Origin of the sequence: Sphingopyxis sp. Geo48, from assembly GCF_949769155.1 — a bacterium.
Taxonomy (GTDB): Bacteria; Pseudomonadota; Alphaproteobacteria; order Sphingomonadales; family Sphingomonadaceae; genus Sphingopyxis.
On the sequence record NZ_CATKPA010000004.1, the window covers coordinates 57,672 to 167,411 of the forward strand.

Consider the following 109,740-nt stretch of genomic DNA (forward strand, 5'->3'; position numbering starts at 1 on the left):
GCGTCGAACAGATCCGTGCGCAGATCGAAACGACGACCAGCGACTACGACAAGGAAAAGCTGCAGGAACGTCTGGCGAAGCTCGCCGGCGGTGTTGCCGTGATCAAGGTCGGCGGCGCTTCGGAAGTCGAAGTGAAGGAACGCAAGGACCGCGTCGACGACGCGCTCCACGCGACCCGCGCCGCGGTCGAGGAAGGCATCGTCCCCGGCGGCGGTACCGCGCTGCTGTACGCCACCAAGGCCCTCGCAGGCCTGTCGGGCGTCAACGAAGACCAGACCCGCGGTGTCGACATCATCCGTCGCGCGCTGCAGGCTCCGGTTCGCCAGATCGCCGAAAACGCGGGCTTCGACGGCGGCGTCGTCGCGGGCAAGCTGTTCGACCAGAACGACAGCAACTTCGGCTTCAACGCCTCGACCGACGTCTATGAAGACCTGGTCAAGGCCGGTGTCATCGACCCGACCAAGGTCGTCCGCACCGCGCTGCAGGATGCGGCCTCGGTCGCCGGCCTGCTGATCACGACCGAAGCCGGCATTGCCGAGACGCCCGAAGACAAGCCGGCGATGCCGATGGGCGGCGGCGGCATGGGCGGCATGGGCGGCATGGACTTCTAAGTCCGTACCGTTCGGCGCTCAGCCAACTAGAAACGGGGCCGGGGGAGCGATCCTCCGGCCCTTTTTCCTGTCCTCTCTCATCGTCACCCCGGACTTGATCCGGGGTCCATTCAAGCGGTCGTGGCGATGGATGCCGGATCAAGTCCGGCATGACGAAGGAGGATATCGAAATAGGATGGCCGGGGCATTGCCAGTTCACCTCGGGCAACATAGCTAGACGTGATGTTTCTGCTCTACGCCCTTGCCGCATCCGCTATCGCCGCCGATCCCGCTCCGATCGAACGCTGCGGCTATCGCATCGTGCAAGGCTACCCGCACGATGCGACCAGTTTCACCCAGGGCCTCTTCTGGGACGAGGGGCATCTCTACGAAGCCACCGGTCAATATGGCCAGTCGCGCGTCGCGCGGCTCGACCTCAAGACCGGTCGCGCGCTGATCCAGACGAAGCTGCCGTCGGACCAGTTCGGTGAGGGCATCACCCGCTGGGGCGACCAGATCGTCGGCGTAACCTGGCAGAATGGTGTGGGGCATCGCTGGTCGATCAAGGATCTGAAGCCGCTCGGGACCTTCAAATATGACGGCGAGGGGTGGGGCGTGACGATGGTCGGGGACAGCCTCGTCCTCAGCGACGGATCGTCGGAGCTCAAGTTTTTCGATCCCGCGACGATGACGGAACAGAAGCGCGTCACCGTCCGCTTCGGTGGACGTCCGCTCGCGATGCTCAACGAGCTCGAAACGATCGACGGTCAGGTCTGGGCCAATGTCTGGATGACCGACCTGATCGTGCGCATCGATCCGGCGAGCGGCGACATCAAATCCTACATCGATCTGACCGGGCTCAGGCAGGATGCGGGTGCGACGGGCGGCGACAGCGTGCTCAACGGCATCGCGTGGGACGCGAAGAAGAAGCGGCTGTTCGTCACCGGCAAATATTGGCCGAAGCTTTACGAGATCGCGCTCGCCGACTGCGGTTAGGCTCTCAGCGCCGCCTCCATCCGCGCCGCCGCGGCATCATAGACGCGCCCTTTGAGGCCGTCGGTAATCGCCTGCGGTGTCCGGTCGGGATGCCCGCCCGCGAAAGGCGGGGCCGGGTCATATTCGATCGCGAGTTGGATCGCCTGCGCGACCGCATCGCCCTTGATGCGTGCAATCAGCGTGAGCGCGAAATCGAGCCCCGAGGTCACGCCGCCGCTCGTCACGACATTGCCATCCTCGACGATCCGCGCCGCCTCATACGTTGCGCCGACGAGCGGTAGCAACTGCGTATAGCCCCAATGCGTCGTCGCGCGCTTGCCCGTGAGCAGCCCAGCGCGGCCGAGCAGGAAGGCACCGGTGCAGACGCTCGTGACCCATGCGGCGCCTGCCGCCTGCCGTGCGATGAAGTCGATCGTCGCCGCGTCGCCGAGCGCGTCGACGACGCCGTGCCCGCCGGGAACGCACAGGATGTCGGCTTGCGGCGCGCTGGCGAAATCATGCGTTGGCAGGATCGCAAAGCCGCTGTCGGTCGCGATCGGATCGAGGCTTTGGGCCGCGCCGACCAGGGTCGCGCCGGGCATCCGGCAGAGTGCCTGCGCCGGCGCGGTGAAGTCGAGCTGCGTGATGCCCGGAAAGAGCAGGAAGACGATGGTGATCGGGGTTTCGGTCATGCGGATGGTCCCTCTTCGGCAGTGGATCACCCAGGCGCGCGGCTTACATCGGCCCCGCTTCCCGATGGAACTCCACCTTCTTGCGCCAGTCGCGGGACAGCGTCATCCTAATCCCGCCGCGCTTCGAGGGGAAGACTATTTTGCCGTTTCTTCCCTGGTGGCGGCCTCGTCGGCTGCCGGCGCGGCGGCGTCGCGGCTTTCCAGCATTTCGGCGGCATCGTCGAGCGCCTTGGCCTCGCTGACGGTCACGCCGCCGGGGCCGGGCTCATTCTCGGTGCGGCTGCATCCCGCCGCCAGCATCGCAAGGGCCGCGGCGGGCAGGAAATATCGCATCATCCACTCCAGCAAAAAGGGGCCCCATCCGGCAGGATGGAGCCCCTCGATATCAGCCAGAAGGCCAGCCTGCGACTTACTTCTTGTCGTTGGCTTCGGCCTTCTTGGTTTCGTCGGCAATCTTGTCGCCCGCGGCCGCGGCGGCGTCGCCTGCTGCGTTCACGGTGCCTTCGACGGCATTGCCGGCCTTGTCGGCGGCGCCTTCGACAGCGGCGCCGGCATCCTTGGCGGCATCGGCAGTCGCGTCGGCAGCGTCGGTGGCGGCATCGGCCGCGGCATCACCGGCGGCGGCGGCATCGTCGGCAACTGCGCCCGCGGCTTCCGACGTTTCTTCCTGCGCCTTTTCCGAGCAGGCGGCGAGGCTGAAAGCGGCCGCGGCCATCGAGGCGATGATGATCTTGCGCATGGGGTCTCCCTCTATCCAATATAATGGCCGAAAAGCCATCATGCCGAGATTAAACGGCGATGCGCGGCTTGGCAACCGGCGAGCATCCGCCGAGCAGAAAGGCGCGAAAAGGAGGGCGATTCGCTATTTGCAAACGCATGACGGACCGTCCGGTATCGGGCGGTTAGCTGCCATTTGCGACCGATCCGGCTTCGATGACCGGTTTCGACTGAAGGTGACCTATCCATCATCGTCACCCCGGACTTGATCCGGGGTCCATGACTTCAGCGCTGCGGTGGATCCGGGATCAAGTCCGGGATGACGAATGACAGCATACGGCCGGTTGCTGCCATAAGATCCTCCCCATCGACTTGCGATGGGGAGGGGGACCGCCGCGAAGCGGTGGTGGAGGGGCGGCGGGCGTTAGCGAGCGCTGCGCGCTCGGCCCCTCCGTCAGCCCTTCGGGCTGCCACCTCCCCATCGCAAGTCGATGGGGAGGACCATAACGGCAGCTCACCACCCCCATAGCCGTCATCCTCGGCCGAATTTGCAATCGACATGATCGCCAAAAGGAAAGGGGCCGCCAGCGCGTGCCGACGACCCCTCGATCCTTTCGGCCGCAACGGCCGGAAAGAAGCTTACTTCTTGGCTTCTTCCATCGCGCCCTTGGCGGCGTCGGTCGCTTCCTTCGCAGCGTCGGCGGCTTCGGTCGCCTTGTCGGCAGCCTTGGCAGCGTCGCCAGCGGCAGCGGCATCGGTCGCTTCCTTGGCGGCGTCGCCAGCGGTCGCAGCTGCGTCGGCAGCGCCTTCGGCAGCCTGCATCGCGCCGTCGGCAGCGCCTTCGACGGTTTCGGTCGCCGGGGTTTCGGTGGTGGCGGCGTCGTCGGCAGCCTTTTCACCGCAAGCGGCGAGGCCCATCGTGGCGGCCAGAACGAGCGACAGAGTGATCGATTTCTTCATATGGGAATACCCCTCTCGGTTTGAACGGATCGACCGGCATGGGAACCAATCGATCCCGTGAACTTGCCAATCGCGGGCAGAATTACCGCCTCGCCAAATGGCGTGCAATGACCTTTTTTCAAGGATGCCCGCCATTTGTCGTAATTTCGGGCCTGCCGATTCGCCAGCGGCGGAAATCGCGGCTTGCGGACTGGTTGACCAGATATAAAGAAAGCTTTATATGTGAATATATGACCGAGCTGCTCGACATTTTTCGCGCCCTTGCGGACCCCACGCGCCTGCGGGTCGTCGCGCTGCTGCGCGAGATGGAACTGGCGATCGGCGAGCTGGCCGCGGTGCTCGACCAGAGCCAGCCGCGCGTATCGCGCCACGTCCGCATCCTCGCCGAGGCAGGGATTGTCGAGCGGCGGCGCGAGGGGAGTTGGGTGTTCCTGCGGGTCGTCGAAAAGGGTCCCGTCGCCGATATCATCGCGCAGACGGGCGGCTGGCCCTTTTCGGCGCGCGAGGCGCTGGTGATCGCGCACGATGCGCGCCGGCTGGCTGCGGTGCGCGACGAGCGCGCGGCGGCCGCCGAGCGCTATTTCGCCGAACATGCCGCCGAATGGGATGCGATCCGGTCGCGCCACGTCGCCGAGAGCGAGGTCGAGGCCGCGATGCTCGCGATGATGCACAATCGCCGGCTCGGTCATCTGCTCGACATCGGTACGGGAACGGGCCGGATGGCGGAGATTTTCGCGCCCACCGCGCGCCGGATCACCGCGCTCGATCGCAGCCCCGAAATGCTCCGCATCGCGCGCACGAAACTGTCGGGCCAGCCGCTGCCGATCGACCTGGTTCAGGGCGATTTCCTGCATCTGCCGCTTGCCGACGCCAGCACCGACAGCATCGTCATCCATCAGGCGCTCCATTTCGCGCACGAACCCGACCGTGTGATCGCCGAGGCGGCGCGGGTGCTGCGCGGCGGCGGCCATCTGCTGATCGTCGATTTCGCGCCGCATGAGGATGAGGAGCTGCGCACGCTCGGCGCGCACGCGCGCCTCGGCTTTTCGGATGCGCAGATCCGCGGCTGGTTCGCCTCGGCGGGGCTGCTGCTCGAAACCACCCAGACGCTGGAAGGCGGCGACCTGGCCGTGAAGCTGTGGCTCGGCCGCCGGCGCAGCGACGAAGATCAACCCCCCGTCGCCGAGGGCGGGCAAAATAAAAGGCTGGCCGCATGACCTCGAACCTCAACTCGCTGGCGGAGGCGCGCCGCGCGGCGGCCTCGCCGCTGTTCGCCAATCTGGATGGCGACATCGGCGTCAGTTTCGAGTTCTTCCCGCCGAAGACCGAGAAAATGGAGGCGCAGCTGTGGGATACGTTCCGCACCCTCGAACCGCTGGCGCCCAGCTTCGTCTCGGTGACCTATGGCGCCGGCGGATCGACGCGCGAGCGCACGCACGCCACCGTCGCGCGCATCGCGGCCGAAAGCGCGGTCCCGCCCGCGGCGCATCTGACCTGCGTCGAAGCCTCGCGCGCGGAGATCGACGAGGTCGCGCGGGCCTATTGGGAGGCGGGCGTGCGCCATATCGTCGCGCTGCGCGGTGATGTGCCCGGCGGCGAGCCCTATCGCGCGCACCCGGATGGCTATGCCAATGCAATCGAACTGGTCGCGGGACTGAAGGCCGTGGCGCCGTTCGACATTTCGGTCGCCGCCTATCCGGAGGTGCATCCCGATGCGTCGTGCGCCGAGGCCGACCTCGACAATCTGAAGCGCAAGCTCGACGCGGGCGCGACGCGAGCGATCACGCAGTTCTTTTTCTCTCCCGAGGCCTTCCTGCGCTTCCGCGATGCGGCGGCGGCGGCGGGGATCGCCGCGCCGATCATTCCGGGCATCCTGCCGGTGTCGAACGTCTCGCAGACGCGGCGCATGGCCGATATGTGCGGCACTGCGATCCCGGCGTGGATGGTGTCGCTGTTCGACGGGCTCGACGATCATCCCGCCGCGCGCCAGCTCGTCGCGGCGACAATCGCCGCCGAAATGTGCCGCCGCCTTTACGCCGGCGGGGTCCGCGATTTCCACTTCTATACCTTGAACCGCGCCGAACTCAGCTATGCGATCTGCCACTTGCTGGGACTGCGGCCGGTCGCGAACGCAAAGGATCAGGCGGCATGACATCAGCACGCGAAGCGCTGCAGGCGGCGGCGAAGGAGCGCATCCTGCTCACCGATGGCGGCTGGGGCACCCAGATCCAGCTCCGCAAGCTGGCCGAGGGCGATTATGCTGGCAGCCTCGGCCTGTCGCACGATCAGAAGGGCAATAACGACATCCTCGCGCTGACGCGCCCCGATGTCGTGACCGCGATCGGCGAGGCCTATCTGGCGGCCGGGTCGGATATCGTGTCGACCAACACGTTCAGCGCGAACCGGATCAGCCAGGCCGATTATGGTGCCGAGGCGCTCGTCGCCGACATCAATATCGAAAGTGCGCGGCTGGGTCGTGAGACCGCGGTGAAATATGAGGCGATCGACGGGCGTCGTCGCTTCGTCGCGGGCGCGGTCGGGCCCACGAACAAGACGCTGTCGCTGTCGCCCGACGTCAACAACCCCGGCTTTCGCGAGATCGATTTCGACGAGCTCAAGGACGTTTACCTCGAACAGGTCGTCGCGCTCGCCGAGGGCGGCGCCGACTTCATCCTGATCGAGACGATCTTCGATACGCTCAACGCCAAGGCGGGGATCGCCGCGACGCTCGAGGCCGAGGCGAGGGTCGGGCGCGAGCTGCCGCTGATGATCTCGATGACGCTGACCGACCTCAGCGGCCGCAACCTGTCGGGGCATACGGTCGAAGCCTTCTGGTACGCGGTGCGCCATGCAAAGCCGCTGACGATCGGGCTCAACTGCTCGTTCGGCGCGGCGCAGCTCCGCCCGCATGTGAAGGTCCTGTCCGAACTCGCCGATGCGCTGGTGATGGTCTATCCGAACGCGGGCTTGCCGAACGAGCTCGGCGAATATGACGAGCTGCCCGAAACGACCGCCGAGCTCGTCGGCGAATGGGCCGAGCATGGCCAGGTCAACATTCTCGGCGGCTGCTGCGGATCGACCCCGGCGCATATCGCCGCGATGGCGAAGGCGATCGAAGGGCTGCCGGCGCGGCAGATTCCGCAAGTGGCGGTGCGTACGCGGCTGGCGGGACTGGAGCCCTTCACGATGGCGGCATAATTCCCCTCCCGCTTGCGGGAGGGGCCAGGGGAGAGCCTGTTTGCTCCCCGTCGCCCGAGATTTGAGACAGACCCTCCCGTGATGGGAGGCACGTGACTCCCATCACCCCCTCCCACCAGCGGGAGGAAGAAGAAGAGCCCGATGACCGAGAATAGTTCCGCCTCCTCCAGCTTCGTCAACATCGGCGAGCGCACCAATGTCACGGGTTCCGCGGCGTTCAAGAAGCTGATCCTCGCCGACGACTATACCGCGGCGGTCGAGGTCGCGCGCCAGCAGGTCGAGAACGGCGCGCAGGTGATCGACGTCAATATGGACGAAGGCCTGCTCGACGCCGAATATGCGATGACGACCTTCCTGAAGCTCATCGCCGCCGAGCCCGATATCGCGCGCATCCCGGTGATGATCGACAGTTCGAAATGGAGCGTGATCGAAGCCGGCCTCAAATGCGTCCCCGGCAAGCCGATCGTCAATTCGATCAGCATGAAGGAAGGCGAGGAACCCTTCCTCGCGCACGCGCGCAAATGCATGGCTTATGGCGCGGCGGTCGTCGTGATGGCGTTCGACGAGGTCGGACAGGCCGACACCAAAGAGCGCAAGATCGAGATTTGCGAGCGCGCCTACAACCTGCTCACCGGCATCGGCTTTCCGCCCGAGGATATCATCTTCGACCCCAATATCTTCGCCGTCGCGACGGGGATCGAGGAGCATGACAATTATGCGGTCGATTTCATCGAGGCGGTGAAGGAAATCCGCATCCGCTGCCCGCACGCGCATTTTTCGGGTGGTCTGTCGAACCTGTCGTTCAGCTTCCGCGGCAACGAGGTCGTCCGCCGCGCGATGCACAGCGTCTTCCTCTATTACGCGATCCCTGCGGGACTCGACATGGCGATCGTCAACGCAGGCCAGCTCGACGTCTATGACACGATCGACCCCGAACTGCGTCGGGCGTGCGAGGATGTGATCCTCAATCGCAAGGTCGAAGGCGAAGACCTGACCCCGACCGAGCGCCTCATCGCGCTCGCCGAACGCTACAAGGGCAAGGATGCCGCGCAGGAAAAGGCGGCCGAGGAATGGCGCGGCTGGGAGGTGCGCAAGCGCCTCGAACATGCGCTGGTCAAGGGCATCGACGCGCATATCGTCGACGATACCGAGGAGATGCGGCAACAGATGGACCGCCCGATCGAGGTGATCGAGGGCCCGCTGATGGACGGAATGAACGTCGTTGGCGACCTGTTCGGATCGGGCAAGATGTTCCTGCCGCAGGTGGTGAAATCGGCGCGCGTGATGAAGAAGGCCGTGGCGCATTTGCTCCCGTTCATCGAGGCGTCGAAGGAACCCGGCGCGAAGGGCAAGGGCAAGGTCGTGATGGCGACCGTCAAGGGCGACGTCCACGATATCGGCAAGAATATCGTCGGCGTCGTGCTGCAATGTAACGGCTTCGAGATCGTCGACCTCGGCGTGATGGTGCCGTGGAGCAAGATCCTGGAGGCGGCGAACGAGAATGACGCCGACATGATCGGCCTCTCGGGCCTGATCACCCCGTCGCTCGACGAGATGGTGACGGTGGCGGAGGAGATGCAGCGCGCGGGCATGACGCTGCCACTGCTGATCGGTGGCGCGACGACGTCGAAGGTGCATACGGCGCTGCGGATCGACCCTGCATACAAGGGGCCGGTGCTCCACGTTCTCGACGCGAGCCGTGCGGTCGGAGTCGCGACCTCGCTGGTGAGCGATACCGGGCGCGACGCGTTCGTCGATGGCTACAAGTCCGAATATGAGCATATCCGCGACGTGCGCGCGGGCAAGGGACAGAGCGTGCTGCTCAGTATCGAGGAAGCGCGCGCCAACTATTACGATGCCTATCTCAGCGACAAGCCCGCGCCGCCGCTGCAACCCGGCCTGCACCGCTTCGACGATTGGTCGCTCGAGGATTTGCGCGAATGCATCGACTGGACGCCCTTCTTCCGCGCGTGGGAACTCCACGGCACCTATCCGTCGATCCTCGACGACGAGGTGGTCGGCGAGACCGCGCAAGCGCTGAAGGCCGACGCCGACGTGATGCTCGACAAGCTGATCGCCGAGAAATGGCTGACCGCGCGCGGTGTCTGCGCCTTCTGGCCGTGCGCGCGCGATGGCGACAGCGTGACGATCCACCTCGCCGATGAGGAGCGCCATGTGACGCTTCCCTTCCTGCGCCAGCAGATCAAGAAGAGCCGCGACCGCGCCAATATGTGCCTCGCCGACTTCATCGACCCCGCGGGCGACTGGATCGGCGGATTCGCGGTCGGCATCCACGGCATCGAACCGCATTCGGAGCGCTTCCGCGCCGACAAGGACGATTATTCGGACATCCTGCTGAAGGCGCTAGCCGACCGTTTTGCCGAGGCGTTCGCCGAGCGGCTGCACCAGCATGTCCGCACGACGCTGTGGGGCTATGCGCCCGGCGAACAGCTCACCAACGAGGCGCTGATCAAGGAGGAATATCGCGGCATCCGGCCGGCGCCGGGCTATCCGGCGTGCCCCGACCACAGCTTGAAGCCGATCCTGTTCGATTTGCTCGCGGCGGAAGAGAACGCCGGGCTGGTGCTGACCGAAAGCTTCGCGATGCTGCCGACGGCGGCGGTCAGCGGTTTCTATTTCGGCCACCCCGAAAGCCAGTATTTCGGCGTCGCGCGGATCGGCAGCGACCAGCTCGAGGATTATGCCGCGCGGCGAGGGGTCGATCTTGAGACCGCCACGCGCTGGCTGCGGCCGAATCTGGATTGATACCAAAAGCTCGTCACCCCGGATTTGGTCGGGGGTGACGACGGTTTAATATCTCGATGCAGGGCCGTCCGATAGCGAGACAGGCGCGCGATTAACCAGCTTCGGGCACGACGGACGCGGCGGAAACCGCTATAGACCGCGCATGTTCATGGCTCTCCTTCGCCGGCCGTTGCTGCCGCTGCTCGCCCTGCCGCTGCTGCTCGCGCCGGCGCCGCTCCCCGCCCAGACCGGCGGCGCGCCCTTCAGCGTCGACGGGCGTGGCTTCAACCGCCTGCAGGATGCGGTCGATGCGATCGGCGACGGCGAAGCGACGATCCGGATCGCGCCCGGGTATCACCGCGACTGCGCGGTGCAGACCGCCGGCCGCATCGCCTTCGTCGCGGTCGAGCCCGGCCGCGCCATCTTCGACGGCGTGACCTGCGAGGGCAAGGCGGCGCTCGTCCTGCGCGGGCGCGGCGCGAAGGTCGACGGCATCGTCTTCCAGAATCTGCGCGTCCCCGACGGCAATGGCGCGGGCATCCGCCTCGAACAGAGCGATCTCGCCGTCGCGAACAGCCTGTTCCGCAACAGCGAGGAAGGCATCCTCACCGGCGACGACGCCGAAGCGACGCTGACGATCGACCGCTCGACCTTCTCGCGGCTCGGCCGCTGCGATCGCGGGCTCAGCTGCGCGCACAGCGTCTATACCGGCCTCTATGGCCGCGTCGTGGTGACGCATACCCGCTTCGAAAAGGGCAGCGGCGGCCATTATCTCAAGACCCGCGCAGCCGATGTCGAGATCGTGGACAACAGCTTCGACGATACGCAGGGGACGGCGACCAACTATATGGTCGACCTGCCGTCGGGGTCGGTCGGCCGGATTGCGAACAATCTGTTCGTGCAGGGTCGCGACAAGGAAAATTACTCGGCGATCATCGCGGTCGCCGCCGAAGAGCGCAAGAACCCGTCGCGCGGGCTGGTCGTCGAGGGCAATCGCGCGAGCATCCCCGAGGGGATCGGCCGTCAGTCGGTATTCGTTGCCGACTGGAGCGGCGAACCACTCGCGATCGGCGCCAACACGATCGGACCGGGACTGAAACGCTTCGAGAAGAGGTGAGGCGTTACGCCTCGCCGCGCGTCTCGATCAGCGACGCGGCGAGCGCCTCCGCGGGGGTCTTGCCGCCCCACAGCACGAACTGGAACACGGGGTAGAAGCGCTCGCACTCGTCGATCGCACTTTCGATCAGCGTTTCGGCAAGGTCGAGTGGCAGCTGCGCGTCGTTGCCGAGCAGCATGCCGTGGCGGAACAGGATCGTGCCGCTGTTCGACCAGAGCTCGAAATGACCGAGCCACAGCTGTTCGTTGATCAGCGCCAGCGCCTCGTGCGCGACCGTGCGCTTGTCTTCGACGACACGGATGTCGGGGAAGGCGAGCAGCTGGATCACGCCATCCTCGGCGCGCCACACCGCGCGCAGTTCATAGGTCGTCCAGCTGCCCTGCGCGGTCGCGACGATCTCGTCCTCGCCGACCATCTCGTGCGGCCAGTCGTGCGCGGCGAAATAGGAGGCGATCATGTCGATCGGCGCCGCTTCCTGGCCGTCATCGTCGTCGTAGATATCGTCGGTCATGCGCGGGCCTTAGACCGAAAGCGGCGAAGACGCGAGTCCGCGTCCCGCCACCTTCGGGGACTGTCCTGTGCATAAATGGGCTGGCGTCAGGCCTTGGGTTTGCGCGGAGCCGATTTGGCGGCGGGCTTTGCAGCCGGCTTTGGCGCGGCAGCAGCTTTCGGCGCCGCAGCGGGCTTCGACGCGCCTTCCAGCTTGTCGAGCCGCGCCTTCAGTGCTTCGGCTTCGGCGCGCGCCTTGGCGGCCATTTCCTTCACCGCCTCGAATTCCTCGCGGCTGACGAAGTCCATGCGGCCGACGAATTCCTTCGCGCGCTCGCGCATTGCGGCTTCGGCCTCGCGGCCGGCGCCCGCGACGGTTCCGGCGATGCCGTTGATCATCTTGGCCAGATCGTCGAAAATCCGGTTTTCGCTTTGCATTTCACTTCCTTCCAGGGGGGAGAACCCCTTGCCCTTCATCCTATCTGGGTAGTCGCGGCGGGGATCACAACCCCTTCGTTTTCAGCATTGGGATTGGCTTGATCGATCTGGAAATTCAGCACGCTCGCGAAACAGAGCCACGCGATATAGGGCACGAGCAGCCATGCCGCCGCCTTGCGGATCGGCAGGAAGGCAAAAAAGGTCGCGACCGTCACCATCAGGATGAAGATGATCAGATAGAGCGCGCTCGTCACCTGATGCGCGCCGAAGAACAGCGGCGACCAGGCGAAATTGGCGATCAGCTGGACGAAGAAGAGCAGCAGTGCAAAACCGCGCCCCTTCGCACCGCGCGCATGGAGCACCATCGCGAGCGCCAGACCCATGCAAATATAGAGGATCGTCCATGCGACGCCGAACACCCATCCCGGGGGAACGATGCTCGGCAGATCGAGCGCGGCGAACCAGCGATTGTTGTAGCCGCTGTTTGACAACAGTCCCATCAGGCTGCCGACCAGCACGATCGACGGCACGGTGACCATCGCCCAGCGCCAATAGGACATGCGTAACTGGCCGGGCGTAGCAATCTCGGTCATGCGGATCTGGTCCCTGAATCTTTGAACATATCGGCGATTCTGCGGATGACAGGTGTCGCGGCTGGAATTTGCGCCGTCAAGCGGCTCGCTTGGTCGCAGCAATCAGGAATTCGACATTGCCTTCGGGACCGGTGATCGGGCTTTCGACCAGATCGAGCACATCCCAGCCTTCGCCGGTCAGCCAGCCGCGGACTTCGCCGCAGACGCGTTCGTGCACCGCGGCGTCGCGCACGACGCCCTTCTTGCCGACCTCGTGCCGCGCCGCCTCGAACTGCGGTTTGATAAGCGCGACTAGGCGTGCGCCGTCTTTCGCGAAGCTCATGGGCACCGGCAGCACCTTCGACAGCGCGATGAAGCTGGCATCGCAGACGATCAGATCGACGGGCTCGGGAATATGGTCGGCAGTCAGGATGCGCGCGCTCGTCTGTTCGTGGACGATCACACGCTCGTCCTGCCGCAATTTCCACGCAAGCTGGTTGGTGCCAGAGTCCACCGCATAAACCCGCGCCGCGCCGCGGCTCAGCAGCACGTCGGTGAAGCCGCCGGTCGACGATCCGACGTCGATCGCGACCGCGTCCGTCACGTCCCAGCCGAGATGGGTCAGCGCATGATCGAGCTTGATGCCGCCACGCGACACCCACGGATGGTCGCGGCCCTTGACGCTGACCTCTGCTTCCTCGGCGATCTGCTGACCCGCCTTGTCGATCTTGCGGTCGCCGACGAAGGCGAGCCCGGCGAGGATCAGCGCCTGCGCCCGCGTCCGGCTCTCGGCAAGGCCGCGGTCGACGAGCAGCTGGTCGGCGCGCTGTTTCGCCATCAGCCGCCGGCCTTGTCGATGAGCAGACCGGGGGTCAGAATCTGCGGCAGGATTTCGGGCTCGCTCGCTCCCGGTGCATACCAGAGATAGAGCGGCACGCTGTTGCGGCCATGGTCGGCCAAGGTGCGCGTGATGACGGGGTCGCCGTTCGTCCAGTCGCCGACGAGCGTCACGACTCCCTTTGCCTCGAACGCCGCCTGCACCGCCTCGCGGTTGATCGCGCCTGCCTCGTTCGCCTTGCACGACAGGCACCAGTCGGCGGTGAAATAGATGAACACCGGCTTGCCTGACTTGCGCGCCTCGGCAAGCGCGGCGGGCGAGAAGGTCGATCCTGCGCCGTCGGCCTGCCGCTCGGCCTGCGCCACATCACTCACCGTTCCCGCCAGGCTCACGACGAACAGCAGCCCCGCCGTATAGAGCAGCCACGCGCGCCGGTCGCCGCGCTGGATCGAGCCGTAGTGGGCGAGCAGCACGACCGTCATCGCGACGGCGACGAGCGGCCAGACGATCAGGTTACCGTCGCCGACCTGGCGCCACAGCAGCCAGCCGAGCGCGAGCGCGGTCAGCCCCATCGGCAGCGCCATCCATTTGCGGAACTTTGCCATCCACGGTCCGGGTTTGGGCAGCCGCTTGCGGAGCGCGGGCACGAAGCCGATGGCAAGGAAGGGCAGGGCAAGCCCGAGCCCGAGCCCGCCGAAGATCGGCAGCGCCGCCCAGGCAGGCAGCACCAAGGTCGCGCCGAGCGCCGCGCCGAGCAGCGGTCCACTGCACGGCGTCGCGGCGAAGGCGGCGAGCGCGCCGGTCCAGAAGCCGCCCGCGGCGCCGCTCTTTTCGGTGAGCGCCTGGCCGCCGCCGAACGAAGGGAGCTCATAACTGCCGAGGAGGTTCATGGTGATTGCGATCGCGAGGATCAGCAGCGCGAGCACGCTGACCGGATGCTGGAGCTGGAAGGCCCAGCCGACCTCTTCGCCCGCAGCGCGAAGCGCAAGCAGCGCGCCGCCGAGCAGCAGCGCGGTCAGCACGGCGCCGCCGGTATAAGCCAGCGCCTCGACCTTCGCCGCGCGCGCGTCACCGCCCGACCGGGCGAGGCTCAAAGCCTTGAGGCTGAGGATCGGAAAGACGCACGGCATCAGGTTCAGGATCAGTCCGCCGAGGATCGCGCCGCCGAGTGCGGTCCAGAACAGGTTCATGTCGACCGCGCGGGGCGCGACCGCGATCGTTTCGCCTTTTGCGGGAACAGCGCCGGGCTCGAAATGCACGGTGAGCCCGCGGCCGTCGCCGAGCTTGAGCAGGCCTTCGGCGCGCCCGGCCGCGTCGCCCTTCGCCGCCGTCTCGACGATGATCCAGTCGCCGTTGCGGCTGAAGCCCTGCGCTGCCGGGTAGTCGACGATATTCTGCGTTTCGAGAAACAGGTGCGGCGCGTCGAGCGTGGTGCCAACCGGCAGCGGGATGGCGAAGCGCACGCGGTCGCCCTTGCGCTCCCATTTTCCCGCCCGGTCGAGCGGTTGCGGCAGTCTGGCGCGCCACGGGTCGAATTGCGTGCGCGTCGCGGGCGCGATCTGGCCGTCGCCCGCCTTCAGCGCGACCGAGATCACCGCCTTTTCGGGCACGCACACCTTGTCGGTGCAGGCGAGCCAGTTGGCGATGCCGGTCAGCGTCAGGTCGGTTCCCGGCGCGACGCTCTTGTCGACCTTTACATCGGCGAGCAGCGCATAGGGATGCTCATAGACATGGTTCATCATGCCGAAGAGGATCAGCGGTTCGGGAACCGGATAGCGAAACGGGCTGACGGTGACCCCTTCGGGCGCGTTCCATTCGACCGACAGGCCGAAACCCGCGTCGCCGCCGTTGGTCCAATAGCCGTGCCAGCCCTTCTCGGGCGTCATCGTCAGCGCGAGCGACGTGCTTCCGCCGGGGGTCGGGGCGGGCGATTCGGCGACGAGCTTTGCCGTGATGTGCGGCGGTTCGGCGCGCGCGGGTGCGAGCGACAGCATCGCGAGCGCGAGCAGGGCCAGCAGCGCGCGTCCCAGGCCTGTCACAAAAACGTCTTTCCGCAATTCCACACTCCGCCTGTCGCCGTCCTTCGTTCCGGGCTTGCCATATAGGCGGCTTTCGTCGAGAGGACAGCCCGCGCTGACGACCCCCCAATCGGAGAAGCTGCCCGTGAAGACGAAAATGCTCGCCACCGCCGCAAAAATCACGCTGGCCGCCCTGCTTTCGATCACCGCGACGGGCGCGGTGCTTGCACAGAGTTCGGGTGCGCCCCCGGCGAAGGTTACGGCATCAACCCCCGCGCCCAAACTTGTCGTCGTGATCGCGGTCGACCAGTTCTCGGCCGACCTGTTCGCCGAATATCGCAGCCACTTCACCGGCGGGCTCGCGCGCCTCGCTTCGGGCGTCGTCTTCCCGGCGGGCTATCAGTCGCACGCCGCGACCGAAACCTGCCCCGGCCATTCGACGATCCTGACCGGCAACCACCCGGCGCACACGGGCATCATCGCCAACAATTATTTCGACCTGTCGGTCTCGCGCGACGACAAGCGGGTCTATTGCGCCGAGGACGAGACCGTCGCCGGCACGACCTCCGGCAGCGGAAAATATGCCCCGTCGGTGAACCATCTGCTGGTGCCGACGCTCGGCGACCTGATGAAGGCGGCGAACCCGAAGGCGCAGGTCGTATCGGTCGCGGGCAAGGACCGCGCGGCAATCATGATGGGGGGGCACAAGGCCGACGAGCTGATGTGGCTCGTCCCGACCGGGCTGACCGGCTACCGGGGTACGACGTTGTCGCCGACCGCGCAGCAGGCGGGCACCGCGATCGCCGCCGCGATCGCGCAGCCGCGCCCGGCGGCGACGCTGCCGGCGGACTGCGCGTCGCATGACATCGCGATTCCGCTCGACAAGGGCGGCAGTGTCGGAACCGGCCGCTTCCAACGCGACGGCGGCGACTTCCGACGCTTCATGGCGTCGCCCGAGGCCGATGGCGCGGTGCTCGCGGCGGGCGCGGCGCTCCGTCAGGCGCGGGGGCTGGGCGAGGGCGATACGACCGACCTCCTCATCCTCGGCCTGTCGGCGACCGACTATGTCGGCCACAGCACCGGGACCGAAGGCAGCGAGATGTGCATGCAGATGCTCGCGCTCGATCGCGAGCTCGGCGACTTCTTCGCCCGGCTCGACGCGACGGGGATCGACTATGTCGTCGCCTTGACCGCCGATCATGGCGGCCACGACCTGCCCGAACGCAACCGCCAGAATGCCTGGCCGGCCGCCGAGCGCGTCGACAAGGCGCTCGATCCCGACGCGATGGGCAAGGCGGTCGCCGAAAAGCTCGGCCTGCCGCAGCCCCTGCTCTACAGCGACGGCCCGTTCGGCGACATGTATCTGTCGAAGGCGCTGACCCCGTCGCAGCGCAAGGCGGCGATGACCGAACTGCTCGCCCGTTATCGCGCGCATCCGCAGGTCGAGGCGGTCGTGACCGGCGAGGAACTGGCCAAATATCCGATCTCGAAGCGGTCGCCCGACGTGTGGAGCCTGATGGACAAGCTGCGCGCCTCGTACAATGTGCAGCGCTCGGGCGATTTCCTTGTTGTGCTGAAGCCGCGCGTCACCCCGATCCCCGAATCGGGCATGGGCTATGTCGCGACGCACGGATCGGTGTGGGATTATGATCGCCGTGTGCCGATCCTCTTCTGGCGCAAGGGGCTTACCGGATTCGAGCAACCGAACGCCGTGATGACGGTGGACATCCTGCCGACGCTCGCGTCGGTGATCGGCGTGCCGCTCGACGCGGGCAAGATCGACGGGCGCTGCCTCGACCTCCTCTCGGGACCCGAGAGCAGCTGCCGCTAAGCAAAGAAGAAACAGGACAAGATGACGAAGAGTTTGGCGAATTTCACCGGCCGGATGCTGCTGGTCGGCTGCGGAAACATGGCGGGCGCGATGCTCGATCGCTGGCTGCAGGCGGGGCTCGATCCGTCCGCGGTCGCGATCGTCGATCCGTTCGCGCAGCCGCGCGAGCATATCGCCCACTTTGTCTCGCTTGCCGAATGGAAGGCGGCCGGCGGCGCGGCCAACTGGATCATGCTCGGCATGAAGCCGCAGCAGCTCGGCGAGGTCGCCGCCGACCTCGCCTCCATCGTCACCGACGACGTCCATCTCCTCTCGATCCTCGCGGGCGTCTCGCTCGCCGACCTCGCGCAGCGCTTTCCCGATGCAAGGGCGCAGGTGCGCATCCTGCCGAACCTCGCGGCGCGGATCGGTGCGGGTGTGTCGGCGGTGGCCAGCCTCGGCGACGCCGATGCGGCGGCGGTCGATGCGTTGCTGGCGCCGCTGGGGACCATTGTCGCGCTCGGCGACGATATGACGATGGATCTCGTCACCGCCTTCACCGGCAGCGGTCCGGCCTTCGTGTTCCGGCTGATCGAATCCTATGCGGCGGCGGGCGAACGTCTCGGCCTGTCGCCGGACGACGCGCTCAAGCTGGCGACAGCGACCTTCGGCGGCGCCACCGCGCTGCTCGCCGAAAGCGGCGAGAAGCCGGGCACGCTGATCGCGCAGGTGGCGAGCAAGGGCGGGACGACGCAGGCGGGGCTCGACGTGCTCGACAGCGACGGCCAGATCGCCGCGCTGCTCACCAATGTGCTGCGCGCGGCGCGCGACCGTGGCCGCGAACTCGCCGACATCGCGCGCGGCGACGCCTAGTTTTCGGTCCCCAGCTTCGCGGCGCGCGCGCGGTCGCGCGGCGTCATCAGCGCCTCGTTGACGTGCCAGAAGCCGGTCACCGCCTGCTGCCCCGCGTGGGTATAGGCGCGGCTCATCGCGTCGCGCAGCGGCTGAAAGATCGCCGCCTCGACCGCGCGCCCGGCGGCGGTCAGGCGTAGCTCCTTTTGCCGGCGGTCGCGGTTGCCGGGGCGCGTCGCGAGGAAATCGCGCGCCTCAAGCTCCTTCACGACACGGCCGAGCGACTGTTTGGTGATCCCGAGCAGGGCGAGCAGGTCGGAAATCGTCAGCCCCGGCGCGCGCGCGATGAAGTAGAGCGCGCGGTAATGCGCGCGGCCCAGCCCGTTTTCGGCCAGCCGCACGTCAGTCGCGCGCCACAGCGCGCCATGCCCTAAAAACAGATATTCGATCCCGCGACGCACTTCCTCTTCGCGCAAGAAAAGGGCAGAGGCGGCGGGAACTTGTGAAAGAAAATTTTCATCCGGCATAGCGACTACCGTTGCGCGCGCGGCGCCTCTTTGGCAAGAGGCGCGCATATTCTTGTCCCGAGTCACGCCCCAGATCACAAGGTTTTGCCATGCTTGCTCCCGCTTTCGCCCGCCTGCCGCACCCGAATCCGACGGCGGACGAGGTACGCGCGGCGGCGATTGCCGATCCGGTTTTCGGGCGCGTCTTCACCGACCATATGGTCTCGATCCGCTATTCGGACGCGAAGGGCTGGCACGATGCGCAGGTGATGCCGCGCGGGCCGCTGCTGCTCGATCCGGCGACGGCGGTGCTTCATTATGCGCAGGAAATCTTCGAAGGGCTGAAGGCGTACCGGCTCGACGACGGCTCGATGGCGCTGTTCCGCGTCGAGGCGAATGCCGCACGCTTCAACGCCAGCGCACGGCGCATGGCGATGGCCGAAATCCCCGAGGAACTGTTCATCGGCGCGGTGAAAGCGGCGGTCGAGGCCGATGCCGACTGGTTCCCGCCGGTCGCGGGCGGCGCGCTGTACCTCCGCCCCTTCATGTATGCGAGCGAGGTGTTCCTGGGCGTCAAGCCGGCGTCGGAATATCATTTCCTCGTCATCGTCTCGCCCGTCGGCAATTATTTCAAGTCGGGCGCGCCCGCGGTGTCGCTGTGGGTGTCGGAGCATTATACGCGCGCCGCGCCGGGCGGCACCGGCGCCGCCAAATGCGGCGGCAATTACGCCGCCAGCCTGATCGCGCAGCAGGAAGCGATCGCCAAGGGGCACGACCAGGTCGTCTTCCTCGACGCCGCCGAACATCGCTGGATCGAGGAACTGGGGGGCATGAACATGTTCTTCGTGTTCGACGACGGCAGCATCGTCACCCCGCCGCTGACCGGCACGATCCTGCCCGGCATCACCCGCGATGCGATCATCACGCTCGCGCGCGACGCCGGCCTGACGGTGCGCGAGGAGCCTTATTCGATCGACCAGTGGCAGGCCGATGCCGAGAGCGGTCGCCTGACCGAAAGCTTCGCCTGCGGCACCGCCGCGGTGGTGACCCCGGTCGGCAAGGTGACGCGTGGGCAAACGAGCTTCACCATCGGCGCGGGCGGTCCCGGGCAGGTCACGACGACGCTGAAGGACAAGCTCGTCGGCATCCAGCGCGGCCTCGCGCCCGACCCGCATGGCTGGGTCACGCGGCTCTAAGGGCTGCCTTGCAATCGGCGACCGCGCGTTCTAGAGCGCGCGTCGCACCGGCGCGTTGGGGCGTAGCCAAGCGGTAAGGCAGCGGTTTTTGGTACCGCCATGCGCAGGTTCGAATCCTGCCGCCCCAGCCAGCCGGTGTTTTCAGAAGCGCTCGCAAGCTATCAGAGCGTCTCCACTAACTCAATAAAAACAATGAGTTATTTTGAGACGGAATCGCGATTCCGCTCAGGTCGTCCCCTTGCAGCTCGACCCGTTTTTGGTCAGATTGTTGGTAGCAATTCCGCTCTTACCAACAAAACGCGCGCGCACAGGATTCGAACCTGTTCGCGTGAGCGACGCGCGGCCGACCTCTTCTCGCGCGATCTGTGGGGCGGGGCGTTCGGCTGATGCAGGCGGCAGACCCAGAGCGTCGGAACGCTTTGGCACGCTCGTCAAAAATTTATGGCCAGAATGAAAAGGCCATCGGGGCCTGCCGGAAGCAGCCTGACCGGCGGAAGAAGTCCCTCGCTTGTTCTGTCGACATCGAACCGGCTGAGGCGCCGTGATAAACGTCGGCGCCGCGCGACATGGGGCGGTCTAATCCTCCGCGCAATGCGATCAGGCCGTCGGCCTTCACTGAATCAACGTTCCGGGCATCTGCTCATGACCGCGTGGTTCACCGGATCGCGCGTTTTGCGGTGCTGGTCGCGTCCCTGCTGTTGCATGACTTTAAACTGTTTTCGCGACCCGCTCAGGACTTGCCCGGGAGCGTAATGGTTCTTCGCCCGAACGAGCGAGCATCTGCCGAATAGGCGCCCGGCCCTCCGAGCATCAGCGCGGCGAGAGCCGACAGATGGCAAAGTAGCATCGCCGTGCTTTCCCCGACGGGAGGCTCCCACAGCGTCATGAATATGCCAGTCAGGGCGGCCGCTCGGGTCCGAAGGCCGAGAAGCAGGGCAAGGGCCAACAGTCCCGTCAGCCAGGAGTGGATAGCGGCCGCAGGCAGCGGGTCCAGAGCCAGCGAAGCGGCGTTGGAGAAGCGCATCAGCAAAAGGCCAGCGCCGAGGGTCCCCGCAGGATACTCGGGAAAGAATGATCGCATGGCTGAGCGATATGAGCGCGGCGGTCGCCAAGATACATCCCGATATTGGGTATCGCAGACTTAGCCTTTTGGGGATGAAGAGCGTTCGCGATGAGCGTAGAACGGCATTGCTGGATCGCTGCTATGGGGTATGCAGGTGGGCCATTTGAAGACATCTGCACCGAAGACCTATTGGCGTCGAGCCCCTCTATTGCTTCTGGCGATGTCGCTGATTGCAGGAACTATGCTCGCGGAGCGACCGGCCTTCGCTCTCGATCCTAATCGCGGTATTGACCAGTATCGACATACGCGCTGGACCCGTGACGATGGCGCGCCCGCCCCGATCCACGCCATCGCGCAAACACCCGACGGATATCTGTGGTTGGCGAGCGGCGAGGGCCTGTTCCGGTTCGACGGGATCGCCTTCGAGCGAATGGATGCAGCCGTCGAGGACGAGACCGGAGGGCCACGTACGCTCCTGGTTGCGAAAAACGGTGACCTCTGGACGAGCTACTCCGCGTCGGGACGCTTCGCCGTCTACCGTCGCGGCAAGCTCTCCTTCGTCCCCACCCCGCGCTTCGACGGGGAAGTCGTACATATGATCCAGACGCCGGATGGCGATATCTGGGCGGCAATCGGACAGGTCGGCAGGCCCCTTCTGCGTTATCGGAAAGGATCGTGGACCGAAGTCCAGCCGACAGCGGGTCATGGGCGGGATAGCAACACCGGCCTTGCGGTGACGCGCGACGGAGCGCTTTGGGCGGCATATCGCGACAAGATCTTCCGCAAGCAAAATGGAAGCGAGCGCTTCGAGCTCATGATTTCGCAGCCCGGCATGCGGTCTCACCTCTCTGTCGACCCGGAAGGGCGGCTTTGGGCACGCGACACGCTCGGCGTCCGGCCGGTGACAGGACCCGGCGGCCGCTGGTCGGGCAAGCCGGCTGCATTCAACTATCCGACCAACAAGGTCCGGCGCGGCTTCACCATCAAGTTCGACAGGGATGGAAACCTCTGGGTCGCGCGGCGCGGCGACGGGATCGAGCGGCTTCGGATGCCTTCTGCGCTCGGCCCGGACCATGCGCCAGCCCCGTCGACGGAATTTCTCGCAGCCGATGGCCTGACGTCGGATGCGACGATCGCAGTCTTCGAGGATCGCGAGGGAAATATCTGGGTCGCGACGTCGCTCGGGCTCGACCGGTTTCGCAACGCCAATGTCGCTGTCGAGAAAGCGCTGACCAAGCCAGCCGCTTATGGCGACATCCTGCATGTCGCTCGCGATGGAAGCGTCATCATTGCGCAGGCGGACAGCATCTATCGCGCCCGGCCCCGCGCTGCGCCCGAGCTCGTGGAGGGAGGTACTGGCGAGCCCGAGGCGATTTGCGACGGACCCGGAGGGTCGATTTGGGTCGTGCTGGGCGACCGAATCCTTGTCATATCTCCCACGTCGCGGCGCTCGCTCGCCCGCCCGCTGGGTACCGAGACGGGGATTTACGGATGCGGTCTTGATCGCTGGGGCCGGATGTGGATGACCGCGGCGGGAAGCGGCCTCTTCCGGCAGACCGCGAACGGCTGGTTCAACATCCCGGCCAAGGCCGAAAAGCAGGAATTTTATCCGACCCAGATGGTGCGCGATCCCGCGCAGGGGGATGTCTGGATGATCTGGGGTACCGACCGCTTTGCCCGCCTCGATGCCGAAGGCCAGACTCTCTTGACCGCCAATCGCCCGTCGCTCGGCACGATTTATACGATGGCGCCGACCCGCGCCGGCATATGGATCGCCGGAGCGGATCGCTTCGGCCGTCTGAAGGATGGAAGGATCACGTCCTTCGGCTTCGCTCGCGTGCCAGGGTTGCGCGGTGTGAACGGGATCGTTCAGACCGCGGACGGGGAGACATGGGCGCTCGGCTACCAAGGCTTTGTGCGCATGCGGTCCGCCGACCTTGACCGCGCCTTGAGCGATCCAAAATTCACGGCACCTTACCGCCTGTTCGACTTCGTCGACGGCCTTCCGGACCGATACGCCCGGCAAAGCATGCAATCGCTCGTTCAGGGTGGCGATGGGCGAATCTGGGGAGCGACGCTCGCCGGGACGGTGTGGATCGATCCCGCGCATATCACGTCGAACAAGCTGCCGCCGCCCGTCGCAATCGGAACGCTGATCGCGGGCGGCATCAAATATTTCGATCCGAAGCAGATTCGGCTCCCGGCTGGCAGTTCGTCGCTGACCTTCGGCTTCGCAGCGCTCAGCCTCGGCGTACCCGAACGGGTCCAGGTCCGGTATCGGCTGGAGGGTCAGGACGCGGAGTGGGTCGACCCTGGGCGCCGCCGACTGGCAAGTTACACGAACCTCGGGCCCGGCACCTATCGTTTTCGCGTCATCGCCGCGAACGAGGACGGCGTATGGAACCGGAAAGGCGCGGTCCTGGAAGTCACCATTCCTCCGACTTTCTTGGAATCGATCTGGTTCAAGATGCTTGTCGGGCTTTTGCTGCTTGCGCTTGGCGCGGCCGCTTATCTGTTTCGGGTCCGACAACTCGAGGCGCGCCTGCAGGGCCGTTTCGACGTCAGGATCGCAGAACGCGAGCGCATAGCGCGCGAACTGCACGATACGCTTCTGCAGGGCTTCCAGGCGCTCATGCTCCAGTTCAAGGCAGGTGTTAATCGGCTGCCGGCAGGCGAACGCAAACCGCTCGACGAGGCACTGGCCCGGGCGCAGGGCATATTGGTCGAGGGCCGCGACCGCGTGCGCGACCTCAGGGCCCCGCGCAGCGACACGGGTCTGGAGACGGTTCTTCTCGACCTCGCCCGGGATATCACGACCGGCTCCGGGATCGACGTGCGGATGACCAGCGAGGGAACGCCGCACGGCCTCCACCCGATCGCCTTCGAGGAAATCGAACGGATCTGCGAAGAAGCGATCCGGAACGTCGTTCATCATTCGGGAGCTGGGTCGCTCCGGATCGATCTGCTGTGGGGCGCCCGCGACCTCAAACTGGCGCTTCGCGACGACGGCAGGGGAATTCCGGAGGATGTCGCCTTGCAAGGCTCGCGCGCCGGTCATTACGGGCTTGTCGGGATACGCGAACGGGCCGATCGCATTGGCGCCGAACTGACGATAAGCAGCCGACCCGGCCGGGGGACGGAGGTCGCGCTGTCGATTCCGGCCGCTGCGGCGTATAGTAGCCGTCCCGTCGGTATCGTGCAGCGGCTCCGCTCGCTGTTTCCCTTGCGAAAGCGCATGCCTTGAAACCAGACCATCCGACCCGCCTCCTCATCGTCGACGATCATGTCATGTTGCGCGAAGGTATCGCCGCCATCGTCGCGCCCGAGGCGGACATGCATGTCGTTGGCGAAGCCGAGAATGGCGCCGAGGCTGTCGAACTCCACCGCAAGCTCCGCCCGGATCTGACGCTGATGGATCTCCAGATGCCGGTGATGTCGGGTCTCGAGGCTATTACCGCGATTCGCTCCGAATCCCCCAATGCCCGCCTTGTCGTGCTGACGACTTACTCCGGCGACGTGCAGGCGGTGCGGGCGCTCAAGGCAGGTGCATGCGGCTACCTGCTCAAAAGCTCGCTCATCGATGAGCTGCTGACCGCCATTCGTTCGGTGCATGCGGGGCGCCGCTACGTTCCGGCCGACGTCGCGCAGGAGATCGCCATTCATGCCGCAGAGGAGCCTCTGAGCCCCCGAGAAATCGCCATTCTCGAGCAGGTCGCAACGGGTAAGGCGAACAAGCTCGTGGCCTGGGAACTGTCGGTTTCGGAAGAAACAGTGAAGGCGCATCTGCGCACCATTTTCATCAAGCTCGGCGTCACCGATCGCACCCAGGCGGTCACGACCGCGCTCCGCCGGGGCATCATCACGCTTTAATCTGCGGCTTCAGCCGCCGGCGTGCCTGTCCCTGACGCGCGCGTTGAGGTCCCTCCAGGATGCCTCGGTCCCTGCTTCCTCGCCCTGTTCACATATTGCGATGCCACCAGCCACCCCTTAATCGGCCGGAGGGCGAGAACGCAGGGGACGGTTATCAGCGGAAGCGAGACGAGCAGATGCACCCACCACGGTGGCCTCAGCATGACTTCGAATCCGACGACGAGGAACAGCAGCGGAAAGGTGATGAAGCAGAGCGCGAAAAAGGCCGGACCGTCGTCGGGGGTCGCGAAGTCGTAGTCGAGACCGCAGCTCGGACATTTGTCCGCGATCTTGAGCCAGCCGTGAAACATGATGGCCTTGCCGCAGCGTGGACAAAGCCCGCGAAGCCCGATGCCATATATCCAGCGCCAGTCGTGACGCTCCTCGCGTCCGGTGTCGTCAGCCGAGGAAGGCAAGCGACGTTTCCCATAGCCGGTCGGCATTGCCGGGATCGAGCGCATAGCCGGCGACGCCGCCACTGAAGTCCGTCGGCCTCGCCGTGATACGCGGTGCCTCGTTGCAATCCTCGAAATAGAGGCCGCCGACGCCCGCAAGCAGAGGTGAGGCAGCTAGCAGGACCGAGGTCGCTGCGCCTTGCTCGACCGTCTTTCTGAGCTCTACCGGCGTCCGAAGACCGCCCGTATGCTGTTGGAGACCCGTTGCGATCGCGCCCGGATTGAGTGCGTTCGACAGGATGCCGTCATCCTTCCAGTGATGTGTCAGCGCGACTGAGAGGAGAGCGCAGGCAGATTTGGATTGCCCATAAGCGCCGATCGGCGTGTAGGGGACGAAGTCGAATGCAAGATCGTCGAACAGGACCGGGCTGAACCAGTGCCCGCTTGAGCTGAGCGATACCACGCGCGCGCCGTGCGCGGCGGCGAGAGCCGGTCGCAGCCACTGGGTCAGCGCGAAATGGCCAAGATAGTTGGTGCCGAACTGGAGTTCATGTCCTTGAGGCGTTTTCTCGAGTTCGGGCGTAGCCATGATGCCGGCATTGTTGACGAGAATGTCGAGGGGCCCTTGCCAGTCGTCTGTGAAACTGTTCACCGATTTGAGGTCGGCGAGATCAAGACGCCGGACTTCAATGGCAGCATTGCCCGTCGAGGCGCGGAGAGCGTCAGCAACCGGCTGCGCTGCTTCGGGCCGGCGCACGGCGAGGGTGACGGCCGCGCCTGCCGATGCCAGCGCGCGCGCCGTCTCGACGCCGATTCCGGCGGCCCCGCCAGTGACGATCGCCCGCTTCCCATGGAGGTCGACATCCCGAATGACCTCGTCGGCCGTGCTACGGGAATTGAAGGGCGTCGAAAATCTCATGATTACTCCTTGCCGGGAGCGGCGCACGAATTGGCGGCCGCTCCCGGGATGATGGACATCAGCTCTTGAGGAACGCGGCGATGTCCGGGTTGATGATGTCGGGGTGGCTGGCGAACATGCCATGCGGCAGGTCCTTGTAGACCTTGAGCGTCCCTGCCTTCAGCAGCTTGACCGCGAGCGGCGCCGAATCCGCGAAGGGAACGACCTGATCGTCTTCGCTGTGCATCACCAGCGTCGGAACATCGATCATCTTCAGATCCTCGGTGAGATCGGTTTCGGAAAAAACCTTGATGCAGTCGTAATGCGCCTTGGTTCCGCCCATCATACCCTGGCGCCACCAGTTGCGGATCAGACCTTCGTATATCTTGGCGCCCGGCCGGTTGAATCCATAGAAGGGCCCGCTCGCCACATCGAGGTAGAATTGCGCCCGGTTCGCGGCGAGCGCGCTGCGGTAGCCATCGAAGACTTCGATCGGCGTGCCCCCGGGATTGGCGGCAGTTTTCAGCATCAGCGGCGGGATCGCGCTGATCAGCACCGCCTTGGCGACGCGGCCGTTGCCATGGCGCGCCACATAGCGCGTCACTTCGCCGCCGCCAGTCGAATGCCCAATGTGAATGGCATTTCTGAGATCGAGCGCGTTGGCCAGTTCCGCCACGTCGGCGGCGTAGGTGTCCATATCATTGCCATGGTCGGTCTGCGTCGACCGGCCGTGGCCGCGGCGGTCATGCGCGATCACGCGATACCCTTTCGCAAGGAAGTATAGCATCTGGTTGTCCCAGTCGTCCGAGCTCAGCGGCCAGCCGTGATGGAAGACGATCGGCTGACCCTCGCCCCAATCCTTGTAGAAGATTTCGGTGCCGTCCTTGGTGGTGATCGTGCCCATGGGTTTGCGTCCTTTCCGGGTTGAGGGGTGGGATGATGTCGCCGGCGCGGCGGCGGCAGCAATCGGAAGCGTCGCGGCGACGGTCGCGCCGACCGCGCCAAGCAATATGTCGCGCCGGGAACCGGAGAGTGCGGGCAATGCAGAATCTTGTTGGGTCGTCATGTCTGTCCTCCTTCGGTTTTGAATTTCCTGAGATTCGGCGGCAGCATCTCCCAAAGCCGGACGAGTTCGCCGACCGAACGGGCGCGAAGCTTGCGCTTGAGATTGCCGCGGTGGATTTTTACGGTGATCTCGCTGATCCCGAGGTCATAGGCGATCTGCTTGTTGAGCTTGCCGAAGGCGACAGCGCCCATCACCTGCCATTCGCGGGGTGTCAGTTTGGCGACCCGCTCCATCGTCTGACGCGCCGAGCGATCGACGTCACGCCGCATGCGGTCGCGGTCGAGTGCGAGGTTGACGGCCTCGCGCAGAGCCTTCTCGCCGACGGGCTTCAGGAGAAAATCGACGGCGCCATTCTTCATCGCGCGAATGCCCGTCACAAAATCTCCGCCGCGCGAGACATAGACGATCGAGCGTCTGAGGCCGCGCTCGCGCAGATATGCCTGGAATTCCAGTGCGCCCGGGAGCCATGCGTCGATGAGATAACAGGTCGCGCAATCAGGAAGCACGGCCTCAAGCAGCCTCGGCAGCGACGAAAAGGCGACGGCCGAATGACCCGCAGCGGTGAGGCGGCATTTGAGCGCATCGCGCGTTGTCGGTTCGCCGTCGACGATTACCACGAGCGTTTCCGCTTCGCTCGCGAGCGCTTCCACGGCTGTCGCGGTCGTACCGTTCGGGGCAATGACGCTGGCCGCATCGGAGCGAGCAACTCCCAGTCCAGGATAGCTACGGGGCGGGGGAGGGAGAGGCGTCCTGGACTGGGGGCCGGGGGAGAGCGAGGCGGTCATTGAAATCGGTCCTTTTCGACACGTCTTTCTGAGGCCATCATCCCCCTCGCGCGCGTCTTGATCCATCCCGAGCCAAGCTAGAGGGCGCATCCCAATTCGAGTGACGCATACCTTATTCCGTCTCGCGAAGAGCGGACGCGGAGCGAGCTAAACCGCGATAAATGCCCAAATCTATCGAGTATCGCCAAAGTCAGCCGCCGCTCCGGGTTACTCCCCAGTTGGCTGCGAAACCGATAGGGCCCGCGAGGATATTTGCGGCACATTCAGTCGTTGTTACGGCGCTCTGGTACAATGATGGTCCCACGGCAGATCGGGAGAGGCATGGAACTCTTGGTCTCGCCCATCTGCGGAGCATCTTCTCAAAGCTCCACGTCTCAGATCGGACGCAGGCGGTCACAACGATGCTGTGGCGGGCATCATCGGCGCAGTTTCCGGGGAGCGATAACTCATACCAAGGCATGACTACCGATCGCGAGTGATGTGGGGGAAGCTTGCCCGGCACGAACGGTTGCCGCTGGTAGCCGAGACCAGGAAGGATCGATCATGCCCTTTGTGAACGTCAAGCTCGTCGACGGCGTCTTTACCCCCGAGCAGAAGCACGAAATGGCCAAGGCACTCACCGACGTCATGGTGCGGTTCGAAGGGTCCGAGGCCTTTCGCGAAGTCGTCTGGGTTCTTATCGAAGAGCTTCACACCGATGGGTGGCACATCGGCGGGCGGCCGTTCGCGGGCCCCGCGTCGCTCATGCAGTCGCTCGAGAAGTCGAAGGCGACCGTCGAGATGATCGACGGTCAGCCCAAGACCCGCGCCGAATTCGCCGCGCAGCTGCCCCCCCTCAGCTGACGCGCGTTCGGCGCTACCAGAAGGCGGCGGGCCCAGGCGGTCCGCCGCCTCCACCTGGAGGGGATGCTCATGACGCCTTTACCCTGCGAAGCCACGAGCGTTACGTTCGGGTCGTCGGCATTCAATATTCCGCGCACCAGATGACAAGGCCGGACGATCTGTCGATCGCCCGGCCTTGCAGCGCAGTCGTCGGGATCAGAGCGCGACGTCGATCACGAGCTTGCCCTGCGCCGAACGATCGGCGATCGCGGCATGCGCATCGGCGGCCTCGTCGAGCGTGAAGCGACGCGGGTCGAGGCGCGGCACCAGCTTGCCCGCTTCGACGAGCTTCGTCGCTTCGGCCATGATCTCGCCATGATGGGCGCGGCCTTCGCCTGTGAGGAGCGGCAGGAGCGTGAATACGCCCGAGTAGGTTGCGGCCCGGAACGACAGCGGCGCGAGCGCGTGCGTGCCCCAGCCGAGGCAGCTCACGACATGCCCGAAGCGCTTGACCGCGACGAAAGCGGTGTCGAGAACCGGCCCGCCGACCGTGTCATAGACGAGATCGAAGCCGGTGCCGCCGGTCAGCCGCTCGACATAGTCCGCGACGGCTTCCTCGCGGTCGATCGGGATCGCGCCGAGCGATGTGAGGTAGTCGGCGCGGTTTGAATGGTCGACTGCGAAGACCTTTGCCCCGCGTGCGAGGGCGATCTGGACCGCGACATGACCGACGCCGCCGGCGCCGCCGAGTACGAGGACCGTCTGGCCGGCGCGGACCCCGGCGCGGTCGACCAGCCCTTCCCAGGCAGTGATCGTGACGAGCGGCAGGGCGGCTGCCTCGCGCATCGAGATGTTGGCGGGCTTGCGGGCAAGAAGCGCGGCGTCGACCGCCGCATATTCGGCGAGCGAGCCCTGGACGTTACCGACGCCGCCGGTCATGCCCCACACCTCGTCGCCGGGCTGGAAGCCCGTGACGTCGGTGCCGACTTCCTCGACCACCCCGGCAAGATCCATGCCGAGGATGCCGGGGAAGCTGTGCCGCGCATGCGCCGCCTGGCCGGCCCGGATTTTCGTGTCGAGCGGGTTCACGCCGCTCGCATGCGCGCGCACCAGAACCTGGCCGCTCCCGAGCTCGGGACGCTCGGTCAGCACCGACCGGAAGGGCGCATTGGCCTCATCGAGGATCAAAGCCCGCATCGAATTCTTGGTCATGATGATATCCTTTATTCGGTGATCTTGACGAAGCCCTGCTGGACGAGCTGAATCGTCCGGGCCATCGCGTCGAGGTTGATCCGGATGCCCGGCAGAAGATCGGCATTGACCCACCCGTTCACCTTGGCCGTCGCGCCGCACAATTCCATCTGGACGCCCACCGCCTGGAGATCGGCGACAAGCTGCTTGTAGGGATTGCCGGTCGCGATGTTGCGCGCCGCATTATAGGCGTCGTCGTGTAGCGCGACATGGCCGGCATTGGTATGGAAGACCGTGATTACCTCCGCGGCAGCGCCCCAGTCGGCAATGTCCGCCGTGATGAGACCCAGATGGAACAGCGCGGCCGGCAGGTCGCCTTCAAAGGCGAGGCCTCCGATACTGTGCACCGATTTTACCTCGGCGAGCTTGACGGGGATGTCGATGGTGAGGAGCCTTGCGTCGGACATGATGATTTCCTTTCGCTGTCCGGGCCGGTGCGGACCGGAGGGGAGAATTTGTCTTGCCTGACGAGAATATGCTCTTCCCTGCCCGGGAAAATTCATACGTTGGTTTCGGATGGGGGAGGCCGTGCAGACGCGATCGCCCCCGGCAGGGAGGGCTGCCGGGGGCGCACGGGGCGGGGCCTTGGGAGGACGCCTGGGGCTGGGCGGACCGCCGCCGCCGTGTCAGGGTTTCAACAGGAGCTTGCCCGTCGAACGTCGCGACTCGATGTCGCGGTGTGCATCCGCTGCGGCAGCGAGAGGATAGCTCTGCCCGACATGAAGCCGGAGCTGGCCCGATCGCATCCAGTCGAACAGCTGACGGGACCGCGCCAGCAGCGCGTCGCGGTTGCGGACATGGTGCATGACCACCGGGTAGGTGATCTTGATGCTCTTCGGGATCGAGAAGGGATCGATCGGTGGAAGCGGCTCCATGAGCGGCCCGAACAGCGCGAGCGTGCCATGATAATCGACCAGATCGAGCGAGGTGCGAAAGCTCTCGGCGCCAGTGCCGTCATAGACGACGTCGACGCCGCGGCCGGCGGTGATTGCGAGCACCTTATCGCCGATTTCATCGCCGCGCCCGACGAGGACATGGTCGGCGCCGGCCTCGCGCGCGAGCGCGACCTTCGCCTCGCTCGATACGCGCGCGATCACCTCGCCGCCGAGGAGCTTGATCATCTGCGTGAGCAGCAGGCCGACGCCTCCCGAAGCCGCGTGAACCAGCGCGACGTCCCCGGGCTTCACCGGGTGGCTTTCAAACACCAGATTGCTCGCGGTGAGGCCCTGCATCATAATGCCCGCGCCATCTTCGAACGAGAGATCGTCGGGAAGGGGTACCAGCTGGTCGGCCGGGGCAATGAGCTGTTCGGCATAGCTCCCCCACGCGAAATACCAGGCAACGCGGTCGCCGGGTCGAATGTCGACGACCCCCGGCCCGACCGCCAGCACCGTGCCGGCGCCTTCGACCCCGGGCACGACCGGAGCCGACTTGCCCGGCGTCAGGCCCCGGCGGGTGCCGGTATCCATGAAGTTGACGCCGGCGGCGCTCACCGCGACGAGTGCTTCACCGGCGCCCGGCGAGGGCAGCTCGGCTTCTTCGATCCCCAGCGCTTCGGGGCCGCCGAACGCGCGAACGACAATCGCTTTCATATTCCGTCTCCTTGCTCTCAGGCCGCACCGACGGCGCTGCCGCGCTGCGCGATCGTGTCGATCAGCCGGTGGAGTGCGACGGCATCGTCGAAGCTTGGGGCAAGCGACGTCCCCCCGAGCATGTCCGAGGCGAGCCGTTCATAGGCGAGGGCGACGCTTTGCGCCGGGCCGGCCTCGAAGCGCGTTGCGCCATAGCGCTCGGGAATCTCCAGGGCGTGGAGCGTCTCTTCGCCGCGCGCGCCGCGAAGCTCGAAGTCGCCAATCCCGACATATCCGACGGGAGCGGTCAGGATGAGATCGCCGGCGGTGCCGTTGATCTCGACGTGGAAATTGGTGCCGCGCGACAGGCCGCCCCGGAAATGGGCCGAAAGCGCCGCGCCATTGCCGAGGCGCCCCGCGACCATCACCTGGTCGGCGACGGTCATCGGCACTTCGGCGCCCGTCTCCTCGATGCGAATGGTGGGGCGCGCCGTGCCGAGTACCGCCGACAGGTTGTCGAACTCGCTGCCGAGGACATGAAGGAGGCCGTCGAGCGAGTGCGCGAACGGCACGTTCAGCATCGCCGCCCCGCTTGCCGGATCGAGCGTGTAGGCGAAGCCCTCGCTCAGCGTTTCGCCCCAGACGATACCCGAGCCGATCATCGTCGCCGAGAGCGGCTTGCCGACATAACCCTCGGCGATGAGGTCGCGCATATGGGCGAAGGCCGGAATGGCACGGGTCTGGAGGCCGATAGCGGTGCGAACGCCGTGCCGCGCCGCAAGGTCGCGCATTGCAGTCGCCTCCGCGAGGCTCGTCCCGAGCGGCCACTCCGAAAAGATGGCCTTCCCGGCAGCCGCCGCTTTCGCGACGAGATCGCGATGCTCGAGCACCTTCACCGCGACGACGACAAGATCGACATCGCCATGCGCCACCAGCTCGTCGGCGGAGCCGAAAGCATGGTCGACGCCATATTTGGCGGCAGCCGCCGCGGCGACCTCGGGGCTGTGATGGCTGACAGCGGAGATGCGATACTGGGGAAGCTGCAGCAGGGCGGGGACATGGGCCGTGCTGGCCCAACCCTTGTCGGGATGCACGCCGATGATGCCGACGTTGATACGATCCTTGGTCATGATGGATTCCTATGCCTGGATGATGTCGAGGATGGTGCGGCGCAGCTCGAGCGCGGCGATGCGCCAGCCGTCGGGACCACGCTCCCAGATTTCGTGATAATGGCCGTAGCCGTTCATCCTCGCGGTCTCTCCCGGAGCGGCGTCGGGGAAGACAATAAGGTCTTCCATCGACCAGACCGCGGCCACGCGGCCGTCGGGGAGTTCGTCGATCTCGGCGTTATGGACCTGGTGGATCGACCGGCCCTTTTCGAGGAACTGGCTCGACAGGGCAACGAATGCGTCGCGCTCGTCGAAGGCGAACAGGAGATCGCCGTCGGGGCCGAACATGCGGATCTTCGGGGCTTCGGCGAGAAGCCCCGCGAAGGCCTCCCACTGCTTGGTGTCGATGAAGCGGCAGTAGCGGGCTTTCGCCGCTGCTACTTCGTCGGTCGGGCTCTTTATAGTCATGCTGTTGTTCCTGCGTCTGGAGGGGAGAAAGACCGGAGCAGGCGTCGCCCGCGTTTCGCGGGTCGGCGCCTGCCCTTCGGGTTCGGGTCAGCTCTGGATGAAGGCGAGGAGGTCGGCGTTGACCTGCTCCTTCATCGTGATCGGCATGCCGTGCGGGCCGCCTTCGTAAATCTTGAGCTGCCCCTGCGGGAGGAGGCCCACGGAGAGGCGCGCCGAGGCATCGATCGGGACGATCTGGTCGTCCGAACCGTGGAGAACCAGCGTCGGGATCGTCATCCGCTTCAGGTCTTCGCTATAGTCGACCTCGGAAAATTCATGGACGCAGTCATATTGGCCCTTGAGGCCGCCCATCATGCCCTGCAGCCAGAAATGGTCGCGGGTGCCTTCCGAAATCGCCGCTCCGGCACGGTTGTAGCCGAAGAAAGGCGTCGTCAGATCCTTGTAGAACTGGCTGCGGTTGTCGAGCAGCGCGGCGCGGATGTCGTCGAAGGCCGCGAGCGGCGTCCCGTTGGGGTTGGTCTCGCTTTGCAGCATGACCGGCGGCACGGCGCTGATCAGAACCGCCTTGGCGACGCGGCTGGTGCCGTGACGGCCGATATAATGGGCAACTTCGCCGCCGCCCGTCGAATGGCCGACGAGAATGATGTCCCGAAGGTCGAGTGCCTCGATCAGGGCCGCGAGGTCGTCGGCATAATGGTCCATGTCGTTGCCGTCCCAGACCTGGTCGGAGCGGCCATGGCTGCGGCGATCATGCGCGATGACGCGATAACCCCGTTCGCCGAGGAACTGCATCTGGCTGTCCCAGGCATCGGCCGAGAGCGGCCAGCCATGGCAGAAAAGGACGGGCTGGCCGGCACCGAGATCCTTGTAGTAGATCGAAACGCCGTCGGGGGTCTTGATGAAGCTCATGATCCTACTCCTTGCTCATGCGCGAGAGATTTCGCGGGATTGGCGGGAGCATTTTCGGGTCGCGCGGGCACGCTTCCCATCATTCTTAGGTTTTAATTATGGCCCGGCGGGCTCAGTCGAAGACGTTCGCCGCGGGCGGGTCGCTCGCCGGAAAACTGTCTTCGAGCGCATGATCGATGCGCTCCTCGGTCGCGGCACGCGGGTCGGGTGTCCGCGCGGCTTCGAGGTCGGGGCGCTGGCTTGCGGTATCGGATTTCGACATGATCTGCCTCCACGGCGGGCACGGCTGTGCCGCTTGCAGAGCGAAGATAGGATCGCCGCGGGCCATGATGATTCACATCTTGGTATGACTGGACGGCCCTCGCGCCGTGCGCAGGATCAGCGGTTGAAGCGGCTCGCCGATGCCTCGCGCGCGCCCAGTTCCTCGGCCATCCGGACGAGGTCGGCGAGCGAGTCGGCCTGCATCTTGCGGGTCATGTTTCCACGGTGGATCTTCACGGTGATCTCGCTGAGCCCGAGACGCGCGGCGATCTGCTTGTTCATCAGGCCGGCGGTCACCAGTCCCATGATTTCACGCTCGCGGTTGGTGAGCGCGTTATAGCGCTGGCGGGTGCCGTCGAGCGCCGCGCTCGCGGCGCGCCGCACTTCATCCTTGCGGATCGCATCCGAAACTGCTGCCAGAAGCACATCGTCGGAAAGCGGCTTGGCGAGGAAATCGAGCGCTCCCGCCCGCATGCCGCGCACGGTCATCGGGATGTCGCCATAGCCGCTCATCAGGATGACCGGCACGGGGATCTCGTTGCCGGCGAGCTCTTCCTGGAAGTCGAGGCCGTTGGCATCGCCGAGATTGATGTCGAGCAATAGGCACGCCGCACGATCGACGCTGTCGCACATGACGAATTCCGAGGTCGAGGCGTAGGTCTGGACCGAGAACCCCTCAGCGCGCAGCAGGCTCTCGATGCTGCCGCGGATATCGGGATCGTCGTCGAGCACGCACACGAGCGGCGGCAGCGGCGGCGCGTTTTCGGGCGCCGTCTCGGCGCCGCCGCGGTTTTGCCTGATCAGCATAACACATCCTCCAGCTTGTCGATGAGAAGGTCGCCGTCGATCGGCTTCACGAAGAAGCCGGCCAAGCCCTGTTCCTTGGCGTCCCGGCGGACGACATCGGTCGGAAAGGCCGTCATGAGGATCACCGGCAGTGACGGTCGGTCGCGCGCAATCTTCCGGTGGAGTTCGAGGCCGTTCAGCCCGGGCATGTTGAAGTCGGTGAGAAGGCAATCGATGATGTCGCGGTGGGACGAGGCGAGGAAGCTTTCCGCGCTGCGAAAGCAGAACGGGCGATAGCCCGCCGATCGCAGCAGGCTTTCGATGCTGGTGCGGACATCTTCATCGTCGTCGACGACGCCCACCAATTTACTCGGCACGTCACTTCTCCTGACAGGAGCCTCCGCAACAGCAGCTGAGTGGCCCCGCCGCCATCATACCTAAGGATGATGTGGGCCCGGTATAGCATGGCGGCGGCGGCTCCGACCCGCCTAAACCGCGACCGGGATGGTGAAGCTGATCGTTGCCCCGCCACCGGGATTGTTGGCGGCGGAAATGCGCCCGCCATGCGCCTCGACGATCGATCGCGAAATCGACAGCCCCATGCCCATTCCGTCGGGTTTCGTCGTGTAAAAGGCGTCGAACAGGGCATGCGGTTCGATCCCGACGATACCGCTGCCGCGATCCACGACAGCGATGTGCGCCATGCCCTCCGTATCGATCGTGGCCGTAATCGATATATCGCCCCCCGGTTCGGCCCCCGCGCTTGCATGGATTGCGTTCATGACGAGGTTCACCAGAATCTGCTGGATCTGGATACGGTCGGCCGCGATGCTGATGTCCGAGGGCTCGATTTCGGTGCGGATCGTGATGCGTGCCGCGCACGCTTCGCGATCGACCAGCGCCAGCGCTTCGTCAACGAGCTCGGCGAGCGAGATCGCTTCGATCTGGGCGCTGCCCTTGCGCGCGAGGTTCCGGACCCTCGCGATGATCGTGCCCGCGCGCTCGCTGTTCGCGTCGATCCGCTCGATGCAGTTCGCCACTTCGTCAAGGTCGGGCGTGTCGCGCTTGAGCCAGCGGCGTGCCGATTTCGCATAGGTCATGATCGCCGACAGCGGCTGATTGACCTCATGGGCGATGGAGGCCGCAAGCTGACCGAGAATCGACACGCGCGACGCATGGGCGAGTTCGATCATGTTGCGTTCGAGCCGGGCGCGGTCCTCATTTCGCTCGGTCATGTCTATGGCCATGATGAGGACGCGCGACCAGGGTTCGCCCTCGGGGACGAGTCTCACGCGCAGGACTACGTCGATCGGCTTGCCCTTGAGATTAGTTATCCGCGTCTCGACCTCGACCAAATCCTCGCCGCTTGCCAGCCGCGCGAAAAGCGTCGCAAGCGCGAGGCCGTTCGTCTCGGGATAGCGTGCGATGACATTCTTCCCGATCAATTCGCTCCGATCGGCAACGCCGAAGAGCGTCGCGGCCGCCTGGTTAGCCTCATGGATATGCGGCGTTGCCGCCACCTTCCGGAGCAGGTCCGGATTGGCGATGAGATAGGCTTCCAGATTTTCGCCATCGGGAGCGATCGTCGCGAGGAGCTGCCGCACCCCGGTCCAGTCGGTCTCCCACGCGGCGAACCCGGCGGCATCGAAAATGGCCTGGTAGCGATTTTCGGAGGCGCGACGAGCCGCATCGGCCCGGCGCTGCTCCGACAAATCGATGCTTGCCTCGATCAGCCCGTCGGGCGCGCCGGCGAGATTGCGACGGCGCACCATGCGCGTCGATACCACAAAAGGCGCGCCGTCCTTCCCCACGCCCGCCATCTCTTCGGTAAGGTCGCCGCTCTGCTCGAGCCGTTGTTTCGCGGCCTCGCGCGGGGCATCGAGCGTGATGAGGTCGTCATAGGCCCTGCCGACCGCCTCCTCCGCGGACCAGCCATAAATCCGCGCCGCGCCTTCGTTCCAGCCCGCCACGCGGTCATGACGATCGAGGACGATCACGCTGTCGTGCGTCAACGCGAGGATATTGGCCTGTTCGCTGCAAAGCTTCCTCGTGCTGAGAATGCCGTAGGAAAGGATGGTGGTGACACCGATCGCGGCGAGGCTGACGCCGAGCCGGACATGCGCGGCGCCGACCGGCTCGCCCCAATGACCGGCAAGGAAGGCAATCATTGCCGCGATCGCGGCGACTATGCCGCCCAGCGCGACCATGACCGGTCTGCCGCCCCGCGTCAGCAGGATGATGCAGACCGTATATAATACGGCGATTGCCCCGCCGAGCGGGCTGAACATGTCGACCGCGAAGATGCCGATACCGAGCGCCAATGCGAGCAGCGCGAACGCGGTTGACCCTGTAAGCCTTGTCCCCATCGGCCCCCTCCGGACGGACAGCATATGTGCTGCTGTCTGCCGCCATCGCACCGGACCGGATGACCGGGCAAGCGCAATCGGCGGGTCTAAACCTTCATATTAGTTACTCGCCCTCTCAACTGACCGATGATCGGCTCCTCGCAACAGCATCGGAGTCATATCATGAGCAATATTCTGTTTCGCCGCCCGGGTCTGGCCTCGAGCGCCCTCCTTGCATTGGCTCTTGCCGTCGGCGCACCGGCGCATGCCGACGAGGCTGCCAAAACGCCCTATGACATCATCAATACGGCGACCGCGGCTTCGCCGGTCACGCCCACCGCGCTGCGCGGCAATGTGACCGTGCTCGACGGCGCCGGCGGTTCGATCGTCGCGCTCGCGGGCCCGCAGGGGCTGCTGCTCGTCGACGACGGCATCGCGGTGTCGCGCGCAAAGATCGAAGAGGTGCTGACGGGCCTGCGTCCCGGCGGCCTCAACTTCGTCATCAATACGCATTGGCACTGGGACCACACCGACGGCAACGGCTGGGCGCATGAAGATGGCGCGACGATCATCGCGCATCGCAACACCGCCGCTCACCTCGATAAGTCGATCCGCGTCGTGGAATGGGGGCACACCTTCGATCCGGTGCCTGCGGGTTACCGTCCGGCGATGCTCGTCGATGAAGAGAAGGTCATGACCTTCAATGGCGAGACCGTCGAGATCCGCCATTATATGCCCTCGCATACCGACGGCGACCTTTCGGTCTATTTCCGCAAGGCGAATGTTCTCGCGACCGGCGATACCTGGTGGAACGGCGTCTATCCGTTCATCGACTATGTCGCGGGCGGCGGCATCGACGGCATGATCCGTGCGGCTAACTGGAACATCGAGAAGTCCGGGGCGGAAACGATCGTCGTGCCTGGCCACGGCCCGGTCGGATCGCGCGCCGATCTCGTAGCCTTCCGGGACATGCTGGTCACGATCCGCAACCGCGTCGCGGCGTTGAAGGCACAGGGCAAGTCGCTCGACGAGACGATCGCTGCCAAGCCGTCGGCCGAATTCGACGCGAAATGGGGCGGCGGGGTGATCAATCCGGCGCTCTTCACCCAACTCGTCTACCGCGGCGTCTGAACCCTCTCTCCCCCCTGGGCGGCGACCGGAACCCGGTCGCCGCCTTCTTTTTTCAGGCGACGAGTGGTGCGGCGATCGCATTGATCGCCGATATTGCCGCCATGGGTTCGAGCCGAAGCTGAAGTCCGCGCTGGCCCCCATTCACATAGACATAAGGCTCGGCAAGCGCGCTCTCTTCGATCGCAGTCGACACCTGCTTGCGCTGTCCGAAAGGGCTGATGCCGCCGACATGATAGCCGGTCAGGCGCTCCGCATCTGCCGGCGCCATCATCGCAGCCGATTTGCCGCCGAGCGCGGCGGCGAGCTTTTTCATCGACACCTCGCGATCTGACGGGACGATTACGCAGACCGGCTTGCCATCGACTTTCGCCATCAACGTCTTCAGTACCCGCCGGGGCTCCTCTCCAAGCGCTTCGGCAGCCTGGACGCCGATGCGATCCGCGCCCGGATCATAGTCGTAAGTGCGGGTCTCAAAGGCGATTCCTGCCTTTTCGAGTGCCCTCGTTGCTGGCGTGGTCCGTGCCATGCCTTCTCTCCATCAATGTGCCCACCGCGTGATTGCGGTTTCTGTCGGTTGGCGCATCGGCGCCCGAACCGGGCAGCGCGGTTAGTCCAAGTCACGGTGCGGGCAAATTCGTACCTAGGTATGAATAGCGCCTCGGTCATCCGCGATGAACAATGATCGCGCATCGGCCGCGCGCGGCGCGGCGGGAAGGAGCCCGACCAATGGCGCAACCCTTTGATTTTCACGGCGCGCGCGGCAACCGCCTGTCGGGGCTTGTCGATCGTCCTGCGGCGACGCCGCGCGGATGGGCGATTTTCGCCCACTGCTTTACCTGCGGCAAGGACAGCCTCGCGGCGGTGCGGATCGCGCGTGCGCTTGCGCGGCAGGGTATCGGTGCGTTGCGGTTCGACTTTGCCGGCCTCGGCTCGAGCGAAGGCGCGTTCGGCGAGACACGCTTCGCTGATAATGCCGACGACTTGATCGCGGCGGGCGAGGCTATGGAAGCGGCAGGCATGCCGCCCGCCCTCCTCATCGGTCACAGCTTCGGAGGGGCGGCAGCACTTGCCGCCGCCGGCGCGATGCCCGGGATCAGGGCGATCGCAACGATTGCGGCGCCCGCAGAGGTCCGCCATGTGCTTCACCTCCTTGACCCGGCGAGCCTTCAGCAGATCGATGTCGAGGGACGCGCCGACGTCCTCTTGGCCGGCCGGCACTTCTCCCTCGATCGCAGCTTTGTGGCGGACGCGCGTCAGCAGGATTTGCTGCCGCGCGTCGCGACGCTGCACCGGCCGCTCCTGATTCTCCATGCCCCTCGCGACGAACTCGTCGGGATAGACAATGCTTCGGCGCTGTTCGGCGCCGCGAAGCACCCCAAGAGCTTCGTCTCGCTGGGCGAGGCAGATCATCTTCTCACCGGTCCCGGCGATGCGGAATTCGCTGCGGCCATGATTGCCGCGTGGGCGCCTCGATATTTGCCAATCCTGGAGGCCGACCTGGAAGCGCCCGACGGCGGCGGTGTTGTCGCTGAAGAAACTGTTGGTGGCAAATTTCAGCTGGCGGTGCGGAGCGGGTCGCACAACTTCTTCGCCGACGAACCGATTTCCGAAGGTGGACTAGATTCCGGGTTGGCGCCCTATGAACTGGTATCGGCAGGGCTGGCAGCCTGTACGACGATGACAATGCGTCTCTATGCCGATCGCAAGGGCTTCGGGCTTGCCAAAGCGAGGACGATCGTAACGCATGACAAGCGCAGCGGCCAAACCCCGCAAGACGTGTTCACGCGAACGATCGAGCTCGAAGGAAGTTTGTCGGAGGAGGAGCGCGAAAGGATCCTGGCGATCGCGGAGCGGTGCCCCGTAGATCTGACGCTGGTCCGCGGATCGGAAGTCGTCACATGCCTGGCCACGGGGCGATACTGACGACGCACCGACGTTCATCAGGGATGTCGGCAGACCCTCACCGGCGCCGCGTGGAGAGTATTTTCCCGCTCGGTTTGTTCCAAACTGGTCGGTCCTTCTGGCGCTCCGCAGTGGAAATTTATGGTCGAGCGATAGGCTTCGCTTTGTCGGAATTCCTCCTGCCGTGAGAGGTGAACGCCTTGTCGATTTGGGACACGCGGTCGCAAAATGCCTCGCTGAAGCTCACAAAAATTAGGGCTAAAGCACGGTATATTCACTAAGTATCGACACAATATGATTTTTTAACAACGGTTTAAGTTGGCCGAAAACATCTGCCGCCCCAGACAGCCGGTGTTTTCAGAAGCGCGCTTCAGTCCTCGCGGCCTCTCAGTAAATCAACGAAAACAGTTGGTTATCTCGAGATGGAATCGTGGCTCCGCTCAGGACATCCTCTTTCAGCCCGTCAATACCAGCCTGGGGTCGAAGGGCGAGAGCGGATGGTCGGCGTCGCTGTGGGCGAAGAATCTGTTCAACAGCTATTCTTGGTCGGTGGTCGCGAGCAATGCCATGTCGTGGTACGTTCCCCGAACCCGTCGCGCAGCTATGGGCTGAGGCTGGGCTTCGACTTCTGAGCCATCGCGGGAAGGGCGCGTGCGGCTATGCAGGACAAGTATCTGGGCACGATAATCGACTTCGCATCTCCCGCCGGGGAGCCGGCCCTGCTTGCGCCCGACAGCGTCCAGTGGCGCGTATACAAGAATCCGGTCGCGCTCGGCATCGGTGGTATAGCGGCGGTGCTGCTGGAATTTGCCGAGCCGCGCATCCGGACGGGCGTTTGGGATCATTCGACATACAAGGCCGATCCGATCGGTCGCTCGCGCCGCACCGGACTCGTCGCGATGCTTGCCTGCTACGGTCCGGCGAGCATGGCGAAAGAGGTCATCGGCAAGGTCAATCGCATGCACGGCGCGGTGAAGGGCGCGACCCCGGCCGGCGAAGAATATCGCGCGCTCGATCCAATCCTGCTCGATTGGGTCGCAGCCACCGCCTCCTACGGCTTCCTGACGGCCTATGATCGTTTCGTCCATCGGCTGAGCGCCGCGGACAAGGATCGCTTCATGCGCGACGGCGACGCGATCGGCCGCGAATTCGGCGCCCGGCGCCTGCCGCAGACGATCGATGCGTTCATGGCGATGATGGCGCAGCTTGCACCGCGCTTCGAACCGCACCCGATCATCTTCGAATTTCTCGACATCATCGAGTCCGGCCGCGCTGCACCGGGCGTGCCGCGCTTCCTGCACCGCGCGATAGCCCGCGCGTCGGTGTCGCTGCTGCCCGAGTCGGTCCGGCAGCAGCTCGATCTTGGTCCTCGCTATGATCTGACGCCGATCGACCGCCTGATGCTCCGGGCCGCGGGTCGCCTTGCCGACCGGCGCATCGACCGCAATTCGCCCGCGTGCCAGGCGAGTGTACGGCTTGGCCTGCCCCATGATTTTCTCTTTCGATCTAACGGCGAGAAAATCCGGATGCTGGCGAATCAGAAAGTGGAGCCAGGGTCCTGACCCTGGACGTTACCGGCCCGTCGTCGCGCGCTGGGGTCGGTTTTGGCGGCATCCGCCCATTGACCGGTGCGCGCGGGGCGTTCAGCTTCGCTTGCTGCGGCAACTCGATCAAGGTTTACCGATGGCGATTTCCATGCTCCGACGATCTTCCCTGCCCATCGGTACGCTGGGCACAGCGCTTTTGCTCCTTGCGCTCGCCGCCTGCGACGATGGTGCGCCGGGCGAAAAGGCCGCGGCGGTCGGCGCGCCGCGCCAGTGCCCCCGAATCGCGGACGCGCCCGTGAAGCTGCCGGGCGGCACCTTCGATATGGGCGAGGATGATGTGTATGACGAGGAAGGGCCGGTGCGGAGGACGACGGTCCGCGGCTTCTGGATCGACCCGCACGAGGTGACGAACCGCCAGTTCGCGGCGTTCGTGAAAGCGACCGGCTATGTCACGGTGGCCGAGAAGCCCGTCGATCCCAAACAGTTCAAGGCGCCCGCCGACCGGATTCCGCCCGACATGCTGAAGCCGGGATCGGCGGTCTTCACGCCCCCCGACTTTCCCTCGAACCGCTACACCGACTGGTGGAAATATGTCCCCGGCGCGAGCTGGCAAAAGCCCTATGGGCCGCAGGGTCCCGATCAGGTGCCGAACGAGCCGGTCGTCCATCTCGCGTGGGATGACATGATCGCCTATGCGAAATGGGCGGGGGGACGCATCCCGACCGAAGCCGAATGGGAATATGCCGCGAGCGCGGGGAAGCGGTCGAAGAATGTCCAGCCCGACGAGGCGAACAGCTGGCAGGGTGCCTTCCCGAACTACAATGCCGAAAGCGACGGCTTCAAGGGCGTTGCGCCCGTCGGCTGCTACAAGCCGAACGCCAACGGCCTGTACGACATGGTCGGCAATGTCTGGGAAGTGACGGCCGACTTCTTCCGTCCGGGTCACGACCCGAAGGACAGCGACGACCCGAAGGGACCCGACGAGGGCAGCGCCTATGACCCGCTCAATCCGGGGATGCCATCGCGCACGGTAAAGGGCGGCAGCTATCTATGCGCCCCAAATTATTGCCAGCGCTATCGCCCCGCCTCGCGGCAGGGGCGCGATCCCGGGATGGGCACCAGCAATGTCGGCTTCCGCCTGGTCTATGACAAGGCACCGGCCGGCTGATGCCGGGCAGCCCGGTCCGCGCGTCACTCACGATGTTGGCGAAAGGAAGGGCGATCCGAAATACCGCGCCTTTATCCCCCGTCCGCCGCGCTTGGCGGCCGCGACGGGGGAACAGGTTGTTCGTGCACGAGAAGAACAATAGGTGAACAAAATTTCTTTGTCAACTGGGCTTGATGGCCCGCGAGCCGGTTGACGGTACCCGCACTTTGCTGCCTAGCTGCAGCGAATGCGAAAGAAGGGATGAGGAATGACGCCGCAAATCAGTTTCGATCTTACGGGGCGCGTTGCGCTCGTAACCGGCGCCTCGTCGGGCCTCGGCGCCGGCTTTGCCAAGGTGCTCGCCGCGGCTGGGGCCAAGGTGGTCCTCGCGGCGCGCCGCGCCGACCGGCTCGCCGCACAGGTGGCCGAGATCGAGGCGGCCGGCGGGGAAGCGATTGCCGTCAGCCTCGACGTTACCGACGAAGCGTCGACGAAAGCGGCTTACGACGCCGCCGAAGCCGCGTTCGGCACGGTCGACACGATCATTGCCAATGCGGGCGTCGCAACCGAAAAAATGGCGTTCGGGCTGAGCGTCGAGGAGGTTGACGGGCTGTTGGCGGCGAACGTCCGCGGCGTCTTCCTGACGGTCACCGAGGGCGCAAAGCGGCTCGACGCCGCAGGCAGCCGCGACAAGCAGAACGGACGTATCGTCATCATCGGATCGATCACCGCGGAGAAGGTGTTTCCCGCGACCTCGGTCTATGGCGCGACCAAGGCGGCGGTGCGGCATCTGGGCAAGGCACTGGCGCGCGAATGGGCGCGGCGCGGGATCAGCGTCAATGTGATCCAGCCCGGCTATTTCGAATCCGAAATGACCGCCGCGCTCTTCGAGAGCGAGGTCGGGGCGCAGATGGTCAAGAGCTTCCCGCGGCAACGGATGCGGCCTCCGAGCGACCTGCATGCGCCGCTGCTGATGCTCTGCTCGGACGCGGCACTCGGGATCACCGGAACCGTGATCACCGTCGATGACGGACAGACGCTGTGAACGGCGAACTGCTGATCGAGGCGCGGGGGGCGGTCGAGATCGCGACGCTGAACCGGCCCGAACGGCTCAACGCGCTGAACGAGGGACTGGTCGACGAACTCAACGCCTACTTCGGCGGGCTCGCCGACCGTAAGGATGTGCGCGTCGTCATCCTGCGCGGTGCGGGGCGCGGCTTTTGTGCCGGGCTCGACATCCAGGAGGATCGGTCGAGCGACGAAACGCCGGTGCTGCGCACGCTCCGCACCCAGACGAACATCGGCAATATCTATCGCAAGATGCGCGCCTGTCCGCAGCCGATCATCGCGCTCGGCCACGGCGCCGCGGCAGGCGGCGGCCTGTCGCTGTTGCTCGCGTCCGACGTCCGCTATGCGACGCCCGATTTCCGCTGCAACGCCGCCTATATCCGCATCGGGCTTGGCGGTTGCGACATGGCGTCGAGCTATTTCCTGCCGCGCCTTGTCGGGGCGAGCCTCGCGTCGGAGATGATCCTGACCGGACGCTTTATCGATGCCGAGCGGGCCCTGCGCGCGGGACTCGTCAGCGAGATCGTCGGGCAGGACGAACTGCTGGATCGCGGACTGGCGCTCGCCGACGAGATGTTGGCGACAAGCCCGTACGGACTGCGGCTGTCGAAGCAGGCGCTGAACCTCAATATCGATGCGCAAAGCCTCGACACCGCGATGGCGATCGAGGATCGGCAACAGGTGATCCTTTCGGTAACCGAGGACCATCGCGAGGCGCTGGCTGCCTTCCTCGAAAAGCGCGCGCCCGAATATCGCGAACGCTAGATCGCGCCCATTGACTCCCCGATATATTGACATATCAAGTGCCAATATAAAGGCGGGGAGAGAAGCAATGGCGGTGCCTGTCCGGGCCAGAGGGGTGCCGGGTCGCAAAGGCAGGTCCGGATACGCTGCCAGTGTCGTTTCAGCTGCCCTGCTCGCGGCGGCGCCGATGGTGGTCCATGCCACTCCGGCGCCGCCGCGCCATCCCAATATCGTGATCCTGCTTGCCGACGACTGGGGGTTCAGCGACGTCGGTTCGTTCGGGGCCGAAATCGCGACCCCGAACATCGACGCGCTCGCGATGGCAGGGATGCGCTTCTCGAACTTTCACGTCGCCGGATCCTGCTCGCCGACGCGCGCGATGTTGCAGACGGGGGTGATGAATCACAGGAACGGCCTCGGCAACATGCCCGAGACGATCCCAGACGCGCATCGCGGCAAGCCCGGCTACGACACGGTGATGAATTTCCGCGTCGTGACGGTCGCGCAGCTTCTGAAAGCCGCAGGATATCGTACCTACCTGACCGGAAAATGGCATCTCGGCAGCGACGCGAAGCGCCTGCCGCACGCGCGCGGCTATGACCGCGCCTACAGCCTCGCCGATGCCGGCGCCGACAATTTCGAACAGCGGCCGATCGAGGGTATGTACGCGACCGCGGCGTGGACCGAAAATGGCAAGCCCGCGACTTTGCCCAGGGATTATTATTCGTCGCGCTTCGTCGTCCAGAAGATGATCGATTATATCGAGGCCGACCGGGCAAGCGGCAAACCCTTCCTCGCCTCGGTCAATTTCCTCGCCAATCATATTCCGGTGCAGGCGCCCGACAGCGACATCGCGCGCTATGCCGCGATGTACAAGGAGGGCTGGACCGCACTGCGCGAAGCGCGGGCGAAGCGTGCCGCGGCGCTCGGCATCATGTCACAGGGCGCGCCGATGGTGACGATGGCGACCACGCCCGACTGGGCGACGCAGGACGCCGAGGAACGCGCGGCGGCGATCCGCGTGATGCAGGCTTATGGCGGGATGGCGACCGCGATGGACCGCGAGATCGGCCGTCTCGTCGCGCATCTCAAGGCCACCGGCGATTATGAGAATACGATTTTCGTATTCCTGTCCGACAATGGCCCCGAACCGACCGATCCGTTCAACCGGACGATCAACCGGCTGTTCCTCAACAGCAAATATGACACCTCGACCGCGAATATCGGCCGGCGCGGCAGTTTCAGCGCGATCGGGCCCGGATGGGCAAGCGCGTCGGCATCGCCGCTGTCGGGTTACAAGTTCACCGCGTCCGAGGGCGGGCTGCGCGTTCCGCTGATCATCGCCTGGCCGGGGCACGCTCAAATCCGCGCCGGGACGATCAACGACGGCTTCGCGCATGTCACCGACATATTGCCGACCTTGCTCGACCTCGCGGGGGTCACGGGGCAACAGGGTCGATGGGAAGGCCGGCCGGTGGAGAGCATCGTCGGACGCAGCCTGGTGCCGATGCTGGCGGGCGCCGAAGGCAGCGTCCATGGCGACACACCGCTTGGCTACGAATTGTCGGGCAATGCCGCGCTGTTCCGCGGCGACTACAAGCTGGTGCGCAACCTCGCGCCGACCGGGGACGGAATGTGGCGATTGTTCAATCTCAAGGCCGATCCCGGCGAGACGAACGACCTGTCGGCGGCGATGCCTAACCGCTTCGCCGCGATGCGCGCCGACTATGCCAACTATGCCAAGGCGAACGGCGTGCTGGAGATGCCCGCGGGCTATACCGCCGACGAGCAGATCAACCGCTATGCGTTCGAACGGCAGGGCAAGCCGCGCCTCATTCGCTTTGCGACATGGGCGGGCGGGATCATTGTGCTGCTCGCTGCATTGTTGTGGTGGCGGCGCCGGCGGCGGCGTGTCTAGGGTCCTGACCCTAGGCCAGGCTCGCGACCAGCGCTTCGACCGTCCGCTCGACCACTGCGCTCGCATCCTCGACCGAGAGTGCCTGGTCCTGCCGGATCGCGCGCCAGCTCTGGAACGACAGCGCCGAGCACAAAGCCTCGACGAAATAGCGATCGCCACTCACCTCGGCGGGCAGCAGGCGCAGCACGAACTCGCGCTCCAGCGCCACCACCTGCCCATATTGCGCCATCAGATAGGGCGATTGGTAGCGTTTGATGTTTGCGGCGAGGCGGAAGGGCAGCATCAACTCGAACACCCGCGCGCGCCGCCGCGTCAGATCGCGCAGCTTGGCGCGCCAGTCATCGCCGCGATGGGGTTCGCTGATGATCGGCCAGATGCGCTCGCCGACGATCTTCGAAATCTCGCGATAGAGCGCGTCCATATCGTCGAAGTGACGGAAAACGGTGCGCAGGCCGACGCCCGCCTCTTCGGCGACGCGCGCCGCGCTGGGGGTCAGGTCGCCGCTTTCGATGAGCGCCATCATCGCGGCGACGATCCGCTTGTGGTTAGACCGGCCGCGCTCGCGCCGGCCATCGACGCGCGGTTCGGCCGCGCCGACGATCCGTTCGATTTTGGTCCTGTCCCCCATGCCTCCTCCGCTGGACCAGCTTGAACAGCGGGTCAATGGCCGTGTTTAACCATCTTGCACGTCCATCAATATAGTGACACATATAGTGCCATAATATTCTGAACAAGACCAGCGGGTGGGAGATGGACGGACAGGGGCTGCTCTTCGCGGCGATTTGGGGCGGCGCCTTGCTGCTTTGGCTTGCTTTTCTGGCCTTCTATGATGGCCTGCGCCGTCCGTTGCGGCGCGATGAGATCGACGCGTTCCTCGCCACGCTCGGCCCGCGCATGGACGAAACCGGCAACGACAGCGCGCGATTGCGTGCCTTCCTCGAGGCGGACGACGGACGCGAGTTCGTGATGCTCAATCTTGTGCGCACCCGCCCCGGCCCGGTCACCGATCCCGCCAGCGGCGAGACGCGCGAGGGTAGCGAGTGGCTGCGGCGCTATTCGGACCCCTTCGTGCGCGGCCTCATCGCACGCGGCGGACACCCGCTGTTCGTCGGGCGCAAGGTTGGCGGCTATATCGACGCGTGGAACGCCGGCGAAGACCCGGGCTGGTCGCTGGTCGGCACGATGCGATACCGCAGCCGCCGTGATCTCGTGCGCATGGCGAGCGATCCCGCGTTTCGCGCGGTGCATCCGAATAAATCGCTGGGGATCGAGAGCACATTCTCCTTCCCGACCCAGCGACAGGTCGCTTTCTACGCCAGCCCGCGCGTGACCATGTTTCTGGCGCTGATGCTTGCGGCCGCACTGCTGCACATCGCGGTTCTGACGTTCGGTTGGGGAGGGACGGCATGAAGAAAAGATGGCTGGCGCTCGGGCTGGTCGCGCTGATCGGCGCGGGTGGCTATTGGACATTCCAGGAGAATAAATACCGTCTCCCCGGCCTTTTGCAGGATTGGCGCGATCCGGTGCAGGACAATCGTCCGGTCGTCTGGCAGCAGGGGCCAAAGACGGCGCCCGCGGGCACGCGGCCACCCAACATCGTCCTGATTGTCGTCGACGACATGGGCTGGAACGACATCAGCCTCAACGGCGGCGGGGTCGCCGGCGGCATCGTCAAGACGCCGAACATCGACGCGATCGCGCGGCAGGGCATGAACTTCACCACCGCCTATGCCGCGAACGCAACCTGTTCGCCGTCGCGCGCGGCGATGATGACGGGGCGCTATGCGACGCGCTTCGGCTTCGAATATACCGCCGTCCCCGTGCAATTCTCGGAGAACCTCGCCCATGGCGACGGCGTCGGACCGCTGAAGGCGGTGTTCCACAAGGAGCTGATTACCCCCGACATTCCCGACTATCCCGACATGGGCGTCCCTGCCAGCGAAGTGACGATCGCCGAGGCGGTCAAGGCGGCGGGCTATCATACGATCCACATCGGCAAATGGCACCTTGGCGAGGCGCCGAGGCTCCAGCCGCAGCGCCAAGGCTTCGACGAGAGTCTGGCTGTGCTGGGCGGGGCCGCGAAATTCCTGCCCGACGACGACCCCGACACCGTCAACGCAAAGCTGCCGTGGGATCCCATCGACCGCTTTATCTGGGCGAACCTCCGCCACGCGGTGACCTTCAACGGCAGCAAGCGCTTTCACCCGAAGGGGCACATGACCGACTATTTCGCCGACGAAGCGATTGCCGCAATCGAAGCGAACAAGAACCGGCCCTTCTTCATGTATCTGGCGTTCAACGCGCCGCACACGCCGCTGCAGGCGACGAAAGAGGATTATGCGAAGCTGCCCCAGATCAAGGATCACAAGACGCGCGTCTATGGCGCGATGATCGCCCAGCTCGACCGGCGGATCGGCGACGTGATGGCGAAGCTGAAGGCGGCGGGGATCGACGACAATACGCTCGTCATCTTCACCAGCGACAATGGCGGCGCCTGGTACAACGGCATCCCGAACCTCAACGCACCGTATCGCGGGTGGAAGGCGACCTTCTTCGAGGGCGGCATCCGCACCCCCTTCTTCATGCGCTGGCCCGCCAAGATCGCGCCGGGATCGACGCGCGCCGACATGACGGGGCACATCGACATCTTCTCGACCATCGCGGCGGCGGCGGGTGCGAAGGTGCCGACCGACCGCGTAGTCGACAGCGAGAATATCCTTGGCGGTCCGGCGAAGCGGGCGGCGCTGTTCTGGCGCTCGGGCGATTATCGCGCGGTGCGGATGGGCGACTGGAAGTTGCAGGTGACCAAGCGGCCCGAAAAGGTGCGGCTCTATAATCTTGCCGCCGATCCGACCGAGCAGCAGGACCTTGCAGCCAGCGATCCCGCGCGCGTCGCGCAGCTTCGCGCGATGCTGGAGGCGCAGAACAAGGGGATGGCTAAGCCGATCTGGCCGGGGCTCATCGAGGGGCCGGTGCGCATCGACGTGCCGCTCAACGCGCCGTGGAAGGACGGCCAGGACTATATCTACTGGACGAACTGATCGCGGATGAAGGCCGCGACCAGCGCCGGTCCCGCTGATAGCGGTTTTTCCGCCGGCCGGTCGATCAGGAGCGCGTCGTCCTTTGCCAGGTGGATCGTATCGGCGCCGACGGTGACCGGGGCGGTGCCGGTCGCCAACAGCAAAAGCGTGTCCGCCGCCCTCGCGCATGACCATCGTTCGAGGATTGCCGAAGCCCTCCCGCGCCGCGTCATGATGTGGAGCGCGGAGCATGAGCCGCCAAGCGGCTCGGCGCCGACGCTGTCTTCGCCGCCGAACAACAAGGCCGGTGAGCCGGGGCGGAGCCGTTGCTCACCCCGGTCCCCGACCTCGATCCGCAAGTCACCGCGAAGCAGCAGAAAGGCGCGATCGACGCCCGGAAAGACCGAGAAGGGTCCCGCTTTCTCTATCGTCGCGATGCTCGCGCGCCACAGGAAATCGGCGTCGCCCGCGCCATCCGGAAAGACCGCGATGTCGCGCGTGACCCCGCCGCCATTCTTCCACGGCCGCGCGATGCGGTCGTTCGCGCGCAGGAGCCGGACGCCCGTCATCAGAGGATACCGGGGAGGTCCAGACCCTTCTCGCGCGCGCAGTCGATGGCGATGTCATAGCCAGCGTCGGCGTGGCGCATAACCCCGGTGCCGGGGTCGTTCCACAGCACGCGCTCAAGCCGCTTGGCCGCTTCGGGGGTGCCGTCGGCCACGATCACCATGCCCGAGTGCTGCGAATAGCCCATGCCGACGCCGCCGCCATGGTGGAGCGACACCCAGGTCGCGCCGCTGGCCGTGTTGAGCAGCGCATTGAGCAGCGGCCAATCGCTCACCGCATCGGATCCGTCGCGCATCGCTTCGGTCTCGCGGTTGGGGCTCGCGACCGATCCCGAATCCAGATGGTCGCGGCCTATCACCACCGGTGCCTTGAGTTCGCCCGACGCGACCATCTCGTTGAACGCGAGGCCCAGCCGGTGACGGTCGCCGAGCCCGACCCAGCAGATGCGCGCGGGCAGGCCCTGGAACTTGATCTTCTCGCGCGCCATGTCGAGCCAGTTGTGGAGGTGCGCGTTGTCGGGCAGCAGTTCCTTCACCTTGGCGTCGGTCTTGTAGATATCCTCGGGATCGCCCGACAGCGCCGCCCAGCGGAAGGGGCCGATGCCACGACAAAAGAGCGGGCGGACATAGGCGGGGACGAAGCCGGGAAAGTCGAAAGCGTTTTCGACGCCCTCGTCCTTCGCCATCTGGCGGATGTTGTTGCCATAGTCGGTTGTCGGAACCCCGGCCGCTTGCAGGTCGAGCATCGCCTGCACATGCACCGCCATCGACGCTTTCGCAGCCTTCGCGACCGCGGCCGGATCGCTCTCGCGCTTCGAAAACCACTCGTCGAGGGTCCAGCCCGCGGGGAGGTAGCCGTTGACCGGATCGTGCGCCGAGGTCTGGTCGGTGAGCAGGTCGGGGCGGATACCGCGGCGGACCATCTCGGGCAGCACCTCGGCGGCGTTGCCGAGGAGGCCGACCGACACCGGCTTGCCCTCGGCATGACTCGCCTCGATCATCGAGATGGCTTCGTCGATGCTGCCCGCCTGCTTGTCGAGATAGCCCGTGCGCAGGCGCATCTCGATGCGGCTAGGCTGGCATTCGATCGCGAGGCACGATGCGCCCGCCATCACGGCGGCGAGCGGCTGCGCGCCGCCCATGCCGCCGAGCCCGGCGGTCAGCAGCCAGCGGCCCGCAAGGCTGCCGCCATAATGCTGGCGGCCCATTTCGACGAAGGTTTCGTAGGTGCCCTGAACGATGCCCTGGCTGCCGATATAGATCCAGCTGCCGGCGGTCATCTGGCCGTACATCATCAGGCCCTTTTTATCGAGCTCGTGGAAATGGTCCCAGTTGGCCCATTCGGGAACGAGGTTCGAATTGGCGAGTAGCACACGCGGCGCATTCTCGTGGGTGCGAAAGACGCCGACGGGCTTGCCCGACTGGATCAGCAGCGTCTCGTCGCCCTCGAGCCGCTTCAGCGTTTCGACGATCTTGTCATAGCTTTCCCAGTCGCGCGCGGCGCGACCGATGCCGCCATAGACGACGAGCTCGTGCGGCGCCTCGGCGACGTCGGGGTGGAGGTTGTTCATCAGCATCCGCATCGGCGCTTCGGTGAGCCAGCTTTTCGCGCTGATCTCGGGGCCGGTCGCGGGGCGGATCACGCGGCTGTTGTCGAGGCGGGTCATGAATGTCCTTTCGCAAAGTCGAGGGTCGCGGCGATCACTTGCTCCAACACGGGTCGGATCGCGGGATCGGGGTCGAGGGGGGAGGGCCAGTTGGCGTGGGTGATGGGATCGGGCTCCGCCATATAGCCGCGCTGCGCGAGCTCCATCTGGATCGCGTGGATGCCGTCGTCGGGACGGCCATAGTGGCGTGTCGTCCAGCCGCCCTTGAAGCGGCCGTTCACGACATGGCTGTGGCCGCTCGCGGCGCAGATGTTTGCGACGATCGTTTCCAGCTCGGGCGCGCAGGTCGCGCCGCGGTTCGTCCCTACGTTGAACTGCGGCAGTTCGCCATCGAACAGGCGCGGGACATGGCTGCGGATCGAATGGGCATCGTAGAGGACGACCTTGCCGTGCGCGGCTTTCAGCCGGTCGAGTTCCTGTGCCAGCGTATCGTGATAGGGTCGGTGATACGAATGCAGCCGCTGCATGATCTCGGCCTCATCCGGGGCGTCGAAGCGATAGAGCGGGTCGCCGTCGAAGGTCGTCGTCGGACACAGCTCAGTCGTTGCCTGCCCCGGATAGAGCGAGGCACCCGACGGATCGCGGTTCATATCGATCACGCTGCGCGAAATATCGGTGGCGACCAGTGTGGCGCCGAGGTCGGCGGCGAAGGCATAAAGATCGGCGATCCACCAGTCGGTGTCGATCTGCGCGTGCCAGGGCGAGACGAATTGCTCGTCGAGACCCGCGAGATCGGTGCCGCCGTGCGGGAAGGCGATGACGAGCGGTGCGTCGCCGCGGTGGACGCGCAGCCAGTCCATCAGCCGACGCCCGGCAGGCTGGCGGGGACCGCGGCGACGAGGCTGCCGGTGCGGATCAGCGCGGTCGCGGCCTCCATGTCGGGATGGAAATGCCGGTCGTCTTCGAGCGTCGGCACTTCGGCGCGCAAATGCTTATGTGCGGCTTCAAGTGCATCGCTCGATTGAAGCGGTGCGTGGAAGTCGATGCCCTGGCAAGCCGCGAGCAGTTCGATGCCGATCACCGCGCTGGCATTATCGGCCATGTCGAGCAGGCGCCGCGCGCCGTGTGCGGCCATCGACACATGGTCTTCTTGGTTCGCCGAGGTCGGGATCGAATCGACGCTGGCGGGATAGGCCCGCTGCTTGTTCTCGCTGACGAGTGCGGCGGCGGTGACTTGCGGGATCATGAAGCCCGAGTTGAGGCCGGGGCGCGGGGTCAGGAAGGCAGGGAGGCCCGACAGCGCGGGGTCGACGAGCATTGCGATGCGGCGCTCGGAGATAGAGCCGATCTCGCACAGCGCCATCGCGATCATGTCGGCGGCGAAGGCGACGGGCTCGGCGTGGAAATTGCCGCCCGAGAGCGCCTCGTCGGTGTCGGCGAAGATCAGCGGATTGTCGGAAACGCCGTTCGCCTCGATGCCGAGCGTTGTCCCCGCTTGCCGCAGCAGGTCGAGCACCGCACCCATCACCTGCGGCTGGCAGCGCAGACAATAAGGGTCCTGCACGCGCGGATCGCCCTCCGCGTGCGAGGCGCGGATCGCCGATCCCGCCATCAGGGTGCGCAGCGCGTCACCGACCTCGCGCTGCCCGGCATGGCCGCGCAGCGCATGGATTCGCGCATCGAACGGCGCGTCGGAGCCCTTTGCGGCCTCGGTCGAGAGCGCGCCGGCGATGAGCGCCGAACGGAAGACCGTCTCGGCGCGAAACAGGCCGGCGAGGGCGTTGGCGGTCGAAAATTGCGTGCCGTTGAGCAGCGCGAGGCCTTCCTTGGGGCCGAGGTCGAGCGGAGCGAGCCCCGCCCGCGCGAGTGCATCGGCAGCAGGCAACGTCTTTCCGCCGACCTCGATTTCGCCGACGCCGATCATCGCCGCGGCCATATGCGACAGCGGCGCGAGGTCGCCGCTTGCCCCGACCGAGCCCTGCGACGGAACCACCGGCGTCAGCCCCTTGGCGAGCATCGCCTCCAGCATCGCGACCGTCTCACGCTTTACGCCCGAGGCGCCCATACCGAAGCTCGCGAGCTTCAGCGCCATCATCAGCCGGACGATTTTCGCGGGTGACAGCGCGCCGGTACCCGCTGCGTGGCTGAGCACGATATTGCGCTGGAGCGTCGCCAGATCGTCTTCGGCGATCCGCACGCTGGCGAGCTTTCCGAAGCCGGTGTTGATGCCATAGACGGGGGCGCCCTTGGCGACGATCCGCGCGACCGCGGCGGCGCTGGCGTCGATTGCCTGCCAGGCCGCCGCATCGAGCGCGACGCTCGCACCCTCGTAGATTGCGCGCCAGTCCACCAGCGTCATGGCGCCGGGGGTGATTATGACCTTGCTCATAGTCCCATCCAGATTCGTTGGTGCAGCGGGTTGAAGCCGATCCGGCCGACAAGGTCGGCGGGCCGTTCGATGTCCCAGATCGCGAGGTCGCAATGCTTGCCGACCTCTAGCGTGCCAACCATCTCCTGCATCCCCAGCGCTTGCGCCGCGTGGCGCGTCACGCCGAGCAGGCATTCGTCGACGGTCAGCCCGAACTGCACCGCCGCCATGTTCATCGTCAGCAGGATCGAGGTCAGTGGCGAGGTGCCGGGGTTGCAGTCGGTCGCCAGCGCGATCGGTACGCCCGCGGCGCGAAGCGCGGCGACGGGCGGCTGCTTGGTTTCGCGAAGGAAGTAGAAAGCGCCGGGCAGCAGCGTCGCGACCGTCCCGGCTTCGGCCATCGCGGCGATGCCCGCGTCGTCGAGATATTCGAGATGGTCCGCCGACAGCGCGTGATGGCGCGCGGCCAGCGCGGCACCATGCTGGTTCGACAACTGCTCGGCATGGAGTTTCACCGGAAGGCCATGCTTCTTCGCGGCCGCAAACACCCGCTCGGTCTGCGCCGGGGTGAAGCCGATATTCTCGCAAAAGGCGTCGACCGCGTCAGCGAGCCCTGCGGCCGCAATCTCCGGCAACATCGTTTCGGTGACGAGTCCGATATAGCCGTCCGCGTCGCCCGCATATTCGCCCGGCAGCGCATGCGCGCCGAGGAAGGTCGTGCGCACCGTCACCGGTCTTACCTCGCCGAGGATACGCGCGGCGCGGAGCATCTTCGCCTCGTCGTCGACCGACAGGCCGTATCCCGACTTGATCTCGATCGTCGTGACGCCCTCGGCGATCAGCGCATCGAGGCGGGGGAGGGCGCTTGCGACAAGTTCGGCCTCGCTCGCGGCGCGCGTTGCGTGGACGGTCGACACGATACCGCCGCCCGCACGGGCGATCTCTTCGTAGGATGCGCCTCGCTGGCGCATCTCGAACTCGCCGATGCGGTCGCCGGCGAATACCAGATGCGTGTGCGGATCGATCAGCCCGGGGGTGATCCAACGGCCTTCGCAATCGATCGTCTCGCGCGCCGCCGGCGCATCGACCATCGACCCGGCATAGGTGATCGTCCCTGCCGCCATACCGACCGCACCATGCTCGATGACGCCGAGGCCGGGCACGCCACCTTGCATCGTCGCGAGCCGGGCGTTGGTCCAGAGCCTTTCGCACTTCATGCCAGCCTCTCCTGCTTGCTGACGGCGACTCAATTATGTATATACATTAATGGAAGACGCGGTACGATGTCCAGATGGGATGTGCGATGGCGCTTTGGTGCGAGCAGGCATGGTTGGCGGAAGGGTGGCGGAACAATATCCGCCTGAGCCTTGATAACGGGCGCATTTCCTCGATCGAGATCGGAGTGGACGCCGCGCCGGGCGACGAGCGCCACGCGATCCTGCTGCCGGCGCTCCCCAATCTGCACAGCCACGCCTTCCAGCGCGGAATGGCCGGTCTCGCCGAGCGCGCAGGGACGGGCGACGACAGTTTCTGGACATGGCGCGAGGTCATGTACCGCTTCGTCGACCGGCTCGATCCCGATGGGATGGAGGCCGTCGCCGCGCTCGCCTATACCGAGATGCTCGAGAGCGGCTTTGCCCGGGTCGGCGAATTTCACTATCTGCATCATGACCCCGACGGCCGTCCCTATGGCGATCTCGCGACGATGGCGCAGGCGATCGCGGCGGCGGCGGGAGAGACCGGGATCGCGCTGACGCTGCTTCCCGTCTTCTACGCCCATTCGGGTTTCGGCGGCGGCGCGCCGACGCATGGCCAGCGGCGCTTCATCAACGATGTCGGCGGGTTCGGGGCGCTGCTGGACGGATGCCGAGACGCGGTGGCGGGGCTGGACGACGCGGTGGTCGGCGTCGCGCCGCACAGCCTGCGCGCCGCGACCGCCGGCGAACTCGCCGAGGTGGCGGCGATGGCGGCGGGCGCGCCGATCCACATCCATATCGCCGAGCAACTGCCCGAGGTTGAGGCCTGCCTTGCGTGGAGCGGCGCGCGTCCGGTCGAATGGCTGCTCGATCACGCCGACGTCGGCCCCGACTGGTGCCTTGTCCATGCGACCCACATCAGCGAAGCCGAACGGTGTGCAGTCGTCGGGAGCGGCGCGGTCGTCGGCCTTTGCCCGATCACCGAAGCGAACCTCGGCGACGGGCTGTTTCCCGCGCGCGAATTCATCGCCGAGGGCGGACGCTTCGGCGTCGGGTCGGATTCGAACGTCGAGATCGACGCCGCTGCCGAGCTGCGTCTGCTCGAATATGGCCAGCGCCTGGCGCATCGCGGGCGCAACCTGCTCGCGGGCGGTGCCGGACAGTCGACCGGCGCCAGCCTTTATCGCGGCGCGCTTGCGGGCGGCGGGCAGGCGCTCGGGCACCCGTCGGCGGGGCTTGGCGTCGGCGAGCCAGCGGACATCGTCAGCCTGAAGGCGGACGATCCCACATTCGCCGGGCGCAGCGGCGACGCGATCCTCGACAGCTGGATTTTCGGGGGCGGAGCGCGGCTTGTCGATTGCGTCTGGCGCGGCGGCGTCAAGCGCGTTGCGGGCGGGCGCCATGTCGCGCGCGAGGCAATCGACACGCGCTATCGAGCTGCGATGGACAAGCTGCTCGCATGACCGAGAGCGGCGCCATCCACGCGCGTATCCGCCGCGATATCGAGGCGCGGATCATGTCGGGCGAATGGGCGCCGGGGACGCGCATCCCCTATGAACATCAGTTGATGGCGACCTACGGCTGTTCGCGGATGACGGTGAACCGTGCACTGCGGATGCTGATGGAGGCCGGGCTGATCGAAAGCCGGCGGCGTGCGGGCACCTTTGTCTCGCATCCGCGCGTCCAGCGTGCCGCGCTCGAAATTCCCGACATTCGCGACGAGGTGGCGGGGCAGGGCGAAAGCTATCGTCTCGACCTCGACCGGCGCGAAATCCGCGCCGCGAGCGAAGAGGACAAGCGCCTGCTTCAGATCGACGGCGGTTCGGTCCTCGCGCTCGAATGCCGCCACCACGCCGGCGGCCGCGCCTACGCGCTCGAACGCCGCCTGATCAACCTGGCCGCGGTGCCCGAGGCCGCCGAGGTCGATTTCGCTATCGAACCGCCAGGGTCGTGGCTGCTCTCGCACGTTCCCTGGACCGAGGCCGAGCACCGGATCACCGCGTTCAACGCGGGCGGCAAGGAGCTTGTCGCGCTCGGGATTTCGGCGGGGGCGGCGTGCATGGCGCTCGAACGCTGGACATGGCGCGGCGAGGAACGCATCACCTATGCGCGGCAGGTTTATCCCGGCGACCGCTATGCGCTTGTCGCGCGCTTCCGCCCCTGACGAAGGACAAGACCATGGATTTCTCGCGGCTCGAAACCAGCAGCAAGATCGGCGACGGTTGGATCTATCCGGCGGCCGAAGCGCGCAGCAGCGGCTGGCTCGCGGTCGACGCCGAGGCGGGACACCGCATCTATTGGGAGGATTATGGCGCCGCCGATGGCGAACCCGTGATGTTCCTGCATGGCGGGCCGGGCGGCGCATGCGCCCCCGATATGGCGCGCTTCTTCGATCTGTCGCGCTACCGCGTGATCCTGTTCGACCAGCGCGGATGCGGCAAGAGCGAACCCAATGTCGCTGCGGCCGGCCCGGCGGCGGCGCTGCGCAACAACACCACCGCCGACCTGATCGGCGATATCGAGAAACTGCGCGATGCGCTGGGCATTTCCGGCAAGATGCACGTTTTCGGGGGCAGCTGGGGCTCGACGCTCGCCATGGCCTATGCGATCGGATTTCCGGGGCACTGCGCAAGCCTGATCCTGCGGGGCATCTTTCTCGGCGCGTCGGAGGATCTTCTCTATCTCTATCAGGGCAATGCCGCAACCTGGCATCAGGCGCCGCACGCGTTGACCGCGCCCGGCGCTTATATCAGCTATCCCGACGAGTGGGGCGAGCTGTTGTCGGTGCTGACCGTCGAAGAGCGCGCCGACGTGATGGCGTCGTACAAGGCGATCTTCGACATGGTCCCGCCGACCGAGGCGGAGCGCGCGAAGCAGTTGCACGCGGCGCTGACCTGGTCGCTGTGGGAAGGGGTGATCTCGAACATGATCCCCGAAGATGCGGCCGCGGGAAAGTTCGGCGATGCCGATTTCGCGCTCTGCTTCGCGCAGATCGAGGCGCATTATTTCGCGAACAACCTGTTCATCGAGCCGGGCCACCTGCTTGGCAACGCCGCGATCCTTGCGTCGATCCCGGTGCATATCGTCCATGGCCGGTTCGACCAGGTCTGCCCGCTGACGCAGGCCTCGCGCCTCGTCGATGCGCTGCGCGGCGTAGGGGCGGAACCCGCGACCTACGTCATCACCAACGCCGGGCACAGTGCGATGGAGCGGGAGAATGCTCTCGCGCTGACGGCGATCATGGACGGATTGCCGCCTATCGCGGGATGAGGGACTGGTGCCGGCTGTCAGACTCGAACTGACGACCTACCGCTTACAAGGCGGTTGCTCTACCAACTGAGCTAAGCCGGCGCTGTCCGGCCCTTTGCGTCAAATTATGCCGAAGGTCCAGCCTTCGGTTGCGGCGAGCGCGGTCGACAGCGGCGCGGGCGACCAAGGCGCGGCGTCGCCGGCGATCGCGCGCAGCCACGCGGCCGTGAGCAGCGCGTCGGCGGCATGGTCGCTGACCGGGCCGGAGAGGCCGGTCCGCCGCGAACCCAGCGCGGCGAGCGCTGCGTCGAGTGCCGCGCCGTCGCGGATCTTGCTCCGTCCCGCCGCCATTCCCGACGCGCGGGCGGCGAGGCTGGTATAGATTTCGACCAGCAGTGGCCCGCCTGCGGGCACCGGGTCGAGCGGCCAGAGCGGCAGTAGCTCGTGCAGCCGGTGCAGGACGCGCATTCCCGCAAGGCTGGCCTTGCCGACCTGCGCCGCGCCGACGAGGTTGAAGTTGCTGACGCTTGCCGCCTGTTTCGTGCCACGCTGATGGCGTTCGACACGGCGCAGCCGACCCGCGCCGCCCTCGAACAGGTCGCCGACGTTGCCCTTCGCATGGCGGAAATGCCGCCGCGCCTCGGGATGAGACAGGAAGCCGTCGATCCCGAAATGCGGATCGCGGGCGCATAATTGCTCGACCAGCGCCCACAGCTCGGGCAGGTCGGCGGGGCTTTCGCTCCAGTCGGGGAAATAGGCGCCATGATCGGCAAAGGCGAAGGCAGCCGAAAAATCGAAACCGATCAGCATGTCGGTCCCCGCCGCCGCGACGTCCAATAGCCAGCCGAGGATTTCGGCGCGCGACCAGATATGCCCGGGGCGGACGAGTTCGGGCGCGCCCGCGCCGCTCGCCACGGCCAGCGCGATCCCGCGCTGCCGCTCGCCGCGCGCGCCCGACCAGTCGATGGCGGCGAAATGGGTGAAGCGGCGCATAACGCTCTCCTAGCCGACGCGACCGACCTTGCACAAAGCCGCATTGCGTCCCACATGCGGCCCATGCTGATCGAAACCGAATCGACGCCCAATCCGGCGACGCTCAAATTCCTTCCCGGCCGGGCGGTGATGGAGACGGGAACGCGCGATTTTTCGAGTCCCGAAGAGGCCGAGGCCTCGCCGCTGGCGACCGCGCTGTTCACGCTCGGCGATGTGACGGGGGTGTTCTTCGGCCGCGATTTCATCTCGGTGACGATCGCGCCGGGCGCCGAATGGGCCGATGCGAAGCCCGACGTGCTCGGCATCGTGATGGACCATTTCCTTGCCGACATGCCGCTGTTCCACCCGGCGAGCGCCGCTGGTTTCAGCGTCCCGGGCGAGGATGAGGGCGGGTTCGCCGACGATCCGGCCGACGCCGACATCATCGACCAGATCAAGGAACTCATCGAGACGCGCGTCCGCCCCGCGGTCGCGAACGATGGCGGCGACATCATCTATCGCGGTTTCGACAAGGGCAATGTCTATCTGAAGATGCAGGGCGCGTGCGCCGGCTGCCCGTCGTCGACGGCGACGCTCAAAAACGGCATCGAATCGCTCTTGAAACATTATGTGCCGGAGGTAACGGCGGTTCACGCCGTCTAACTGTTTCAGGAGATCAAGCCGATGAGCGAGCCGCTTCCCGACAGCGCCCTCGACCAGCTTTTCCGTGCCGCGCGCACCTATAATGGCTTTCTCGAAAAGCCGGTATCCGAAGACCAGCTGCGCGCGATCTGGGATCTGGTGAAATATGGCCCGACCAGCGCCAACGCCCTCCCGGCGCGGATCGTCTGGTGCGTGTCCGTGCAAGCGAAGGAAAAGCTCGCCGCGCTCGCCATGCCGGCGAACGCCGAAAAGATCCTGAAAGCGCCGGTCACCGCGATCATCGCGATGGACACCGAATTCTACGAGCATCTGCCCGAACTCTTTCCGCACACCGATGCGCGGAGCTGGTTTGTCGGCAATGAAGCGCTCGCGCAGACCACCGCCTTCCGCAACTCTAGCCTGCAGGGCGCCTATTTCATCCTCGCGGCGCGTGCGCTCGGGCTCGACACCGGGCCGATGTCGGGCTTCAACAATGAAGCGGTCGACGCGGCCTTCTTCGTCGATACGCCCAAAGTGAAGAGCAATTTCATCTCGACGCTCGGCTATGGCGATCCCGCGAGCATCTTCGAGCGCAGCCCGCGCCCCGATTTTGAGCGCTTCAACCGCATTGCCTGACGGCCGATGCCTCGTCATCGACAGCGCCAGCGAGGCCTGTTCGGTCGCGCTGGTCGATGACGGCGTCGTCGTCGATTTTCGCCACGAGCTATTGGGCCGCGGCCATGCCGAGCGGCTTGTCCCGCTGATTGCCGAGCTGGCGGACGGCGGGCGTGCGACTTCGATCGCGGTCGGTTGCGGTCCGGGAAGCTTCGCCGGCGTGCGCATCGGCGTCGCGGCGGCGCGCGCGCTTGCCCTTGGATGGCAGGTGCCCGCGCACGGTTTTTCGAGCCTTGCGCTGGTCGCGGCCGCCGCGGCCGACGATATCGCCGCAGCGGGCGGCGCGCTGGTGGTGATGGAGGGCGGCCATGGGCAATGGTTCGTCCAGCGCTTCGGTGCCGACCTCGCGCCGCAGGGCGATCTCCGTTCGCTCCTCCCCGACGAGGCGGTGCGCGAGGGCGATACACTCATCGTCGGCAACCGCGCCGCAGCCTTCGTTGAGCGCCGCGGCTTGGGAACCGCCGTTTCCGCGCTGCCCGACGCGCGCGCCTTCGTCCGCCTGCCGACGCGGGCGCTGTTCGCCGAACCGAGCCCGATCTACGGCCGCGCGCCCGACGCCAAGCCGATGACTTCGGCATGAGCCGCGCCATCCGCCTTGCGCCCGCCCGCGTCGGCGATATTACCGCGGTGATGCGCGTGATGGAGGCGGCGTTCGACCCCGCCTATGGCGAGGCGTGGAGCACCGCGCAACTCCTCACCCTCTTTGCCCTCCCGTCCGCGCGCGTCGCGGTCGCGTGGGATGGCGACACGCCCTGCGGCTTTTCGGCGGCACGCGTCGCGGGACCGGAGAGCGAGTTGCTGTTGCTCGCGGTCGATCCGGCCCGGCGCGGGCAGGGGATCGGCAAGCGGCTGATCGACGATTGGCTTGCGTGGGCAAAAGAACAGGGCGCCGACGACTATTTCCTCGAAATGCGCGCCGACAATGATGCCGTGCATTTATACGCCCGCACCGGTTTTACCGAGTGCGGACGTCGGCCCCAATATTACCGCGGCAGCGATGGCGTGGTGCGCGATGCGATCACGATGCGGCGAACCTGACAGTCCAACGATATAAGCCGCAAATCGGTGATTGCGGAATTATAACCATAATGGCATGAATCGGCTATTGCCGAAGATAAGGCCCAATATTCGGCAACCTTCTCTTTTGGGGTAGCAGATAAGGAAATTGCGATCATGTCGGATCAAGCAGATGCCAATGAAATGCTCGTGACGTTGACTGCCGATATTGTTGCTGCGCATGTCAGCAATAACAGCGTCGCCATTTCGGACCTCGCCCTGCTGATCAACAATGTCCATGCGGCGCTGTCGAACCTCGGCAACCAGCCCGTCGTCGAGGAAAAGCCCGTTCCCGCGGTGTCGATCCGCGCGTCGGTGAAACCCGATCACATCGTCTGCCTCGAGGACGGCAAGAAGCTGAAGATGCTGCGCCGCCACCTGATGACGCATTATGGCATGACCCCCGACGACTATCGCGCCAAATGGGGCCTGGCGGCCGACTATCCGATGGTCGCGCCCGACTATGCCGAACGGCGCCGCGCGCTGGCAAAGGAAATCGGCCTCGGCACCAAGGGGCGGGGTGGCGGACGCAAGCGCCGCAAGCCCTGATCCGGTCGCTTTTTGCAATCAGGCGGGGCGGGACCGGCGGGTGCCGCCTTGTTCTATTTGCGGTGCGTGCCTATACAGTTGGCGAAAGAACAGAAGCGACTGCGCCCGGCAGGAAAGGCCCGCATGACCGGTACTATCGACCTTGAAGCATTGTGCCACGAAAAGGGGCTTCGTATCACCGAGCAGCGGCGCGTCATCGCGCGCGTGATTTCGGATTCGGAGGATCATCCCGACGTCGAGACGCTCTATGAGCGCGCGTCGAAGATCGACAGCGGCATCTCGATCGCGACCGTCTATCGCACCGTGCGCCTGTTCGAGGAGGCCGGGATTCTCGACCGCCACGATTTCGGCGACGGCCGCTCGCGCTACGAAGCGGCGCCCGAGGCGCACCACGACCATCTGATCGATGTCGAGACCGGCAAGGTCATCGAATTCGTCGATCCCGAGCTCGAGGCATTGCAGCGCGTCATCGCCGAGCGGCTGGGCTATCGCCTCGTCGACCATCGTATGGAGCTTTATGGCGTCCGGCTCGACCGCAAGGACTGACCCGGCCGAACAGCGCGCCGCGATCGCGGCAGGGTATCCGGCACCGATTTCGCTGAGGGGGAAGGCGCGCATCCTCTGGCGGGTGCTGTTGCTCGTGCTCGCGCTGCTGGTGCTGGTGCCGCTCCACTATCTCTATCGCATCTTCCGCTACGGCTCGCCGTTCCCGAAACTGTTCCTGTTCCTCGCCGCATGGATCGTCGGTGCGCGCGTGACCACGCACGGGACGCCGCTGCGCCGCGATGTCTTCTTCATCTCGAACCATGTGAGCTGGGTCGATATCCTCGCGCTCGCGGGCGCGAGCGGAACTGCCTTCGTCGCCAAGGCCGAACTGGGGAGGGTGCCGGTCATCGGCCGGCTCTGCCGCCTCAACCGCACCGTTTTCGTCAGCCGCGAGGATCGCGGCGGGGTTGCCGACCAGATCAACCTGCTCCGCGAGGCGCTGGCCGACAACTGGTCGGTGACGGTCTTTCCCGAAGGGACGACGACCGATGGCCAGTCGTTGTTGCCGTTCAAGACCTCGATGATGCAGGTGCTCGATCCGCCGCCGCCCGCGGTGCTCGTCCAGCCGGTAATGCTCGACTATGGTCCGATTGCCGAATGGATCGGCTGGATCGGGGTCGAGCAGGGGATCGACAACGCCAAGCGTATCCTCGCCCGGCCCGGCACCTTCCGCCTCCACATCCATTTCCTCGAGCCCTTCCACCCGCGCGACTTCCCCGGTCGCAAGGCGATCACCGCGGAGGCGCGGCGCCGGATCGAGGCGGCGCTGGTCGGCGCGCTGGGCAAGCCGCTCCGGTCCTTTCCGCATCATGTCGCGCCGGTGCGCTACCAGCCGGCAACGCCGGAAGGCGACGGATGACGGGTCGAATCCCCTTCATTTCCGCGGCTCCTTCCTCTATCGGGGCCGCATGACCGCTACCCCTCCCGCAAAGACGTTCCACGTCAAATCCTTCGGCTGCCAGATGAACGTCTATGACGGCGAACGCATGGCCGAGGTGCTGGGCGCCGAGGGCTATGTGCCCGCGGCCGACGGCGCCGATGCCGATCTCGTCGTGCTCAACACCTGCCACATCCGCGAAAAGGCGGCGGAAAAAGTCTATTCGGATATCGGGCGGCTGAAGCGCGAGGACGGCAGCACGCCGACGATCGCGGTCGCGGGCTGCGTCGCGCAGGCCGAGGGCGCCGAGATCGCGCGCCGGGCGCCGAGCGTCGATGTCGTCGTTGGCCCGCAGGCCTATCACCGCCTGCCCGAGCTGATCGCACGCGCCGAGCGGGGAGAGAAGGCGATCGACCTCGACATGCCGCTCGAGAGCAAGTTCGGCGCGCTGCCGAAACGCGCCGGCGGCCAGCGCCCCACCGCCTTCCTGACCGTGCAGGAAGGCTGCGACAAATTCTGCACCTATTGTGTCGTGCCCTATACGCGGGGCGCCGAGATCAGCCGGCCTTTCGTGGACCTGATCGCCGAGGCGCGCGCCCTGGTCGCGGGCGGGGTGCGTGAGATCACCTTGCTCGGCCAGAACGTCAATGCGTGGGACGGGGAAGACGCGAAGGGCCGGGCAATCGGCCTCGACGGCCTGATCCGCGAACTCGCGCGCGAGGACGGGCTCGAACGCATCCGCTACACCACCAGCCATCCCAACGACATGACCGACGGGCTGATCGCCGCGCATGGCGAGGTCGAGAAGCTGATGCCCTTCCTCCACCTGCCGGTGCAGGCGGGCAGCGACCGCATCCTCGCCGCGATGAATCGCAGCCATTCGGTCGAAAGCTATCTGAAGGTCATCGAACGCGTCCGCACCGTGCGCCCCGACATCGCGATCTCGGGCGACTTCATCGTCGGCTTTCCCGGCGAGAACGAAGCGGATTTCCTCGCGACGCTCGATATCGTTCGCGCGACCAATTACGCGATGGCGTACAGCTTCAAATATTCGCGCCGTCCCGGCACGCCCGCCGCGACGATGGGCGACCAGATCGACGAAGTCGTGATGAACGACCGCCTCCAGCGCCTGCAGGCCCTGCTCAACGAACAGCAGCAGGCGTTCAATCAGGCGACCGTCGGCCGCACGACGCGCCTGCTCCTCGAACGCAAGGGCAAGCATGACGGCCAGCTCATCGGCAAGTCGCCCTGGCTCCAGTCGGTGCACGTCACCGCGCCGGGGCTCGCGATCGGCGACATGGTCGACGTGCGGATCACCTCGGCCGGCCCTAACAGCCTCGGCGCCGAGCCGCTGGTCGAAGCGGTCGCCTGAATGGGCCGCGGAGTTTTCTGCTCCGTCCGTCGAATTTCGAGAGCATCGGTGATGGACTCCCGCCCTCGCGGGAGTAGAGTTGTGCCATCCTTTGAAGGAGACCTGCCCACGTGTCGAAACGCCCCCTGACTGCCGCCACCCCCGCCGAACCCGGCGACCGTGTCAAACTGACCGCGGAATTCGAGCGAACGCAGCTGTTGGGCATTTTGTTCGGGGAGTTCGACCGTAACCTCGTCGCGATCGAGAACCGGCTGGGCGTCTATATCTCGGCGCGCGGCAACCGCGTGCAGATCGAAGGCGAGGCGGAAGCGGCGGCGCGGGCGCGCGACGTGCTGACCGAACTTTATGGCCGGATCGAGCGCGGCGAAGAGGCCGACGCGGGGCTGGTCGACGCGGTGATCGCGATGTCCGCGCAGCCGACGCTGGCGGGCATCATCCGCCATGACGTCAGCGAAGCGCCGACGGTGATGATCCGCACGCGCAAGAAGACGATCGTGCCGCGCGCGCCTTCGCAGGTTCCCTATATGCATGCGCTGGCGCGCGACGACGTGATCTTCGCACTGGGCCCGGCGGGCACCGGCAAGACCTATCTCGCGGTCGCGCAGGCGGTCGCGCAGCTCATTACCGGTAGCGTCCAACGGCTGATCCTCTCGCGCCCGGCGGTCGAGGCGGGCGAGAAGCTCGGCTTCCTGCCCGGTGACATGAAGGAAAAGGTCGATCCCTATCTGCGCCCGCTCTACGACGCACTCCACGACTGCCTGCCCGCCGAACAGGTCGAGCGCCGCATCGCGAGCGGAGAGATCGAGATCGCGCCGCTCGCCTTCATGCGCGGCCGGACGCTGGCAGACGCCTTCATCATCCTCGACGAGGCGCAGAACACGACGATACCGCAGATGAAGATGTTCCTGACGCGTTTCGGCATGAACAGCCGCATGGTGATCTGCGGCGACCCGAAACAGGTCGACTTGCCGGTGCCCGCAACCTCCGGTCTTGCCGACGCCGTGGCGCGGCTCGAAGGGCTGGAAGGGATCAATGTCAGCCGTTTTACCAGCGCCGACGTCGTCCGCCACCCGATCGTCGGGCGGATCGTTGAGGCTTACGAAGGGCCGGGAAGCTAGCTTCCCGTCTTCTTGAAGGTGACCGTAACCTTCGGTTCGTCGTCATAGCTCGGCGCGATTTCGCGCGTCCCCTTGCGCACCGTGCCATCGGGCCATTTGACCTGATAGACGTACCGGCCCGACAGCGTCTGGTCGACGCCGGTCTCTATCTCGTTCCACTTGCACGCGAAACGGTCCCACGGATCGGGCTTCTTGCGCGTGCAAACCTTGAAGGCGAAGGCGTTGATCATCAGCACCTCGCCCTGCGGCGGGCTGGTGCGGACGACCACCGGATTGCCTTCACCCGCGCCGCAGCCGCCGTCGGCGACGACCTTCGGCAGTTTCGGCGCGAGCCGCGCGCGGTTCGCCTCGACCGCCTGGGCGAGCCGGTAATAGGGATCGTTTTCAAAACCGCCCCCGTCGGCGGGCTCTGCCGCCGCATCCGACACATCGGCTTCCATCGCGGCATCGGCGGCGGCGATGTCCGCCTCGCTCATCGGTTCGGGCGCGGCCTTCGCATCCTCGATCATCGCTTTTTCGAACGCCAGCAGGGGTTCGGCATAGACCGCGACGGGATATTTCATCCGCTCGAACTCGGCGCGCAGCCGCGCGACCTCGAGTGCCACCCCGCCATAGCGCGCGGTCAGCGGGTCGGTCTCGTCGAGGCTGACATATTCGGCGTTGCAGTCGATCACGTCATAATAGGGCGGCTGGCCGTCGCCCCAGTCCATCGTCAGAGTGTCGCGCGGGAAATCGGCAATCTGCCCCTCCGCGGCGATGCGGATGTCGTAATAGCCGTCGGGATACCAGCCTTGCGGCGGCACCTTCGCTTCGATCGCCTTGAGCCCCGCCGCGCCGATCGGCTCCTTCGCGCCAGCCGCGACCGGCGACGCGAGCGCCGCGACCAGCATCAGCATCCGGATCCTGCGCATCTCAACCCTCCTGTTTCAGCCGCCGCGGCCCGCCCAGCCAGCCCGTCACGAGCAGGCTGGCGGCTGCGGCGATCAACCCCCAGCTTCCCCCCAGCATCCATTTCACGCGCCCGATCGACGCCGCGGTCCACAGCGTCGCCGGATCATAGGCGGCGTCGGCGAGCGCGTCCGACGGCAGGTCGGGGCATTCGCTTTCATACACCAGCTTCGCATCCAGCGTGCATTCGGTGCCACGCACCAGCGGCGCGCCCTGCTCGCCCGCGATGACATAGGACGACGACGCCCAGCCATAGACGCCCGCTGCGACGAGCAGCAGGGCAAGCAGTGCCCCCCGCATGGCGCGCGTCGTCCACCATGTCACCTGGCCACTCCCGGCGACGCCGGCCGGGATCGCGAGCGCAAGCAACGCCGCGATCCAGCCGACCGGCGAGGCGGGCGGCGCCAGCCCCCCGAGCCACGCGGCGAGCAGCAACACCGCGAGCGCCGCCCCGCCCGCGACCGCGCGCACCAGCCCGTTGTTCCACGACAGCCGCTTCGCCCCGCGCGGCTTGCCGGGGACATAGCCGGTCTTCGGCCCCGCGATCAGCATCGCGACAACGTCGGCCAGCTTGTCGACATGATCCTCGACCGGCGGCGACAGCGCGTCGAACCAGTGCGGCACGCTCATGAAATATTCGAGGCTGCGTTCGGGCATCACATCCTCGATGCGGAAGGGGAGGATCGGCAGGCCAAGGTGCACCGCGCGCTCGACCTCGCGCAATATCTGCGGCGACTCATTGGCGTGGCGCGAGAAGACGAGGACAAAGAGGGTCGAGGATTTGAGCGCATCGATGATCGCCTCGCCCCACGACGTCCCGGGCACGATATCGCGCGGCGCGATCCAGCAGCGATGCCCGCGTTCCTCGAGCAGCGCGCACAGCATGTTCGCGATCGTCCGGTCTTTTGACGAATAGCTGATGAACACCTGCGCCGGCATCGGTCCCTGTCCCCCTGCCGCCATCATGCCGCGCGGGGGAGGGCGGGGCAATCGCCGAGTTTCGCGGCCGCCCCGATCTCCTGCAGCGCCGCCACATCGGAATTTCAACGCGTGACGCCTTGTTATTGCAAATACCTCGCAATAACATATAAGCCCGCCCACGGCGCGGTCCGGCAACTCGCGCTCGCGCCGATGCCATGCCTCCAGATTTCAGAGGATCAAGCAATTCTGCTTGGACTCGGGCACCGGTTTTCGCTTGGGGAGGGTGCCCGGGCATGCGCGACACGCGCGCTGCTCGCCGACGGTGACAGCGTCGGCCCGATCGCGAAGGCGATGGAAACCAGGGCCCGCCGGTTGATCGCGGCGGGGTTCGACATGCCGGTCCTCGCGGCCGGTGCCATGACCTGTCAGGAAAGTTCAAAGTGATGAGTGACCGTATCGCCGCCGCCGCCAAGCTGGCCCCCTCCGCCTCGCTGACTGTCGAGGAGGTGCTGCGCCTCCGCCACTGGAACGACCATCTGTTCAGCTTCTCGATCAGCCGCCCGGCGAGTTTCCGCTTCCGCTCGGGTGAGTTCGTGATGATCGGCCTGCCGGGCGGCGAGGGGCGGCCGCTGCTGCGCGCCTATTCGATCGCCAGCCCCGCCTGGTCGGACGAGCTCGAATTTCTGTCGATCAAGGTGCCCGACGGCCCGTTGACCTCGCGGTTGCAGAAGATCCAGCCCGGCGACCCCGTCTATCTCGGCCGCAAGCCGACGGGTACGCTCGTCGCCGATGCGCTGCTGCCCGGCAAGCGGCTTTTCCTGCTCGCGACCGGCACCGGCCTCGCGCCCTTCCTCAGCCTCGCACGCGATCCCGACATTTACGACCGTTTCAGCCAGATCGTGCTCGTCCATTGTGTCCGGCAGGTCAGCGACCTCGCCTTCCGCGAAGAGCTCGAAAGCCAGCTCGCGGGCGATCCGCTGGTGCGGGATCAGGCGTTGCTGCAGTTCCACTATCTGCCGACCGTGACGCGCCAGCCCTTCCGCAACGAAGGCCGTATCGACGCGCTGATCGACAATGCCCGGCTGTTCGGCCCGCCTTTGACCGGCCCGCATCATTTCGACCCGGCAAGCGACCGCATCATGATGTGCGGCAGCATGGCGATGATCCGCGACCTGCAGGCGCGCTTCGCCGCGCTCGGCTTCAAGGAAGGATCGAACGCCGCGCCCGGCGACTTCGTGATCGAACGCGCTTTCGTCGGTTAGGGCTTGCTGGCATAGGCCTTCACCAGGTCGAACATGAAGTCGCGCCCGACATAGAGCGATTTCACCTCGATCCGCTCGTTGAGCCCGTGGACGCCATTGCCGTCGGGATCGCCCCAGATGCCGGGAATGCCATAGGTCGGGATGCCCGCGGCGCCGAGGAAGGTCGCGTCGGTATAGCCGTTCGCCATCGACGGGATGACCTTCAGCCCCGGCCAGTACTTCGCGACCAGCTTTTCCATCGGTCCGATGATCTTGGGATCGAGCGGCGGCTGCGGCGGGGTGGGGCGCTTCGGCGGCAGCTGCGTGATCGTGACGCCGGGATCGCCGATCACCCTCATCAGCTCGTCGCGAATGCTCTCGATGCTGTGGCCGGGGAAGATGCGGCAATTGACGTTCGCCCCGGCGCGCTGCGGCAGCGCGTTCGGCGCATGGCCGCCATCGAGCAAGGTCGCGACGCAGGTGGTGCGGATATTGCCGTGCAGGAAGCGGTCGGTGTTGACGACCGCCTCGGCGGTCTTGTCCGCCGGGTTCTTCGCCAGCGCGACCATCGCCGCGCCGATCGCGTCGCCGCGGGCGGCCCCGGCCTCGGTGAAGAAGCGCCGCGTCGTGTCGGTCATTTCGACCGGAAATTCATGTTCGTCGATCTTCGTCAGCGCTCGCGCGAGCTGGTAGATCGCATTGTCGCGCACCGGCACCGAACTGTGCCCGCCGGGGTTGCGCGTTTCGAGGCGGAAGTTGGCGAAGGTCTTCTCGCCGACCTGCACCGACTGGCCGAGCACTTTCCCCTTGCCGTCGCTGTCGCCGCCGCCGCCTTCGTTCAGCGCGAATTCGGCGTCGATCAGGTCGCGCTTGTTCGCGGCGAGCCACTCGACCCCGTTGAACGCGCCATTGGTCTCCTCGCCGCAGGTGAGCGCGAGCTTCACGGTGCGCTTCGGCTTGTAGCCCTCTTTCTTGAAACGCAGCAGCGTATCGACCCACACCGCCGCCTGCGCCTTGTCGTCCAACGTGCCGCGGCCATAGAAATAGCCGTCCTCCTCGATCAGCGTGAAGGGATCGCGCTCCCAATCCTCGCGCTTCGCCTCGACGACGTCGATGTGCGCGACGAGCAGGATCGCTTTCGCCTTCGGGTTCGTGCCCGGATATACGACCGCGAGCCCGCCTTCCTCGCGGTGCCCTTCTTCCATGAACAGGATGAGCTGGTCGCCCGGAAACTCCGCCGCCTGAAAGCGTTTGAGCATCCGCTGCGCGGCGAGCGTGCAACTGCCCGACGACAGTGTCGTGTTGGTTTCGACGAGTTCCTTATAGATGTCGCGGAAGGCGATCTGGTCGGGGCGCGGCGGCGCCTCCTTCGCCGCGGCGGGTGCCGCAACCAGCAGCATGGAGGTCAGCAATGCGGTCAGCGTTTTCATGCGGCTCGTCTCCCCTGTCGAGGCGAAGGGAGCAGAAAGCAGCGCGGCCCGCAAGCCGCTTGCGCGGGGCGCGGCTTTCGCGCAAGTGCGGGGCAGGGAGAGAATTTTGACGAGCATCGAAGACGATCCGCCGGGACTGGTGGCGCGCGCCGTGCGGCGCCTGCTGCTGCTGCTCTACCGGCTGCGCGGCTGGAAGGCGGTGGGCGAGGTTCCCGAGCCCCGGCGCTTCATCATCATCGCCGCGCCGCATACCAGCAACTGGGATTTCGTGAATTATCTGGGGCTCACCGCCGACCTGGGCGTGCGCCCGCATTTCATGGGCAAGCTGTCGCTGTTCCGATGGCCGATCGGCGGCTTCATGAAACAGATGGGGGGCGTGCCCGTCGACCGCCGCCATGCGAGCAACGTCGTTCAGCAGATGGCCGACGAATTTGCGCGCCGCGCCGAATTCATGCTGACCGTCGCGCCCGAAGGGACGCGCGGCAAGGCGAAGAAATGGCGCACCGGCTTTTACCAGATCGCGATGGCGGCCAAGGTCCCGATGGTCGTCGGGCTGATGGATTATGGCAGCAAGACCGGCGGGCTCGGGCCGCTGATCTGGCCGACGGGCGACTTTCGCGCCGACATGATGAAGGTGTTCGACGTCTATAAGGGATGTATCCCGAAATTCCCCGAGCGCGCGGTGCGTTCGATCGACGATATATTGGGAAGCGACGAGGCATAAGGAGCGCACCGATGAGCGAAGGGCTGACGCTGCTCGGTCTCAATTTTGCCGGGCTGATTGCGGTGATCCTGATCCTGTGGGGCATCGCCGTCGCGATCCGCGACGTCTCGTTCATCGACGCCTTCTGGGCGTTCGGCATGGTGCTGCTCGCATGGGGCAGCGCGTTGCAGGTCGGCGTCGAGGGCGTGCATGCACAGTTGCTCCTCGGGCTCGTGACGCTCTGGGGGCTGCGGCTTGCGATCCATCTGTTCCTGCGCTGGCGCGCGCATGGCGAGGATCCGCGCTATGCGAAGATTTTGGGCGGCGTCATGAAGCAGCGCGGCTGGAACTGGCCCGTCGCGGCGCTGGTGATGGTATTCCTGATGCAGGCGCCCTTGCTTTTCATCACCTGTCTGCCCGCGCAGCTCGGCATCTGGGCGAGCGCGACGATGAGCCATGCGGCCGGCCCGCTCGCCTGGGCGGGCGCCGCGATCGCGCTCGCGGGAATCGCGTTCGAGAGCATCGGCGACGCGCAACTGAACGCCTTCCGCCGCGATCCGGCGAACAAGGGCCGCGTGCTCGATACCGGGCTCTGGCGCTACACGCGCCACCCCAATTATTTCGGCGATGCGCTGACCTGGTGGGGGCTGTGGCTGATCGCCGCCGACATGGGCTGGGGCATCGCGCTCGCCACCGTCATCGGCCCGATCTTCCTCACCTTCACGCTCACCCGCTGGTCGGGCAAGGCGCTGCTCGAGCGGGAGCTGCACAAGAGCCGCCCCGGCTATGCCGACTATGTCCAGCGCACCTCGGGCTTCCTTCCATGGCCGCCAAAGACCGGGGCCTAGGTGCCGCCGAAAGCGCGGCGGACGTCGGCGCACTCGGCGATGCGCCGCGGATCCGCGCGATCCTGACCGAGGCTGCACGCGAGGGACGCAGCGTCAGCTATTCCGAACTGCTCGGCGACCTCGGTTTCCGCTTCACGCGCCCCAAGATGCGCGCGGTCTGCCGCACGCTCGAAGAGGTCGACCGGCTTTGCGCGATCGACGGCGAGCCCGACCTCGCCGTGCTGGTGGTGCGCGAGAGCGACCGGCTGCCAGGGCAGGGCTGGTGGGTTGGCGGCACCGCGCTGCTCCTCGGCTATGACGGGCCATGGGAAGGCGCCGCCGCGGCGCGTTTCATCCGCGAGCAGCAACAGGCGGTGTTCGACTTTTGGGAGCGGCGCTAGAAAAGGTCAGGGCGCGATCGCCAGTCCGTCGCCATTCGTCCCTGCCGCGATCCGCCGCAGCACCTTTCCCGTAGCGACATCAATCTCCGCGACCTTGTCGACCCCCGTTTCGGCCGCGTAGAGCCGCTTTGAATCGCGGCTCCACAGCAAGGTAACCTGCCGCGCCGCATCGCCTTCCGACACCGCGATCACCTTTACAGGCGCGCGCGTTTCGGCGTCGAACAGGCTGATCGTGCCCTTGCCGATATTGCTCGTCGCGACCCATTTGCCGTCGGGGCTCGCCAGCACGCGGATCGCGACCGGATCGACCGCCAGTTCGGTGATCTTCTCGCCCTTCACCGTATCCCACACCTGCACGCGCGGCGCCGACAGGTCGCCGACCCACAGCTCGCGCCCGCCCTTCGTCAGCGACAATCCCTCGGGCTTGCCGCCCACGGCGAGGTCGCGCAGCTTCTTGCCCGCGGCGAGGTCGAGCACGCTCACCGTCCCCGACGCGATATTGGCGGTGTAGGCGGTGCGATTGTCGGGCGCGACGACGATCATGTGCGTGCCCTGTTGTCCTGTCGCGATCGACGTCACCGTCCCACCCGGCGCGATCACCGCGACCGACTGGCTCCCCTCGGCCGTTGCCACGAGTCGCCCGTCACTGAGCCACAGCAGGCCGTGCGGCCGCTGGTTCGGGCTGAGGTCGATCGTCCGCAGCTTCACTCGCTTCGCAATGTCGACGATGTCGATCGTCGTCGCACCATAGGCCACGACCGCCGCCTGCTTCCCGTCGGGTGAGACCGCAATCTCGTGCGGCATCTTGCCGGTCGGCACCCGCGCCAGCTCGGCGCCGCTATCGAGCGCGATCAGGCTCAACGTGTCCTCGCCCTTGTTGCCGACGAGCAGGGTCTCGGCGGCGGCAATCGACGGTGCCATCATCAACATGCCAAGGGTGGCGGCAATCGTACGGCGCATGGCTTTTCTCTCCGTTTCGATCGTCGCACCCTAAGCGGCGCTGCCCATCGGGCAACCGCGCTTCGACCAGCGACATGGGAGGAATTACGAGAAGTTAACTGTGCGCGCGCCGCGCCCTTTCCTAGCCCGTCACCGGCGGCACCTCTCGCCGCCGTCCCGCACAGGAGCCTCATATGGACGTACCCGCCATCGACATCGACGCCCTACCTTTGCTCGACACCCATGTCGGGCTTTTCGGATCGTTCGCTGGAGACAGCACCTCGGCGAACGCCTCGGTGTTCGAGGTCGGCGTGACCGTGATCATGATCATCCACGATTGATCGGGACGCGGGCGGCCCATCGCGCCGCCCGCACCCTTGCCGGAGCAGCCGATGACCGCCCAGCCGTCCCGTCACGACCATTACCCGCGCGCAGACGCATTGCGCCGCCAACGTCTTCGCGCCGCGACGGCCGAACTCGATGCGCGCTGGCGGGCCGAAGATGCGTCGCCCGGCGGCCTGGTCGCTGCGATCGATTCCGCCGCTGGGGCGTCGCCCGACGAAGCCGTCGCGGCTCTGACGCCCTGGCTCGCCGATACCGGCTGGCTGGTCGAACGCCTCGACGCGGGGTTGGCGCTGGCCGCCGCTGATCCTTTCGCGCGCGTTCCGATGCGGGTCGTCGGCGGGGAAGAGGCGGCCGGCGGGCTCATCCTCGCCGAACGCGGCGCGATCCGCCTGACGTTGCAAATCCAGCCCGCGCACTTCGCTGCGCCGACGAAGGCGCTCTTCATTCCCGGCCGGTCGGCGGTCCGCATCCTTGCCGACGGCGGCGCCAAGGTCCGCTTCCACCATGTCGCGCTGACGCCGGGCGAGGTGGCGGGGGCATTCATCGTCGCCGCGGCGTCGCGCTGCCACAGCGACCCGCCGCGCGCCGTCGCGGCGGATGAGGTCTGGACGCTCGACACCGCGCAGACCGCCTTCACCCTGTCGGATGCGCACCGCGACGTGCTGCTCCTCGAACTCGCGGTCCAGCCGCCGTCGCCGCTTCCGGTGCGCAGCTACGACATCGCGAGCGGCCAGCTCGTCCGCGCCGCCTCCGCGCGCCGCGACAGCAGTTTCCGCCAGATGGCGCTGGCCCTGCTCCGCCACCTCGGCCGCCGCGACGCCGCGCCGCTCTTCGCCGCCGAGACCCGCAGCGAGGATTTTGCGGCGCGCTGGTCCGCGATGCGCGAGTTCGTCGCGCTCGAACCCGCCGCGGCGCACCCGCATCTCGCCGATATGGCGGCCGATGATCCGCACCCCGAGGTCCGCCGCGCTGCCACGGCAACCCTCGCGCTCTACCCGCCAGCCAAGGCCGACCCATGCCCCGCCTGATCGATCCCCCCGCCGGTCCCGAGCTCGACCTCGATGAAATCGCCGCCCGCCTCGACGAAAGCGGCGTCGACCTCGGCGACGAGGCCAGCGTCGCGCGCTGCGCCGCCCTCCTCGCCGGGCTCCAGCGCAACCGCAGCTTCCTCGCCGATCGCATCATCGACGCGCTCAAGGCGAGCTACACCGACCAGCTCGCCGCGAACCGCTATTCGGCGCAGGTCTTCCTCCTCCACCGCAGCCCGCGCGGGCATTTCCTCCGCGCCAATCTCTGGCCCGCCGCGAGCGACGCGGTGTACGCGGCGAGCGGCCCCGCAGCCTTCGCCTACGGCCTGCCGCACGACCATAATTTCCACTTCCTGACCACCGGCTACTCGGGCCCCGGCTATGTCAGCGACTATTATGATTATAATGCCGAAGCCGTCGACGGCCGCGTCGGCGAGCCGCTGAACCTCCGCTTCGTCGAGCGCAGCGCCCTCGGCGAAGGCAAGATGATGCTCTACCGCGCCCACCGCGATGTCCACAGCCAGCTCCCGCCGGAAAGCCTCTCGGTCAGCCTCAACATCATGGACGAGGGCGAGCATATCCCCTGGCGCGACCAATATATCGTCGATCTCGAAGCCGGCACGATCGCGCGGCGCCCGACCCTGACCCCCACCGAAATGCTCCTCCGCTGCGCCGTCCACCTGACCGACAACGCCAAGGACATCGCCGAGCATTTCGTGAAAGCCCACCCGGTGCCGAGAGTGCGTGCAAACGCGATCGCCGCGCTGGCGGCGGTGGCGGATGATCGCGAGGCTATATTGGAGTGCGGTTTGGCCGATCCCGACGCGCGTGTCCGCGAAGATTGCGTTCGCTGGCTCACGCGATAGCCAAGCCTGCTGACAGCGCGGCTTTCCGCTGCTAACGGGCCGCGATGACCACGCCTCTCTCGCATATCCGCAATTTTTCGATCATCGCGCACATCGATCACGGGAAATCCACGCTCGCCGACCGGTTGATCCAGTTCACCGGCGGGCTCACCGCGCGCGAGATGTCGGCGCAAGTCCTTGATAACATGGACATCGAAAAGGAGCGCGGGATCACCATCAAGGCGCAGACGGTGCGCCTCAAATATACCGCGAAGGATGGCGAGACCTATGAGCTGAACCTCATGGACACGCCCGGCCACGTCGACTTCGCCTATGAGGTCTCGCGGTCGCTCGCGGCGTGCGAGGGCGCGCTGCTCGTCGTCGACGCGGCGCAAGGGGTCGAGGCGCAGACGCTGGCCAACGTCTATCAGTCGATCGAGCACGACCATGAGATCGTGCCGGTGATCAACAAGATCGACCTGCCCGCGGCCGACGTCGACAAGGTGAAGGCCGAGATCGAGGACATCATCGGCCTGCCCGCCGACGAGGCGGTGCTCGCGTCGGCGAAGTCGGGCATCGGGATCGAGGAATGCCTCGAGGCGATCGTCGCGAAGATCCCGCCGCCGAAGGGCGACGCGGCCGCCCCGCTCGTCGCGATGCTCGTCGACAGCTGGTACGACCCCTATCTCGGCGTCGTCATCCTCGTCCGCGTCGTCGATGGCGTGCTCAAAAAAGGCCAGCAGATCAAGTTCATGCAGGCGGGCACCACCCACCTGATCGACCGCGTCGGCTGCTTCACGCCGAAGCGCGAGGAGCTGACCGAGATCGGCCCCGGCGAGATCGGCTTCATCACCGCGCAGATCAAGGACGTCGCGCAGGCGCGCGTCGGCGATACGGTGACCGACGCGAAAAAGCCCGCGGCGAACCCGCTGCCGGGGTTCAAGGAGGTTCAGCCGGTCGTCTTCTGCGGCCTGTTCCCGACCGACGCGAACGATTTCGAGAAGCTCCGCGAAAGCATCCAGAAGCTCCGCCTCAACGACGCATCGTTCAGCTTCGAGATGGAGACGAGCGCGGCATTGGGCTTCGGCTTCCGCTGCGGCTTCCTCGGCCTCTTGCACCTCGAGATCATCCAGGAGCGGCTGACCCGCGAATATGACCTCGACCTGATCACCACCGCGCCCAGCGTCGTTTACAAGCTGAAGCTCACCCGGTCGAAGGAGGGCGGCCCGACCGAGATGGAGCTGCACAACCCCGCCGACATGCCCGACCCCAACCGGATCGACGAGATCGAGGAACCGTGGATCGAGGCGGTGATCTATGTCCCCGACGACTATCTCGGCGCGATCCTGAAGCTCTGCCAGGACCGCCGCGGCATCCAGAAGAACCTGACCTATGTGGGCGGCCGCGCGCAGATCACCTACGAACTGCCGCTCAACGAGGTGGTGTTCGACTTTTACGACCGGCTGAAGAGCATCAGCCGCGGTTATGCGTCGTTCGACTATCACCAGATCGGCCACCGCGCCGGCGACCTCGTCAAGATGAGCATCCTCGTCAACAACGAGCCGGTCGACGCGCTCAGCATGATCGTCCACCGCGGCAGCGCCGAAAGCCGCGGCCGCGGCATGTGCGAGCGGCTGAAGGACCTGATCCCGCGCCACATGTTCAAGATCCCGATCCAGGCCGCGATCGGCGGAAAGGTGATCGCCCGCGAAACCATCGCCGCGCTGCGCAAGGACGTGACCGCCAAATGCTACGGCGGCGACGCGACCCGCAAGAAGAAGCTCCTCGAAAAGCAGAAAGAGGGCAAGAAGCGGATGCGCGAGTACGGGAATGTGAACATCCCGCAGGAGGCGTTTATTGCGGCGCTGCGGATGGGGGACGACGCCTAATCCGCTTTTTCACTGAAGCAGAAAGAAGGCAGATGGGCCAATCAGACGAAGCTGCGGGGCAGCTTGGACCGGCCCAGCCGCATGCGCGAATATATAGGAATGTAAGCATCCCGCAGGAGGCTTTTTTTTGCGGTGTTGCCGATGGGGGGTGACGCCTAGGTAGCTTGCGCCTCACGTCGGCGGTTGCGACCTAGAACAGCATCGGCCACAACCGACAGCGCGACGGTCCTCGGTATGCGCGAAAGCCCTCCAAGTGCAATTCGGCCCCCTTTGCTTCTACTCATAATAGCGCGCGCAGGGCTGGATGATCGTACCGGTTGCTCTGAACTTTCACTCCTCCGAGTAGACGAAAGAGCTCAAGGCGCGCGCTTCGGTCGCCAGTCGCGCGAATTCGGACCGCAGGCGAGGCGCCGCGAAGTCGATAAAGGCTCGCACCTTGGGCACCGAGCTGCGCCCCTTCGGGGTTAACAAATGTGCGGGCATCGGTGGATGTTCGGCATTGGCGAGCACGACCCTGAGGTCGCCGCGCCCGACCGCCTCGGCAACATGATAAGAATAGAGTCGGGTCAGTCCGACTCCGCTTATCGCCGACGCCGCGGCCGCGCGCACCGTGTTCACGGTCAAGCGCGGCGTGAAGGTGACCGTCCGTGGAACACTCGCGCCCTTGGCGGGGGTGAACGTCCATGAATCGAGCCCCAGATTTGAGAAGGCGATGATGCTGTGCCCGGCAAGGTCGGAAGGTTCGCGAATCGGCGGATGGTTGGCGAGATAGTCCGGCGAGCCGACGACCACCTTCCTGACGTCGGCGCCGACCCGCGTTGCAATCAACGCGGAATCGGGGAGCTGTGCGACGCGCAGGACAATGTCGATGCCCTCTTCCACCATATTCACGTGCCGATCGAGCAGGAGCAAGCGCACAGAGACGGTGGGGTAGAGTTCGAGAAACTCGTCGACTAGCGGCCGCAATATGTCTTCGCCGCTGATGGGCGGCGCCGATATGGTCAGGATGCCCCTTGGTGCCGAGCGCTCGCCCACAGCGACGACGTCCGCCTCTTCCAGCTCGGTCAGAATTCTGCGGCAGGCAATCGCATAGCGCTCGCCGGCCTCGCTGAGGCGGATCGAACGAGTGGTCCGGTGCAACAGCTCGACGCCGACATGGGCCTCGAGGAAAGCGATGGCACGGCTGACCGCTGCCGGGGAGCGCGTGAGCAGACGCCCCGCACCTGCAAGGCTGCCCTCGTCGAGCGCGGCGAGAAATACTTTCATCGCGTCGATCCGATCCACCCTATGCCTCCTGCAAACCCGCCAGCCACGCCCCGATAGCACGGATCAGGCGCACATTCATCCGTTTTGCGGAACAGTGCATGCCAAGCAGCGGCTATTCCTACGATATCTGGTGCAATCTAAATAGTTGCCAGCGGTGCAATCGTGCGCCGGGCCAATAAAACAGGAGTTGAAGATATGAATGATCCACGCAAAGTCGCCGTCGTGACCGGCGCATCGCAGGGCATCGGTGCCAGCCTCGTCGAGGCGTTTCTCGATCGCGGCTATCGCGTTGTTGCCACGTCCCGGTCGATCAAGCCGTCATCGAACCCTGACTTGCTGACTGTCGCCGGCGACATCGGCGACCCTGAGACCGGGAAGCGGGTGATTGATGAGGCGCTCGCCAAGTTCGGCCGCGTCGACACGCTGGTCAACAACGCCGGCATCTTCGTCGCGAGCGGGTTCACCGGCTACACCGCCGAGCAATATGCGCAGGTGCTGGCGACCAATCTCAACGGCTTCTTCTTCATCAGCCAGCATGCAATCGCGGCGATGGAGAAGCAGGGCAGCGGTCACGTCGTGCAGATTTCGACAAGCCTGATCGACCAGGCGAATTCGAAGGTGCCGTCGGTCCTGGCATCGCTCACCAAGGGCGGCCTCAATGCCGCGACCAAGAGCCTTGCGATCGAATATGCCTCGCGGGGCATTCGCGCGAACGCCGTGGCGTTGGGCATCATCAAGACGCCGATGCACGCGCCTGAAACGCACGAGTTTCTCGCAGGCCTGCATCCGGTCGGCCGGATGGGCGACATCCGCGATATCGTCGATGCCGTCCTTTACCTCGACGGCGCCAATTTCGTGACCGGCGAGATCCTCCACGTCGACGGCGGGCAGAGCGCCGGCCACTAAGTCCTCCGGAGCGTCGCCCCCTTTGCGGGGCGACGCTCCCGGCTCCCAAGGAAGAAAGGAACGATCGATGATTTACGAACTGCGCGTCTATGAGGCCATCCCGGGTCGACTGCCGGCGTTGCTTGCGCGATTCCAGAACCACACACTGCGAATCTGGGACAAGCACGGCATCCGTCAGGCCGGATTCTGGACGACGCTGGTCGGCGAGAGCAGCCAGCGGCTGACATACATGCTCGCCTGGGACAGCGTTGCCGATCGCGAAAAGCGGTGGGCCGCATTCCTGGCCGATCCCGAATGGCTGGCGGTCAGCGCCGAAACCGAGAAGGACGGTCCTATCGTACAGAATATCAGCAACGAACTGTTGGCGCCGACGGCCTTTTCAAAGGCAGGATGAATGGACGCCGTTCCGCCCCGGGCCTGCGGTCGTCGGCCGTCATCGACCGGGGCGCGACGACATCCGGTTTGGACACCCGTCCCGTCGGGGTCGCACGCCCCGACACGCCGCGGAAGCGGAAGGGTATAATTGTCCTCCAAGGCAGTGGGGCGCCGATCATGGCATGAGCATGAATTTTGCCGACGGATACAATGTGGCGGGCGATGTCGATGCCCTATTTGGTCGGTTTATGTGGCCACCAACCTTCGTTAATCCCAGTCGACGGCGAACTGAGCGTGAAGATACCGATCGGGTTGGCTGAATGTCGCGCCAACACACGCCGGGGGCTCTCTTGGCGCCGAACTGACGAGGAAGGTAGTGACCGTTCAATAGAAGTGGCGTGGACGACGCCTGCCATCGCTGACTTCCATTTAAAAACGGACGGTGTGAAATTGGCCAACTCAGGCTCCGCGCTCCTCCAACCTAACAATCCGCACCACGCACCGCGCCGGAATCTCGATGATCCCGCTCAGCATGATGCGCTCCTCATCCCCGACGATCATCGCCGAGGCGGCGAGGATCTTTACGCAGTCGTCGTCGCGGACGAGGCGGCCGACCGAGGTGCAGGTTTGCACCGGCTCGGGTTCGAGATGCGCGGCGTCGGTCCAGCCGCCATAGGGCTCGCGCGGCTGGATCCAGTCGATCCGGACGATGCGGCCGAAGCGGGCACAGATGCGGTTTTCGTCGAGGGCGCGTTCGAGGCTCATTGCTCGCCTCCCGCGCTGTCGGTCTTGGCGGCGGCGCCATCGCCCGCCTTCCACGCCGCCCAGCTTTCCTCGCTGTACGCCGCATTCCATTCGCGTTCGAGCTCGGCGATCGTGCGTTCGATGCGGCGGCGGGCGGTGTAGCGTTCGATTCCCGTGGCGCCGCCGCATTGGCTGGTGTCGGCGAGGAAGCCGTGGGGGTGCTGGTACACCGGACGACGCGCGGCTTGCCAGGCTTCGGCGCGGTCGCGCAAGGTGCGGGCGGCCCGGCGGAGGTCGTTGCGGGCGACTCCGGGGGTGGCTGTTGCGGGGGCGGGGTCGCGCTCGTCGGCCTCGCCCTCGACGATATGATCCTCATAGCGTTTGAACCAGAATTCGTCCTCTTCGCCGCCCTCCGCCCCGGGGACGCAAGCGGCGGGGGGCGGGTTCGGGTGCGACAGGTCGCCGCCTTCGTGCGCCTGCCAGTCGATATGGCCCGCGCCTGCGGCGAAGGGGAGGATCATGTCGGGGTGGTATATGTGCCACTCATGCTTTTGCGGGTTGGTATAGGCGTCCTCGCGGCGTAGCGCGTCCCAGTCGGTGCCGGGGCCGGCGAGCATGTCCCACGCGGCGCGCTTGACCGGGTCGTGCGAAATCCCGCGTTGATATCCGGTGCGGATGGTGCGGAGGCGGTCGTCCAGTTCGGATTCCTGCCGACGCGCGCGCTCCGCATGGTCGCGCATTTCGGCCTGCTGCGCGGCTTGTCGCTCGGCCTCCCACTCGGCGCGCCATGTCTCACGCAGGCGGCGGACCGCGTGCGGGATCGCGGTGGCGGGGCGGCCGTCGGCGGGGTCGATGCCGCCGAAATTCGCGGGAAAGCGGCTGGCGGCGATATGCTGCATCGCGCGGACATTCGGGCGGCGGCGCTCGATGATCACCCGACCCCGCTTCGAGATCGTCTCGGGCACGCCATAGATGGCATATTCCATGAGCAGGTCGGCGACGCGGCGCGCGCCCGCCTCCACCGCGCGGTCCCACGCCGCGGCGAAACTCTCCGCGCCGTCGCGCTTGCGGAGCTGGTAGAGCGCGGAGGTGCTGTGGCCGATCGCCTTTGCCGCGATGCTGACCGCGCCGGTCGCCGCGAGCTGCGCGATGAAGAGGCGCTGTTTCTGCGCGTTGATGCCCGACCAGCGCTTCGCCTGTTGCTCGACGGGGGTGAAAGCAAGCTCTTCGGGGAGCTCGTCGTTCGCGATTTCGTCCATCGCTTCGGGGTCGGCGGGGAGGGGCGGAAGAATTTCCTGTCGCATGACGATGCTCCTTGGTTTGTGATATGACCATCACGAACCATATTGGAACATTGTAGGAAAGCGGATTCCGGTGCCGGGGCTCAGCCCGCGAGTCGGCCGCGCTGTGCCGGCTGCCGGTCGGCGGCGAGAAGCTGGCCGAGCGCCGTTTCCATGAAGTGGACGAGATCCCGCTCGGCCATGGTGTCGTCGCCGGCGCTGGCGATGGGAGCGTCGGCGCTGTGGTGCATCAGCGCGCCGTCGGCAGAGGGACGATCGAGCGTGCGCGCGACGATCGAAATGTCGAAGGCGCCGAAGGAGAGGCGCGCAAGGGTGGCGGGGGCGAGATCCCCCGATGCGGCCAGTTTCTGCCCGCGATGCGCGACGACCGAATAGCCAAGGCTGGCGGCGTGTGGATTATAGTCGGCGATGGCGAGATCGCGGTCCGACGGCGCGCCCTTGAGGTCGTAGGCTTTTGCACGAAGATCGGGAGCGAGGCGCGAGAAGACCGGCCAGGCCCGGACGGCGGAGTTTTCGTGCGAGAAGGCCGCGAAGGCGACGATCCGCCGGTCCGAAAGGCGGAGCGAATGTTTGACCGTGACGTAACCCGACACCGGGTCGATGTGGAGCGAATAGCGCTGCTCGACGACGCGGTGCATCTTGCCGCCGATCGCGATCGGATATTCGCTGCCGCGCAGGACGAGCAGCAGGGTGCCGCCGCCAAGCTCGCGGATCGCGAACAATAGTTTCGGCACGCCGTTGCACGACGCGGTGACGCGGCACTCTTTTTTAGCCATGGAATTTCTGCGCGACCTCGGCGCGGCGACGGGCCGCGAACGACCGATCATGCTGGAAGTCCTGGCGGCTGGCAAGGTCTTCGGCATGGTCGGCAATTTGCTCGGCGGGCCGGTCGCCCGACAGCGCATAAATATTCGGGCGTGAGGATCGCGATCCAGCAACGGGATTGCGGGCGGATCGCGCCCGGATTAGCTTCGCTTCCGTCCCATCCGTAAAGAGCGTCCGTTATGACCGAAGCCCGTGCAAGGCCGATCGACGGCATCGTCATCCACAGCGCGTTGACCGACGGGACGCGCGTGTGCCTGCGCACGATCAAGCCCGACGACGAGGAGCGCATTCGCGACGGGATCGCCAGGCTGTCGGCCGAATCGCGCTATTTGCGCTTTTTCTCCCCCGCGCCGGCCTTGCCCGACGAGGTCGTCCACCGACTCGCCGACGTCGACGGGCATGATCATATCGCCTGGGGCGCGATCTGCAGCGAATGCCCCGGATGGCCCGCGATCGGCGCGGTCCATGCGGTGCGCAACCAGCCCGATGGCCGCGTCGGCGAATATTCGGTCGCGGTACTCGACGAGTTCCACGGCAAGGGACTGGCACGTATGATGACCGCCGCGCTGCTCGTCGACTGCCATGCCGAGGGTCTGATCGGGCTCGATGTCCACACCTTGTCGGAGAATCACGCAGCGTCACGCCTCGTTCATGCATTGGGCGGGACATGGAAAGGCGAGAGCGCCGGGGTTGCCGAATATTGTCTCGATGTCGGAGCGGCGATCGCGGCGCTGCGCGCCGACACCGATGCGCCGGGCGTACAGCATGTGTTCGAGCAATTGGGGGTTTGAAGATTTGGGGCTAGTCCTGCCCGCCGCGGCGGGTCGCAGACCGCGGCGGGAGGGAGCGTGACGGAGCTTGGATCGCCCCCTCGCGAATCCCTTCTAGCCGCGACGGCATGACGTCGCGGTGACGTGGCGCACAGGGGGATGAATTCGGCGGGCGGCGGACAAGCAAAGGGCGCCGCGGCTTTCGCCGGGCGCCCTTCCGCGACCCAATCGCGGAGCTCCTTATTTCTTTTCGGCGGGAGCCGTCGTGGCGTCCTTGACCTCGGACGGGGCGATTTCGCCGTTATCGTCCATCGCGTTCGCCTTTTCCTCGCCCGCGGCTTCGACGGCGTCGGCCTTGGCTTCGGTGGCTTCCTTGGCGGCGCCCTCAGGCATTGCGTCGGCCTGGGCATCGATCGCGTCGGCCTGGGCTTCGGCCTGGTCCTCCACCTTGTCGGCTTCCTTGCTCTGGCAGGCGCCGAGCGCCAGGGCCGATGCGGCGGTGAGGGCGATGATCATCTTGCGCATATCGAGTTCTCTCCAAAATTGACTCGGGGGCTTAACGCCCGGTGAATGGCAAGGTTGCATCGAATTTTCGAAGCCGCGGAAATCGCGGGATTTTGGGCAAAAAAGAGGGCGCCCGCAGGCGCCCCCTTCATGACCCCTTCGGGCGCGTCCTTTTATCAGAAGCGTTGCTGGCGCTCATAGAGGTCGCGGTAGTGCTGGATGCGCGTGACGCGGAGACCCGGCATACCGCTGCGGTCGATCGACCGCTGCCAGCCGGCAAATTCCTCGAGCGTCAGGCCATAGCGTTCGCACGCTTCATCGACAGTCAGCAGACCGCCGTTGACCGCGGCGACGACCTCTGCCTTGCGGCGAACGACCCAGCGGGTGGTCGTCGGCGGCGGCAGCGAGTCGAGCGTCAACGGTTCGCCGAGCGGACCGATGACCTGTGCGGGCCGGATTTTCTGATTCTCGATCATATTCATTCCATTAATCTTCGTCGTGGGGGATCGGGCGAGCCGACAAGAGGGGATGTAGATCGGCGGGACTCAACATCGGCTGAAACCCTCTGGTAAACAGGTCATTCACAGTTTCGGACAGGGCGTTCGCGGGGTCCGACAAGTCGAAGAAGCGCGCCGGCCGGACGCCCTCGGACGCCGCGGCGGGGGCGGTGCCGAGCAGCATGTCGCGCAGCGCGCCGATCTTTTCCGCGTGGCGTTCGCGAGTCGCCTGCGCGCGCACCATGCGCACGGTTGGCAGCGCCGACTGGCGTGCTTCCGACACGGCGAGCAGGATGTCGAAGCCGGGGTTCGACAGGCTCGTCGCGGCGGAAAGCTGCGGGATATTTGACGGGCTGGCGTTCATGCAGCCTGTCTAGATCAGAGGAGCTAAGGTCCAGTAAATGCCCGTTTCAGCCCCTGTTAGCGAAGCTTAACCGGCGTCAATATCTTGACGCACAGCGCGGAAAAGCTGGTATTTTGAGGTTCGCATCCCTAGATGGCGCCGACCATGATCGAGACGATTTCCGCCCCCGACGGCCTCGCCCGCGCCGACTTCCAGCTTGCCGAACCGCTGAAGAACCGGCGAGTCGTCGTCGCGATGTCGGGCGGAGTCGATTCGAGCGTCGTCGCCGCGCTCGCCGCACGGTCGGGCGCCGAGGTGATCGGCGTGACGCTCCAGCTCTACGATCATGGCGCGAAAGCGAAGCGCGTCGGGGCGTGTTGCGCCGGGCAGGATATCCGCGACGCCCGAGCGGTCGCCGACCGGCTGGGTTTCGCGCATCACGTCCATGATCATGAAAGCCGCTTCCGCGACACGGTGATCGACCAGTTCGCCGACGAATATCTCGCCGGACGGACGCCGATCCCCTGCGTGCGCTGCAACATGGGGGTGAAGTTCACCGACCTGTTCCAACTCGCGAAGGACCTGGGTGCCGATTGCCTTGCGACCGGCCATTATGTCCGCCGCGTCATGGGCCCGGCGGGCGCCGAACTGCACCGCGCGGTCGATCCGGCGCGCGACCAGAGCTATTTCCTGTTCGCTACGACACAGGAGCAGCTCGACTTCCTGCGCTTTCCGCTCGGCGGGCTGGAAAAGAGCGTGGTGCGCGACATCGCGCGCGAGCTCGGTCTCGGCGTTGCGAGCAAGCCCGACAGCCAGGACATCTGTTTCGTCCCCGACGGCGACTACGCGACCCTCGTCCGCAAGCTGCGCCCCGACGCCGACGATCAGGGCGCGATCGTCCATGTCGACGGCACCATACTCGGCGCCCACAAGGGGCTGATCCACTATACGGTCGGCCAGCGGCGCGGGATCGAGATCGGCGGGCAGGCCGAGCCCCTGTATGTCATCCGGCTCGATGCGGAGACAAAGGAAGTCGTCGTCGGGCCGCGGCGGGCGCTCGCGGTATCGGGCGCGCGGCTCGGCGAAACCAACTGGCTCGCCGACGTCGAGGGACGTGCGGTGCTCGCGAAGGTGCGCAGCATGGCGAAGCCTGTGCCCGCGCTCGTGACGGGCGACCGGCTGGTCTTCGCCGCGGCCGAATATGGCGTCGCGCCGGGACAGGCGGCGGTGCTGTACGACGCGGCGGACGAGAGCCGCGTGCTGGGCGGCGGCTGGATCGAAGAGACGTTCGCCGCGGAATAGATTGCGCTTTTCCTCCCGATGCCGCAGCCTGCGGGTAAATCAGGGAGAAAAGCGATGGTCAACTGGGTCTTGCGCGGCGCCGTCCTGCTGTGGGCGGTCTTTTTCACCATATTGGGCGCGCAGGGGCTGCTCGATCCCGCGACCTATGCCGAAACCTTCGCCATCGCGGTCGACGGGGCTGCGGCGAACACCGTGCGCGCCGACCTGTCGGCCTTCTTCCTTGTCGCTGCGGGGAGCGCGGCCATCGGTGCGCTGGTGCGCGGCTGGACCGGCGCGCTGCTGGTGCCCGCGGCGCTCTATGGCACCGCGCTGGCCGGTCGGCTGATCGGGGCGGCGTTGGGCGATGCGGTCGGCGCGGCGATCGTGCAGGCGATGATCATCGAGGCGCTGACGCTGTTGCTGATGGCCGGAAGCTGGTGGGTGCTTTCGGGGCGTGCGTCGCGCGGCGATACTATTGCCGCGGCCGCCGACACCCTGCATTAAATTGGGCTTTCCTTGTCTTTTGGCCGATAATGTGAGTTACTGGCGGCAGGGTTGCTTCTGATTTCCTTTTTACGGGAAGGGGGGCTGTTATGTCGGGCGATAAGACGCGTAGGCCGGCGGATCGGCGGCGGGAGGATCGGCGTGTCGTCGACGATCCGGCCTATGACGGTCCCGAGCGCCGCGAGGGCGAGCGCAGGACGGGCAAGGACCGGCGGTCGCCGACGAAGTGACGCGATGGTATAGGGGCGGCTCGGGCGACGCGACGGTCGCCGTGCCGGTTGGAGATTTGCCGTGACCGAAGTGCTGCCGCGCCTGTCCGTCGACATCGTGTCCGATGTCATGTGCCCCTGGTGCATCATCGGCTGGCTGAAGTTCGAAAAGGTGATGGCGCATTTCGAGGGGCGGCTGGCGTTTCGGGTCCAGTGGCACCCGTTCGAGCTCAATCCCGACATGCCGCCCGAGGGCGAGGATGCGGCCGCGCATGTGATGCGCAAATATGGCATCAGCGCGGACCAGAGCCGCGCGAACAGCGGACGGCTGGCAGATATCGCGCGCGAGCTGGGCTTCGCCTTCAACCGCGGTCCGGAGTTCCGGATGCGCAACAGCTTCGACGCGCACCGGCTGCTGACCTGGGCGGGGGCGCTCGAGGAGCCCGAGCAGGCGGCGGCGACGGGCGTGCAGACCGCGCTGAAGTTGGCGCTGTTCAGGGCGCATTTCACCGATAATCGTGATGTTTCCGATCATGCGGTGCTCGCCGATGTGGCGGCATCGGTCGGGCTCGACCGCGTACGCGCTGCCGCGATCCTCGCGGGCGACGATTATGGCGAGATGGTCCGCGTCGAAGAGGCCTATTGGGCCGACCAGAATGTGACCGGGGTTCCCGCGTTCATCCTCGGCGGCCGGATGATGGTGCCGGGCGCGCAGGATCCCGACATGTTCATCCGCGTGATCGAGAGCAAGGTGCTGGCCGCGGCGGCCTGAGGAACGGCCGGGTCCCGCCGCGCGTTATCTGTTGATCCTGGCAATGGAGGCGATGACGATGGCCGACGACCCCCGTGACGATGAATCCCGTGATGGCGATGACCAAGCGCCCGAAGCGCTGAACCGCGAACAGGAGGACGAGGACGCGCAGGCGCAGACGGTCGCCGAGGCGGCGCGGCGCGAACGCCCGCTGGGTGAGAGCCGCAAGGCGAAGGCGCGCTACGAGGATCGCGACACGCCCGATCTGGTCGACCATATGCGCCAGATGGAGCGCTCGGGCCGGATCGACATGGACGCCTATCGCGGCGAACGCAGCGACGATGACGAGGACGGCGAGCTCGGCGAGGACGGGATCGACGACGACGCGCCGCGCGGCGCGCCCTGACGTCCGATGCCTAGCGCCGGTTTCGGATCAGGTCGGCGAGCGCGATCGGGCCGAGGACGAGCAGGAAGCTGCCCACCATCGCGGTGAAGATCAGGACGGGGCCTTGCAAGAGCGGATTGGTCATGACGGGTCTCCTTGACTGGTGACCCCGTCTGGCGCCGCGCCGCGCCTTTTTCTTTGATATCGGTCAAAACGGTGCCGCGCCGGATACGATCAGTGGCGTTTGCCAGCCATGGCGGAGCCGCCGCGTTGGGACTTTGATAAGCCCTTTCGGGCAGGCTGCCCGCCATGGCCCACCGTCGATATGTCCGAAAACCGCCGCGCCCCGGGCGCCGTGCCTATCCGAAGCGGCCGCGGCGGCGGCGCAGCTTCGGGCTGTCGCTTGCGATGGTCGTCGCGGGCGGATTCGTCGGCACGCTGGGTGCGCTGAACATGACGCCGGGCGGACGCGAGGCCGCGGCCGGCATCCCGCTGCTCCGCGAGGGGGCCGCGGCGCCCGACACGCTCTCGGCACGCTTCGGGCTCTGCCACAGCGGCGGCGGGCGCAATTGCGTCGTCGATGGCGACACCTTCTGGTTCGAGGGGCAGAAATATCGCGTCGCCGACATCGACACGCCCGAGACACACCCCGCGCGCTGCGCCGAGGAAGCCGAACTGGGCGAGGCGGCGACCGGGCGCCTGCTCCGCTGGCTGAACGCCGGCGCCTTCACGCTCGAAAGCGTCGATCGCGACACCGACCGTTATGACCGCAAGCTGCGGATCGTCACCCGCGGCGGCGACAGCGTCGGCGACATGCTGGTGGGCGAAGGGCTCGCGCGGCGGTGGGAGGGACGCCGCCGGCCCTGGTGCTGACGAGCGCATTTGGCGGCGGTGCCGATCGCGGCGCCGACCCTGTCCGCGGGGCGCTTCGTCGGAGGGGGTGGAGCCGACTCGCCTTTCGGGCGTATGGTGAATGCGCTCCCCCTCCCGGAGCGGCAAGGAGACAGACGATGGCCGAACATGACCACAGCGCGATCAAGGAAGATATGAATGTCATCGGCGCCGACGGCGTCCATCTGGGCACGGTCGACCATATCGACGGCGAACGCATCAAGCTGACCAAGGCCGACAGCGTCGACGGCAAGCATCATTATCTTCCCGCCGGGCTGGTCGCCGCGGTCGAGGGCGACACGGTGCGCCTGTCGGCCACCGCCGCCAACGCGATCGACCTGTTCGAGGAAGCCGAATAGTCCATCCCCCGGACATAGATGGCGGGGGCGCAATCCGGCGTCCCCGCACCTTGAAACTGGCCCGCCCTGTCCCCTGGGGCGGGCCGTTTTCATAGGGCAAAGCCGCCCCGAAAAGCTTGAGCCAAACCGACAAAGGAAACGGAGCCGGGGTGGTTCGTCCCGGCTCCGTCCTGTGCCCGCGTCCACGATTTTCCCGCGAGGGGCGACCCACGCGGAAGCGGGCGGTGGGGAAGGCGCGTCAGTGCGACTTGGCGTCCGCGCTGGCCTGCGCACTGCCGTGCGCACGGGCCGCGATCTCGGCGCGCGACAATTTGGTCACCAGCGGCCCGGTGACGCTGTTCGCCTTGCTGTAAAGCGCCGAGAGCGGGATGTTGTAGAGCTTGCCGCCGTCGACCACGACCGCATTGTCGCCGTCGAGGCTCTGGACGGTGCCGATGCTGTTGCCCTTGGCATCGGTGATCTGCGCGCCGGCGCGGACCTGTTCGCGGGTCGCGGCGGAGAGCTTTGCCGAGTCGATCGCACCGTTGACGGCGCCGTCGGCGCGATCGACGCTATTGCCGAGCTGGCCGGTGACGTTGCCGACGGTGTTCCCGACCGCGCCGGTGCCGACCTGCGCCGTCGTGTCGACCGTACCGCCGACCACTCCGCCAACCTGCGCGATGGCGGGGGCGCCGAGCAGGGCCGCACCCGCGGCGAGCAGCGTGAGGGAATTGCGCATGGGGTGTCTCCTGTCCTGCGGGCAGCCGGGAGCGGCCGCCCGTCCGGCAAGAGAAACCGGCGGACGCGGCGAATGTTGCGCGGGCGGGCGACGGGGCGCCGCGCGCACGCGACGAACCGCCCGCCGATATTTCAGTGCGTTTTGACGGACTTGCCGGCGAGATTGTTGCCAACCAGCTTGTTCAGCGTCGCGATCCGCATTCGCGCCGCGCTCCAGTCGCGTTCGGGGTGCGCCTGGATCTGCGCGAGCAAGGTCGCGAGCTCCTTGCGGCGGTCGCCTTCGGTTACGGCCTGCATGGGCTTTCTCCTTTCGCCTTGCTTATAGCATCGCCGCGACGCTTTTGCAGGCGGCTTGCTGCGCGGCCGGGGCGCATTGTCCCGCGCCTCGCGACTGGCGCCGCGCCGCCGCCATCCCTATCTGTGGGCATGATGCAATATCGGGACCGGAAGATGATCGTCGTCGCGCGGCTGAAGGCGAAGCCGCTGCTCGCGGGGCAGGTGATCAGCGCGCTGGCGTTCGCCGCGCTCGCGTGGGGGCAGGCGGCGCCGGTGCGCGCCGACGGGGCGGGCGCGATGATCCGCGCGCTGCTGTTCGGCGATGCAGTCGCGACGGTGGCGATGCTTGCCGCGGCCTTCGCCTTCTGGACGTGCCTGCGGTTGTGGCGCCAGCGCGGCTCTTACGTGTTCCACGACGGCGTGCGGCTCTATCGCGGCAGCAGCCTGTCGTGGCCGCTGGCGGCGATCCGCGACGTGGTGATCGAGCGCGACCGGCTGGGCTTTCCCGTGCTGCGGCTGGTCGTCGACGACGACAGCGAGGTGACGCGCGCCCTGGTGCCGCTGCCCTTGCTCGACGGATCGGCCGAGGCGGTGCGCGGCGGGGTGCTGTTCGCGGCGGGCGGTCTGCGCGGGGTGCCGGTCGGGGTGACGGTGAATTGAGGGGGCGCGGCGGCGGTTCGCGCCCCGCCAAGTTTCGGGCCAAAGTTCAGTAAAGTTCAGCCTTGTGGCGGTCCGGTTTCCGCATCGTCGGGGACGACCGCGAGCCGCTCGGCGGCATCGCCGGCGTCGTCGCGATACCAGCGCGGCAGCTCGCCGTCGCACAGATCGGCGGCCTCGAGCGCGACCGCAAGGTCGTCGGGGGCCATCAGCGCGGCGGGCGCGGCCGGCGGGGCGGGGTGGAGATGCGCCAGCGCCTCGGCCACCGGCGGGGCGGCGGGCGCGGTGTCGGTTCGCGGCGCGGCGGCCGTGCGAAGACAGTCGGGGCCATAGGCGCGCAGCAGGAACATGAGGAGCCGGTCGCTCTGGCGCAGGCGGCGGCCGACGCGGTTGCCCTCGCGGTCGAACACCGGCTCCTCGCTGCCGATCAATGCGCGTTCGAACGCGGCGTCGATCAATTTCTTCGACGCGGCCTCGATCGCGGCGCACCAGGCGCGGTCGAACGCCTCGGCGCCGGGCGAGCGGCGCAGGCGATAGGCGGAGGATTCGGACATGCCGACGGCGCGCGCGGCATTGGCGACCGACCCGCCGTCGGCCAGCGCCTCGATAAAGGCGCGCTGCTTGCCAGGCGACCAGCCGTCCTTGCGGCGCTTTTTCAGCACCGGTACCCAGTCATAGGCGGCGGGGTCGTGGCCGTGCGCGTCGAGCGCGGGGGTGGCGGGATCGGGCGAGGGGATGGGGGCGATGTGGCTCATCCGCCAGTTTGGAGCATGGCGGGGGAATGTAGGAAAGGGGGGTTTGGGGGTGAGCGTACGAAATAGGATTTGGGCGTGGGTGTCTGGCTAATTTGGGATTGTTATACCTGTCATCGTAATTCCGGATCTGCGGAGGCGGCGCGCGGGATGCGTGGGTTGCGATGAATAGAGGGCCGCGTAACGAAATGGGAAGATTGCGGGTACAGTGAAGGCCAAAAGTGTCGGGTAGTTGCCAAGCGGGCTTGATTGGCTAACAAAGCCAGAATGACTGACGACTACGATTCTCTGCTTGAGAAAACCCCATTGCTTTCCGCCAAAGATGACGATCTCGGCAATATTCTGCCCCGAGCGTTTCTGGATCGCTTTAATGTTCTTAGCTATCGGAATGCAGCTCGTATTTTGTCGAGCGCTGCTCAGTCGGACTTGTCCGAGTTAGTCGATAGCTTAATGGCATTCTCTATCTCGACGCCTGAAATGGTGAAGGGAGGTGGAAACAAGTCCGAAATCGCAAAGAACATGGATTCATTGTTGAATCCAAAGGGCTGGCATGAAACTCGTATCAGAGCGGACATGCTGATTGAAAAGATCGTGACGCGACCAAATCCTGATCACGGAAAAAGAGGTCAGAAGAAGACCGTTATTTCTTCAGAAAGATTCAAAATCTTAAAGGTTATCGATGGGCATAAAATTGATTTTGTAAAGAATAGGGTCGCATTTGATCTTGAATGGAATAGCAAGGATCAGACTTTTGATCGTGATCTTTATGCTATGCGAGCCTTTTATGAAGCCGGCATCATTGATGCCGGAGTGTTGCTTACTCGAGATGCGTCGCTGGCGCCGATGTTTAGAGAAATCGGCGATAGAGTTAATATCAAAGATTTTAAGAGCAAATATGGCGCAAGCACCACTTGGATGGGTAAGCTTACGTATCGACTGGACGCTGCGCGTAATGGAGGTTGTCCGATACTAGCAATCGGTATTACGCCGAAGGTTGTTTCGGACTTTGAAAACTGGAAGAATGATCATCCGATCATCCGCGATACAGGTGATCTGGGAAATTTGTCTGAACCCACTGAGGATGAGGAGGATCTATAATTATTCAGCCGCGATCTCTGCTGAGCTATTATAATTATAAGTGTCCCAAGTCGGCTTGTAATTATCGTCGGCCTGATTGCCCCAAACGGTCCATCCTTGCCGTTTCCCTCGACTGAACATTTCCAGTCGGGGCCCCCAACTGCAATCCTCTATGAGCTTATATTGCTCATCGGGCTTTCGGCTATGTTCACGCTTCCGCGTCTGCAGCATGTTGACCTGGCTGCGGCCCGGATCGAGAGTGCGGGCATTCTTCCCGCGTACACCGAACAGCAACAATTCTGTGACGTTCCGGAAGTAGAATCCCACACCGCGTCCGTCGGAGCCACCATCCTTACGGACCTTATGCCATACGATGTTTGAGATGTAGCGATAGCCCCACGCTTCCATCACCCTCAAGCCTTCTGGCAAAAGAGCGTTCGGCACCCAAAGATATAGATGCGAGGGTTCATCCGCGATATCAGATACCGGCAACGCGCAAATCTCCTCGAGCGTCATGGTCCCGTAGCGGTTAAGACGTTTATGCTCTGGAGCTACCTTTCCAGTACGATTCTGGAATTGCCATGGGGGATCGGCGAGAATCGTTCCAAATTTCTTGCCTCGCGCGGTTGCGAGTAGATTGATGGCTGCGTCGCTGAGCGGGGCGTCAGATGAGAACATAATGAGATCTTGGCCTAGCTTGCTGAGAGCGTCAAGCAGTTACGTTGCTGCCATCACTGAATTGAACTTAGTTGTCTCTCAAACCGAAAACCCGCCCGCATTCCGCCGGTTAGACCCCGCCGCCAGCACCTTCTTGCCCGTCGGGGTCAGCGCCCACTTCGGGCCCTGCTTCACGACGAGGCCCAGCGCGACGAGTTCGTCGCGGATGGGGTCGGTCGGGAGTTGCGGGCGGCGGTTCGAGAGGCCTTCCAGCGTCGCGCGCTGGGGCTGGCTGAGGGTCAGGAGTTTGAGTTTTTTCTTGTCGGTCATTTTGGGGGCCTTTGCCTCTGCTTATCGCGGGCCGCGTAAGCTGTCCGGCCCGCCCCGCTGCGACTAGCGGCCCTTCGACAGGCTCAGGACCGCAAGCCTTGCTGCCCCTCCCACAAGGGGAGGGGTTTGGAACATTATTCGGCGGCGATGCCCGCCTTGGCGAACATATCCTCGCCCTCGTCGCTCGCTTCGATCGCCGCGGCGCCGTCGTCGTTGGCTTTCGCCTTCTTGCGGTTGTCGAAGCTGGTCCAGACCTGGTTCCAGTCGCCGCGCGTCGCGGCCTTCGAATATTCGGTGGCGCGGGTTTCGAAGAAGTTGGCGTGCTCGACGCCGTTCAAGAGCGGGGCGAGCCAGGGGAGCGGGTGCTCGTCGATCATGTAGATCGGCTGGAAGCCGAGCTGCCCCAGGCGCCAGTCGGCGATGTAGCGGATGTAGCGCTTGATCTCCTTCGGCGTCATGCCGGGGACGGGGCCCTGTTCGAAGGCGAGGTCGATGAACGCATCCTCGAGCCGCACCGTCTTCTGGCAGCAGTCGATGATGTCTTCCTTCACCGCCTTGGTCAGGCAGTCGCGTTCCTTGACGAAGGCGTGGAACAGGCGCGTGATCCCCTCGCAGTGGAGGCTTTCGTCGCGCACCGACCAGCTGACGATCTGGCCCATGCCCTTCATCTTGTTGAAGCGCGGGAAGTTCATCAGCATCGCGAAGCTGGCGAAGAGCTGAAGCCCTTCGGTAAAGCCGCCGAACATCGCGAGGGTGCGCGCGATATCCTCGTCGCTGTCCACCCCGAAGGTGCCGAGATAGTCGTGCTTCGCGCGCATCTCGTCATATTCGAGGAACATGCCATATTCGCTCTCGGGCATGCCGATCGTGTCGAGCAGGTGGCTGTACGCCGCGATATGGACCGTCTCCATGTTGCTGAACGCGGTCAGCATCATCTTGATCTCGGTCGGCTTGAACACGCGGCCATATTTGTCGTGGTAGCAATCCTGCACCTCGACGTCGGCCTGGGTGAAGAAGCGGAAGATCTGCGTCAGCAGGTTGCGCTCGTGATCCGAAATCTTCTGCGCCCAGTCGCGGCAATCCTCGCCCAGCGGCACTTCCTCGGGCATCCAGTGGATCTGCTGCTGGCGTTTCCAGAAATCATAGGCCCAGGGATATTCGAAGGGCTTGTAGGTCTTGCGGGCTTCCAGCAATGGCATCGGCGTACTCCAGTCGAAACTCGGTCCAGATTCCCTCTCCCCTTGTGGGAGAGGGAGGGGCCCAAGGCGTCAGCCTTGGGAGGGTGAGGGGGTGAGTGCGGTTTCAACCAGCATCAGCACGCCCTCGATATTCGTCATCACATCGTCATTCCAGAAGCGGATCACCCTGTATCCTTCACCCTCGATGAAGCGTGTCCGCGCTTCGTCGTAGGCGACCGCTTCGCCATGCTGCCCTCCGTCGACCTCGATCACCAGCCGCGCGGCGTGCGATGCGAAATCGGCGAAGAAGGGCCCGAGAGCTTGCTGGCGGCGGAACTTTGCGTGAGGAAAAGCCTCTCGCAAGGCGCGCCACATGCGCTTCTCGGCATCGGTGGCTTCGCGGCGGAGCGTGCGCGCTCTTTCGGTCGTCCACCGGGGGAGGTCGGCCTTGCGGCCTCTTCCCCTCACCCTCCCATCGCCGCTCACGCGGCGACGGGCCCCTCCCTCTCCCACAAGGGGAGAGGGGTTTTATGCTTTACTGGCAGGCCAGGCATTCATCGTAATCGGTGCTTTCGGCGCTGAGTTCATATTTCGGCGCTTCGGCGGTGTTGTCGGCCTCGACCCCGCCCGCGAAGCCGGCGCGCTGCACCGATTTCGAGCGGAGATAGTAGAGCGATTTGATGCCGAGTTCCCACGCGCGGTAGTGGAGCATGAGCAGATCCCATTTCTCGACGTCGGCCGGGATGAACAGGTTCAGCGAGGCGGCCTGATCGATGTACGGCGTGCGGTCGGCGGCGAGTTCGAGCAGCCAGCGCTGGTCGATCTCGAAGCTGGTCTTGTAGCAGTCCTTCTCGTCCTGCGTCAGGAAGTCGAGGTGCTGGACGCTGCCGCCCTTTTCGAGGATCGAATTCCAGATCGCGTCGCTGTTCTTCGCCTTGTCGACGAGGAGAGCTTCGAGGTGCGGGTTGCGGATCGAGAAGCTGCCCGAGAGCGTCTTGTGCGTGTAGATGTTCGCGGGGATCGGCTCGATGCACGCGCTGGTGCCGCCGCAGATGATGCTGATCGACGCGGTGGGCGCGATCGCCATCTTGCAGCTGAAGCGCTCCATCACCCCCTGATCGGCGGCGTCGGGGCAGGGGCCGCGCTCCTTGGCGAGCAGCATCGACGCCTGATCGACCTGCGCGCGGATATGCTTGAAGATGCGCAGGTTCGACGACTTCGCCATCGCGCCCTCGAACGGCAGGCCGCGCGCCTGCAGGAAGCTGTGGAAGCCCATGACGCCGAGGCCGACCGAGCGTTCGCGGCTGGCGCTATATTTGGCGCGCGCCATTTCGGGCGGGGCGCGGTCGATATAGTCCTGGAGGACGTTATCGAGCATGCGCATGACATCCTCGATGAACAGCTTGTCGCCGTTCCACTCGTCCCAGGTTTCGAGGTTCAAGGACGAGAGGCAGCAGACCGCGGTGCGATCGTTGCCGAGATGGTCGCGCCCCGTCGGCAGCGTGATTTCCGAGCAGAGGTTCGAGGTCGACACCTTGAGCCCGAGGTCGCGATGATGCTTCGGCATCATGCGGTTCACCTGGTCGATGAAGATGATGTAGGGCTCGCCGGTCGCGAGGCGCGTTTCGACGAGCTTCTGGAACAGCGAGCGCGCGTCGACGGTGCCGCGGACGCTCTGGTCCTTGGGGCTGCGGAGGTCGAATTCCTTGCCGTCGCGCACCGCTTCCATGAACTCGTCGGTGATGAGGACGCCGTGGTGGAGGTTCAGCGCCTTGCGGTTGAAGTCGCCCGAGGGTTTGCGAACCTCGAGAAACTCCTCGATCTCGGGGTGCGAGATGTCGAGATAGCAGGCGGCCGAACCGCGGCGGAGCGAGCCCTGCGAAATCGCGAGGGTGAGGCTGTCCATCACGCGGACGAAGGGGATGATGCCGCTGGTCTTGCCGTTGAGGCCGACGGGTTCGCCGATACCGCGCACCGCGCCCCAATAGGTGCCGATGCCGCCGCCGCGGCTGGCGAGCCAGACATTCTCGTTCCAGGTGCCGACGATGCCCTCGAGGCTGTCGTCGACCGAATTGAGGTAGCAGCTGATCGGCAGGCCGCGGCCGGTGCCGCCGTTCGACAGCACGGGGGTGGCGGGCATGAACCACAGCTTCGAGATATAGTCGTAGAGGCGCTGGGCGTGCTCCTGGTCGTCGGCATAGGCCGAGGCGACGCGCGCGAAGAGGTCCTGATAGGATTCGCCGGGGAGGAGGTAGCGGTCCTCGAGCGTCTCCTTGCCGAAGTCGGTGAGCAGCGAATCGCGGCTGCGGTCGACGGCGACGTCGAATCGGCGCGCGTGCACCGCGGGCTCGCCCGAATCGTTAAGCTTCGCAGGCGTTTCCGCCTTGCCTTCCGCCTTCGATTCGGTGGCCGCCGGGGCGTCCGTCTTCGTCAGTTCCATCGTTGCCACGTCGTTCGTCTCCACCCGCTCTGTTTCGCGAAAATCCATCTAGATCGCCCCCATTTCCCGACGCGCGCGCAGCGCGTTTGTTCCCGTCCTGTTCGACTCGGGGCGAAGCCCCAGTCTTAGCATCTCCAGCGACCGTCGGGGCACTTATTTTCGGGCGCAGAAGGGGTTTTCCCGTGTCCATATGGGATGGACGACGGAAATCCGCCACTTCCGGCCAAATACTATTTGTTGGGGTGCCCCCGTGGTCTACCCACCATCCATAGTGCCACGTCGGCGCGTCGATGCAAGACGCTAAATGACAGCTTCGCGACTCAACTCGTCGATATTTTGATTCGCTTCGTCGACGGGATCGCACACTTCACAGCGCGATCGCCCGCGTTTCCGCGGGGTTTGGCGCGCTGTGGCAAAAGAGGCACGGCGGCCCGAAAAAATTCGGGGGGTGACCACAACATCTGGTGGGCATTCAGCGGGCATAGAAAAAGGGCCCCGGAAACATCCGGGACCCTTTTGATCTCTATCCTGGCTTACGCGTCGCCGCCGCCGTTACCGGTGCCGCCGCCGCCCAGGAACTTCCAGAACCAACCCATGTCAGATCTCCTGTTGGCACTGCCCACGAAGAACAGTTAACGCAGCATATACCTTAATCGATATGGTAAAGCGAGTCTTAACCTTAACAATTACGGCCATTTTGGCGGCTAGGCGGTGCGGCTTTGCGGGGTGGCGGCGAGGCTGTTGACCAGCTCGGAAAATAGTTGCGGCTTTCCAAGCAGATATCCCTGACCGATATCGCACCCCAATTGTTCGAGCAGGGCCAAAGTCGGTGCATCTTCAATGCCTTCGGCCACCGCGACGGCGCCCAGGCGATGCGCAAGTTCGATCGTCGATTTGACGACCTCGAGGTTGCGCTGCGAATCGCGCATCGTCATCACGAATCGCTTGTCGATCTTGATCTCGTCGGCTTCGATCTCGGTCAGATATTCGAGGTTCGACTGGCCGGTGCCATAATCGTCGATCGACAGGCGGATGCCGGCACGGCGGAACTGCGCGAGCGTCTGGCGCGCCTCGCGGCTGTTTTCGATCTGCGCGGTTTCGGTGACCTCGATCGTGAGCAGTTCGGGCGGCAGATGATGCGCGTTGAGCATGACGCGGATCGTGCCGACAAGGTCGCGATGGTCGAGCAAGGTCGCCGACAGGTTCACCGACATATGCGCCGATATGCCCCGCTCGCGCAGCTGCGCCGCCGAGCGGATCGCCTGATCCATCACGAACAGGGTGAGGCGATAGATGTCCTGGCTCTTTTCGGCCTGGACGATGAACTCGTCGGGCGGGATCGGCCCGCGCGTCGGGTGCGTCCAGCGCACCAGCGCCTCGATCCCGACGAGCCGCTTCGACGCGATCTCATATTGCGGCTGGAAGGCGACCCAGATGTCGCCGCCGGTGAGCGCATCCTCGAGCTGCGAGTGGAAGGAGAGCTGCCAGCCGGCATCCTCCTTTTCGCGCGGCGTATATTTGGTCCACAGCGAGCGCGTGCGAATCGACTGTTCGGCGGCGACGAGCGCGGCGGCGAGGCGCTGCGCGTTCGACCCCTCGAACTCGTCGTTGACCCCGAAAGCTATCGCGACGTCGACGCGGAGCTCGCCGATCGTCAGCGGCGCGTTGAACAACGCGGCGAGCCCCGCGAGCTGCCCCTCGATCTGGCTGTGCTGATAATAAGGGACGAGCCACGCGAAAGTGCCGTCGAGGTCGTGGTGCAGCACGGTGCCCTGCGAGGCGAGTTGCAGGCGGCGGGTGACCTGTTCGACGAGCTGGCCGATGCCGTCGCCCGGGATGAAGGCGGCGAGATCCTCGAAATTGACGACCTTCGCGGCGACGACGGTCGCGCTGCCGAAGGGCGTTTGCGAGCGCAGCGCCTCGAAATTGGGAAGTCCCGACACCGGATTTTCGCGCTGTGCCGAGTCGCGGCGACGGGTGCGCGACACATTGGCGCTGAGCGTTGCGATCAGGAAGCAGGCGGCGCCGATCTGGGTCGACACGAGCGAAAGGCTGAGCGCCACCTTGGCGGCGATCAGGGCGAGCGTCATCGCGAAGGCGATGCGAACGAACCAGCGGCCGTGGCGAAAAGCCAGCGACGCCATCATCGCCACGAACGTCAGCGCAAGCCCGGGCAGGAAGCCGAGATCGATGGGAGTGCCACGCTTCAACGCTTCACCGGCGATCAGGTGAATATAGGCGCCCGCCATGGTGTCATGGCCGGGCAGGAAATGCTGGTCGAACGCCGCCGAATTTGTCGGCGCGAAAATGACGTCTTTACCGCGAAGTTCCTTGGCGCCCACGCGGCCCGTGAGCAGGTCGACCGCACTATATTCCTTTATGGTCGAAGTGTCGTAGGAATAATCGAGCTGAAACACCGACGGCTTGTCGAGCGGACGGTTGGCAAGCAGCGCGGCGAAGCTGGGCAGGACGCGGCCGTCGACCGACACCGCAAGCGGCACCCGCCAGACTTGCCAAAATTCATACTCCCAACAGATACAGGCGCGTTTTGCCCGATCCCCCATCGAGGCGGGAGGCCAATAGTCGACCTTGACCTCGGTGCCTTGTATTTTGGCCGCGGGAACCGCGAGGATGATCCGGTCCCCCATCTGATGCACGGCCGCGGCGACCTTTAGCAGATCGGGGTCGGTCAGCCGACGCCGATAGGAAAAGTCAACGAATAGGCGCTTTGCGCCGGCAGCGTTGATAGCGCGGATGATTTTTGCGTGATTGGCAACGGTGAGCTCCTGATTCTGGAGCGATTGCAGCGTCTTGTCATCGACGCCGACGACGACGGTTTCGCCCGATACCGGGCGCCACGCGACGCGGCCGATCGACGCCTCGATGACGCGGTCGACGGGCTCGCCGACCGACGACAGGCCGACGACGACGCTGAGCAGCAGCGACAGGCCGATCGTGCGCCAGCTGATAATCAGACTCTTTACCGGAATGGGCACGCACGTCTCCAGCAATTGCCGGAACGTCCTAGCCGCCGATGGTTAGCATCGCGTTAATTATGAATCTTTCCGCGCCCTCCGGCAGGTCGCCGGAGGGCGCGGAAATCCTGATGTTTCAGGCGATCGCGGGAACGGGCGCGAGCGCTGCGTCGCCGGCGAGCGCGGACGCCGCGAGGCCGGTCGCCGCGGGCACGATCTGCTGGAGGTAGAAGCGCGTCGAGACGAGCTTCGCCTGGAGGAAGGCGGCGTCGCCTTTGCCCGATGCCAGCGCGGCCTCTGCCACCTTGTGCTGCGTCGCCATCAGCCAGCCGCAGGTCGCGGTCGACAGCATGGTGAGATAGGGATAGCTGCCCGCGAGCCGGTCGGCGATGCTCGCGGTTTCGAGCCAGCCGGTAACGTGGCGGCACGCCTCGGCGAGTTGCGCCAATTCGGGGAAATCGGCGGCGCCGCGCGCGATATCGTCGATCAGCGAGCGTATGCCGTCGCCGCCCGCCATGCCGAGCTTGCGCCCGACGAGGTCGGCGGCCTGGATGCCGTTGGTGCCCTCGTAGATCGGGGCGATGCGCGCATCGCGATAATGCTGCGCGGCGCCGGTTTCCTCGATGAAGCCCATGCCCCCGTGAACCTGCACGCCGATGCTCGCGACCTCGCAGCCGATGTCGGTCGCGTGCGCCTTGGCGAGCGGGATGAGCACCTCGGCGCGCAGCGCGGCGGCTTCGTCGCCGAGCTTGCCGAAATCGGTTTGCGCCGACGCGTAATAGATCAGCGCGCGCGCGGCCTCGGTCTGCGCGCGCATCCGCCAGAGCATCCGCTTGACGTCGGGGTGGTGCTCGATCGTCACCGGGGTACGGTCCGCCGCGCCGGCGAGCGACGACTGGACGCGCTCGGCGGCGTAGCGCTGCGCCTGTTGCAACGCGCGCTCGGCGATCTGGACGCCCTGGCAGCCGACCATCAGCCGCGCGTTGTTCATCATCACGAACATCGCTTTCATGCCGCCCATCTCGCCGCCGACGATCTCGCCGAGGCAATCCTCGCCGTCGCCATAGACCATCACCGCGGTCGGTGAGCCGTGGATGCCGAGCTTGTGCTCGATCGAGGCGCAGTGGACGCCGTTGCTGATCGTCGGATTGCCGTCCGCGTCGAGGCGATATTTGGGGACGAGGAAAAGCGAGATGCCGCGCGTCCCCTCGGGCGCGCCGGGGGTGCGCGCGAGGACGAGGTGGACGATATTGTCGGTGAGGTCATGCTCGCCGAAGGTGATGAAGATCTTTTGCCCCTTGATCCGGTACAGGCCGGCATGCTCGCCCTCGGTGACCTTCTCGGCGGTCGAGCGGAGCGCGCCGACGTCGCTGCCCGCGGCGGGCTCGGTCAGGTTCATCGTGCCGTTCCATTCGCCGGTGACGAGCTTGGGCAGCCAGGTCTGGCGCTGCGCCTCGGTGCCATAGGCCATCAGCGCGTGGATCGCGCCGGGGGTCAGGATGCTGCAGAGGGTGAAGCCCATATTGGCGGTGCCGAGCGCCTCGATCACCACGGTCGCGAGGGTGAAGGGCAGGTCCTGCCCGCCATAGTCGCCGGGGCCGTCGATGCTGCCCCAGCCCGCCTCGACGAACTGCTTGTAGGCGTCCTTGAAACCCGGGGGCATCGTGACCTTGCCGTCCTGCCATTTCGGGTTGTGCGTATCGCCGACGCGGTTGAGCGGCGCGTAGACGTCGGCGGCGAACTCGCCGATGCCGGTGACGATCGCCTCGACCATGTCGGGGGTCGCGGCGGCATATTTGTCGTGGGCGGCCATCGCGTCGATGCGCGCGATATGGTCGAGGACGAACATCTGTTCGGTGACGGGCGGCGTATAAGTCATGCGGTGCCGACTTTCCTGATGAATATCGTTGCGCGGGCGCTATAGCGCGGCATGGCCGACGATCAAACGCCGATGACCACCCTTATCTGTCCCTTCGGCCCAGAGGCAATCGCGCGCGCCGGGGGGCTGATCGGGGAGGGGATGCCCGTCGCGGTGCCGACCGAGACCGTCTATGGCCTTGCCGCCGACGCGCGCAACGCAGAGGCGGTCGCGCGCATCTATGCCGCGAAGGGACGGCCCGATTTCAACCCGCTGATCGTCCATGTCCCGAGCCTTGCGGTCGCCGCGACGCTGGGGGTGTTCGGAGATGTGGAGCGCAAGCTGGCCGAGGCCTTCTGGCCGGGGCCGCTGACGCTCGTCGTGCCGCGCACGCACGACTGCCCGGTCGCGCGTATCGCGACGGCGGGGCTCGACACGATGGCGATCCGGGTGCCCGCGCACCGCGCGATGCGCGCGCTTCTCGAGGCGACGGGGGCGCCGCTCGCGGCGCCGAGCGCCAACGCGAGCGGGGGTGTCAGCCCTACGAAAGCCGCGCATGTCCTGACGAGCCTTGGCGGGCGGATCGCGCTGGTGATCGATGACGGGCCGACGAGCGCGGGCGTGGAGTCGACGATCGCGCGGGTGAAGGATGGGGCGATCGAGATCCTGCGGCCGGGGCCGGTGACGGCGGCAATGCTCGGCGAGGCGAGCGGCGTGCCGGTGACGGGCGCGACGGGATCGAAGATCGTCGCGCCGGGGATGCTCGCGAGTCACTATGCGCCGGGGAAGCCGGTGCGGCTGGGCGCGGAGGATTTCGCGGCGGGCGAGTACGCGATCGGGTTCGGCGATCTTTCGGGCGATTATAATCTGAGCGCGGCGGGCGATCTGACCGAGGCGGCGGCGCGATTGTTCGATGCGCTTCATGCGGGGGCGGCGAGCGCGAAGACGCGGATCGCGGTGGCGGCGATTCCGGGCGAGGGGCTGGGCGCGGCGATCAACGACCGGCTGGCGCGCGCGGCGGTCTAAGTCCCCCTCCCGCTTGCGCGAGGGGCTAGGGGAGGGCCTGTTTCGCCAACGCCCGACATCGACATGCCCTCCCCCGACCGCTGCCATAAATGGGAGGGGAGATCAGGCGGCGGCGGGCTCGACGGGATCGCCGTGCGGGGTCTTGCGCGCGACGATCAGGCAGGCCACGACGATCAGCAGCGCGCCGGCGATCGTCGGCCAGGTGACGGGCTCGTTGTAGAAGATCCAGCCGAACAGCATCGCCCAGAGGAAGCCCGTATATTCGGTGGTCGCCAGAATCTGCGCTTCGGCGCGGGCATAGCCCCAGCTCAACAGCAGCAGCGAGACCGTCGCGAGAATCGCGGCGCCGGTGATCGCGGGCGCGTGGTCGATGCCGGGGACGACCGCGAACCACGGCGCGCCGAAGGCGAGGAAGAGCGTCACGAAGAAATTCTGGAAGAAGGCGATCTCCATCGGCTCGGCCATCTTCGCCTGCCGCCGCGCGAGGATGAGATTATAGGCGTAGAAGATAGCCGAGAGGAACACCGCGCCGACCGCGAGCAGCGCTTCTTCGCTATAGGAGCCTTGCCCCAGCTTGCCCGCGACGATGATGACGACGCCGGTGAGCCCCAGCATCGACGCGGCGATCGAACGCGGGCCGATCGTCTCGCCGAGGAAGATCGCGGCCATGTAGAGCGTCATCAGCGGCGCGACGAAGGCGAGCGCGATCGCCTCCGCCATCGGCAGACGGGCGAGCGCCCAGAAGAAGGTGATCGCCATCCCCGCGACGAACAGCGCGCGCCACGCATGGATGCGCATCGTCGTCCGGTCGGGGAGCGCAGGACGCATCGCGAGATAGGCAAGGCCGCTGAGCAGGGTGCCGGCGCCGGTCCGCCACAGCACGGCGTTGTAGGCGCCGATATCGATCGACAGCCGCTTCATCAGCACGTCCATCGCCGAAAAGGTCGCGATGCCCGCGCAGGCGACGAGGAAGGGCAGGACGGGGGAAGCCGAATCGGGACGCATGGTAGGCCTTTACGAGGCGATTGGATTTGAATGAAGCAGGCCTTGCTCCCGCCTGCGCGGGAACATGTGAGTTTCTATACGCGCGCTGTCCCTAGTCTATCCCGTCGGTCCGCCGGATGAAGTCGCCGACGTCGCGGTGCATCTCGGCCAGCAGCGGCACATTGACATAGATCATGTGGCCGGCGGGATAATATTGATAGGCGATGTTCGCCTGCAGTTCCTTCGGGACCGGCAGATGCTGCAGTTCGAACCGGCCCGCATAATAGGGCGTCGACACGTCGAAATAGCCGCCGGTCACGAGCAGCTTCATCTTCGGATTCTGCTTCATCGCGACGGCGAGGTCGGGAAGGACGTTGGGCAGCGCGATCAGCGCGCGGCCGGCGCCGGGCGGCTGGTGCCTGTAGTCCCAGCTTTCATAGACATCGAGCGCGCCCTCATAATGCTGGCCCGCGCCATAGCCGAGCGTGCCGCGCGCATAGTCGTTGAACGCCGCGGTATAGGCGGCGCCGATCGCCGCGCCCTGCGGGTCGTTCGAGGCGACCTTCGAGAGCGGGTCGAGCGTGATGCCGGTGAAGCGCGTGTCGAGCGTGCCGGTGGTCAGCCCCTTGTCGGCGAGCAGTTCCTTTTGCAGCGCGCCATATTCGATGCGGAGATTGGTCCTGAGCAGATAAGCGACCGGCAGGCCGGTGTAGGCGTGGAGCCGCGCCGCGATTGCCTCGCGCTCTCCGTCGGGGAGGCTGTTCCCCTTCATCAGCGCGAGAGCATAGTCGGTCGTCGCGAACGTCTCGACCTCGCGGAGGAAGGGCTGGAGTTCGCGTCCCGCGCCCGCGCGCTTGTGATACCAGGCGGTCGCGGCATAGGTCGGGAGCGCGACGACATAAGGCAGATCGACGCCCGGATTGACCTGCGGATCGTCGGGCAGGAGATCCCAGTTCAATATGTCGGAGAGCAGGATCACGCCGTTGAGATCGATGTCCTGTTTCTGCAGCGCCAAGGTCATCCCGGCGGCGCGCATCGTGCCGTAGCTTTCGCCGAAGATATATTTGGGCGATTTCCAGCGGCCATATTTCGACAGGAAGTCGCGGACGAAGACGGTGAAGGCGTGGATGTCCTGGTCGACGCCATACCACGCCTTTTCCTTATCCTTGCCCGCGACGCGGCTGAAGCCGGTGCCGGGCGCGTCGACGAAGACGAGGTCGGAAGCGTCGAGCAGGCTGTAGGCGTTGGGAATTGTGCGATAGGGCGCGGAGCCGTGGACCAGATCGGGCGTTTCGACGCGCATCGGCCCGAAGGCGCCCATGTGCAGCCACAATGTCGGCGAGCCGGGGCCGCCGTTGAAGAGGAAGGTGATCGGGCGGTTCTCGGCGGGCGCGCCGTCCTTGAAATAGGCGGTGTAGAACATCGAGGCTTCGGATGCGGGGACGTCGCCGCCGGCATCCTTGTCGCGCCTGCGCTCGGCGGGGAGGGTGTCGGTCCAGCCCTTCGGGTGGACGATGAGCGTTCCCGCGACGGCCTGATACGCAATCGCGGTGCCGCCCACCGTGACCGAACCCGACGAGCGGACTTCGGTCGGCGTGAAATAAGGCTGGTCGGCGGGTGCGGCTTCGGACGCGGGGCGCGGTTCTTTCGACTGCGCGGTGGCGCAGCCGGCGAGGGCGAGGGCAAGGGTGGCGGCTGTGACGAACTTCATTTGATCGATCTCATCTGCATTGGTCCGTCATTGCGAGCGGAGCGAGGCAATCCGGGGTGGCTTGTGCTGCTCTGGATTGCCACGCGGCTTCGCCGCTCGCAATGACGAGCGTTACCGGAACGAGGCCTGTCCGGCGCCGTCGATGTTGAGCTTTTGCCCCGAGCAATAGGGGTTCGCCTCGCTTACGAACCAGACGACGGCGGCGGCGACATCGTCGGGGGTGGGGACGCGGCCGAAGGGGAATTTGGTGTCGAGGTGATGGATGTCGTCGTTGCCGGTGATCGCGCGCGCGAGGCGTTCGCCCATGTCGCTGACCGTCAGCGACGGTGCGACGATGTTGACGCGCACGCCGTTCTTCACCTCCTCCTTCGCGAGCGTGAGCGCGAGCGCTTCGCCCGCGGCCTTCGCCATATTGTAGGGCGCGCCGTTCGCGGCGTGGTGGAGCGTCGCGATGCTCGAGATGATGACGATGTCGCTGCGGTCGTGCTGGCGGAGTTGCGGCAGCGCGAGGCGCGACAGGCGATGCGCGCCGACGGCGTGGATCGCGAGCAATTTCTCGACCTCGGCGGCGTCGGTATCGGCGACGCTCCGGCCGCGGCTGGCGATACCCGCATTGTTGACGAGGATCGACAGCGGGCCGAAGTCGGCCTCGATCGCGGCCACCATCGCGGCGCTGGCCTCCTCTTCGGCGACCGAGGCCTGATAGGCCTTCGTCTTGCGGCCGAGCGCCTGAATCTCCGCGACGGTTTCGGCGGCGGCGTCGCCGTCGCGCGTGTAGTTGACCGCGATATCCGCCCCCGCCTTCGCGAGCGCCAGCGCGATGCCGCGCCCGATCCCGCGCGAGGCGCCGGTGACGAGCGCGGTGCGGCCCGCGAGGTTCATGTCGGTCATCGCTCTCTCCCTATCGCATCAATTCTGCATAGATTTCGTCGTCGCTGCGGCTCGCGGCGTTGCGCCATCGGGGTGCGGCCTTGCGGTTGAGCACGCGGCCTTCGGTATCGAGGATCGCGACGGTCGGCGTTCCCCTGATCCGGAAGCCGAACCGCCGCGGCACATCGGGGTTGCGGCCGAGGCCGCCGACGTGCGGCATGCCGATGTCGGCATAGACGATCGCGTAGCGGTCGCGGACGGGAGCGAAACGGTCGGTCGCGAGCAGGTTCGCGAGCCAGGCGCTGTCGTGGCATTCGTTGGCGCCCATGACGAGCAGGACAGGCTTGCCGGAGAGCCTGGAGTTCGCCAGTGCGTCGTCGATCTGCGCGATCGGGTCGGCGGCGCGATTGAAGGCCTCCGTCTTATAGGGATCGATGACGCCGGGGATCGTGCGCGTTTCGGCCGCCGATCCCGCCCCGAGGGGGAGCATCGCGGCTGCGAAGGCGAAAGCGATGTTGCGCATCATGGCGCGACGATAGGTTTCGGATGACGTTTCCGTCAACGTAAGATAGCCTCCCTTCCATGAGCTGGGAAAAAGAAGTGGGCGAGCTCGGACAGCGCCGGGCGATGGCCGAGAAGATGGGTGGGGAAGAAAAGGTCGCGCGGCAGCATAGTCGCGGCAAGATGGACGCGCGGGCGCGGCTCGCGGGTATCGTCGATCCGGGCAGCTTTCGCGAGATCGGCAAGATCGCAGGGCGCGGGCGCTATGGCGCAGACGGCGAACTCGAAGATCTGGCGGCGTCGAATTTCATCTTCGGGCGCGCGAATATCGAGGGGCGGCCGGTCGTTGCCAGCGCCGACGATTTCACCGTGCGCGGCGGCGCGGCCGATGCAGCGCTGCACCGGAAATTCGTTCAGTGCGAGGCGATGGCGCATGAATATCGCCTGCCGCTGATCCGCATGATCGACGGCACCGGCGGCGGCGGCTCGGTGAAGACGCTCGAGGATATGGGCTATACCTACATCCCGCATGTTCCCGGCTGGGACCAGATCATCGCCAATCTCGACACCGTACCGGTGGTCGCGCTCGCGCTCGGACCGACCGCGGGGCTGGGCGCAGCGCGCGTCGTTGCGAGCCATTACAGCGTGATGGTGCGCGGGTTGTCGCAGCTCTTCGCGGCGGGGCCGGCGGTCGCGGCCGCGATCGGCGATACGCTCGACCGCGAGGAGCTGGGCGGCAGCGATGTGCATACGCGCAACGGCGTCGTCGACGACGAGGTGGCGAGCGAGGCCGATGCCTTTGCGGCGGCGCGGCGCTTTCTGTCGTACCTGCCGTCGTCGATCCATGATCGGGCGCAGCGCACGCCGTGCAGCGATCCGGTCGACCGGCGCGAGGAGAGCCTGCTGTCGGTCGTGCCGCGCGAGGCAAAGCAGGTCTATTCGATGCGGCGCATCGCGAATGCGGTGTTCGATACGGGCAGTTTCTTCGAGATGGGCGCGCGTTGGGGGCGGGCCGCCATCACGGCGTTCGCGCGGCTCGACGGCTATCCGGTTGCGGTGCTCGCGAGCGACCCGTCGTACCTCGGCGGATCGTGGGACGCGAAGACGAGCGAGAAAGCCGAGCGCTTCGTGAAGCTCGCCGACCAGTTCCGGCTGCCGATCGTCCATCTGGTCGACAATCCGGGCTTCATGATCGGCGGCGAGGCCGAGCGGACGGGGACGATCCGCTATGGCGTGCAGGCGATGAACGCGATCTACCGCGCGACGGTGCCGCTGGCTTCCGTGGTGGTGCGGCGCGCCTATGGCATTGCGGGCAGCGCGATGTCGAACGCCGAACGCTTCCAGTATCGTTTCGCCTGGCCGTCGGGCGACTGGGGCAGCCTGCCGATCGAGGGCGGGGTCGAGGTCGCGTACAAGAGCGAGCTCGAGGCCGCCGAGGATCCGGCGGCGCATCTGGAGGCGATCCGCGAGCGGCTCAATCGCGTGCGCTCGCCGTTCCGGACGGCGGAAAAATTCGGGGTCGAGGACATCATCGACCCGCGCGATACGCGGCCGCTGCTTTGCGAATTTGCGGAATTGGCGTGGCGGGTGGTGCGGTAATGACGGGATGGGAAGGCAGCGCATGAAATCCACGCGCCATTACGGCATGGACTGGCTGCGGATCGGGGCGTTCGCGCTGCTCA

116 protein-coding genes, 2 tRNA genes and 1 riboswitch (2 of these 119 running past the window's edge) are annotated in these 109,740 nt (G+C 65.8%); of the genes, 59 read left to right on the forward strand and 59 right to left on the reverse strand.

The genetic code is table 11. The features are described 5' to 3' along the window. Positions 1-611, forward strand: partial view of a chaperonin GroEL gene (groL, locus tag QOL79_RS14325; RefSeq protein ID WP_283420043.1) — the 3' portion only. The gene continues 1,033 nt to the left of window position 1, outside the view; the window shows 611 of its 1,644 coding nt (coding positions 1,034-1,644); its start codon lies off the left edge, out of view; the stop codon is at positions 609-611. 222 nt (positions 612-833) lie between these two features. Further along, positions 834-1,586, forward strand: coding sequence for a glutaminyl-peptide cyclotransferase (locus QOL79_RS14330; RefSeq protein ID WP_283420104.1), 753 nt, complete (start codon positions 834-836; stop codon positions 1,584-1,586). Here the strand turns inward: QOL79_RS14330 and QOL79_RS14335 are convergent. From QOL79_RS14335 to QOL79_RS14350, 4 genes are all read right to left on the reverse strand, one after another. Then, positions 1,583-2,257 (reverse strand): DJ-1/PfpI family protein, encoded by a 675-nt coding sequence (locus tag QOL79_RS14335; protein WP_283420044.1) that lies wholly within the window; start codon positions 2,255-2,257, stop codon positions 1,583-1,585. The genes QOL79_RS14330 and QOL79_RS14335 overlap by 4 nt on opposite strands. Positions 2,258-2,278: 21 nt before the next feature. Then, positions 2,279-2,360, reverse strand: a riboswitch (ZMP/ZTP riboswitch). Between the two features lie 32 nt (positions 2,361-2,392). Next, complete coding sequence (locus QOL79_RS14340) at positions 2,393-2,593, reverse strand: hypothetical protein (protein WP_156416518.1); 201 nt, start codon at positions 2,591-2,593, stop codon at positions 2,393-2,395. Between the two features lie 73 nt (positions 2,594-2,666). Continuing rightward, positions 2,667-2,996, reverse strand: a complete 330-nt coding sequence (locus QOL79_RS14345; protein ID WP_058455091.1) for a hypothetical protein — start codon at positions 2,994-2,996, stop codon at positions 2,667-2,669. A gap of 617 nt (positions 2,997-3,613) precedes the next feature. Further along, complete coding sequence (locus QOL79_RS14350) at positions 3,614-3,934, reverse strand: hypothetical protein (protein ID WP_058455092.1); 321 nt, start codon at positions 3,932-3,934, stop codon at positions 3,614-3,616. Between the two features lie 230 nt (positions 3,935-4,164). Here QOL79_RS14350 and QOL79_RS14355 point away from each other — a divergent pair, with 230 nt between their 5' ends. The 5 genes from QOL79_RS14355 (at position 4,165) to QOL79_RS14375 (ending at position 10,994) form a co-directional block, all read left to right on the forward strand. Then, positions 4,165-5,151 carry an ArsR/SmtB family transcription factor gene (locus QOL79_RS14355; RefSeq protein WP_283420045.1) on the forward strand — a complete coding sequence of 329 codons (987 nt, stop codon included), beginning with the start codon at positions 4,165-4,167 and terminating at the stop codon, positions 5,149-5,151. After that, positions 5,148-6,086: a methylenetetrahydrofolate reductase gene (gene metF / locus QOL79_RS14360; RefSeq protein ID WP_058455094.1), complete on the forward strand. Its 939-nt coding sequence runs from the start codon at positions 5,148-5,150 to the stop codon at positions 6,084-6,086. Before QOL79_RS14355 ends, metF begins: the two co-directional genes overlap by 4 nt. Further along, complete coding sequence (locus tag QOL79_RS14365; RefSeq protein WP_283420046.1) at positions 6,083-7,132, forward strand: homocysteine S-methyltransferase family protein; 1,050 nt, start codon at positions 6,083-6,085, stop codon at positions 7,130-7,132. The genes metF and QOL79_RS14365 overlap by 4 nt, the downstream gene beginning before the upstream one ends. Positions 7,133-7,273: 141 nt before the next feature. Further along, positions 7,274-9,898, forward strand: a complete 2,625-nt coding sequence (gene metH, locus QOL79_RS14370) for a methionine synthase (RefSeq protein WP_283420047.1) — start codon at positions 7,274-7,276, stop codon at positions 9,896-9,898. A 142-nt stretch (positions 9,899-10,040) separates the two neighbouring features. Then, the gene (locus tag QOL79_RS14375) at positions 10,041-10,994 is read left to right on the forward strand and encodes a right-handed parallel beta-helix repeat-containing protein (protein ID WP_283420048.1); all 954 of its coding nucleotides are present in this window, start codon (positions 10,041-10,043) and stop codon (positions 10,992-10,994) included. Between the two features lie 4 nt (positions 10,995-10,998). Here QOL79_RS14375 and QOL79_RS14380 read toward each other — a convergent pair whose 3' ends face one another. The 5 genes from QOL79_RS14380 to QOL79_RS14400 form a co-directional block, all read right to left on the reverse strand. Next, complete coding sequence (locus QOL79_RS14380) at positions 10,999-11,505, reverse strand: type III secretion system chaperone family protein (protein ID WP_058455098.1); 507 nt, start codon at positions 11,503-11,505, stop codon at positions 10,999-11,001. Positions 11,506-11,591: 86 nt separating this feature from the next. Then, positions 11,592-11,921, reverse strand: coding sequence for an accessory factor UbiK family protein (locus tag QOL79_RS14385; RefSeq protein WP_204991784.1), 330 nt, complete (start codon positions 11,919-11,921; stop codon positions 11,592-11,594). A 35-nt stretch (positions 11,922-11,956) separates the two neighbouring features. Continuing rightward, positions 11,957-12,514 (reverse strand): TspO/MBR family protein, encoded by a 558-nt coding sequence (locus QOL79_RS14390; RefSeq protein WP_058455100.1) that lies wholly within the window; start codon positions 12,512-12,514, stop codon positions 11,957-11,959. Positions 12,515-12,590: 76 nt separating this feature from the next. Then, positions 12,591-13,331: a TlyA family RNA methyltransferase gene (locus QOL79_RS14395; RefSeq protein WP_058455101.1), complete on the reverse strand. Its 741-nt coding sequence runs from the start codon at positions 13,329-13,331 to the stop codon at positions 12,591-12,593. Beyond that, entirely contained in the window at positions 13,331-15,325 is a 1,995-nt protein-coding gene (locus tag QOL79_RS14400) for a protein-disulfide reductase DsbD family protein (protein WP_058455148.1), read from the reverse strand. Before QOL79_RS14400 ends, QOL79_RS14395 begins: the two co-directional genes overlap by 1 nt. 181 nt (positions 15,326-15,506) lie before the next feature. Between QOL79_RS14400 and QOL79_RS14405 the strand changes: the two genes are divergently transcribed. Together QOL79_RS14405 and proC are read left to right on the forward strand one after the other, a co-directional pair. Next, entirely contained in the window at positions 15,507-17,180 is a 1,674-nt protein-coding gene (locus QOL79_RS14405; protein ID WP_058455102.1) for an alkaline phosphatase family protein, read from the forward strand. Positions 17,181-17,201: 21 nt separating this feature from the next. Beyond that, positions 17,202-18,032, forward strand: a complete 831-nt coding sequence (gene proC, locus QOL79_RS14410; RefSeq protein WP_058455103.1) for a pyrroline-5-carboxylate reductase — start codon at positions 17,202-17,204, stop codon at positions 18,030-18,032. Here proC and QOL79_RS14415 read toward each other — a convergent pair. Then, positions 18,029-18,538, reverse strand: a complete 510-nt coding sequence (locus tag QOL79_RS14415) for a MarR family winged helix-turn-helix transcriptional regulator (protein WP_058455104.1) — start codon at positions 18,536-18,538, stop codon at positions 18,029-18,031. The two genes, proC and QOL79_RS14415, sit on opposite strands and share 4 nt — an antisense overlap. Positions 18,539-18,627: 89 nt before the next feature. Between QOL79_RS14415 and QOL79_RS14420 the strand changes: the two genes are divergently transcribed. Together QOL79_RS14420 and QOL79_RS14425 are read left to right on the forward strand one after the other, a co-directional pair. After that, positions 18,628-19,713 carry a branched-chain amino acid aminotransferase gene (locus tag QOL79_RS14420; RefSeq protein WP_058455105.1) on the forward strand — a complete coding sequence of 362 codons (1,086 nt, stop codon included), beginning with the start codon at positions 18,628-18,630 and terminating at the stop codon, positions 19,711-19,713. Positions 19,714-19,769: 56 nt separating this feature from the next. Beyond that, a tRNA-Gln gene (locus QOL79_RS14425) sits at positions 19,770-19,844 on the forward strand. A 599-nt stretch (positions 19,845-20,443) separates the two neighbouring features. Here QOL79_RS14425 and QOL79_RS14430 read toward each other — a convergent pair. Next, positions 20,444-20,737: a hypothetical protein gene (locus QOL79_RS14430; RefSeq protein WP_156416514.1), complete on the reverse strand. Its 294-nt coding sequence runs from the start codon at positions 20,735-20,737 to the stop codon at positions 20,444-20,446. Positions 20,738-20,996: 259 nt separating this feature from the next. Here QOL79_RS14430 and QOL79_RS14435 point away from each other — a divergent pair, with 259 nt between their 5' ends. Together QOL79_RS14435 and QOL79_RS14440 are read left to right on the forward strand one after the other, a co-directional pair. After that, positions 20,997-24,020: a sensor histidine kinase gene (locus QOL79_RS14435; RefSeq protein ID WP_167541768.1), complete on the forward strand. Its 3,024-nt coding sequence runs from the start codon at positions 20,997-20,999 to the stop codon at positions 24,018-24,020. Beyond that, on the forward strand, positions 24,017-24,646 hold the full coding sequence (locus tag QOL79_RS14440; protein WP_197410119.1) for a response regulator: 630 nt from the start codon (positions 24,017-24,019) through the stop codon (positions 24,644-24,646). The genes QOL79_RS14435 and QOL79_RS14440 overlap by 4 nt, the downstream gene beginning before the upstream one ends. On the opposite strand, the gene QOL79_RS14445 is transcribed toward QOL79_RS14440, so the two are convergent. The 4 genes from QOL79_RS14445 to QOL79_RS14460 all read right to left on the reverse strand — a co-directional run bounded on the left by QOL79_RS14445 (position 24,643) and on the right by QOL79_RS14460 (position 27,694). Then, positions 24,643-25,128, reverse strand: coding sequence for a DUF983 domain-containing protein (locus QOL79_RS14445; RefSeq protein WP_082657651.1), 486 nt, complete (start codon positions 25,126-25,128; stop codon positions 24,643-24,645). The two genes, QOL79_RS14440 and QOL79_RS14445, sit on opposite strands and share 4 nt — an antisense overlap. Then, on the reverse strand, positions 25,085-25,999 hold the full coding sequence (locus QOL79_RS14450; protein WP_058455128.1) for an SDR family NAD(P)-dependent oxidoreductase: 915 nt from the start codon (positions 25,997-25,999) through the stop codon (positions 25,085-25,087). The genes QOL79_RS14445 and QOL79_RS14450 overlap by 44 nt, the downstream gene beginning before the upstream one ends. Positions 26,000-26,057: 58 nt before the next feature. After that, on the reverse strand, positions 26,058-26,882 hold the full coding sequence (locus QOL79_RS14455; protein ID WP_058455129.1) for an alpha/beta fold hydrolase: 825 nt from the start codon (positions 26,880-26,882) through the stop codon (positions 26,058-26,060). Positions 26,883-27,040: 158 nt separating this feature from the next. Further along, the gene (locus tag QOL79_RS14460) at positions 27,041-27,694 is read right to left on the reverse strand and encodes a response regulator transcription factor (protein WP_058455130.1); all 654 of its coding nucleotides are present in this window, start codon (positions 27,692-27,694) and stop codon (positions 27,041-27,043) included. A 678-nt stretch (positions 27,695-28,372) separates the two neighbouring features. On the opposite strand from QOL79_RS14460, the gene QOL79_RS14465 reads away from it, so the two are divergent. After that, the gene (locus QOL79_RS14465; RefSeq protein ID WP_058457079.1) at positions 28,373-28,672 is read left to right on the forward strand and encodes a tautomerase family protein; all 300 of its coding nucleotides are present in this window, start codon (positions 28,373-28,375) and stop codon (positions 28,670-28,672) included. A 195-nt stretch (positions 28,673-28,867) separates the two neighbouring features. On the opposite strand, the gene QOL79_RS14470 is transcribed toward QOL79_RS14465, so the two are convergent. From QOL79_RS14470 to QOL79_RS14515, 10 genes are all read right to left on the reverse strand, one after another. Next, positions 28,868-29,863, reverse strand: a complete 996-nt coding sequence (locus QOL79_RS14470) for a zinc-dependent alcohol dehydrogenase family protein (protein WP_058457080.1) — start codon at positions 29,861-29,863, stop codon at positions 28,868-28,870. An 11-nt stretch (positions 29,864-29,874) separates the two neighbouring features. Next, on the reverse strand, positions 29,875-30,309 hold the full coding sequence (locus QOL79_RS14475; protein ID WP_058457081.1) for a DsrE family protein: 435 nt from the start codon (positions 30,307-30,309) through the stop codon (positions 29,875-29,877). A 219-nt stretch (positions 30,310-30,528) separates the two neighbouring features. Then, entirely contained in the window at positions 30,529-31,494 is a 966-nt protein-coding gene (locus QOL79_RS14480) for a quinone oxidoreductase family protein (protein ID WP_058457082.1), read from the reverse strand. 17 nt (positions 31,495-31,511) lie between these two features. Continuing rightward, entirely contained in the window at positions 31,512-32,603 is a 1,092-nt protein-coding gene (locus QOL79_RS14485) for a Gfo/Idh/MocA family protein (RefSeq protein ID WP_058457083.1), read from the reverse strand. A gap of 9 nt (positions 32,604-32,612) precedes the next feature. Next, positions 32,613-33,050: a nuclear transport factor 2 family protein gene (locus QOL79_RS14490; protein WP_058457084.1), complete on the reverse strand. Its 438-nt coding sequence runs from the start codon at positions 33,048-33,050 to the stop codon at positions 32,613-32,615. A gap of 87 nt (positions 33,051-33,137) precedes the next feature. Next, positions 33,138-33,959, reverse strand: coding sequence for an alpha/beta fold hydrolase (locus QOL79_RS14495; RefSeq protein ID WP_156416513.1), 822 nt, complete (start codon positions 33,957-33,959; stop codon positions 33,138-33,140). 112 nt (positions 33,960-34,071) lie between these two features. Further along, the gene (locus QOL79_RS14500) at positions 34,072-34,221 is read right to left on the reverse strand and encodes a hypothetical protein (RefSeq protein ID WP_156416512.1); all 150 of its coding nucleotides are present in this window, start codon (positions 34,219-34,221) and stop codon (positions 34,072-34,074) included. 116 nt (positions 34,222-34,337) lie between these two features. Further along, the gene (locus QOL79_RS14505) at positions 34,338-35,027 is read right to left on the reverse strand and encodes a response regulator transcription factor (protein WP_082657649.1); all 690 of its coding nucleotides are present in this window, start codon (positions 35,025-35,027) and stop codon (positions 34,338-34,340) included. Next, positions 35,021-35,383: a response regulator transcription factor gene (locus tag QOL79_RS14510; RefSeq protein ID WP_058457086.1), complete on the reverse strand. Its 363-nt coding sequence runs from the start codon at positions 35,381-35,383 to the stop codon at positions 35,021-35,023. Before QOL79_RS14510 ends, QOL79_RS14505 begins: the two co-directional genes overlap by 7 nt. A 111-nt stretch (positions 35,384-35,494) precedes the next feature. After that, positions 35,495-37,372, reverse strand: a complete 1,878-nt coding sequence (locus QOL79_RS14515) for a PAS domain-containing sensor histidine kinase (protein WP_167541767.1) — start codon at positions 37,370-37,372, stop codon at positions 35,495-35,497. A gap of 162 nt (positions 37,373-37,534) precedes the next feature. Between QOL79_RS14515 and QOL79_RS14520 the strand changes: the two genes are divergently transcribed. Continuing rightward, positions 37,535-38,482: an MBL fold metallo-hydrolase gene (locus tag QOL79_RS14520; RefSeq protein ID WP_058457088.1), complete on the forward strand. Its 948-nt coding sequence runs from the start codon at positions 37,535-37,537 to the stop codon at positions 38,480-38,482. Between the two features lie 52 nt (positions 38,483-38,534). On the opposite strand, the gene ybaK is transcribed toward QOL79_RS14520, so the two are convergent. Beyond that, positions 38,535-39,008: a Cys-tRNA(Pro) deacylase gene (ybaK, locus tag QOL79_RS14525; RefSeq protein WP_058457089.1), complete on the reverse strand. Its 474-nt coding sequence runs from the start codon at positions 39,006-39,008 to the stop codon at positions 38,535-38,537. 200 nt (positions 39,009-39,208) lie between these two features. Here ybaK and QOL79_RS14530 point away from each other — a divergent pair, with 200 nt between their 5' ends. The 6 genes from QOL79_RS14530 to QOL79_RS14555 all read left to right on the forward strand — a co-directional run bounded on the left by QOL79_RS14530 (position 39,209) and on the right by QOL79_RS14555 (position 46,808). Then, complete coding sequence (locus QOL79_RS14530) at positions 39,209-40,405, forward strand: bifunctional alpha/beta hydrolase/OsmC family protein (protein WP_058457090.1); 1,197 nt, start codon at positions 39,209-39,211, stop codon at positions 40,403-40,405. A gap of 638 nt (positions 40,406-41,043) precedes the next feature. Further along, entirely contained in the window at positions 41,044-41,946 is a 903-nt protein-coding gene (locus QOL79_RS14535; protein WP_058457091.1) for an oxygenase MpaB family protein, read from the forward strand. Between the two features lie 133 nt (positions 41,947-42,079). Continuing rightward, a complete protein-coding gene (locus tag QOL79_RS14540) occupies positions 42,080-43,099 on the forward strand; it encodes a formylglycine-generating enzyme family protein (protein WP_058800157.1) in 1,020 nt (339 codons plus the stop codon). 247 nt (positions 43,100-43,346) lie between these two features. Continuing rightward, the gene (locus tag QOL79_RS14545) at positions 43,347-44,123 is read left to right on the forward strand and encodes an SDR family NAD(P)-dependent oxidoreductase (RefSeq protein WP_058457093.1); all 777 of its coding nucleotides are present in this window, start codon (positions 43,347-43,349) and stop codon (positions 44,121-44,123) included. Beyond that, positions 44,120-44,911 (forward strand): enoyl-CoA hydratase/isomerase family protein, encoded by a 792-nt coding sequence (locus QOL79_RS14550; RefSeq protein ID WP_058457094.1) that lies wholly within the window; start codon positions 44,120-44,122, stop codon positions 44,909-44,911. Before QOL79_RS14545 ends, QOL79_RS14550 begins: the two co-directional genes overlap by 4 nt. A 166-nt stretch (positions 44,912-45,077) precedes the next feature. Further along, the gene (locus QOL79_RS14555) at positions 45,078-46,808 is read left to right on the forward strand and encodes an arylsulfatase (protein WP_283420049.1); all 1,731 of its coding nucleotides are present in this window, start codon (positions 45,078-45,080) and stop codon (positions 46,806-46,808) included. Positions 46,809-46,818: 10 nt separating this feature from the next. On the opposite strand, the gene QOL79_RS14560 is transcribed toward QOL79_RS14555, so the two are convergent. Next, a complete protein-coding gene (locus tag QOL79_RS14560; RefSeq protein ID WP_058457096.1) occupies positions 46,819-47,436 on the reverse strand; it encodes a TetR/AcrR family transcriptional regulator in 618 nt (205 codons plus the stop codon). A gap of 122 nt (positions 47,437-47,558) precedes the next feature. On the opposite strand from QOL79_RS14560, the gene QOL79_RS14565 reads away from it, so the two are divergent. After that, positions 47,559-48,218 carry a hypothetical protein gene (locus QOL79_RS14565; protein ID WP_283420050.1) on the forward strand — a complete coding sequence of 220 codons (660 nt, stop codon included), beginning with the start codon at positions 47,559-47,561 and terminating at the stop codon, positions 48,216-48,218. Further along, positions 48,215-49,849, forward strand: coding sequence for a sulfatase-like hydrolase/transferase (locus tag QOL79_RS14570; RefSeq protein ID WP_283420051.1), 1,635 nt, complete (start codon positions 48,215-48,217; stop codon positions 49,847-49,849). Before QOL79_RS14565 ends, QOL79_RS14570 begins: the two co-directional genes overlap by 4 nt. Here QOL79_RS14570 and QOL79_RS14575 read toward each other — a convergent pair. The 5 genes from QOL79_RS14575 to hutI are packed head-to-tail and all read right to left on the reverse strand — an operon-like array spanning position 49,834 to position 55,586. Beyond that, a complete protein-coding gene (locus tag QOL79_RS14575; protein WP_283420052.1) occupies positions 49,834-50,397 on the reverse strand; it encodes a HutD/Ves family protein in 564 nt (187 codons plus the stop codon). The two genes, QOL79_RS14570 and QOL79_RS14575, sit on opposite strands and share 16 nt — an antisense overlap. After that, complete coding sequence (hutU, locus tag QOL79_RS14580) at positions 50,397-52,061, reverse strand: urocanate hydratase (protein WP_283420053.1); 1,665 nt, start codon at positions 52,059-52,061, stop codon at positions 50,397-50,399. Before hutU ends, QOL79_RS14575 begins: the two co-directional genes overlap by 1 nt. Next, the gene (gene hutG / locus QOL79_RS14585) at positions 52,058-52,861 is read right to left on the reverse strand and encodes an N-formylglutamate deformylase (RefSeq protein WP_283420054.1); all 804 of its coding nucleotides are present in this window, start codon (positions 52,859-52,861) and stop codon (positions 52,058-52,060) included. Before hutG ends, hutU begins: the two co-directional genes overlap by 4 nt. After that, complete coding sequence (hutH, locus tag QOL79_RS14590) at positions 52,861-54,390, reverse strand: histidine ammonia-lyase (RefSeq protein ID WP_283420055.1); 1,530 nt, start codon at positions 54,388-54,390, stop codon at positions 52,861-52,863. Before hutH ends, hutG begins: the two co-directional genes overlap by 1 nt. Beyond that, positions 54,387-55,586, reverse strand: coding sequence for an imidazolonepropionase (gene hutI / locus QOL79_RS14595; protein ID WP_058457103.1), 1,200 nt, complete (start codon positions 55,584-55,586; stop codon positions 54,387-54,389). The genes hutH and hutI overlap by 4 nt, the downstream gene beginning before the upstream one ends. Before the next feature lie 86 nt (positions 55,587-55,672). Here hutI and QOL79_RS14600 point away from each other — a divergent pair, with 86 nt between their 5' ends. Genes QOL79_RS14600 through QOL79_RS14610 form a run of 3 tightly spaced genes read left to right on the forward strand, consistent with a single transcriptional unit; the run spans position 55,673 to position 58,835 of the window. Next, positions 55,673-57,028: a formimidoylglutamate deiminase gene (locus QOL79_RS14600; RefSeq protein ID WP_058457104.1), complete on the forward strand. Its 1,356-nt coding sequence runs from the start codon at positions 55,673-55,675 to the stop codon at positions 57,026-57,028. Next, a complete protein-coding gene (hutC, locus tag QOL79_RS14605) occupies positions 57,025-57,729 on the forward strand; it encodes a histidine utilization transcriptional repressor HutC (protein WP_058457105.1) in 705 nt (234 codons plus the stop codon). The genes QOL79_RS14600 and hutC overlap by 4 nt, the downstream gene beginning before the upstream one ends. 14 nt (positions 57,730-57,743) lie before the next feature. Next, on the forward strand, positions 57,744-58,835 hold the full coding sequence (locus tag QOL79_RS14610) for an alpha/beta fold hydrolase (protein WP_058457106.1): 1,092 nt from the start codon (positions 57,744-57,746) through the stop codon (positions 58,833-58,835). Positions 58,836-58,840: 5 nt separating this feature from the next. Here the strand turns inward: QOL79_RS14610 and QOL79_RS14615 are convergent. Both QOL79_RS14615 and QOL79_RS14620 read right to left on the reverse strand, forming a co-directional pair. After that, positions 58,841-58,916 (reverse strand) — tRNA-Thr (locus QOL79_RS14615). 18 nt (positions 58,917-58,934) lie between these two features. Next, on the reverse strand, positions 58,935-59,807 hold the full coding sequence (locus tag QOL79_RS14620; RefSeq protein WP_058457107.1) for a hypothetical protein: 873 nt from the start codon (positions 59,805-59,807) through the stop codon (positions 58,935-58,937). Positions 59,808-59,870: 63 nt separating this feature from the next. Between QOL79_RS14620 and QOL79_RS14625 the strand changes: the two genes are divergently transcribed. The 9 genes from QOL79_RS14625 to QOL79_RS14665 all read left to right on the forward strand — a co-directional run bounded on the left by QOL79_RS14625 (position 59,871) and on the right by QOL79_RS14665 (position 66,621). Then, entirely contained in the window at positions 59,871-60,449 is a 579-nt protein-coding gene (locus QOL79_RS14625; protein WP_058457108.1) for a NifU family protein, read from the forward strand. A 21-nt stretch (positions 60,450-60,470) separates the two neighbouring features. Continuing rightward, entirely contained in the window at positions 60,471-61,064 is a 594-nt protein-coding gene (locus QOL79_RS14630) for a malonic semialdehyde reductase (protein WP_058457109.1), read from the forward strand. Beyond that, the gene (tsaB, locus tag QOL79_RS14635; RefSeq protein ID WP_231729077.1) at positions 61,057-61,683 is read left to right on the forward strand and encodes a tRNA (adenosine(37)-N6)-threonylcarbamoyltransferase complex dimerization subunit type 1 TsaB; all 627 of its coding nucleotides are present in this window, start codon (positions 61,057-61,059) and stop codon (positions 61,681-61,683) included. The genes QOL79_RS14630 and tsaB overlap by 8 nt, the downstream gene beginning before the upstream one ends. Then, complete coding sequence (locus QOL79_RS14640; protein WP_058457111.1) at positions 61,680-62,141, forward strand: GNAT family N-acetyltransferase; 462 nt, start codon at positions 61,680-61,682, stop codon at positions 62,139-62,141. The genes tsaB and QOL79_RS14640 overlap by 4 nt, the downstream gene beginning before the upstream one ends. A gap of 135 nt (positions 62,142-62,276) precedes the next feature. Next, entirely contained in the window at positions 62,277-62,708 is a 432-nt protein-coding gene (locus QOL79_RS14645) for a Ros/MucR family transcriptional regulator (RefSeq protein WP_058457112.1), read from the forward strand. Between the two features lie 123 nt (positions 62,709-62,831). After that, on the forward strand, positions 62,832-63,254 hold the full coding sequence (locus QOL79_RS14650; protein WP_058457113.1) for a Fur family transcriptional regulator: 423 nt from the start codon (positions 62,832-62,834) through the stop codon (positions 63,252-63,254). Next, positions 63,226-64,113, forward strand: a complete 888-nt coding sequence (locus QOL79_RS14655; RefSeq protein WP_058457114.1) for a lysophospholipid acyltransferase family protein — start codon at positions 63,226-63,228, stop codon at positions 64,111-64,113. The genes QOL79_RS14650 and QOL79_RS14655 overlap by 29 nt, the downstream gene beginning before the upstream one ends. A 49-nt stretch (positions 64,114-64,162) precedes the next feature. Beyond that, positions 64,163-65,503 carry a tRNA (N6-isopentenyl adenosine(37)-C2)-methylthiotransferase MiaB gene (gene miaB, locus QOL79_RS14660; protein WP_058457140.1) on the forward strand — a complete coding sequence of 447 codons (1,341 nt, stop codon included), beginning with the start codon at positions 64,163-64,165 and terminating at the stop codon, positions 65,501-65,503. Between the two features lie 125 nt (positions 65,504-65,628). Further along, positions 65,629-66,621, forward strand: coding sequence for a PhoH family protein (locus QOL79_RS14665; RefSeq protein WP_231729088.1), 993 nt, complete (start codon positions 65,629-65,631; stop codon positions 66,619-66,621). Here QOL79_RS14665 and QOL79_RS14670 read toward each other — a convergent pair. Both QOL79_RS14670 and QOL79_RS14675 read right to left on the reverse strand, forming a co-directional pair. Then, positions 66,618-67,532 (reverse strand): hypothetical protein, encoded by a 915-nt coding sequence (locus tag QOL79_RS14670; RefSeq protein ID WP_058457116.1) that lies wholly within the window; start codon positions 67,530-67,532, stop codon positions 66,618-66,620. The genes QOL79_RS14665 and QOL79_RS14670 overlap by 4 nt on opposite strands. A gap of 1 nt (position 67,533) precedes the next feature. Continuing rightward, the gene (locus tag QOL79_RS14675) at positions 67,534-68,559 is read right to left on the reverse strand and encodes a toll/interleukin-1 receptor domain-containing protein (RefSeq protein ID WP_156416510.1); all 1,026 of its coding nucleotides are present in this window, start codon (positions 68,557-68,559) and stop codon (positions 67,534-67,536) included. 374 nt (positions 68,560-68,933) lie between these two features. Here QOL79_RS14675 and QOL79_RS14680 point away from each other — a divergent pair, with 374 nt between their 5' ends. After that, positions 68,934-69,752, forward strand: a complete 819-nt coding sequence (locus tag QOL79_RS14680; protein ID WP_058457119.1) for a ferredoxin--NADP reductase — start codon at positions 68,934-68,936, stop codon at positions 69,750-69,752. On the opposite strand, the gene QOL79_RS14685 is transcribed toward QOL79_RS14680, so the two are convergent. After that, entirely contained in the window at positions 69,749-71,161 is a 1,413-nt protein-coding gene (locus QOL79_RS14685) for a M20/M25/M40 family metallo-hydrolase (RefSeq protein WP_058457120.1), read from the reverse strand. The two genes, QOL79_RS14680 and QOL79_RS14685, sit on opposite strands and share 4 nt — an antisense overlap. Positions 71,162-71,267: 106 nt before the next feature. On the opposite strand from QOL79_RS14685, the gene QOL79_RS14690 reads away from it, so the two are divergent. The 3 genes from QOL79_RS14690 to QOL79_RS14700 are packed head-to-tail and all read left to right on the forward strand — an operon-like array spanning position 71,268 to position 73,092. Then, entirely contained in the window at positions 71,268-71,885 is a 618-nt protein-coding gene (locus QOL79_RS14690) for a lysophospholipid acyltransferase family protein (RefSeq protein ID WP_082657646.1), read from the forward strand. A gap of 11 nt (positions 71,886-71,896) precedes the next feature. Then, on the forward strand, positions 71,897-72,712 hold the full coding sequence (locus QOL79_RS14695) for a DUF1295 domain-containing protein (RefSeq protein WP_058457121.1): 816 nt from the start codon (positions 71,897-71,899) through the stop codon (positions 72,710-72,712). Further along, positions 72,688-73,092: a hypothetical protein gene (locus QOL79_RS14700; protein ID WP_058457122.1), complete on the forward strand. Its 405-nt coding sequence runs from the start codon at positions 72,688-72,690 to the stop codon at positions 73,090-73,092. The genes QOL79_RS14695 and QOL79_RS14700 overlap by 25 nt, the downstream gene beginning before the upstream one ends. A gap of 6 nt (positions 73,093-73,098) precedes the next feature. Here QOL79_RS14700 and QOL79_RS14705 read toward each other — a convergent pair whose 3' ends face one another. Continuing rightward, positions 73,099-74,052, reverse strand: coding sequence for a YVTN family beta-propeller repeat protein (locus tag QOL79_RS14705; protein WP_058457123.1), 954 nt, complete (start codon positions 74,050-74,052; stop codon positions 73,099-73,101). 173 nt (positions 74,053-74,225) lie between these two features. On the opposite strand from QOL79_RS14705, the gene QOL79_RS14710 reads away from it, so the two are divergent. From QOL79_RS14710 to lepA, 4 genes are read left to right on the forward strand one after another with little or no spacing between them, the layout of a single operon-like run. After that, a complete protein-coding gene (locus tag QOL79_RS14710; RefSeq protein ID WP_156416509.1) occupies positions 74,226-74,372 on the forward strand; it encodes a hypothetical protein in 147 nt (48 codons plus the stop codon). A 51-nt stretch (positions 74,373-74,423) separates the two neighbouring features. After that, positions 74,424-75,404, forward strand: a complete 981-nt coding sequence (locus QOL79_RS14715) for a HEAT repeat domain-containing protein (protein WP_058457124.1) — start codon at positions 74,424-74,426, stop codon at positions 75,402-75,404. After that, a complete protein-coding gene (locus QOL79_RS14720) occupies positions 75,392-76,270 on the forward strand; it encodes a transposase (protein WP_156416508.1) in 879 nt (292 codons plus the stop codon). The genes QOL79_RS14715 and QOL79_RS14720 overlap by 13 nt, the downstream gene beginning before the upstream one ends. Before the next feature lie 44 nt (positions 76,271-76,314). After that, on the forward strand, positions 76,315-78,138 hold the full coding sequence (lepA, locus tag QOL79_RS14725) for a translation elongation factor 4 (protein ID WP_058457125.1): 1,824 nt from the start codon (positions 76,315-76,317) through the stop codon (positions 78,136-78,138). Between the two features lie 330 nt (positions 78,139-78,468). Here the strand turns inward: lepA and QOL79_RS14730 are convergent, their stop codons facing one another. Next, entirely contained in the window at positions 78,469-79,422 is a 954-nt protein-coding gene (locus QOL79_RS14730; RefSeq protein ID WP_058457126.1) for a LysR family transcriptional regulator, read from the reverse strand. Positions 79,423-79,599: 177 nt separating this feature from the next. Here QOL79_RS14730 and QOL79_RS14735 point away from each other — a divergent pair, with 177 nt between their 5' ends. Both QOL79_RS14735 and QOL79_RS14740 read left to right on the forward strand, forming a co-directional pair. Continuing rightward, complete coding sequence (locus tag QOL79_RS14735) at positions 79,600-80,310, forward strand: SDR family NAD(P)-dependent oxidoreductase (protein ID WP_058457127.1); 711 nt, start codon at positions 79,600-79,602, stop codon at positions 80,308-80,310. 67 nt (positions 80,311-80,377) lie between these two features. Beyond that, a complete protein-coding gene (locus QOL79_RS14740; RefSeq protein ID WP_058457128.1) occupies positions 80,378-80,704 on the forward strand; it encodes an NIPSNAP family protein in 327 nt (108 codons plus the stop codon). Between the two features lie 440 nt (positions 80,705-81,144). Here QOL79_RS14740 and QOL79_RS14745 read toward each other — a convergent pair whose 3' ends face one another. From QOL79_RS14745 to QOL79_RS14755, 3 genes are all read right to left on the reverse strand, one after another. Continuing rightward, complete coding sequence (locus QOL79_RS14745) at positions 81,145-81,450, reverse strand: hypothetical protein (protein ID WP_058457129.1); 306 nt, start codon at positions 81,448-81,450, stop codon at positions 81,145-81,147. Then, complete coding sequence (locus tag QOL79_RS14750; RefSeq protein ID WP_058457130.1) at positions 81,447-82,733, reverse strand: hypothetical protein; 1,287 nt, start codon at positions 82,731-82,733, stop codon at positions 81,447-81,449. The genes QOL79_RS14745 and QOL79_RS14750 overlap by 4 nt, the downstream gene beginning before the upstream one ends. Before the next feature lie 80 nt (positions 82,734-82,813). Continuing rightward, positions 82,814-83,506, reverse strand: coding sequence for a hypothetical protein (locus QOL79_RS14755; protein ID WP_058800403.1), 693 nt, complete (start codon positions 83,504-83,506; stop codon positions 82,814-82,816). On the opposite strand from QOL79_RS14755, the gene QOL79_RS14760 reads away from it, so the two are divergent. Both QOL79_RS14760 and QOL79_RS14765 read left to right on the forward strand, forming a co-directional pair. Further along, on the forward strand, positions 83,505-83,651 hold the full coding sequence (locus tag QOL79_RS14760) for a hypothetical protein (RefSeq protein WP_156416507.1): 147 nt from the start codon (positions 83,505-83,507) through the stop codon (positions 83,649-83,651). The genes QOL79_RS14755 and QOL79_RS14760 overlap by 2 nt on opposite strands. An 83-nt stretch (positions 83,652-83,734) precedes the next feature. After that, complete coding sequence (locus QOL79_RS14765) at positions 83,735-84,346, forward strand: GNAT family N-acetyltransferase (protein WP_058457132.1); 612 nt, start codon at positions 83,735-83,737, stop codon at positions 84,344-84,346. A gap of 219 nt (positions 84,347-84,565) precedes the next feature. On the opposite strand, the gene QOL79_RS14770 is transcribed toward QOL79_RS14765, so the two are convergent. The 3 genes from QOL79_RS14770 to QOL79_RS14780 form a co-directional block, all read right to left on the reverse strand. Next, positions 84,566-84,850, reverse strand: a complete 285-nt coding sequence (locus tag QOL79_RS14770; protein WP_058457133.1) for a hypothetical protein — start codon at positions 84,848-84,850, stop codon at positions 84,566-84,568. A 155-nt stretch (positions 84,851-85,005) separates the two neighbouring features. Next, positions 85,006-85,305 (reverse strand): CtrA inhibitor SciP, encoded by a 300-nt coding sequence (sciP, locus tag QOL79_RS14775; RefSeq protein ID WP_041383255.1) that lies wholly within the window; start codon positions 85,303-85,305, stop codon positions 85,006-85,008. 10 nt (positions 85,306-85,315) lie between these two features. Then, positions 85,316-85,690: a hypothetical protein gene (locus QOL79_RS14780; RefSeq protein WP_058457134.1), complete on the reverse strand. Its 375-nt coding sequence runs from the start codon at positions 85,688-85,690 to the stop codon at positions 85,316-85,318. A gap of 144 nt (positions 85,691-85,834) precedes the next feature. Between QOL79_RS14780 and mnmA the strand changes: the two genes are divergently transcribed. The 7 genes from mnmA to QOL79_RS14815 all read left to right on the forward strand — a co-directional run bounded on the left by mnmA (position 85,835) and on the right by QOL79_RS14815 (position 90,049). After that, positions 85,835-86,971, forward strand: a complete 1,137-nt coding sequence (gene mnmA / locus QOL79_RS14785; RefSeq protein WP_058457142.1) for a tRNA 2-thiouridine(34) synthase MnmA — start codon at positions 85,835-85,837, stop codon at positions 86,969-86,971. A gap of 54 nt (positions 86,972-87,025) precedes the next feature. Beyond that, complete coding sequence (locus tag QOL79_RS14790; RefSeq protein ID WP_058457135.1) at positions 87,026-87,454, forward strand: hypothetical protein; 429 nt, start codon at positions 87,026-87,028, stop codon at positions 87,452-87,454. Positions 87,455-87,543: 89 nt separating this feature from the next. Next, complete coding sequence (locus QOL79_RS14795; protein WP_156416506.1) at positions 87,544-87,684, forward strand: hypothetical protein; 141 nt, start codon at positions 87,544-87,546, stop codon at positions 87,682-87,684. A 61-nt stretch (positions 87,685-87,745) separates the two neighbouring features. After that, entirely contained in the window at positions 87,746-88,435 is a 690-nt protein-coding gene (locus QOL79_RS14800; protein ID WP_082657645.1) for a DsbA family oxidoreductase, read from the forward strand. A gap of 58 nt (positions 88,436-88,493) precedes the next feature. Then, complete coding sequence (locus QOL79_RS14805; protein WP_058457144.1) at positions 88,494-88,820, forward strand: hypothetical protein; 327 nt, start codon at positions 88,494-88,496, stop codon at positions 88,818-88,820. Between the two features lie 288 nt (positions 88,821-89,108). Next, positions 89,109-89,672: a thermonuclease family protein gene (locus tag QOL79_RS14810; RefSeq protein WP_058457136.1), complete on the forward strand. Its 564-nt coding sequence runs from the start codon at positions 89,109-89,111 to the stop codon at positions 89,670-89,672. Between the two features lie 137 nt (positions 89,673-89,809). Next, the gene (locus QOL79_RS14815) at positions 89,810-90,049 is read left to right on the forward strand and encodes a DUF2171 domain-containing protein (RefSeq protein ID WP_058457137.1); all 240 of its coding nucleotides are present in this window, start codon (positions 89,810-89,812) and stop codon (positions 90,047-90,049) included. A gap of 238 nt (positions 90,050-90,287) precedes the next feature. On the opposite strand, the gene QOL79_RS14820 is transcribed toward QOL79_RS14815, so the two are convergent. Together QOL79_RS14820 and QOL79_RS14825 are read right to left on the reverse strand one after the other, a co-directional pair. Further along, the gene (locus QOL79_RS14820; RefSeq protein ID WP_058457138.1) at positions 90,288-90,767 is read right to left on the reverse strand and encodes a hypothetical protein; all 480 of its coding nucleotides are present in this window, start codon (positions 90,765-90,767) and stop codon (positions 90,288-90,290) included. Between the two features lie 131 nt (positions 90,768-90,898). Continuing rightward, positions 90,899-91,063, reverse strand: coding sequence for a hypothetical protein (locus QOL79_RS14825; RefSeq protein ID WP_167541766.1), 165 nt, complete (start codon positions 91,061-91,063; stop codon positions 90,899-90,901). Positions 91,064-91,192: 129 nt separating this feature from the next. Between QOL79_RS14825 and QOL79_RS14830 the strand changes: the two genes are divergently transcribed. Continuing rightward, positions 91,193-91,702, forward strand: coding sequence for a hypothetical protein (locus QOL79_RS14830; protein WP_231729235.1), 510 nt, complete (start codon positions 91,193-91,195; stop codon positions 91,700-91,702). A 56-nt stretch (positions 91,703-91,758) separates the two neighbouring features. Here the strand turns inward: QOL79_RS14830 and QOL79_RS14835 are convergent, their stop codons facing one another. Then, positions 91,759-92,454, reverse strand: a complete 696-nt coding sequence (locus tag QOL79_RS14835) for a hypothetical protein (RefSeq protein ID WP_283420056.1) — start codon at positions 92,452-92,454, stop codon at positions 91,759-91,761. Positions 92,455-92,718: 264 nt separating this feature from the next. Between QOL79_RS14835 and QOL79_RS14840 the strand changes: the two genes are divergently transcribed. Next, on the forward strand, positions 92,719-93,549 hold the full coding sequence (locus QOL79_RS14840; protein ID WP_058457458.1) for a BglII/BstYI family type II restriction endonuclease: 831 nt from the start codon (positions 92,719-92,721) through the stop codon (positions 93,547-93,549). On the opposite strand, the gene QOL79_RS14845 is transcribed toward QOL79_RS14840, so the two are convergent. The 7 genes from QOL79_RS14845 to QOL79_RS14875 form a co-directional block, all read right to left on the reverse strand. Beyond that, positions 93,550-94,206 carry an MT-A70 family methyltransferase gene (locus QOL79_RS14845; RefSeq protein WP_058457459.1) on the reverse strand — a complete coding sequence of 219 codons (657 nt, stop codon included), beginning with the start codon at positions 94,204-94,206 and terminating at the stop codon, positions 93,550-93,552. A gap of 78 nt (positions 94,207-94,284) precedes the next feature. Next, entirely contained in the window at positions 94,285-94,515 is a 231-nt protein-coding gene (locus QOL79_RS14850; protein WP_058457460.1) for a hypothetical protein, read from the reverse strand. A gap of 134 nt (positions 94,516-94,649) precedes the next feature. Further along, entirely contained in the window at positions 94,650-95,714 is a 1,065-nt protein-coding gene (locus QOL79_RS14855; protein ID WP_058457461.1) for a ribonucleotide-diphosphate reductase subunit beta, read from the reverse strand. Positions 95,715-95,783: 69 nt separating this feature from the next. Continuing rightward, positions 95,784-96,161: an endonuclease domain-containing protein gene (locus QOL79_RS14860; protein ID WP_058457462.1), complete on the reverse strand. Its 378-nt coding sequence runs from the start codon at positions 96,159-96,161 to the stop codon at positions 95,784-95,786. A 67-nt stretch (positions 96,162-96,228) separates the two neighbouring features. Further along, entirely contained in the window at positions 96,229-98,181 is a 1,953-nt protein-coding gene (locus QOL79_RS14865) for a ribonucleoside-diphosphate reductase subunit alpha (RefSeq protein ID WP_156416631.1), read from the reverse strand. A 656-nt stretch (positions 98,182-98,837) separates the two neighbouring features. After that, positions 98,838-101,129 (reverse strand): EAL domain-containing protein, encoded by a 2,292-nt coding sequence (locus tag QOL79_RS14870; RefSeq protein ID WP_058457463.1) that lies wholly within the window; start codon positions 101,127-101,129, stop codon positions 98,838-98,840. 115 nt (positions 101,130-101,244) lie between these two features. Further along, complete coding sequence (locus tag QOL79_RS14875; protein WP_058457464.1) at positions 101,245-102,987, reverse strand: acyl-CoA dehydrogenase family protein; 1,743 nt, start codon at positions 102,985-102,987, stop codon at positions 101,245-101,247. A 51-nt stretch (positions 102,988-103,038) separates the two neighbouring features. Here QOL79_RS14875 and QOL79_RS14880 point away from each other — a divergent pair, with 51 nt between their 5' ends. Further along, entirely contained in the window at positions 103,039-103,992 is a 954-nt protein-coding gene (locus tag QOL79_RS14880) for an L-threonylcarbamoyladenylate synthase (RefSeq protein WP_283420057.1), read from the forward strand. A 102-nt stretch (positions 103,993-104,094) separates the two neighbouring features. Here the strand turns inward: QOL79_RS14880 and QOL79_RS14885 are convergent, their stop codons facing one another. The 4 genes from QOL79_RS14885 to QOL79_RS14900 form a co-directional block, all read right to left on the reverse strand. After that, positions 104,095-104,997 carry a DMT family transporter gene (locus QOL79_RS14885; RefSeq protein WP_058457465.1) on the reverse strand — a complete coding sequence of 301 codons (903 nt, stop codon included), beginning with the start codon at positions 104,995-104,997 and terminating at the stop codon, positions 104,095-104,097. 91 nt (positions 104,998-105,088) lie between these two features. Further along, a complete protein-coding gene (locus QOL79_RS14890) occupies positions 105,089-106,687 on the reverse strand; it encodes a S10 family peptidase (RefSeq protein WP_058457466.1) in 1,599 nt (532 codons plus the stop codon). A 111-nt stretch (positions 106,688-106,798) separates the two neighbouring features. Then, positions 106,799-107,578, reverse strand: coding sequence for an SDR family NAD(P)-dependent oxidoreductase (locus tag QOL79_RS14895; protein WP_058457467.1), 780 nt, complete (start codon positions 107,576-107,578; stop codon positions 106,799-106,801). Positions 107,579-107,588: 10 nt separating this feature from the next. Next, the gene (locus QOL79_RS14900; protein WP_058457468.1) at positions 107,589-108,083 is read right to left on the reverse strand and encodes a thioredoxin family protein; all 495 of its coding nucleotides are present in this window, start codon (positions 108,081-108,083) and stop codon (positions 107,589-107,591) included. A 56-nt stretch (positions 108,084-108,139) separates the two neighbouring features. On the opposite strand from QOL79_RS14900, the gene QOL79_RS14905 reads away from it, so the two are divergent. Together QOL79_RS14905 and QOL79_RS14910 are read left to right on the forward strand one after the other, a co-directional pair. Beyond that, positions 108,140-109,657 carry an acyl-CoA carboxylase subunit beta gene (locus tag QOL79_RS14905; RefSeq protein WP_058457469.1) on the forward strand — a complete coding sequence of 506 codons (1,518 nt, stop codon included), beginning with the start codon at positions 108,140-108,142 and terminating at the stop codon, positions 109,655-109,657. 22 nt (positions 109,658-109,679) lie between these two features. Continuing rightward, a protein-coding gene (locus tag QOL79_RS14910; RefSeq protein WP_058457470.1) for an acyltransferase family protein crosses the window boundary here: on the forward strand, positions 109,680-109,740 show its beginning. The gene runs 1,085 nt beyond the window's last position; the window shows 61 of its 1,146 coding nt (coding positions 1-61); it begins with the start codon at positions 109,680-109,682; its stop codon lies beyond the right edge, outside the window.

Coding starts and splice junctions, on each gene's coding strand:
- QOL79_RS14745 (WP_058457129.1), bottom strand. CDS start 81,450: ATGAGCCTCGAACGCGCCCTCGACGAAAACCGCATCTGTGCCCGCTTC.
- QOL79_RS14380 (WP_058455098.1), bottom strand. CDS start 11,505: ATGACCGACGATATCTACGACGACGATGACGGCCAGGAAGCGGCGCCG.
- QOL79_RS14715 (WP_058457124.1), top strand. CDS start 74,424: ATGACCGCCCAGCCGTCCCGTCACGACCATTACCCGCGCGCAGACGCA.
- QOL79_RS14330 (WP_283420104.1), top strand. CDS start 834: ATGTTTCTGCTCTACGCCCTTGCCGCATCCGCTATCGCCGCCGATCCC.
- QOL79_RS14750 (WP_058457130.1), bottom strand. CDS start 82,733: ATGCGACAGGAAATTCTTCCGCCCCTCCCCGCCGACCCCGAAGCGATG.
- hutH (WP_283420055.1), bottom strand. CDS start 54,390: ATGAGCAAGGTCATAATCACCCCCGGCGCCATGACGCTGGTGGACTGG.
- QOL79_RS14770 (WP_058457133.1), bottom strand. CDS start 84,850: ATGCGCAAGATGATCATCGCCCTCACCGCCGCATCGGCCCTGGCGCTC.
- QOL79_RS14900 (WP_058457468.1), bottom strand. CDS start 108,083: ATGATGCGCAACATCGCTTTCGCCTTCGCAGCCGCGATGCTCCCCCTC.
- QOL79_RS14735 (WP_058457127.1), top strand. CDS start 79,600: ATGAATGATCCACGCAAAGTCGCCGTCGTGACCGGCGCATCGCAGGGC.
- QOL79_RS14400 (WP_058455148.1), bottom strand. CDS start 15,325: ATGCTGTCGCTCGCACCCGCGCGCGCCGAACCGCCGCACATCACGGCA.
- QOL79_RS14470 (WP_058457080.1), bottom strand. CDS start 29,863: ATGACCAAGAATTCGATGCGGGCTTTGATCCTCGATGAGGCCAATGCG.
- QOL79_RS14570 (WP_283420051.1), top strand. CDS start 48,215: ATGAAGAAAAGATGGCTGGCGCTCGGGCTGGTCGCGCTGATCGGCGCG.
- QOL79_RS14490 (WP_058457084.1), bottom strand. CDS start 33,050: ATGACTATAAAGAGCCCGACCGACGAAGTAGCAGCGGCGAAAGCCCGC.
- QOL79_RS14835 (WP_283420056.1), bottom strand. CDS start 92,454: ATGAGCCACATCGCCCCCATCCCCTCGCCCGATCCCGCCACCCCCGCG.
- QOL79_RS14855 (WP_058457461.1), bottom strand. CDS start 95,714: ATGCCATTGCTGGAAGCCCGCAAGACCTACAAGCCCTTCGAATATCCC.
- QOL79_RS14705 (WP_058457123.1), bottom strand. CDS start 74,052: ATGCGCCGTACGATTGCCGCCACCCTTGGCATGTTGATGATGGCACCG.
- QOL79_RS14420 (WP_058455105.1), top strand. CDS start 18,628: ATGCTTGCTCCCGCTTTCGCCCGCCTGCCGCACCCGAATCCGACGGCG.
- QOL79_RS14365 (WP_283420046.1), top strand. CDS start 6,083: ATGACATCAGCACGCGAAGCGCTGCAGGCGGCGGCGAAGGAGCGCATC.
- QOL79_RS14875 (WP_058457464.1), bottom strand. CDS start 102,987: ATGACTTATACGCCGCCCGTCACCGAACAGATGTTCGTCCTCGACCAT.
- hutC (WP_058457105.1), top strand. CDS start 57,025: ATGACCGAGAGCGGCGCCATCCACGCGCGTATCCGCCGCGATATCGAG.
- QOL79_RS14495 (WP_156416513.1), bottom strand. CDS start 33,959: ATGAGCTTCATCAAGACCCCCGACGGCGTTTCGATCTACTACAAGGAT.
- QOL79_RS14395 (WP_058455101.1), bottom strand. CDS start 13,331: ATGGCGAAACAGCGCGCCGACCAGCTGCTCGTCGACCGCGGCCTTGCC.
- QOL79_RS14540 (WP_058800157.1), top strand. CDS start 42,080: ATGCTCCGACGATCTTCCCTGCCCATCGGTACGCTGGGCACAGCGCTT.
- QOL79_RS14350 (WP_058455092.1), bottom strand. CDS start 3,934: ATGAAGAAATCGATCACTCTGTCGCTCGTTCTGGCCGCCACGATGGGC.
- QOL79_RS14645 (WP_058457112.1), top strand. CDS start 62,277: ATGTCGGATCAAGCAGATGCCAATGAAATGCTCGTGACGTTGACTGCC.
- QOL79_RS14455 (WP_058455129.1), bottom strand. CDS start 26,882: ATGGGCACGATCACCACCAAGGACGGCACCGAAATCTTCTACAAGGAT.
- QOL79_RS14600 (WP_058457104.1), top strand. CDS start 55,673: ATGGCGCTTTGGTGCGAGCAGGCATGGTTGGCGGAAGGGTGGCGGAAC.
- QOL79_RS14405 (WP_058455102.1), top strand. CDS start 15,507: ATGCTCGCCACCGCCGCAAAAATCACGCTGGCCGCCCTGCTTTCGATC.
- QOL79_RS14340 (WP_156416518.1), bottom strand. CDS start 2,593: ATGATGCGATATTTCCTGCCCGCCGCGGCCCTTGCGATGCTGGCGGCG.
- QOL79_RS14390 (WP_058455100.1), bottom strand. CDS start 12,514: ATGACCGAGATTGCTACGCCCGGCCAGTTACGCATGTCCTATTGGCGC.
- QOL79_RS14780 (WP_058457134.1), bottom strand. CDS start 85,690: ATGAACGCCAGCCCGTCAAATATCCCGCAGCTTTCCGCCGCGACGAGC.
- QOL79_RS14790 (WP_058457135.1), top strand. CDS start 87,026: ATGGTCAACTGGGTCTTGCGCGGCGCCGTCCTGCTGTGGGCGGTCTTT.
- QOL79_RS14880 (WP_283420057.1), top strand. CDS start 103,039: ATGGCCGACGATCAAACGCCGATGACCACCCTTATCTGTCCCTTCGGC.
- QOL79_RS14670 (WP_058457116.1), bottom strand. CDS start 67,532: ATGCGCAGGATCCGGATGCTGATGCTGGTCGCGGCGCTCGCGTCGCCG.
- QOL79_RS14500 (WP_156416512.1), bottom strand. CDS start 34,221: ATGTCGAAATCCGATACCGCAAGCCAGCGCCCCGACCTCGAAGCCGCG.
- QOL79_RS14515 (WP_167541767.1), bottom strand. CDS start 37,372: ATGGGGACAAGGCTTACAGGGTCAACCGCGTTCGCGCTGCTCGCATTG.
- QOL79_RS14820 (WP_058457138.1), bottom strand. CDS start 90,767: ATGCGCAATTCCCTCACGCTGCTCGCCGCGGGTGCGGCCCTGCTCGGC.
- QOL79_RS14795 (WP_156416506.1), top strand. CDS start 87,544: ATGTCGGGCGATAAGACGCGTAGGCCGGCGGATCGGCGGCGGGAGGAT.
- QOL79_RS14465 (WP_058457079.1), top strand. CDS start 28,373: ATGCCCTTTGTGAACGTCAAGCTCGTCGACGGCGTCTTTACCCCCGAG.
- QOL79_RS14810 (WP_058457136.1), top strand. CDS start 89,109: ATGGCCCACCGTCGATATGTCCGAAAACCGCCGCGCCCCGGGCGCCGT.
- QOL79_RS14695 (WP_058457121.1), top strand. CDS start 71,897: ATGAGCGAAGGGCTGACGCTGCTCGGTCTCAATTTTGCCGGGCTGATT.
- QOL79_RS14345 (WP_058455091.1), bottom strand. CDS start 2,996: ATGCGCAAGATCATCATCGCCTCGATGGCCGCGGCCGCTTTCAGCCTC.
- QOL79_RS14905 (WP_058457469.1), top strand. CDS start 108,140: ATGAGCTGGGAAAAAGAAGTGGGCGAGCTCGGACAGCGCCGGGCGATG.
- QOL79_RS14710 (WP_156416509.1), top strand. CDS start 74,226: ATGGACGTACCCGCCATCGACATCGACGCCCTACCTTTGCTCGACACC.
- QOL79_RS14680 (WP_058457119.1), top strand. CDS start 68,934: ATGAGTGACCGTATCGCCGCCGCCGCCAAGCTGGCCCCCTCCGCCTCG.
- QOL79_RS14415 (WP_058455104.1), bottom strand. CDS start 18,538: ATGCCGGATGAAAATTTTCTTTCACAAGTTCCCGCCGCCTCTGCCCTT.
- QOL79_RS14620 (WP_058457107.1), bottom strand. CDS start 59,807: ATGCGCCGCTTCACCCATTTCGCCGCCATCGACTGGTCGGGCGCGCGC.
- QOL79_RS14555 (WP_283420049.1), top strand. CDS start 45,078: ATGGTGGTCCATGCCACTCCGGCGCCGCCGCGCCATCCCAATATCGTG.
- lepA (WP_058457125.1), top strand. CDS start 76,315: ATGACCACGCCTCTCTCGCATATCCGCAATTTTTCGATCATCGCGCAC.
- QOL79_RS14760 (WP_156416507.1), top strand. CDS start 83,505: ATGGAATTTCTGCGCGACCTCGGCGCGGCGACGGGCCGCGAACGACCG.
- proC (WP_058455103.1), top strand. CDS start 17,202: ATGACGAAGAGTTTGGCGAATTTCACCGGCCGGATGCTGCTGGTCGGC.
- QOL79_RS14850 (WP_058457460.1), bottom strand. CDS start 94,515: ATGACCGACAAGAAAAAACTCAAACTCCTGACCCTCAGCCAGCCCCAG.
- QOL79_RS14890 (WP_058457466.1), bottom strand. CDS start 106,687: ATGAAGTTCGTCACAGCCGCCACCCTTGCCCTCGCCCTCGCCGGCTGC.
- QOL79_RS14445 (WP_082657651.1), bottom strand. CDS start 25,128: ATGCCGACCGGCTATGGGAAACGTCGCTTGCCTTCCTCGGCTGACGAC.
- QOL79_RS14530 (WP_058457090.1), top strand. CDS start 39,209: ATGGCGCAACCCTTTGATTTTCACGGCGCGCGCGGCAACCGCCTGTCG.
- QOL79_RS14475 (WP_058457081.1), bottom strand. CDS start 30,309: ATGTCCGACGCAAGGCTCCTCACCATCGACATCCCCGTCAAGCTCGCC.
- QOL79_RS14885 (WP_058457465.1), bottom strand. CDS start 104,997: ATGCGTCCCGATTCGGCTTCCCCCGTCCTGCCCTTCCTCGTCGCCTGC.
- QOL79_RS14520 (WP_058457088.1), top strand. CDS start 37,535: ATGAGCAATATTCTGTTTCGCCGCCCGGGTCTGGCCTCGAGCGCCCTC.
- QOL79_RS14480 (WP_058457082.1), bottom strand. CDS start 31,494: ATGAAAGCGATTGTCGTTCGCGCGTTCGGCGGCCCCGAAGCGCTGGGG.
- QOL79_RS14865 (WP_156416631.1), bottom strand. CDS start 98,181: ATGGATTTTCGCGAAACAGAGCGGGTGGAGACGAACGACGTGGCAACG.
- hutG (WP_283420054.1), bottom strand. CDS start 52,861: ATGGACTGGCTGCGCGTCCACCGCGGCGACGCACCGCTCGTCATCGCC.
- QOL79_RS14650 (WP_058457113.1), top strand. CDS start 62,832: ATGACCGGTACTATCGACCTTGAAGCATTGTGCCACGAAAAGGGGCTT.
- QOL79_RS14485 (WP_058457083.1), bottom strand. CDS start 32,603: ATGACCAAGGATCGTATCAACGTCGGCATCATCGGCGTGCATCCCGAC.
- QOL79_RS14830 (WP_231729235.1), top strand. CDS start 91,193: ATGATGCAATATCGGGACCGGAAGATGATCGTCGTCGCGCGGCTGAAG.
- QOL79_RS14685 (WP_058457120.1), bottom strand. CDS start 71,161: ATGAAAACGCTGACCGCATTGCTGACCTCCATGCTGCTGGTTGCGGCA.
- QOL79_RS14565 (WP_283420050.1), top strand. CDS start 47,559: ATGGACGGACAGGGGCTGCTCTTCGCGGCGATTTGGGGCGGCGCCTTG.
- QOL79_RS14825 (WP_167541766.1), bottom strand. CDS start 91,063: ATGCAGGCCGTAACCGAAGGCGACCGCCGCAAGGAGCTCGCGACCTTG.
- metH (WP_283420047.1), top strand. CDS start 7,274: ATGACCGAGAATAGTTCCGCCTCCTCCAGCTTCGTCAACATCGGCGAG.
- QOL79_RS14630 (WP_058457109.1), top strand. CDS start 60,471: ATGAGCGAGCCGCTTCCCGACAGCGCCCTCGACCAGCTTTTCCGTGCC.
- QOL79_RS14435 (WP_167541768.1), top strand. CDS start 20,997: ATGTCGCTGATTGCAGGAACTATGCTCGCGGAGCGACCGGCCTTCGCT.
- mnmA (WP_058457142.1), top strand. CDS start 85,835: ATGATCGAGACGATTTCCGCCCCCGACGGCCTCGCCCGCGCCGACTTC.
- QOL79_RS14740 (WP_058457128.1), top strand. CDS start 80,378: ATGATTTACGAACTGCGCGTCTATGAGGCCATCCCGGGTCGACTGCCG.
- sciP (WP_041383255.1), bottom strand. CDS start 85,305: ATGATCGAGAATCAGAAAATCCGGCCCGCACAGGTCATCGGTCCGCTC.
- QOL79_RS14755 (WP_058800403.1), bottom strand. CDS start 83,506: ATGGCTAAAAAAGAGTGCCGCGTCACCGCGTCGTGCAACGGCGTGCCG.
- QOL79_RS14335 (WP_283420044.1), bottom strand. CDS start 2,257: ATGACCGAAACCCCGATCACCATCGTCTTCCTGCTCTTTCCGGGCATC.
- QOL79_RS14505 (WP_082657649.1), bottom strand. CDS start 35,027: ATGCTGATCAGGCAAAACCGCGGCGGCGCCGAGACGGCGCCCGAAAAC.
- hutI (WP_058457103.1), bottom strand. CDS start 55,586: ATGAAGTGCGAAAGGCTCTGGACCAACGCCCGGCTCGCGACGATGCAA.
- QOL79_RS14535 (WP_058457091.1), top strand. CDS start 41,044: ATGCAGGACAAGTATCTGGGCACGATAATCGACTTCGCATCTCCCGCC.
- QOL79_RS14815 (WP_058457137.1), top strand. CDS start 89,810: ATGGCCGAACATGACCACAGCGCGATCAAGGAAGATATGAATGTCATC.
- QOL79_RS14375 (WP_283420048.1), top strand. CDS start 10,041: ATGTTCATGGCTCTCCTTCGCCGGCCGTTGCTGCCGCTGCTCGCCCTG.
- miaB (WP_058457140.1), top strand. CDS start 64,163: ATGACCGCTACCCCTCCCGCAAAGACGTTCCACGTCAAATCCTTCGGC.
- QOL79_RS14385 (WP_204991784.1), bottom strand. CDS start 11,921: ATGCAAAGCGAAAACCGGATTTTCGACGATCTGGCCAAGATGATCAAC.
- QOL79_RS14355 (WP_283420045.1), top strand. CDS start 4,165: ATGACCGAGCTGCTCGACATTTTTCGCGCCCTTGCGGACCCCACGCGC.
- QOL79_RS14765 (WP_058457132.1), top strand. CDS start 83,735: ATGACCGAAGCCCGTGCAAGGCCGATCGACGGCATCGTCATCCACAGC.
- QOL79_RS14610 (WP_058457106.1), top strand. CDS start 57,744: ATGGATTTCTCGCGGCTCGAAACCAGCAGCAAGATCGGCGACGGTTGG.
- hutU (WP_283420053.1), bottom strand. CDS start 52,061: ATGACCCGCCTCGACAACAGCCGCGTGATCCGCCCCGCGACCGGCCCC.
- QOL79_RS14625 (WP_058457108.1), top strand. CDS start 59,871: ATGCTGATCGAAACCGAATCGACGCCCAATCCGGCGACGCTCAAATTC.
- ybaK (WP_058457089.1), bottom strand. CDS start 39,008: ATGGCACGGACCACGCCAGCAACGAGGGCACTCGAAAAGGCAGGAATC.
- QOL79_RS14895 (WP_058457467.1), bottom strand. CDS start 107,578: ATGACCGACATGAACCTCGCGGGCCGCACCGCGCTCGTCACCGGCGCC.
- QOL79_RS14840 (WP_058457458.1), top strand. CDS start 92,719: ATGACTGACGACTACGATTCTCTGCTTGAGAAAACCCCATTGCTTTCC.
- QOL79_RS14640 (WP_058457111.1), top strand. CDS start 61,680: ATGAGCCGCGCCATCCGCCTTGCGCCCGCCCGCGTCGGCGATATTACC.
- QOL79_RS14560 (WP_058457096.1), bottom strand. CDS start 47,436: ATGGGGGACAGGACCAAAATCGAACGGATCGTCGGCGCGGCCGAACCG.
- QOL79_RS14575 (WP_283420052.1), bottom strand. CDS start 50,397: ATGACGGGCGTCCGGCTCCTGCGCGCGAACGACCGCATCGCGCGGCCG.
- QOL79_RS14450 (WP_058455128.1), bottom strand. CDS start 25,999: ATGAGATTTTCGACGCCCTTCAATTCCCGTAGCACGGCCGACGAGGTC.
- QOL79_RS14845 (WP_058457459.1), bottom strand. CDS start 94,206: ATGTTCTCATCTGACGCCCCGCTCAGCGACGCAGCCATCAATCTACTC.
- QOL79_RS14805 (WP_058457144.1), top strand. CDS start 88,494: ATGGCCGACGACCCCCGTGACGATGAATCCCGTGATGGCGATGACCAA.
- QOL79_RS14655 (WP_058457114.1), top strand. CDS start 63,226: ATGGCGTCCGGCTCGACCGCAAGGACTGACCCGGCCGAACAGCGCGCC.
- QOL79_RS14430 (WP_156416514.1), bottom strand. CDS start 20,737: ATGCGCTTCTCCAACGCCGCTTCGCTGGCTCTGGACCCGCTGCCTGCG.
- QOL79_RS14720 (WP_156416508.1), top strand. CDS start 75,392: ATGCCCCGCCTGATCGATCCCCCCGCCGGTCCCGAGCTCGACCTCGAT.
- QOL79_RS14700 (WP_058457122.1), top strand. CDS start 72,688: ATGGCCGCCAAAGACCGGGGCCTAGGTGCCGCCGAAAGCGCGGCGGAC.
- QOL79_RS14545 (WP_058457093.1), top strand. CDS start 43,347: ATGACGCCGCAAATCAGTTTCGATCTTACGGGGCGCGTTGCGCTCGTA.
- metF (WP_058455094.1), top strand. CDS start 5,148: ATGACCTCGAACCTCAACTCGCTGGCGGAGGCGCGCCGCGCGGCGGCC.